The organism is Vibrio sp. RC2502, assembly GCF_054850435.1.
This window is the reverse complement of sequence record NZ_CM141453.1, coordinates 1,211,102-1,326,444: the sequence shown is the minus strand read 5'-3', so window position 1 is coordinate 1,326,444 and position 115,343 is coordinate 1,211,102. Positions and strand designations below refer to the sequence as shown.

Below are 115,343 nucleotides of genomic sequence, written 5' to 3'. Positions count from 1 at the left end.
AACAGGCGAATTACTGTGCCTGAGCCTTGAACTTGAACATCACTTTGATGATTATCATATGCTTGTTTTAACTGATGATCATTAGCTATAGCACCAATCGAGGCTAGACAAAAGAGAGCTATAAATACAGCGATAAACTTCTTCATATAGTCAATTTCTCCAGTTCACATAACGCCCTGTTAAGGGGTGAGCAACGCAATACTGAAGCCGCCGCAAACCACCTTAAACACTAAAACCAACGCATAGTGAAAATGCCACGCGTTGCGAATCCCTCTTGAACAGTTTGTTAGGTGCGTAGCCAAAGTTGGTAAAAGTCTGTTTCATTGTGCTTGAGATTCTTGCGCACGAACTCCCAACCATGGCGCTTATAGAATGTAAGAGCTCGATGGTTAGTTCGGCTTACTGAAAGTACAGCACGCAAACAACCCGCTTTACTCAAAGTGCTTACAATATAATCCTGCACTTTTGGAGCAAGTCCTGAACCACGAAAATTCGGCTTTAAGTAAATGAGATGCACATAGCCAGTCTCCGGCTCAGGTGAAAAACTGCGAAACTCTAACTGCCCTGCAAACTGACCATCCACAAATACATGGATATAGAACCATTCTGATGTTGCTAACCTGTCTAAGACTCGTTCACGATAACCACTGATGAAGTCGTCGAAACCATCGTAATGCCCAAAACTACAAAAGTATGCATCTTTTCTCGCAGCAACGCATAATTCGAAATCATCAATATTTATCTGCCGAAAAGCAATTTCCATACTTACCTTTTCCTTCAAGCACCTAACGCTTTCTATACCGCAAATAGCGGCCTTTCTCGCACGTTACCGCCTTCTTTCCTGACAAAAGAAAAGCAAATCCTAGCACTTATCTTCATGAAACAAATAGAAAAGTAGTATGAATATGTGTGTTTGAACACGCAATTAGACGGCAAAAAGCATGATAACTGGGCCAGTATTGATAAATTACAACACCTGTATAAATAAACAGACTAATAATATTATGAAAAGTCAGTTTCTGCTAAGTGTAAAAGAGCATATGCTTACTCGCCATTATGCCAACAAAACTATCGAGAGTTACCTATTCTGGATAAAGCGCTTTATTGTATTCCACCAGCTTGCTCATCCATCGAAGTTATCTGAAGACGACGTTATTCGATTTCTCAGCCACCTCGCTATCGATGAAAAAGTTGCAGTCAAAACTCAAGCATTGGCGCTGAATGCTATTTCGTTTTTATATCGAGACTTTTTTAAAACCCCGCTTTCACTGGATATGAGGTTCCAAAAATCACTGACGGAAAAGAAGCTCCCTGTTGTTTTGACTCGCGATGAAGTCCGCAGGTTTGTGCAACATATCGATCCGAGATATAAGCTTCACATCCAACTCCTATACGGTTCTGGGCTTCGAATTATGGAATGCCTTAGACTAAGAATCCAAGACATAGATTATGACTATGGTGCAGTGAGAGTCTGGCAAGGGAAAGGTGGAAAAAACCGTACGGTCACATTGGCGAAAGAGCTCCATGAGCCGCTAAAATCGCAGATGAACTTCGCAAGAAACTACTACTTCAAGGACCGGCATGTGCCCGGATACGCAGGTGTTTACATCTCTGAAGGTTTACGCCGTAAATATCCGAATGCAGAACTAGATTTCAATTGGCACTTTTTGTTTCCGTCTAACAAGTTAAGTGTCGACAAAGAGACAGGGCAACTGCGAAGACATCATATAAATGAAAGCGCTATTCAAAGAGCGGTAAAGCGCTCCGCGCTCGATGCAAGCATAGAAAAAACGGTCACCTGTCACACGTTAAGACATAGCTTTGCAACACACTTATTGGAATCTGGTGCCGATATTCGAACAGTACAAGAGCAGCTTGGTCACACCGATGTAAAGACCACCCAAATATATACCCACGTGATTGAGAGAGGTGCAGGCGGAGTCCTAAGCCCTTTATCAAGTCTTTAAAAAAACAAAAGCCACCTGGTTGGTGGCTAGTATCATAAGCTGGTGATGAGTTAGTGACGCTCACCAAGTTTGACCATTCCTTTTGAGTCAAACCACAATGCTTGCGAGCGGCGACGACCAATAAGAATTGGACCATCATCATAGAACAAAAAGTTCTTCCAATGCTTTTTAAAAATCGACCATTTTGTTTCTATGACATTGTACTTTTCGTAACAGAAATACACGGTCACATCATCTTGCCAATCGATATGTGCATCAACTTCTTGTGGCATTTCAGGCTCATCCGATTCCCATGCAGCCATCCAATCTACAGATTCTAACCAATTTGATTCACTCATCGGCCAATCTTGTGAGCTTAGGCGGTCCATATCAGGGCTTTGCGCGCTAATGTTCTCTTTCCAAAATTGCGCAGAACGAGCTTGGCTCATCGGCTTGATAAATGCCAAATCTTCTTCTGGCACTGGCATCGACTGATGCGTAAAAATCCATTTTCTTTGGTATTCATCCAAAGGCAAATAAGACATTCAGTCTCCTTTATTACGATTTCAGCCAACCTTTCTCTGTGGCTTCTTCAATCAACTCTTTCGCTTTGTCCCACAAGGTAACAGAGCCAAATTCAATTCGTTTATTAATAGTAAGCGCCTGTTCACGCGTTACACTATTCTCTTTCCAACTTTGACCATTGTTATGGTAGTTCAAGAGCATGGGAATTAAACGATCAAGTGCTTTTGCATATTTTGCATCATCACTCTGTGCGGCTTCAAACTCTTGCCAAAGCGCTAATAATTCTTGCCCTTGATCTATTGGTAGCATACCAAATAAGCGTTCAGCGGCTTTTATTTCTTTTTCTGCTTGCTCTTTTGTAGCGGCAGTATCATAAACAAACGTGTCGCCTGCGTCGATCTCAACAACGTCATGTATCAATAGCATTTTCATCACTCGACAGATATCGACTGGCGCATTTGCGTGCTCTTCCATTAATACTGCCATCAATGCGACGTGCCAACTGTGCTCACCGCTGTTTTCAAGACGACCTTCGGCGCTTTTCAGCCGAGTACGACGCAATACGCTTTTGAGCTTATCAAGCTCAATGAGTAATGCTAACTGCTTTTCTAATCGATCCATATTAGCGCCCTTCTTGCTGCCAATGAGGGTTAGTTAATGATGTCAGCACATGGTCTTGCCATTCACCATTGATCAAAAGGTAATCTTTTGCGTAACCTTCTTTGCTAAACCCGACAAACTCTAGCACAGCTTCACTGCGTTTGTTATGAGGCATATAGCCGGCTTGGATACGATGCATTTTTTGCACGTTAAACATGTAGTCGCATGCCATTTTTAACCCACGACGCATATAGCCGTGACCTTGTGCCTCTTCCGCCAAGGAATAGCCAACGTTACAGCTATAAAATGGAAAGCGACTCATACTGCTGAATGAAATCGTTCCTAGCATGCGCCCTGTATCAACATGAATTAGCAAGCAATAGTAGCCAAGCCCCATGCGATGAAGCTCGTTCAACTTAATCAGTTTTTGGAGCCAACCATTAACAGAGAAAAACGCCTCTTCTCGCTTTGGTTCAAATGGCTTCAAATAATCGCGATTAGATTGAAAATACGCCGCGATCATATCGGCATCACCGATTTCAGCGGTTCGTAGAAGCAAGTCGCCGTCCAACTTGTGAACGGCGATTGATGAACTATGATCTTCCATTACAAACGACAACTTCCATTTTCTTGATTACCCGCGTTAATTCTTACGAATCCCATAGTCACGTAACTTATTCGCAATAGACGTATGCGATACGTTCAAACGCTTCGCTAACTTACGGCTTGACGGGAACGACTGGTACAAACGCTCCAACACCTGGGATTCATAATCACGCATGATCTCGTCCAAAGAACCATCAATATTAAGCGTTGCACTGCCCCCGCCAACTGACTGTGGCTGTGGCAAATTAAAATGTTCGGCTTTCAGTAAATGACCATCCATTTCTGTTAGCGCTCGCAACACCATATTATCTAGCTGACGCATGTTACCCGGCCATTGGTAGCTGGCCAGAGCATCAACCAAACCGTCATCCAGCTCCGGCTTATCGATACCCAGCTGCTGCGCGTGTTTTGTCACGAACAAATCCAGTAAAGGTGCCACATCATTAGAGCGCTTACGCAGTGGAGGGATGCTTAGCGTCAGTACATTGAGGCGATAATACAAATCTTCACGGAACATACCCGCTTCAGAAAGCTCAGCAAGGTTATGTTTTGTCGAAGCAATAATGCGAACATCGACATGCATTTCATCTTCTGCACCAACACGACGGAAGTTACCATCTTGTAGAAAACGAAGAAGTTTGATTTGCAGATGAGCACTCATCTCACCAATTTCATCAAGAAATACCGTACCGCCATTTGCCTGTTCAAAAATACCTTTGTGGCCTTGTTCGTGATTGAATGAACCCGGCGCATGGCCAAACAGCTCGGTTTCTGCAACGTCATCTGGCATGGATGCACAGCTCAACACAAGGAATGGTTTACTCGCACGGCTTGAACGACTATGACAGGCTTTTGCGAGCATTTCTTTGCCAGTACCTGTTTCACCTTCGATTAGTAGCGGTTGATCCAGAACAGAAAGCTTCTTAGCCTGATTAATCAAGGCTTTATGTCGGTTTGATATTCCTACGAAGTGCTCAAAACCCAATGGATTATGCAACGGTAGTCTTTCTTCGATTTGCGTGCCGTGCTGGCTTGTTCGAATCGTCATCAAAGTGCTTGCAAGCGTAGAATTCTGCGCTTCGTCTCTGATATAGACAGGCATGAGCTCTAAGATGTAATCCAACCCATCAATGACTAGGTTTTCACGAGTACGAGCGTTCACGCCTTCAGACCAACGAGAGAAACGGACGCTTGGTAATAACGCACCAATCTGAGTGCCAATGACTTCTTGTTTATGCAGGCCGAGTAGCGACAAAGCAGACATGTTCGCCATATCGACAGCACCTTTGAGGTCGATTGCAAAAACCGGGTCCGGCAAATTATCAACCAACGAAAGCAGCTCAGTGTTGTGGCGCTCCATTGGCATAAATTGGATTTTACGTACGTCTTTAACCCCCGGAATACGGCGGATTTCAGCCATCAACTCACTAAAAGTATCAAAATCAATATCTGGGCAATTTAAATAGATGATGCCACTGATATCGATTTCAATACCACGTAAGTCGATACTTTTGGACGCTAAAATATCGAGCAGTTCTCGGGTAAGACCGAGTCTATCTTCACATAAGACTTCAAGACGCACTGAAAATATCCCAATTCACAACTGTCAGGAAAAGTTGACAGTAGTTTCTATCAAGCTTGTATTGGCGTCAAGCAATCCTATCGGTCAAAGGTGATATTCGTTATGGTTTCATCGTGATTGATGCAACTTTCGCCACCACGGCCTTGCGGATAGTCCCGAGTTTGACTTGGCGATCAGGATACCAAGGAAGCGGACGCAGTAAGGCCATCGCTTTCAATCCTAAACGCGCAGTAAGAATCCCCACGCCGAGTCCCTGCCCTGCACGTGCAGAAACTTTGCCAGCAAGATCCATCGACATCAAATCCATACCGGCGTCAATGGCTAACTCACTTGCGCCTGCCGCTGCCATATTGACGAATACCGCTCTCAATAGCTTGATGCGCGAAGCATAACCTAATTCAACGCCATACACTTTGGATAAGTTATCGATCATTTTGAAGTTTCGCCACGCCACCAGCAACATATCAGCGGCGGCGAGTGGACTTACCGCAACTAGCGCAGCAGACTCAGTCGCGTGCTGAGAAACCACTTTTGTAGCGAGCTTGTCTTGTTGACTAACGACCATAGAATCGTACATATCAAGGATTTCCGCATCACTGTGTGCTGGGTTAATGCTGTTCTGCCAGCGATCAAAGCCTGGGTTCTCTGCTAATACACCACTCTGTTCCGCCACCTTTTCGCAAAACACCTTGCCTTTACCCACACTGTCACTGTGAACGAGCAGTTCGGCTTCTTCTTGAATGCTGAAATGATTTCTTAATTTACGTAGTTTCCAGAGTTCTTTACCGATGGCACCTAGCCCCAATGATGCCACAGCAGTCATGAACCCCGCCCAACCTAATGCTAGCCAGTCAGCCGTTTGCACCGCAGTGACAACTGAGTCCACAGCCTGCCACCCGACCAATCCGGCAAAAGTAGCAAACACGCCGGTTGCGAGCCATTTTCTGCCTGGCCGAGGACGAATCACATGTTCAAGTTGCAGTTCTTGTTCGGTTTCAATTCGATCTTCTTCTATCTTTACTGGTATAAAAGTTTCTTTTTCACTGAATGTCTTTTGCGCCGTTAACTCTGGTGAATCCGATTGCTGCTCTTTCTCTAGTGCTTTTTCAGAGAAAATTTGTTTCTGCTTCAATTCGCTCATTTCAATTTGTCTCCTAGCAGATAATCCAGTGCTTTATCTAGACGTATGTGTTTCATCGGTTCATCACTTGCTGACGGCATAGGACGGAAGGAAGTAAAGTCGAAACCACTGTTTTGCCAATAGGCGGCATTGGGTAGCTTCTTCGGCACCTCTCCTGGGAACATCGTCATTGGCTCACCGTTTAAGGTCGTACCTTGTAACGCAGAAATGGTTTTGTCGCCTGAGGTAATAAACCCTGAAGTGGTCGCTTGGATGGAAGCAATGCTCATACAACTCATTTCAATGTTCTCATAAGCAGCGGTTTGCCATGCTGGGTGCACCATTTGTTGCAGTAGAGAGACAAGGTGCGGATGCTGATCTGGTGTCACGTGATCGGCCTTGGTGGCGGCAAATAGCACTTTGTCTATTTTTGGCGAGAACAAACGACGCAAAAAGCTACTGCGACCATAACGAAAGCTGTGCATGATCTGCTCAAGAGCCTGACGCATATCATAAAACGCCTCGTCGCCAGCATTAAGTGGCTGTAAACAATCCACCAGCACAATTTGGCGGTCAAATGTTGCAAAATGGTGCTTATAAAACGCTTTCACGACTTTTTGCTGATATTCATGAAAACGCGCTTCCAACATGGCTAAGTTGCTGCCTTTAGGCGCTTTGCTTTCCGATTCAAATCGACAAGGAAAGAACTGCAACACCGGTGCACCAGCAAGCTCTCCTGGTAACACAAATCGCCCTGGCTGAACCCAGTGTAGCCCAGCATCTTTACAAGCATGGAGATAATCCGTGTAAGCGTGAGCCACTTTCTCTAGCTGTTTTTCATCTGCATCCGCATTGAGCTCAATCTGTTCGAGTTCAGCTAGCCATGCTTGAGCTAACTCTTTGCGTTTGCCTTTCAGCGCATCAAACTGCGTTTGAGACCAACTCGAAAAATTCATATCGAGCAAAGGCAAGTCCAATAGCCATTCACCCGGATAGTCGATGATGTCAACATTGAGAACCGCCGTTTTACTGAGCAGCTTCTTGGTCGTTTTCTTTGGTTTGTATTTTAAAGCTAGGCGAATTTCGCTCACATCACGCGTTGGCACTGGCCATTGTGGTGGGTTCGCATGAATCTGGCTCATCGCCTCGTCGTAAGCAAAGCGAGGAACCATCATATTGGTTTGAGGTTCACGCTTTGCACCAATAAGGCGTTTGTCTCTCGCGGCGGTCAATAAAGGTAGATTGTCGTGAGTGGCGGTGTGAAGCAACTGATTAACCAAAGACGTGATAAAGGCCGTTTTACCCGCTCGGGATAACCCAGTTACCGCAATTCTTACATTAGAATCCATACCACGGCTGATAAAGTCGTTCACTTCTTGCTTTATTCTTTTCATAGTTTTTATTTATCTCACCAGTTTTTATCCCCAACGCTTCCATAGAAGTAACTTGAGTATCACGAGTCTAAGTTTACCAACCTTAATCAAAGATGAACAAAATCTGCAATCTAGTGCTGAACTCGATAAGTGTAAAATATTGCTGCCTATAAACGGAAAAGCCTCTGAATCACTTCAGAGGCTTATATATTCTAACTAGAGGCTTAATGTTCTAATCTTCTTCAATCAGCTTGTAGATAACAAAGAGTGCGATTTCAAGAACAAACCAAAGCACACAAGTGATGGTGACGTATTTTTCATCAAAAATACTGATACCGTGAAGAATCAAGTCGTAGCCAACAAAGCCACCAACCACTACAGCAAGAATAATTTGTAGAATCTGAATAAAACGAGGCATGCCGTCTCCTAATTATTGTTCGCATAACGTTTGATTGCTATGCCCTAAGGTTTATATCTACATTATATAGACAAAAAGTGCAGTTTTCGCTGCACTTTTGTCAAATGTTTGCTAGGTAAATCAGCACCTTGTCACATTCTCTCTACTGAGACAATGTAAGATTGCCTTTTGCCTTATGCTTCCATCTCTTGAATTTTCACTTTCCAAGTGTCAGGACCGATTTGGTGCGCGTTAACACCATTTGAGTCTACAGCCACTGTTACTGGCATATCTTCAACTTCAAATTCGTAAATCGCTTCCATACCTAAATCTTCAAATGCAACAACGCGAGCTTTCTTGATCGCTTTCGCTACCAAGTACGCAGCGCCACCAACAGCCATTAGGTAAACCGCTTTGTGATTCTTGATAGATTCAACCGTTGCAGGGCCACGTTCAGCTTTACCGATCATGCCCATGATGCCGGTTTTTTCTAACATCATATCGGTGAATTTATCCATACGCGTTGATGTTGTTGGGCCAGCAGGACCAACGACCTCATCACCAACTGCATCGACAGGACCTACGTAGTAAATGAACTTACCGTTTAGATCTACGCCTTCAGGTAGACCTTCACCGTTATCTAGCATGCCTTGAATACGTTTATGCGCCGCATCACGACCAGTCAGAATTTTACCTGATAGAAGAACGGTTTCGCCTGTCTTCCACTCTTGTACTTCTTCTTTAGTGATCGTGTCTAAGTTTACGCGACGCGTATTTTCGCCCGCTTCCCAAGTAATGTCTGGCCAATCTTCTAGTTTAGGTGGCGTTAGCTCTGCTGGGCCGCTGCCATCAAGCGTGAAGTGTACGTGACGAGTCGCCGCACAGTTCGGGATCAAACAAACAGGCTTAGAAGCCGCGTGCGTTGGCGCAGTTTTGATCTTAACGTCGACAACCGTCGTCAAACCGCCAAGGCCTTGCGCGCCGATACCAAGTTTGTTCACGCGATTGAAGATATCAAGACGAAGCTCTTCTTCTGCGTTTTGTGGACCACGGTCGATAAGCTCTTGAATATCGATGTGTTCCATTAGAGATTCTTTTGCCAATACCGCTGCTTTTTCAGCCGTACCGCCAATACCAATGCCAAGCATGCCTGGTGGACACCAGCCCGCGCCCATTGTTGGTAGCGTTTTCTCTACCCACTCAGCAATATCGTCAGATGGGTTTAGCATCACCATCTTAGTTTTGTTTTCACTACCGCCGCCCTTCGCTGCGATCTGAATTTCAACTTTATCGCCCGGTACCATGTTGATGTGTACGACAGCAGGCGTGTTGTCTTTGGTATTAATACGTTTACCGGCAGGATCCATAAGTACTGACGCACGCAACGGGTTGTCTGGGTTCGTATACGCTTGTCGGACACCTTCATCTACCATCTGCTGAACCGTCATATCAGTTGAGTCCCATTGCACGCCCATACCGATGTTGACGAAACACGTCACGATGCCAGTATCCTGACAAATTGGTCGATGACCTTCTGCTGACATTCGGGAGTTAATTAGGATCTGAGCAATCGCGTCTTTCGCGGCTTGACTCTCTTCGCGGTGATAGGCTTTTTCAAGAGCTTGAACAAAGTCTAGCGGGTGGTAGTAAGAAATATACTGTAGCGCATCAGCGACACTGCTGATTACATCCTGCTTGCGTATTACCGTCATTACATGCCTCGTTATAGTTATGCTTCCATTATTGGCTTGGCTTCAATCGTGTTTGTTGAGCTTATTGCTCTTTTGAGCTTCGTTTTTTTATAAACAATTGTCGAACGGCTGATATCGACACACGAAACGCTGAAGTCGCCTACTTGTAAACCATCTCAAAACTCTATGAATAGTGGGAGTTTGGCTATACAGAGGAATATGATACTCTTGCTGCCCATGACATGCCATGCAGTGAACGATCTCTTTGTCACAAATTACACAAATGAACAACATGGACAATCAATTCATTGATTTTAAAGCGCTGGAATACGCACCAGAGTTTGCTCTTCACCTCTTTTCTCGCATTCAACACCAGCCTTGGGCGATGTTGCTGCGTTCTGCATCAGAAACGCATATCGATAGTCGCTTTGATGTGTTGGTTGCCAACCCAATTGCAACGTTAGAAACCATTGCCGACAGCACACAAGTTGAAACGCCATCGAATGCCTATTCAACTCAAGATGACCCATTCACGCTGCTTCATCAGTTGCAAGAACAGTGGCTTCCTCACGTTGAGTTAAATAAAGAATTGGATTTGCCTTTTGTCGGCGGAGCGCTCGGTTACTTCAGTTACGATTTAGGTCGACGCGTAGAAACAATGCCAGAACAGGCCGAAAAGGATCTCAACACGCCTGATATGGCGGTAGGTCTGTATGAATGGGCCGTCGTTGTTGACCACAAGCTTAAAAAAGCATGCTTAGTCGGTCAGAATATCGAGCAAGCTTGGCAATGGTTAGACAAACAAGAAGCGGAGCAAAGTGTAGACTTCGCTCTGTCTGGCGATTGGCAGTCAAACATGACGAAAGAGAGCTACGCCACTCGCTTTGACAAGGTGCAAGAATACTTGTTGAGCGGTGACTGCTATCAGATCAATTTGGCGCAACGCTTTAACGCACCGTATCAAGGCAGCGAGTGGCAAGCGTATCTGAAATTGGAGTCCGCCAACCAAGCGCCATTCTCAGCGTTTATCCGCATGCCTGAGTCTTCGATTTTGAGTATCTCTCCAGAGCGCTTTTTAGAACTCAAAGATCGCGTCATTGAAACGAAACCAATCAAAGGTACTCGCCCACGCAGCGAAGATCCAAAGCAAGATAACGCTAATGCCCATGACTTGCAGACAGCGGAAAAAGATCAGGCAGAAAACCTGATGATTGTCGATTTGCTGCGTAATGACATTGGTCGAGTTGCATCACCGGGTAGCGTTCACGTGCCCAAGCTGTTTGATATTGAAAGCTTCCCTGCCGTGCATCATTTGGTGAGCACCATTCGTGCGAATTTGGACGAGCAATATTCTCCTGCAGATTTGCTACGAGCGTGCTTCCCGGGCGGTTCAATTACCGGCGCACCTAAAGTTCGCGCAATGCAGATCATTGAAGAGTTAGAGCCACATCGACGCAGCGCGTATTGCGGCAGTATTGGCTACATTTCTCGCCATGGTCGTATGGATACCAACATCACCATCCGCACTCTCGTAGCGGAAAATCACAAACTGTACGCTTGGGCTGGCGGCGGCGTCGTTGCAGATAGCGATTGTGCCTCTGAATATCAAGAAACGTTGGATAAGCTTTCAAAGATTTTGCCAGCGCTGCAATCGTAGGTTTCGGACGAAAACAAGTCAAAACGCCTCCAGTACGGAGGCGTTTTTGTGAGCGTTGTTTGTATGTACTTTAGTGTTTAGCAGTTAGCCAACAAGCATCCGTTTTTTAAGAGTCAGTGGCAGCGTCTACTGCTCTAGCCACTTACACATAATCTGTTCAATATCGGTTGCGGTGTACGGCTTAGTGAGGATGTCGTCCATGCCTGAATCAATGCACTTTTGACGTTCTTCAATCGTTGTGCCTGCTGTTAAGGCGATGATTGGACCGTCGAAGCCTTTTTGTCGCAAGTGAGCCGTTGCTTCGTAACCATCCATTTCCGGCATTCGACAATCCATAAATATCAATTCGTAATCTTTGTTTTTAACCGCTTCTAGCGCTTCCAAACCATTGGCTTTTAAATCAGGAGTAATGTCGAGCTTTTTCAGCATCTGCGTCACAATGACTTGGTTCATTCGGATATCATCCACTACCAATATCGAGCGCCCAGCTAAGTCGCTTCGTTCGACAACAGCCAACTCACCCGACGCAGCACCTTGAGCTTGCCCCTCTTTTAAAGGGATGGAGACTTTAAAGGTTGTACCTTTGCGCTCTTCACTTTCGAAACTGATCTCACCTTGCATTAAATCCACGAGGTTCTTACAAATCGCTAAGCCCAAACCTGAGCCTTCAAAACTGCGTTTTGCCGAGCGGTCAACTTGTACAAAAGGGTCAAACAACGAACTTTGCGCCGCTAACGGTATCCCAATCCCGGTATCTTCCACCTCAAAAAACGCAGTGCCGTTTACCCACTCGACTCGCAAGACCACGCCGCCCAAATGGGTAAATTTGATCGCGTTCCCAATCAGATTGACTAAGATTTGGGTGATTCGTTCTAAATCGCCAATCAGAAACTCCGGAATGCCTAACTTCTTGTCGATAGAAAAATGAATGCGCTTCTCTGCCGCTTTCGCCGCAAATACGCCCGTAATGGCTTTTTCGAGATCATCCCACGCAAAAACCTTGTCGATAATTTCCATCATGCCAGCATTCATCTTGCTGAAATCGAGCAAGTCGTTGATGATGACGCGAAGTAAATCGCCCGACTGAATCAAATTACCGAGATATTGCCGTTGATCTTCTCCCAACTGAGTTTTGCTTAACAGCTCTGCGCTGCCGAGTACGCCATTAAGTGGCGTTCTTAACTCGTGATTAATCATTGCGACAAACTCTTTCGTCGCTTTTTCTGACTCTTCCGCTCGCTTTCTTAACTCGACTTCACGTTCAAGGCTGAGGTGACGGCTGATCACGCCGTGAACCAAATCAGAAACCAGTTCCATTTGTTTGGAGATAAAAGCTTGCTCAATTTGTTCCAACGACACTGAAAATATCAGTTCGCCAACGACTCGCTCATCAATGATGATGGGTAAATGTAGCGCCTCATTCTGCCAATTGGGTGTTCGAGCGATAGGTTTGTCACTTTTTAGATCCAAATGCCCGAAATGATGACGACGCAAAGAAGTGAGTTGGACAGGATCAAGGTATAAATACGAAGCGGTAATAACAGAATTGGACGTCAGTTGCTCAAGAAAACTGGCAATCATTGTCTCGTCGAAAGTGCTGGAAAGGAATGTCCGTCCAAACCGAATAAGCGTGGCATCAATTTTTTCTTCAAACTCAAACTTGCGCAGATCGCTTTCCGATCGAAGTTCTAGCTTCTTTAACGCGACACTCAATTTTTGCGTCGATTCGTAGAGCTCATAACTTTTTTGCTCTAAAAGCAGTTCTGCCGCCTTTCTTGAGGCGATTTCTCGTTTGAGTTTCCTTTCTAATGAGGAGTTACCCGTCATACTCTTCTTATTGTGCCTCCAACCAAAATCGAACTTGGCTTCCGTCTTCAGTTTGGTTTTGATGCGTAATATGAATGACCTGTCCAAAGTGTGCAGCACAGCCTTTGAGCAACCCCAAACAAACATGCGCCATACACCTTGCACTATGGTAGTCGAACACCAGTTCTGACTGTGTTTCGCTGATAAAATCGAACTTAGGCGGATTGGCGTCTGGGTAAAGTTTTTTAACTTCTACATGAATAAAGCTTTCTACATGTCGAACAAATTGAAAGGTATTGTCGCACTGCTGCAAGCTTGCATGACTGGGAATGGAGCGTAGCAGGTTCAAAAATACGCTTTCACCAAACACTTCTTGTAACTGCTCTGGGGGAATATCAGAAACTTTGCTGAGATTGACGATCAGTTTGACTAAGTCTCGGTGATCATAACTGCCGACAGAGGTATATACCCCTTCGTCATCGGAAAGTTCGAGCACTTGGTCAAGCACTTCAAGTCCAAATTTGCTTTCCACTAACTCCATGAACTCGGTAAAGATTATCCCTTTCATTGGCAAACACCAACCTCATTGCAACGCCTTAAAAATAAGAATGGTGTATAACCCTATAAGTTTCAAATCAATATGCTTCGGCAGAGTGAGACACAAAGCACAAAGCAAAAGGTTGCCTAGATGTGAAGCGATTTTCCTTTAACATTTGAGCTTACTGTTTTATCAACAATGAAGCGGAGCGCACTCGCCACTCATTTTCTCACTCAAACATGCTCGCTTCCGGAGTTTAGGGTTATTATCTTGGGTGTATAATAATGAGTAGGCACGAAAATTAGGGATTCGGTTTGGTTATCGACAAAACAAAATTGCTGCAGAACTTTCAATTTCATCTTCCGACGGGGTATCACAAGGAGTCTCTTGCCCGCCTGAATTTTATGAAAGGTAAACCGCTTCGAGACGCCGCGGTTCTGATTGGTTTTGTGGATAGACCTGAAGGCCTACAAGTGATTTTGACCAAGCGAGCCGAACATCTTCGGCATCATCCAGGGCAAATCAGCTTTCCTGGCGGTAAGTTTGAACCCGAAGATATCCATCTGGTGAATACGGCGCTTCGTGAGACTAATGAAGAGGTCGGTATAGAAGATAAACACATTCATGTGTTCGGTCAGTTGCCAAAACTGCCAACGATTAGTCAATTTAATGTGACACCATTTTTGGCCTTTATTTCTCCAGATTACAAAACGCATATTGACCCAAATGAGGTCGAGTCGGTTTTTGAGGTACCAGCCAACCATATTTTGAACCCAAATAAGCTCTACAGCAGTAAGTTTGAGTTAAAAAGAAGCAGTCATCGTGTATTTGCTATCCCATATCGTCAACATTTCATCTGGGGCATGACGGCGCAGATCATTGAGTCGATGCAAAAGCACATCATTTCCGGCTAAATCTCTCCTCTTTCATTCGATAATGATCATACGACCAATGCGATCATTATGTGCATCAATATTAATAAAACGTTACTTCATAAACATTCATTCACATTAGATTAATTTGCCATTTTCACCGCAAACGCTTGCGGTGAAATAAATTTATACAAATCGCCCTATTGATAAGTTTTTCTAATTTTACTCATTAGCAATAATCACGAGTAGCACATCATTTTCGTGATAAAAAGCAGGTTTTTGACATATCATTCAATAAGCACGAGCAATACATGATTTAGATCTAATTTTCCTAGTGTAAAATCTTGCAAAATTGCCCGCGACTTATTTCCTGTTCCCAAAATGAGTAACTCAAAAATGAATACAACTACTTCTGCGGTTTCTACCGCACAATCGTCTAGTAAGTTTACTTACAAAGACTTCACCTGGTGTCTGTCTCTGTTCGGTACGGCAGTAGGTGCAGGTGTACTTTTCCTTCCTATTAAAGCTGGTGCGGGTGGTTTTTGGCCATTAGTAATCCTAGCTCTAATCGCGGCACCAATGACTTGGTTCGCACACAAATCTCTAGCTCGCTTCGTTCTTTCAGCTAAGAACCCTGAAGCAGACATCACTGACACAGTAGAAGAACACTTCGGTAAAACTGGCGCAAACCTTATTACGTTCGCATACTTCTTCGCTATTTACCCAATCGTACTTATCTACGGTGTTGGTATCACAAACACGGTTGACTCTTTCCTAGTTAACCAAATGGGCATGGAATCGATTCCTCGCTGGCTACTTTCTGGTGCGCTTATCGCAGCAATGACAGCAGGCGTAGTATTCGGTAAAGAACTGATGCTGAAAGCAACTTCAGCAATGGTTTACCCTCTAGTGTTCATCCTATTGGCGTTGTCTTTCTACCTAATCCCTGAGTGGAACACGTCTATGATTGAAGTGGCTCCAGACTGGGCTGCAATGCCAACTATCGTTTGGTTAGCAATTCCTATCATCGTATTCTCATTCAACCACAGCCCAATCATTTCTCAGTTCTCTAAAGAGCAACGCATGCAATACGGCGACGAAGCTTACAAGAAAACAGACATGATCACTGGTGGTGCAGCGATGATGCTAATGGGCTTTGTTATGTTCTTCGTATTCTCTGTAGTACTTTCTCTATCTCCAGAGCAACTAGCATCTGCGAAAGAACAAAACATCTCTGTACTTTCTTACCTAGCGAACATCCACGAATCTCCACTGATCTCATACATGGGTCCATTGGTTGCATTCGCGGCGATCACTTCTAGCTACTTCGGTCACTTCCTAGGTGCACACGAAGGTCTAGTAGGTCTAATCAAATCTCGCTCACAATCTCCAGTAAGCAAGATCGAAAAAGGTTCTCTACTGTTCATCGTTATCACTACTTGGATTGTGGCTATCGTTAACCCAAGCATCCTAGGCATGATCGAAACAATGGGCGCGCCAATGATTGCGGCAATCCTATTCTTGATGCCTGTATTCGCGATGCAAAAAGTTCCAGCAATGGCGAAGTACAAAACTTCAGCACCTGTGCAAATTTTCACAGCAATCTGTGGTCTTGCAGCAATTACTTCTGTAATCTACGGCGCTCTTTAATCATCCCTGTTTTTAACAGAATGATTAATCCAAAAATATAACGATAAAATTAAGCCTCCCAACTCCCCTTGGGAGGCTTTCTTCTGAGGTAATCGATATGATTAGTGTTTTTGATATCTATAAAATCGGTGTTGGTCCTTCAAGCTCACACACTGTAGGCCCAATGAAAGCGGGTAAAGAGTTTATTGATGATCTTCGTGCAATGGGAAAACTGCGCGACATCACTAAAATCACCGTTGACGTTTATGGATCACTATCACTGACAGGGAAAGGTCACCACACAGATATTGCTATCATCATGGGTCTTGCGGGCAACTCCCCTGAGAAAGTTGATATCGATTCTATTCCGGGCTTCATCGCTCGCGTAGAAGAAACTGAGCGCCTTCCTGTTGGCATGCACTGTCATACAGTATCGTTCCCACGTGAAGGTGGAATGAACTTCCACAAAACGAACCTTGAGCTGCACGAAAACGGCATGCAAATCCACGCTTGGATTGATGACGAAAAAGTGTACTCAAAAACTTACTACTCTATCGGTGGTGGCTTCATCGTTGATGAAGAGAACTTCGGTAAAGAAGCTGAGAACCCAATCAAGGTTCCTTACGAGTTCACAACAGCTGAAGAGCTGGTTAACCAGTGTAAAGAAAGCGGTCTTTCTATCAGCGCGCTGGTGATGAAGAACGAACAAGCACTTCACTCAGACGAAGAAACTCGTACTTACTTCGCGAACATCTGGCGCACGATGCGCGAATGTATGGATCGCGGTATGAACGAAGAAGGCATCCTGCCTGGTCCACTACGTGTACCTCGTCGTGCTGCAGCACTTCGTCAGCAACTGCTTACTTCTGAGAAAACAACGAACGACCCAATGTCTGTTGTTGACTGGGTAAACATGTTCGCTTTCGCAGTAAACGAAGAGAATGCAGCCGGTGGCCGTGTTGTTACCGCACCGACTAACGGCGCTTGTGGCATCATCCCAGCAGTATTGGCTTACTACGACAAGTTCATCCAAACCGTGACTGAAAAAGATTACATCCGTTACTTTGCTGCTTCTGGTGCAATTGGTGGTCTTTACAAGCGCAACGCGTCAATCTCTGGTGCAGAGGTTGGCTGTCAGGGTGAAGTTGGCGTGGCATGTTCTATGGCGGCGGCTGGCCTTGCAGAGCTTATGGGTGGTAGCCCAGAGCAAGTATGTATGGCTGCAGAAATCGCGATGGAGCACAACCTAGGTCTAACTTGTGACCCAGTTGCAGGTCAGGTTCAAGTTCCATGTATCGAGCGTAACGGTATCGCAGCTGTAAAAGCGATCAACTCAACTCGTATGGCACTACGTCGTTCTTCTGCTCCTACTGTATCTCTAGATAAAGTTATCGAAACAATGCTAGAGACTGGTAAAGATATGAACGCGAAATACCGCGAAACTTCTCAAGGCGGTCTAGCGATCAAAGTGATTTGCTAATCGTCTCGTTATAAAAAAGATATCGATAAGCCCGAGTGAATACTCGGGCTTTTTTTATCTAAAATACGATGAGGTACGCACATGCAGACGCATTTGAAGCATCACCCGTCATTGCCTTATTCCTGCCGATATTTCTGTTTGTCTCGGCTAAAAAACAGTCAGAGCCTACTCTCGCTGTAGCTCATAAAAAAAACTAAAACTGTTACTATATCCAAATGTTTAGGATATCCCCGTACAAAATCACACCCTTCACTTCTCATTATTGATAACGTAGCCAAAATTTAAATTGGAGCTTATCAACACATGATTAGGTTTGAACTTGGAAACCAAATCTGCGTTTGCTTGTCCGAAAACGACATTTCTTTAGAGATCAATAACACACTCCACCACGCCATCCCTGTTAGTTCAAATGAGTATGCCATTCTTTCAACTATTGCTACTTACGGCAGTTTAAATGCGCCGATCAGTCAGCGCGTTATTGAGAGAAAAATCACTCAACACTACAAGATGGCTTTGCCAGAAAATGGATTTAAAAACGCGGTGGCAGCATTGAGAAAGAAGTTTCGCAAGCTCACGGAAGATCACGTTTCTCCCACGAGAAACATCATAGAAAACATTCACAGGACGGGATATTTCATCCCTTTTACCATGCTACATACTCACCAAAGCGGCATCTATCAACAAAAGAGAATCAACCAACACTCGAAAAACAGCGTCAGAAAAGCCCTTCGTATTTGCTTGCGGAATAAAAGGATATACACCGACATCGCTTGGGTGCTGCTGGTTACTACAGCTATCTTTTTCTCGGTCTGCTATTACGCCATCAACAGTATTGTGAAACACAACTATTTAGATAGCGCATTGGACATTGCCGACAGCCTGTCTCAGATGAGTTGCTATGCTGATGAAGACCAACTAAAAGGGTTGTTTGATAACGTAAAGCTCGTTGAATCCAGCATGATGTTGGATCGCTTTAATATCCGCTGCTTGGTCACTCCAGAGGCGGTGGTTCCCGTCAGCCAAAAAGCGTTCAACGAGTGGAGCGATAACAGCAATTACACGACTCAATCCTTCGACATCAACAACGCCACCATTTTAGTTCGTGTGAAAAACATCAACTTACAGAATAACGTGGAGAGCCACATCTCGCGCTTTTTCCTTTCAGGGATGAAGCTTTACACCAACACAGGTACATCGTTCGAAATTGGTAATACCAACGGGCGATACTTTCACTATCAAATTAAAGATACAGGCTATAAAGAGGTGTATTACATCTCAGGACCTTTGAAGAGCATCATTTTGTTGAGCCTGTTCTTTTTAGTGATACTAAGGCATCGGTCGCTACAAGCGTTCATCACGTATCTGTTCGCTATTCGAGAATTTCATATCAAGCTCGAACCGATCTACAACACCTCAACGCAGCAAAATATTCACTACGAAGCCCTTTCTCGATTCAAAGTGAAGAACACCCAAAGGTTCATCGAAACACTCATCAGCAATGGACTGCTTTTGATCCACACGATCTTGGTGATCCGAGCAATTTACGCCAAAAAGCCGACTTTGTTGGTGCCCATCAGCATCAATGTGTGCCCTTCTCTTCTACGAGGTAGAAACTTCTCGACTCTTTATCAAGAACTCGCGAGCAGAGACTGCCGTTTACTGACCATCGAAATCACGGAGAACGCGTCCATGTACTACACCTCCGAGATCTACGACAACGTCGCGAAACTAAAATTACTGAACTGCAAAATCAGCATTGATGACTTTGGTACTGGCAACAACAACGTGTCACTTATCAGCAAAATCAATCCAGATTATTTGAAAATAGATCGGGAGTTTGTGATTGGTTTAAAGTCGGATGATAAGAAAGTGGAAACGCTGCGTCAGTTGATTGCGATGGGAAACACTTACCGCTGCACAGTCATCGTCGAAGGCGTCGAAACCGCAGATAGTGCTCACTTACTCACAACGTTAGGAGCCTACATTCATCAAGGTTACTTCTATCCTCTGCATTTCTAGCTTTTCTTAATGCCGCGAGTTACTTAAACTAGCTGATACCCAAATGACTTCATAATGCATTCGCGCTAAGTGTGCGAAGTGATTTGGGTATCACTAGCGTCTATAACTGGATGAAAGTTAAAGACGTTCGTACATTTTTGTTAGGTGGTGAGACCATCCACCACCCACTCGTGATTGAAACCATGATTGCTATTAAACCAACCAAACTGAAAGATTTTTCGAGTTTGATGCAATTGGACGTGCAGGAAGAGCAAATAGGATTTGCCAAGCCGTTTGAACAGGCTTACCAAAAGCGAAACAAGTCAGAAGTATTTTTTACTATTTATTCGGACTACCTAACCGTTGGCTACCTGATCATTGATAAAGGTTTTGCTCAGCATGCTCCTTTTGCAATGCGGCATGAGTTGGGCCTTAATTATTTGATGATTGATCGCCGCTTTCAACGCCAAGGTATTGGTGCAGAGGCGCTGAAAAAACTGTTTGTGTACGCATATACCATCGACCCAGAGAGCACCTCGCTCTGCGTGACGGTACCAAATAGCCATCAAGGTGCACTCGACTTTTTCTTGGCTTGTGGCTTTACCAACACAGAAAAAGCCATTTATGGCGAGCAAGAAAAAGAGTGGTTGATGCGTCACCCGCTTGGTTAAACGCTCAATAACCAAACGCTAGATAAAACAAAGGCAAGCGATAGGCTTGCCTTTGTTATTGAACATGGGATTACTACGAAGGTTATTCACCCTTGTAGATACAACCTGCTGTACAAGTTTCTTTGATCTCTACTTTGCTTAGTAGCGGTAGGTTTGGTTTTAGCTGTTGCCAAATCCATTTTGCTAACACTTCGCTGGTCGGGTTTTCTAGACCTTCGATGTCGTTTAGGTAGTAGTGGTCTAAGCGATTGTAAATTGGTTTAAATGCAGCTTTTATCTCTGCAAAATCCACAACCCAACCTGTATGTGGATCAACTTCACCTTCTACATAAAGACGAACAAGGAAAGAGTGTCCGTGCAAACGACCACACTTGTGACCTTCTGGTACGTGTGGCAAATGGTGTGCCGCTTCGAACATAAACTCTTTGTACAATTCTGTTTTCATCTTGATTCTCAGGCTTTAAAAAAGACAGGCAATACTAAGGAATTCGCTGCCAAGAGACAAGCGTTACCCCATACAAGCGTAGCAAAAACTGCCGCTTATTCCTGACCTCTTTGCCATCACGCACACCAAAGCGTCGCATTTTTGTCATGCGCCAAACATTTGATTACACAGCACTCACATCACAATTACATATCCCCAACATGTGTAGGGTCACAATCATTCATTTCGCTCATCGCGCAACCTATGCGAGAAGACTAATATTGTGCAGTTCGTTCCAATTACACTTATAAAAATATGCGCTCAACTATTACCTTTAAGCTCCTGCTCGCGTTAATTGTCGTTTTTAGCTGTGTTCTCGCTGCGTCGACGGCGTACCAACACTATCAACAAAAAACGCTGATAAATGATGTTCTTAGTGAACAACTGCACGACAAAGCCAGCAACTACTTCGATAGTCTGAACATGATGATGCTCACTGGCACCATGTCTCAAAAGGAAACGCTGCGACAAAAAGCACTCGCTCAAGAAGGTATTGAGCAAGTTCGAGTGCTACGTGCCGATGCCGTTACAAAGCTGTACGGTGCAGGGCAAGCCAATCAGCAACCTATTGATGAAATTGATCAGCGTGCACTAGCGGGTGAGCTAGTGATAGAACCAATTACTGCAGACTGGGGCAAAGGCATTGTTGTGGCGCTGCCAATGAAATCGAGCCAAAACTATCGCGGCACCAATTGTGTTTCTTGCCATGTCGCACCAGAGGGTGAAGTATTGGGTGCTATTCGCTTGGAATACAACATGAACCACGTGAGTTCGATGATCAATAAACAAGCGATGTACGCGATGGGCATCATGTCTGCCATTGCGTTGGTTGGTTTTCTCATCACCATGGGATTGATTCGTAAGATCATCGTGCGACCAATTCAAAAAACCTCGCACTTTATGTCGAACGTGAGTGCCAGCAAAGATCTCTCCCAGAGACTTGTCCATAAACAAAATGACGAAGTTGGCCAACTTTCCCAGTCTATTAATTCCTTTATGGATACCGTTTCGGAAAGTCTTGAGCGCGTACAAGACACCTCCCACTCGTTAGCAGGGTCTGCGGGTCGTCTCACCGACGTTGCTCAATCCACTGATGAAGCAGCAAACAATCAGCAATTAGAAACCAATGAAGTGCAAAACAACATTATTGATATGTTGCAGCAGCAAGTCGTGGTTGAAGAAGCAACAATCAACGCAACGACGTTGGTAAACCACACCGTTGACGTAGCTGCAAACAGCGCCAGCCAAGCACACAATGTCAGCGAAGACATCAAGAGCTTAGTCAGCAACATTGAACAAGTGCGTGAGAAGATTACGTCTCTAAATCAGAGAACCGAAGAAGTTTCCTCAATACTCGGTGTAATTAAAGGCATCGCCGAACAAACTAACCTACTCGCTCTAAACGCAGCAATCGAAGCGGCACGCGCCGGAGAGCAAGGTCGTGGCTTTGCAGTCGTTGCCGATGAAGTGAGAAATCTGGCCTCACGTACCGCCGAAGCCACCAGCAACATTGAAAGCATCATTTCCCAATTTCAGCAAGGCAGCGAAGAGTCCCTGTCGTCGGTCGATCATGTTTGTCAATTTGCTCATCAACGTTCACTGGATGTCGAAGCGCTGTCTGAAACCATGCACAATGTTGTAGACGAGATGCATCAAGTGCTGAAACACGCAGAAAACATCCAACTGCAAACTCAAACCACCTCGGATGTCAGCAAGCACATTCAATCGAAAATCGACGTGATTACTTTGCACGCGAACGACACGTCTCAATCTGCCTCTCATACACGGGATATCAGTGTCGATTTGGAAGAACTTTCTGAGCGTTTAGAGCAATTACTTAACCAATTCACCCTTTCTGAGCAACAAAGGGCAAATAAATAGGAAATTTCTCGCGTCCAAATTGAATATAAAGGTTGAAGCTGACGAATTGACGGGTAATATGTCCCATTGAATCTGTAAAATTCTATCCAACTCAATGCTTCGCTTGTTTTTTAAACAAAAATGTTTTGAGACAAGCACTTTGATAAGTGTTGAGTTGAATTTTTACCTCAATGGAGAATATTTAAAACATGACTTACGCGCCTGTATCAGACGTACTAAGCGGTAAGCTAGCAGTAGACAGTGAAGTAACTGTTCGCGGCTGGATCCGTTCACGTCGTGATTCCAAAGCTGGAATCTCTTTCCTTGCCATATATGACGGCTCTTGTTTCGACCCGATTCAGGCCGTGGTCCCTAATAATCTTAATAATTACGACAATGAAGTGCTTAAGCTAACGACTGGCTGCTCTGTTGAAGTAACTGGTAAGATTGTTGAGTCTCCTGCGCAAGGTCAGGACTTCGAACTGGCTGCAACTGACGTTAAAGTTGTAGGTTGGGTTGAAGATGCTGAAACTTACCCAATGGCAAAAACTCGTCACTCTATCGAGTACCTACGTGAAGTTGCGCACCTACGTCCGCGCACTAACGTAATCGGTGCGGTAGCACGTGTACGTAACTGCCTATCTCAAGCAATTCACCGTTTCTACCACGAGCAAGGCTACTTTTGGGTCTCTGCGCCACTAATCACGGCTTCTGATGCAGAAGGTGCTGGTGAAATGTTCCGCGTTTCTACGCTAGACATGGAAAACCTACCTCGCACAGACGCTGGCAAAGTGGACTACAACGAAGACTTCTTCGGTAAAGAAACGTTCCTAACCGTATCTGGTCAGCTAAACGCGGAAGCTTACGCTTGTGCACTAAGCAAGGTTTACACTTTCGGTCCTACTTTCCGTGCTGAAAACTCAAACACAAGCCGCCACCTAGCAGAATTCTGGATGGTTGAGCCTGAAGTTGCGTTCGCAGAACTAGACGATGTAGCGAAACTGGCTGAAGACATGCTTAAGTACGTGTTCAAAGCAGTACTTGAAGAGCGTCGCGATGACCTTGAGTTCTTCGCTCAGCGTATCGACAAGCAAGCGATCACTCGCCTAGAGCAATTCGTTTCTTCTGACTTTGCACAAGTTGACTACACTGACGCGATCCAAATCCTTCTGGATTCTGGTCGCGAGTTCGAATTCCCAGTTGAATGGGGTATCGATATGTCTTCTGAGCACGAGCGTTTCCTAGCTGAAGAGCACTTTAAAGCGCCAGTAATCGTGAAGAACTACCCGAAAGACATCAAAGCGTTCTACATGCGTATGAACGACGATGGCAAGACTGTAGCTGCGATGGACGTTCTAGCACCTGGTATCGGTGAAATCATCGGTGGTTCTCAGCGTGAAGAGCGTCTAGACGTTCTAGATGCACGTATGCGTGAAATGGGCATCGACCCTGAACACATGAGCTGGTACCGTGACCTACGTCGTTACGGCACTGTGCCACACGCAGGCTTTGGTCTAGGCTTTGAGCGTCTAGTCTCTTACGTAACAGGCATGGGCAACGTTCGTGATGTGATCCCATTCCCACGTACACCTCGCTCTGCGAACTTCTAATCACTTTTTAGTGATTCAGAATTAGAAAGACCTCCCAAGTGGAGGTCTTTTATTTTGTACGAATAATTTTCTCGCAATCTGCGTGTGCAATTTAGCTGTTGCTTTCGTCTTCATCCTTATCTGCTCGCGCGGCGTATTTCACTCCAACAACACACAAACCAAACATGACGAATGGAATCACGGCAGCGGTGTATTCCGTCCAAACCATATGAGAAAAAGACTTCGCCAATATCAGGTGCGCAAACACCAACAAAAATGCGCTAAAGATAGCAACACCCATTAGCCTAAGTTCATGCTTTACCAACTGCTTTTTCATTATTGCTCCTAACCTAAAATGGTTGTCTGCTAATGATTGAAACACAGCTTCGGATTCGTTCACTGATACAGTTTGAGCAAAAAATAGGTAAACAGTCGGCTAGTGAAGTAATTCTCCGATCTTCTTCACGGCTTCTTCTAGTTCATCGTTGCAGGGTAACGATGTATTAAGCCTTAGGTAGTTCTCATAAACTGTGCCGACAGAAAACAACTTACCGAATGCAACGGTGATGTTGTCTTCCAATAACTTCTGATAAATCGCTTTTCCACATTTTGATTCCGGCAGTTCAACCCATAAAAAATAGCCGCCTTCTGGCTGTGTGTAATGAATCGATTTAGGAAAGTACTTATCGATCAGTTCAATGAACGCGGATTGTCGCTGCTCAAGATTCTTTCGAAGTTTTCTAAGGTGATTATCATAGCTGTCATTTTGCAAATAATGCGCGATACCTTGTTGGATAGGCGCACTACCTGACAAAGTCGAGATAAGTTGCAGTTTTTGCAGATGCTCATTAAAGCGCTTGTTGACCACCCACCCCAGCCGATAACCCGGGCAAAGACTTTTTGAAAATGACCCGCAATGCAACACACGATCTTGGGTATCAAAAGTTTTAAGCGAACTTGGTTTCTTGTTAGAAAAATAGAGCTCTGAATACACATCGTCTTCAATCAAATACACATCGTGTTTATCAGCAAGCTCGACGATGCGCTGCTTCTGCTCATCATTTAATGATGTTCCGGTTGGGTTGTGAAAGTTCGTCATCAACCAACACGCGCGAACATCATGGTCAGTAAAAGCCGCTTCAATTTGTTGCAATGAGTGCCCAGTGCGCGGGTCTACTGAGATTTCTATCGCCTTTAAGCCCAAACGTTCTATCGCTTGAAGCGCTCCGTAAAATGTTGGCGATTCAACCACGATAGTGTCTCCCGGTTGCGTCACGGCCTGAAGGCTCAAATTCAACGCTTCTAACGCCCCTGAAGTAATGACAATGTCATCATGGGTTAACACCATACCTTGTTGAATGTAACGTTGAGCAATCAAACGACGCAATGATTCAGAGCCTGGCGGTAAGTTATCCAATAACGTCTCTGGCCCCATCTTCCTACCAGAGCTGGCCAGATTGCGATTCAACGCATCCAATGGAAACAACGCAGGATCTGGAAAGGCAGATCCGAACTTCATCGCATCCGGTGACGCCTGGTTTTTGAGATAGTCGTAAAGCTCATCATTGATGTTAGAGCGATAAACAGAGGTCGCTGGAGGGCTCGGTTCCAAACGATCCAGCTCTGCGGTAACAAAGTAGCCAGACTGAGGTTTTGCCGCGACCCAGCCTTGCGCTTCGAGCAACTGATAAGCTTGCAACACCGTTCCGGCGCTGACGGAATGATTTCGGCTAGTAACACGCACTGACGGCAGCTTTTCTCCTGCTCTCCATGTGTTTTGCTGAATCTGCGTTTTGAACAGTTCAGCCAGTTGGCGGTATCGGTTCATGTTTCCCTCATTTATCACGACCGAGCGAACCTTAGCATACTTCGCGCCCGTATTCTGATAACGCGACTATCAATCTCGAAACGTAATTAATCAATCTTAGTGATATCAATTCGCGATACGAAGTGAGAATTTATGTTCCATACTTTCAAAGGTATGACTTTTATTTCGGGAGAAAATGATGAAAGTATTTACTATGGATGACCTCTCATACCGAGGTGCTCATAAAGGCGTACACAGCTGGGATCACCCAGCCAGCACAACGCCTTACTACTGGCACCCTGACTGGTTACATATTGCAGAAGACGCGCTAGGTGTGCACAAAACAGCGGATCTAGTCGTTCCAGAAGGTGAAACACCAACAGAAGAGCACGCAAAAGAGGCGATTGTTAAGCACATTAATGGTGAATAGCCAGAAGCGAACCTTCTGTTATGCAAGGTTGAGAGCCTTTTGGAACAAAACATGTCTGAATGAGAACTGTGCATCATCGTGAGCAATCTATCGACAGGATAAATAGATTGCTATCACATTAATTTTCATGCCATCTGTTACATTTAGAGGCTAATGGTGATGCACACCTCAACTCATAGACTATGAGAGACGATTATAATGACGAAATACAACGAGAATGACATCAAATATAAAGGCGAGACCAATGGCGTACATACGTGGAGTGTGCCATCAGGACAGCCTTACTACTGGCATCCAGATTGGCTACACGTTGCCGAAGATGCGACAGGGTCACACCCAAAAGAAAAACTAGATGTTCAAGCTGGTGACACCCCAACGCAAAAGCATGCGCTTAAAGCAATCCTAAAACACATGAACGATTGGGCGACAGATAAGTTGTCTTCAAATCCTGACATCGAAACCAATGCGGTAGAGTCAGAAATTGAGCTAAAGAAATAGACCTCAACGTTCGATGTAAATTGAATATGCAAGCGCCCCTCACCGTTGGGGCGTTTCTTATCCTTCCCTACTTTTTCCTTCGCAACAGGCTCTGCTTACCTCGCAGGATTCACGTTTTAAACCGCCCAAAATTACTCCTCAGTAGCCATCAGATTCATGAATTGTTCGATTGGATAAATTAGCACCAAATTGCTACAAAACTCCCCTTTACATCCGGATTTAACCAAGGTTTTCATAGCAAAAGCATCGGTTATGTTAGCATCCTGTTTCAAATCGAAATTTTTTTACGTTTTCTTATCAGTAAGTGTTGTAACGAATATTGCTGAAAGGTATAAATACGAGCAGACCCCTTCGATTAACATGGATGAAGATTATGTTTGAAAAAGTAGTTGCCGCTCCGGCCGACCCTATCCTTGGCCTTACTGAAGAATTTAAAAAAGATCCTCGCGCTGAAAAGATTAACCTTGGCGTTGGTATTTACAAAAACGAACAAGGCGAAACACCTGTTCTTGCTACCGTAAAGAAAGCCGAAGCAGCACTGATTGAAACGGAAAAAACCAAATCATACCTAACCATCGAAGGGACTGCTGAGTACGGTCTGGCGGTACAAAAACTACTTTTCGGTGCAGACGCTGAAATCGTAGCGGAAAAACGCGCGAAAACAGCTCAAGCGCCTGGTGGTACAGGTGCATTACGCGTGGCAGGTGAATTCATCAAACGCCAACTTGGTAACGTAAAAATCTGGATCAGCAATCCAACTTGGGCAAACCACAACGGCGTGTTTACCGCTGCAGGTCTAGAAACGGCTCAATACACTTACTACAACGCAGAAACTAAAGACAAAGACTTCGATGCAATGCTAAACGATCTTCAAGCTGCATCTGAAGGTGACATCGTTCTTCTACACGGCTGCTGCCACAACCCAACTGGCATCGATCCAACTGCTGAAGAATGGGAAACACTAGCGAAGCTGATTGCTGATAAGAAACTGCTTCCTCTGTTCGACTTTGCATACCAGGGCTTTGCTAAGGGTGTAGAAGAAGACGCAGCTGGCCTACGTACTTTCGCGAAATACAACAAAGAAATTCTCGTTGCGAGCTCGTTCTCGAAAAACTTCGGCCTATACAATGAACGTGTAGGCGCATTCACGCTTGTTGCTGAATCTGAAGAAGTGGCAACAACAGCATTCTCTCAAGTAAAAGCGATCATCCGCTCTATCTACTCTAACCCACCAGCTCACGGCAGTGCTGTTGTTACTCATATTCTAAACAACGAAGAGCTGCGTGCCGAATGGGAAGCGGAAGTACAAGAAATGCGTGACCGTATTCAAGAGATGCGCGAGCTGTTCGTAGCAACTCTGAAAGAAGAAGGTGTGGATGCAGATTTCAGCTTTATCGAACGTCAAAACGGCATGTTCTCGTTCTCTGGTCTATCTAAAGAGCAAGTTAATCGTCTGAAAGATGAGTTCGCAATTTACATCGTTGGTTCTGGCCGTATCAGCGTAGCTGGTATGACAAAATCAAACATGGGCCCGCTATGTAAAGGTATCGCAGCGGTTCTATAACCTGTCGGAAATAGACGAAATAAACGAAAAGGTCAGCGTATGCTGACCTTTTTTGTTGTTCTTAAATCTGTTGATTACGGTTGATGTTACTAAATGGGATTAAAATACGAACTTCAAACTTAAGCCGACTTCGTTGATGTAATCCGAACTTTCACCACTGTAATCTGTATCACGGTATTGGTAATACAAGCCCGTGCCAATCACATCATGCCATTGGTAATTGAAGCCGATTCTGTACTTGTTCTCGTCAACCACATCACTTCGGTTGGCCTGAATCTGTGCTGACACCATCCATTGTTCATTCAAAAGATAGTTTGCACCAAAGGTCACCGCTTGAAGAAACTCGGTGTCAGAGGAAATGGTGCTATCCGTTTTTTCATCCGTCGCTTTCGCTTTCAGCGCACCAAGCCCATAAGTACCATAAACGTCCAGCTGGTCGTTAATTCCATAACGATAACCACCACCAAACAACAATCGATCCACACGTAGTGTTAGATCGTCAGGATGGAAAAACTGCGCTGAGTAATCAACATTAAGCAACCAATTATCGGTGATGAAATAATTGCCACCCAATCCCAGCGTGGTCGCATTCGAGTTGTCTAGCCAATCTTTATTGGTCGTACCCGACCCCACATCCAAATAAATGTGCTCATACCCAAATTTTGCAGCTTGTTCCGCTTCCGAAGCGATACTAATTGCGGGCAAAACTACAAGAGGCACAAGCAATAACTGTCTCACCATCTTACTTCCTTTCATGAGAGTCACCTAAAAACTTAACTACAATTGGCAATTTCCATATTAGCCGAATTAACAAAACCTTGTCGCGGGAGATGTCCGAATCTTATGACTCAGCACGAAAAAGCGTGATCCAATAAGATTCTGTCTTAAAACTGCGTTAAGATTACTTTATTATTTGCGAAACAAAAGGCACCCGAATGGATGCAGAACTTCTCGAGATATATAACTTTCTCGCCAAGTACCCCCCTTTCAACGAACTTCCAGAAGAAACCCTGACCAAAGTGACAGAAAGCGTTGAAATCTCTTACTACCGACAAGATACCCCAATCATTCACTTCGGTGACCATATTCAAGATCTCTTCGTGGTAAGAAGTGGCGTGGTGGAAGTTTATCGCCGCAAGGGTGAGCTTTATAACCGTCTCGATGAAGGCGACTTATTCGGTCAAATGGGGCTGCTTACCAACAACAAAGTTCGTTTCCCGGTAAAAGCTATTGAAGACACCCTACTCTACTGCATTCCGGTCGAGGTGTTTCAAGAGATCTACGACAACTTCGACTCTTTCGCCGATTTTGTTGAAGTAGAAAACAGCGCCCGCTTGCGCCAAACCATTTCAGAAAACAAAGACGCAAACGACTTAACCACCTCTAAAGTCAAGACCCTACTTACTGGCGATGCCCCGACCATAAACCGCGGCCAAACAATCCAACAAGCAGCGCAGTTAATGGCTCAGGACAACATTTCATCACTCTTGATTGTCGACCCCGATTTTGTCCTTGACGAAGATGACCCGCAATCGCCCGTTTTAGGCATCATTACTGACCGAGATTTATGTACTCGAGTGCTTGCAGAAGGCTTGTCTCCTCAAGATGATGTTTCAACGGTCATGACGACGGAAGTGATCTCTCTCGACCATAATGCTTACATCTACGAAGCCATGCTAACGATGTTGCGCTACAACGTGCATCATCTGCCGGTGGTCAAAAATCAACTGCCGATAGGCATCATCGAAACTACCGATATTGTTCGTTATGAATCGCAAAACTCACTGCTTCTCGTAAGCAGCATTTTTCAGCAGCAAAGCATCGAAGATTTAGCAACAGTCGCAGAAGAAGTCAAAAGCAGCTTCGTACGTCTGGTTAACGAAGACGCCAATTCACACATGGTTGGCAGCGCGATGTCGGTAATTGGCCGAAGTTTCAAACAGCGTTTATTGGAGTTGGCAGAAGAAGAACTCGGTGCGCCTCCGATTCCTTATTGCTTCCTCGCATTAGGTTCAATGGGACGAGACGAACAGTTGCTGGTTACTGACCAAGACAACGCCATTATTCTGGACGAATCCTATCAAGAAGAGAAACATGGCAAGTACTTTGAAGATCTCGCCAAGTTTGTCAGTGACGGCCTTGACGCTTGTGGTTACAAATATTGTACCGGTGACATCATGGCCACGAACCCAATGTGGCGAATGACTCGCTCCGAATGGGAAGAATGTTTCGCTGACTGGATTGACGATCCCAACCCGAAAGCGTTACTGAATGCATCAATATTTTTCGATTTAGATGGCGTGTATGGCCGCTTAAAATGGGCAGAACAGCTCACCAGCTTCATTGTGCGTCGAGCGCGTAAAAATAATCGCTTCTTAGCATGTTTGGCTCGAAATGCGCTAAACCGCACGCCGCCATTAGGCTTCTTCAAAGATTTTGTGATGGAAAAAGACGGCCAGCACAAAAACTCGATCAACCTAAAGCGTCGCGGCACCGCGCCGCTGGTTGATCTGATTCGTGTACATGCCTTGGCAGTTGGCTCTCGTGCACAAAACTCGTTTGAACGTCTCGACGACATTATTGACGCAGGCATCTTGCCAAAAGGTCGAGCACAGGATTTAAAAGACGCGTTAGAGTTCATCTCTATGGTACGAATTCGCCATCAAGCAACCGATGTTGAGCTCGGAATTGAGCCAGATAACAACATCGAGCCAGAAAATCTCTCCGATTTTGAACGCCGTAATTTGAAAGATGCCTTCCAAATCCTCAGCAATGGGCAGAACTTCCTTAAGTTCCGCTATCAAGCAAATAAGAGCTTTAAGTGAGGTTTGGCATGATCAAAAAGCTATTTCAAAAGCCTGCGATTCAATGGCCAACCAAATTTCAGCAAAAGTTGGATCTAGTCAGTGATGAGAATCTTGTCGCCTTTTACGGCAGCGAATTACCAGCGCCCAATACCCCCATTTCAGAGGTTGAATTTGTCGCGTTGGATTTCGAAACGACAGGGCTCAATCCCGAAAAACACGACATTATTACTATCGGTTTAGTACCTTTCAATCTGAGACGTATTTTTCTGCGCGATGCTCGACATTGGAAAGTAAGGCCTCAGAAAAAGTTGGATGAAGATTCCGTTATCATCCACGGTATCACTCACAGCGAATTGATTGATGCGCCAGATCTGAGCGATATTTTGGGTGAGTTGCTGCCTTGCTTAAGCGGCAAAATCATCGTTGTGCATTACCGTCGAATCGAGAGAGAATTCTTAGATCAAGCGCTGAAAGCGCGTATAGGGGAAGGGATTGAATTTCCCGTGTTAGACACGCTACAAATCGAAGAGAACATCCAAAAGAGAAGCGCTGGCGGCATTTGGAATCGCCTGAAAGGAAAGAGACCAGAGTCTCTACGTTTGGCGCAGTCTCGACGCCGCTATGGGTTACCAGACTACTCTCCGCATCACGCGTTAACTGATGCGATTGCTACTGCCGAGTTGCTTCAGGCGCAGATGGCGCATCACTACAATGATGACCAACCCATCAGTGATTTTTGGTTGTAGATAGATTTTTTGTTGTAGCTATTTACCAACAATCATTCACCGAAAAACATGCATTAAAAAGGAGCCTATCGGCTCCTTTTGTTTTTTAGTCAAACTGAGAATTACAGTTTAAAACGTTTGATCTCTTGCTCAAGCTCGTGAGACAGCTCAGATAGGTGCGCTGCTTGCTCCGCTGCTGAGTGAGCTTCTACAGAAAGCTCGTTCGATACGTCGCGGATGCCTTCTGTGTTACGAGTGATTTCTGTTGTTACAGATGCTTGCTCTTCCGCCGCAGACGCAATTTGCGTTGCCATGTCGCTGATGCGCTCTACCGCACTGTGGATTTGCGTCAGGCTCGCTGCTGCAGAATTCGCGTCATCCACACTGGTATCAGCCAAACGACGACCATCTCCCATGATATCAACCGCTTTCTTGGTTGTACCTTGAAGCATTTCGATCGTTTCTTGGATTTCTTTGGTCGATGCGTGAGTACGTTGGCTCAATACGCGAACTTCGTCAGCAACAACCGCAAAACCACGACCTTGATCGCCTGCACGCGCCGCTTCGATCGCCGCGTTCAGTGCCAACAAGTTAGTTTGCTCAGCAATGTCTTGAATCGTCGATAGAATCGTGTTGATGCTATTACCGTGCGCTTCAAGTTCTTGGATAACATTTGTCGCGACTTGAACTTCTTGCGCCAGATTCTGGATAGAGCCTTGCGTTTGATTCACTTGGCTAGAACCGTGAGCACATGCTTGCACCGCTTCTTCAGAGCTATGCGCTGTGCTGTCTGCGTTACCCGCAATCTCTTGCGTTGCTGCTGCCATTTCGTTAACCGCAGTCGCAACCATGTTGATTTCGTCTTGCTGGTAAGAAATACGCTGGCTACGTTCTTCCGCTTGTTGTGCCGTTGTACGTGCTTGCTCAGAAAGTGAGGCAGAAACTTGGCTTAGCTTGGTAACCATCGTGTGCATGTTACCCACAAAGCGGTTGAAGTTTTCAGCCAGTTTGCCTACTTCATCGTCACTGCGAGGTTCTAGACGTTGAGTAAGGTCGCCCTCACCAGATGCAATTTCTTCCAACGCATCAGACACGCGGCCTAGGTCACGGAACAAGAAGCCAACCAACCAAGATACCGCAAGAATCACAACGATGGTGATCATCACAGCGGTGATCAACAGGTCACGAAGCAGTACTGCATGGCCTGCTTCTTCTGTTGCGCGATCCATTTCAATCGCGAACATCCAATGCGTGCCAGGTACTTTCTTGAAGTAGTAAAGCTTCTCTTGACCTTTCAGCATCGTGCTTTCAATCTTGCCTTCTGCTGCCGCACGCTCAATAGCCTCTTCTGAAAAGTCTTTTAGAAAACTGGTGATAGGCTTAAGCGTTAGGCTTTTATCTGGGTGAGCAAGGAACGTACCTTCGTTCATATCAATCAACATTGCGTGCGCATTTTCACCCGCATCAAGATTGATTACGTCATCGATCAGCTGATCGATAAGTACGTCAGCACCCACTACACCGATAAACTTGCCGTTTTTCATTACTGGTTCAGCAATGGTCACTAGCAATGCGTTAGTGATAGCGTCTTGGTATGCTTCTGTGATGATCTGCTTACCTGCTGCATTGGCATCTTTATACCAAGGGCGAGTACGCGGATCGTAGTCAGCACGGTTACGCTCTGGGTGAGAACGGTACATATCGCCGTTTGGTGTACCCAAGAAGATGTCGTCAAAGCCACCAGCTTTGCGTGCTTGCTGTAGGAAAGGAACAACGTCTTGCTCTGTCGAGTAGTCGTTGAATGCGCTTGCAATATCCTTACGGATATTAACCCAGTCCGAAATACCTTCTGACGCTGTGGTACTTAGACTTTGTGCTCGTGAATAGACACCTGAACGAGTCTGATCAAATAATTGACCAGCCGACAACCAAGTAAGTGCTGTTGCCATCACAACAACAGCAGAAAGGCTTGCGCCTATTAGCTTTTGTTTTAATGATATTTTCATAATTATAATTGAGTTGGGAGAACAGTTAAGGTGGGTGAATATTACACACTTTTTCACGACTATTCACTAATTTTTAAAAAACAAAATAGCGCATTAACTCTTTGTAAAATATGGACTTTTACGTGTCATTTTTTTGTCTAGCGTCAGAAAAACCGCACAAAAAAAGCCAGCAGGGTGCTGGCTTCTTAATTACTTGTTATTTAAGCAAATTTATAAAATTGATCGATTATTGACGCTCTGTCTTCATCCCCATCAATAAACTTACACACATTGCTAGCAATATAAAGGTAAATGGCAGTGCTGTAGAAATGGCGCCCGCTTGTAACGCTTGTACCGCTTCTGAGCCACCAATCCAAAGCAATGCAACCGCAATCGCACCTTCCATAAATGCCCAGAAAACACGTTGCAATACAGGCGCATCGACTTTACCACCCGCCGTAATGCTGTCGATAACCAACGAGCCAGAGTCTGAAGAGGTGATAAAGAATACCAATACCAGAACCACAGCAATGATCGACAATATGTTGCCAAATGGCAGCACATCAAACATTTGGAACATCGCCAGTGATACGTCGGTCAGACCGTTTGCGCCTAACTCGCCTACTTTGTTGACGACTTGATCAATCGCCAGACCACCAAATACCGACATCCAAACCACGGTGACTACCGTCGGAACAATCAGTACCGCTGTGATGAACTCACGTACTGTACGGCCACGTGAAACGCGAGCGATGAACATACCAACGAATGGTGACCAAGAGATCCACCAAGCCCAGTAGAATACCGTCCAGCCTTGGAACCAAGCTTCGTCGGTACGACCAAACGGGTTACTCAATGGAATGATGTTTTCTACGTACGCCATTAACGTTGTTGGGATCGAGCCTAAACTCGCCGCCCAGCCAATCAAACCAACAAGGATAAGCAGCAAAAACGCTACAACCATGTTGATGTTACTGATCACTTTTACGCCGCCGTCGATACCGCGAACAACAGAAACCACTGCGAGCAGAGTAACCACAGTGATAACGACAATTTGCAAACCTAAACCAGGTTCAACACCAAATACATGGTGAATACCACTTGCCGCCTGCTGAGCGCCCAAACCAAGTGATGTCGCTAGACCAAATAGAGTGGCAAGTACTGCAAGAATATCAACGATATGGCCAGCCCAGCCCCAAGCGCGATCGCCCAATAATGGGTAAAAGATCGAACGCATTGATAGAGGCAAACCTTTGTTGTAGGTGAAAAATGCAAGTGAAAGTGCCACAACGCCGTAAATTGCCCAAGGGTGAAGACCCCAGTGGAACATCGTCGCGCCTAGCGCCAAACGTGCGGCTTCTGGTGAGTTTGCTTCTACGCCAAGTGGCGTTTCGTACCAACCAGTGAAGTAAGCCACTGGTTCTGCCACACTCCAGAACATCAAACCAATACCCATACCGGCTGCGAACAACATCGCGAGCCAAGACATGAATGAATAATCAGCGACGGCATCTTTACCGCCTAAGCGTATTTTCCCGAGCGGCGACACAATCAACGCTAAGCAGAAAATAACGAAAATGTTACCAGCGATAATAAACAGCCAGTCGAATGAACCAATGATCTTCCACTTAAGCCCATCCAATGCCGTCTTCGCGGTATGAGCATCTAGAACTAATGCTGCGACAAGAAACAGTGCAATAAAGCCTGCACTAATACCAAAAACTGGGTTATGAACATCAAAGCCCCACTTTTGAACGTTGTCTTGACCTACCGTATAGTCGGTACTGTCAATACTGTACTTATCTATACCCTTTGTCATCGTTCCTCTCTATTTTTGTATTATTTTTTCCGTACCAAACAAAAAATCGTTTGAACACGATACGTTTTACATTCCGTGAAAGCGGAAGATCCTATCATTTGAGGCGTTTTTGTCTATCTTTTGCTGTTAAAAAATCCAATAACTTACTTTTCAGTCGGTAATTTGCATTACAAAAAGCGTAAATCCCCACACCATTAATTAGACCACAAACAATTATTGCTATAATAATTTTAGGTCTTTCTGTTTCAGTTGCACGAGCGAATAAAAAGAAATCGCCAAAGACGAATAAATAGTTGAAAAATGTCGACCTAAATTTTGACTGCAGCCCTTTAAATAACAGCGCATTTGAGTTAGTGTCGCGTCGTTACATGTTCCCTACAGACTGGATGAAAAAATTGGAAAAGTACGAAGAAGTATTGGTCTCGATTCGTCAGATCATCCGCGCTATTGATTTACATTCTAAAAAGCTGAGCAAAGAGTCGGGATTGACCGCTCCGCAATTGATTTTGATGCGTGCTATCAATGAGTTAGATAACGTGACTATCAAACAGTTGTCTAACCACACCAATATGAGTCAAGCAACTGCGACCACGATTTTGGACAGATTAGAACGCAATCAACTCGTTGAGCGTCGTCGTAGCGTTGAAGATAAACGTAAGGTACATGCGGTACTTACCGAGAAGGGCGAAGAAGCTCTGAGACAGGCGCCAACTCCGCTGCAAGAACACTTCATCAATCGATTCCAAAAATTGGAAGAGTGGGAACAAACATTGCTGCTTTCTTCTGTCCAGCGCATCTCCACCATGATGAACGCAGAAGACATCGATGTAGCGCCTCTTCTAGAAATCGGCAGCATCACCAAACCAGAATAATCACCTCTTTAAGTGCTCGAAACGGGCACTTTTTTATTCCGTCAGCCCCGTTTCAAATGCGTATTTGGCTAATTCCGCTGTCGAATGCAGATCTAATTTATGTTTGATGTTGTGACGATGCGTTTCTACTGTTCGATAGCTGATATTGAGTAACGTCGCGATTTTCTTACTGCTATTGCCTTGTGCCACCAACCTCAAGACCGCCTCTTCTCGTCGACTAAGCGGATTGGGTTTGTGATGGGCAGGTTTGATTTCTTGCGTAAAGAGTGTCTGAGTTACGGACTCGCAAAAATAGGTTGAACCTTGGTTCACGGTTTTGATGGCTTGCACCATTTTCTCGGCTGAAATTTCCTTGAGCATGTACCCCACCGCCCCTGCCTGCATCACTTTCATGATGTATTCGCGGTTATCATGCATCGTAAGCATGAGAATTTTACTCTCTGGTAATTCCTCTTTAATCACACCCGTTGCTTCGATGCCATTCATGATTGGCATGCTGATGTCCATAAGCACAACATCCGGACGCAAATGCTTAACGACCTCAATCGCTTCCAAGCCGTTGCTTGCCGTGCCAATCACATCAATGTCCGGCTCCAGCTCTAAACGCGCGATAAATCCATCTAACACCACTTGGTGATCATCGACGATCACCACACTAATCGGTTTGTCCATAAACTAATTCATCCAAATTCAAAAGCACGGTAATTTCCGTGCCTAAACCAAGCTCACTCATGAGTTCGAACTCGCCACCAATAAACTCCACACGTTCTTGCATGTTGCGCAAACCAATCCCTTGGCGATGCACAGCTTGGTTGACGACAAACCCTACGCCATCGTCTCTAATGAGTAATTGCAGCATATTGCCCATTTTTTGCAAAATCACCGTCACTTTTTTCGCTTTTGCATGCTTTTCAATGTTATTTAGCGACTCTTGCGCAACTCGGTACAGCGTTGTCGCGACTTCGGAGGTCAGCTTGTGCTGTTGAGTATCAAAATGGCTGTCGATATCAATCCCAGAGTGTGAATGAAAATCTTGCAGCAATGTCGTCAACGCAGCTTCCAAACCAATATCATCCAAAGCGCTTGGGCGAAGTTGATGGGAAATGTGCCGCACTTCATTAATTGCCGTCACCAAAGAGCGTTGTGATTTGTCGAGATGCGACTTGAGCTTTTCATCTTGCAATCGATGGCTCATTAAATCCAAATGACATTTACTCGATACCAGAAGCTGATTGATCCCATCGTGCAGTTCGCGCGCTAAATGTTTCTTCTCATCTTCTTGAAACATCACCGTTTTGTGGGCAAGTTCTTTGAGGTTTTTATCGGCAAGTCGATGCTCATGTAAATTGATGGCTAAAGTCAGCACAATGATCACCGCCACGGTGACCACCAAAATCACCACCACGGAAAAAAACGTGGTCTCGATGTTTTTGTTCACCGCAGCACGCATGTTCGCGACTTCTTGGCTGACATCTTCAATGTAAAGACCAGTGCCAATCATCCACTCCCATTTATCCAACCATGCGGCGTAACTGAGCTTGGGTACAATGTCGCCAGTCGAGGGTTTCTGCCACAAGTATTGGTGAAAGCCGCCTCCGGATTGCGCTTGGTAAAGCAACGCTTCTATAAGCCTGTCGCCATTTTCGTCTTCTAGGTGAAGTAAGTTCTCCCCAACCAATTCAGGAAGAACGGGATGTACGAGGTTAGTACCGTGTTTATCGTAAGCAAAGAAGTACCCATCAGAACCGTAAGTTAGGCGATTTAGAATGGCCTTCACTCGCGCTTTGGCGACACGTTCTTCAATCGTCGAATCGTTGTAAATGTGGGAAATGGCATCAAATGCGACATCAACGGTATCTTTGAGCGCCGCTTCTTTGGATTGAATGAGGTTTTGATGGAAGATCTCCACCTCTCGTTGACCCAATGTTTTGGCCTGATAAATGGAAATCCAACTGATGCTTGCCGACACTAAAACCACCGGAATCAGTGTCAGCAAAATTAACTTGGCTTTGAGAGGCATCCTTCCCTCCATGAAACGCTGCCCAAAGGGTCAATATGCCCCAAGAGCAGCTTAACAACTTGTCTCAAAAGGTGAAGACTCTCAGCTCACAAAATCTCTTTTATTCCTTACCCATTAACCCATGCCGTAGAAACTTGGGAAAAACAGTAAGGAGGCAAGGACGAGAATTTGAATCGCAATGAATGGCATCACGCCACGATAAATATCCCGTGTAGTCACGCCTGCAGGCGCAACCCCTTTCAAATAGAACAAGCTGAAGCCAAATGGCGGTGTTAAGAAGGAGGTTTGTAAGTTCATCGCGATGAGAATAGCAAACCATGTCATGTTGATGCCGAGCAGCTCAGCAACCGGTGCGATAATAGGAACGATGATGAAACAGATTTCAACGAAGTCGATAAAGAAGCCCAGAATCAAAATCACAATCATCGTAATGATCAAGAAGCCCCACTTCTCACCCGGGATCTGCAACATCCATTCTTCGACCAGATAGTCACCGCCTGTATACGTAAACGCCATCGAGAACGCCGTCGCACCCAGCAAAATCGCGAACACCATCGCGGTCACTTTAACCGTCTCTTTCGACGCATCGTAGACCATTGACCAACTAAATTGCTTGTACAGTACGGCGAGAACAATCGCCCCAGCCCCTCCCAGTGCTGCCGATTCCGTTGGCGTTGCAACACCGGCAAAGATGGAGCCTAACACAACAATGATCAACGCCAATGGTGGTAATACAGCTTTCAACGCCTTGACCACTTCTTCCCTGCGGCTGAGTGACTCATCGCGTTCAATCGGCTGCGCTGCTTCAGGGTTAAGCTTGGCGTAAATAAGGATGTAAACAACGTATGCACCCACTAGCGCGATACCCGGCCACACGGCCGCTTGGAACAAATCTCCCACTGGCACGCCAAGCACATCGCCGAGCAAAATGAGTACGATGGAAGGAGGAATAATTTGCCCCAACGTACCTGAAGCACAAATGGTTCCGCACGCGAGGCCTTTGTCATAGTTGTATTTGAGCATCACAGGCAGCGAGATCAACCCCATGGCCACCACAGATGCCCCCACTACGCCAGTCGATGCCGCAAGTAGCGCGCCCACCAGCACCGTCGAAATTGCGATGCCGCCACGGACGCCACCAAACAGACGCCCCATCGATTCCAGCAGCTGCTCTGCTAGCTTCGTTTTTTGCAGCACGAGCCCCATGAAAACAAACAGCGGTACAGCCATCAGCACCGTGTTTTCCATGATGGATTGAATTCGATATGGCATGAAGGCAAACATGTCCATGCCCTCTGCCCAAACACCAAAAATAAGAGCAATACCGCCGAATGTGAACGCGACGGGAAACCCGAGCAGTAGCGCAAAGAGCGCCACAAAAAACATCACTATACCGATCATAATGACTTCCTTTTACGACTTACCGTTGCTACCGGCATAGATAAGATGAGGGTTAACGATTTTATTGACTGAGTGCAGCAGCAAACCAACGCCACTCACCGCCATAAATAAGAAAGAAACCGGGATCATGCCTTTGATTATCCATCGATACGGCAAACCACCTGGGTCACCAGACGTCTCGCCCAAGGCATAACTCTCTTTCGCGAAATCAATACCAAACCATGCGACCAGCAAACAAAAAGGAAAGAGGAAAAACAGGGTGCCGATGATGTCGATGATGGATTGCGCTTTATATGACAGTCGCTCATAAAAAATGTCGACTCGAACGTGACCGCCGGATTTGATGGCATAAGGCACGCCAAGCAAAAAGACAGCAGAGAATAAGTGCCACTCCATTTCTTGAAACGCGATAGACACGTCGTTAAACACGTAACGCATCACAACGTCATACACCACGTTCAACAACAACAAAATGAAGAGGATGCTGGATAACCACCCCAGAAAATCACCAAAGCGGTTGAAGATTCGCTCAATATAGATAAGGCTTCTCATTCCGAACTCCATGGAACGTGTGGGTTGGCTCCGCAGTATCTACGGAGCGTTTTTATGATTTTTATTTGAAATTTTTCTTGGGCTTCCTCGTCGGCCAAATCATACGATTTGGCCAGACCGAGTTTTTATTGCGCTTGGCTATTCAAGTACGCTCGGTGCGAGATGTTCGACCATGGACGAACTTGCTTAATGTAGTTCGCTTGAGATTCTTGAATCTCTTTTGCCAACGCATCTTCCTCAGCATGCTGTTTAAGCAGCTTGTCATTGGCAGCACGCAGCGCGTCCATCACCTCAGGTGGGAAATCTTTTACTTCCACATTTGGGTACTCAGACTGAATAGATGCCCAGTTTTTGCCGCTTTCATGCTTCGATTGTGTGTACATGTCGTACGCAGCGGTTTTCATCGCGACTTGGAGAATTGCTTTCAGATCATCCGGTAGACGCTCCCAAGTTCGCTTATTGACGAGGAACTGAAGCTCAGTCGCAGGCTCATGCCAACCGGTGTAGTAGTAAGGCGCAATTTTGTGAAAGCCCATACGTAAGTCCAAAGACGGACCTACCCACTCCAACGCATCGATAGTGCGACGCTCAAGAGAGGTATAAAGCTCACCCGGTGCGATATTGGTTGGCTTCGCGCCTAATTCTGCCAAGATTTCACCCGCAAAACCCGGAATACGCATCTTCAACCCTTGTAGGTCATCGACCGACTTAATTTCTTTTTGGAACCAGCCACCCATCTGGACATCGGTATTACCACCAGGGAAAGACATCAAGTTGTGCGGAGAGTAAACCTTTTCCATCAACTCCATCCCGCCACCGTAGTAGAACCATGCGTATTGTTCTGTCGGCAACATTCCGAAAGGCATAGAAGTGAAGTAAAGCGTGTTTGGCACTTTGCCTTTCCAGTAATAAGACGCAGAGTGTCCCATGTCGTATTGGCCGGATTTCACCATGTCAAATACGCCAAATGGTGCTTTGTGTTTGTTCGCAGAGTCGATACGAATTTGTAGACGGCCGTTTGACATTTCCTCTGCCATTTTCGCCATATTTTTCGTCGTGTCGCCAAAGATTGGGAAGTTAGGCCCCCACGTTTCAGCCAGCTTTAGGCGATATACTTTTTCAGCAGCATTTGCAGAAGTTGCCACGAATGTCATCGCTGCCACTACGGCAGTCATTTTGAGCACTCGTTTCAAAGATTTTTGGATAAGACTCATCGTTCACGTCCTTTGTCACCAAGGTTATTGTTGTCATCCATTTCATGCGGATTTGAAGTACGACAAGCTGACTAGCACCATTCTCATGTCAAAACACGAGCCGAGTAGCGACGCTTGAAGTAACTTGGGTATAAAGATGTAACAATGTTGTCTAATTCGAAATGGGCGTGAACACGCAAGTTATCTTAGTATCAATAACCTGATTAGCCCTTAGTATTACGTATTTATACGTAGGAGATTAGATGGTGGTAATTTTATAACGCCTTAAATCATTAAGTTATGAATCAGGCATGAAAGGCATTATTTAGAAAGCTACTTACGTATTAACTTGCCAAAAAATTTACACAGTATTTAAAAAAATGTGACAAACGCCATTTTTGTATCGCTAAAATACACGCTTGTTTAGAAAGGAAAGTAAGAAATTAGGGCAAAAAAATACCCCGGCGATCACCGAGGTATTGCATAAAAACAGAAAAATAGCGGTAATTAAACTGCTTTGTAGATAACTTTGTTACCTGCCAACTGCTCTTTTTGAACTAGGTTTTCTTCAAGAAGCTTCTTCAGTGCGCCAGTAGCCCATGATGCTGCTTTAGCGTCTTCTTGACCCGCTGCTAAACCGATGCCTTTAGGGTTGATACCTTCAGCATTCGCTACAACGATGTCTAGTACTTGTTGTTGCTTAGGAGTAAGTGCAACATCAACAGTTTTCGCTGCAGCTACTTTCTTCTCAGCTACTGCTTTCTCCACAACAGGTTTTACTGCTGCTTTTTCCGCAACAGGCTTTGCTGTTTTTGGTGCTGCAGCTAGGTTTGCTACTGTCGCTTTAATGCGTTTTTGCAGTTTCATCTGCACTTTACGCTTATGAGCAAGTCTCATTGAATATTTCTCCAGTTCACTGCATCTCAGCAGGGATGAAAATTTGAAGCGCGTTTTATACCAAAATTTACAATCGATTTGTAGGTTTTAGCGGCGAAACGCTACGAAAAATGCGCTCAAAGCTTAGAACGTCTACTATTTAAACAGATCATTTGTGAACGGATTTATTGAATACTGGGTATAAAAACAGAGGTTTCGTTTTGATTAAAAGCATCAAGCTGCATATCAAGAAATCTCGATTTTATTTAGAGTATTCATTGAGGTATGAGCATGGAAACGCTGCATCTAACAAATTCACACTTCAAGTCTGATTCGCCAATCAACAGATTGATTTTGTTGCTCGTAGCGCTCATTACGCTATTTCTTGTCGTGATTTCTCCGGGTTGGAAACAAGCAATGCTTTCCGTCATTTTGATGGCAATCATCGTCGGTTTCGCCGTCTTGATGATTAAGAAAAGCCAAGTCACTTTCACATTGACCGCCTCGCACTTTCAGCAACACCTGTTTAAAGGCGGTTGGGTTGTCCGTTGGCGAAATATTGAGTCCATTGGTATATGCAGTTATCAACAAGACGGTTGGCATCAACCGCTCCCGTGGATAGGCATCCGCTTGAAACACTACTCCCCTTATCTTGATGCAATTTGCCCGCGTATCGCGACGGAGATTTTACTTAGCCAACGCGCTTTGTTGTATTTGGGCGCAAGGCAGAACCATTGTGAAGAGAAATTTGAAGATATGGTGCTCGACCCACAACCGTACACTAGCAAAGCGGGAAAACAATACGACGGTTTGCAAGCCATGCTGGCGAATAGAATGAAGTATCAAAGAAAATTTTACGGCTATGATGTGTTTATTTCTGCCAGTGATTTAGACAGGGAAGCCGACGAATTTGTAGGGCTGACTCGGCGATACTTAGCGGCCGCCGAGCCAGAATAGTAACGAGTACAGACAAGGCGCTAGTATAGTGGCATCTCGTCAGCAACAAACGGGTTGGTTTTGCGCTCGTGACCGAAGGTAGATTGAGGACCATGACCCGGTACAAATGTAACATCGTTACCTAGAGGCCAAAGTTTCTCTTTAATTGAACTAATCAACGTATTGAAGTCGCCTTGAGGGAAGTCAGTACGACCAATGCTACCGTTAAACAGAACATCACCAACAAACGCTAAACGTGCTTCTTCACTATAAAGTACTACGTGACCTGGTGTATGGCCCGGCGTATGGATAACGTTCAGCTTTTGATTACCAAAAGTGACAACGTCACCCTCATTCAACCATTGATTCGGCTCAAATGCCTCAGTTAGAGGGAAACCGAACATTTTGCTTTGCCCTTCCAAACCTTGTAGCCAGAAGTTATCCGCTTTGTGCGGACCAACGATTTCTGTTCCGCCTAACAGCGCTGATAATGGCTCAGTACCGCCAACGTGATCTAAGTGACCATGGGTCAATACCAATTTCACCACATCAACACCCAGCTCTTTGATGAGCATTGCAAGCTGTTTTTCGTCACCGCCAGGGTCAACAACGATGCCTTTCATCGTTTCGTCACACCAAACGATAGAACAGTTTTGAGAAAAAGAAGTCACTGGGACAACTTGGTATTTCAGAGCCATAGATAACCTATTACCGAATAAATTTGCGTTAAAACTGCCGCAACTATGACACTAACCCTAGGCGACTTCAAGACTTACACCAGCCCTAAAATAGGCTTACCAACTGCGCACTGCACCGGTATCAATGTGGACAAAGTTACTGCCCGGATAGTATCCAACACCACCAGCCTTCAAACTGATTGCCGCATCGCGTACCGTAGACAGCTTTACACCATCGAGACGAAAATCAATCGCCTTCCCTTCCATGTGTAGACTCTTCTTAGCAACACCAGTAGAACCGCTGCGCAGGGACGCATTGGTCACTGGAGAACGGTAGCCAGAAATCACGATAACTTCGGATTCAGTACCGATGAGCTTTTGAATTTGGCTGATTTGATCGAACAGACGTTTATCCATTGGATGCACTTCATTACGGCGATGATCACGGCAGAACTCATTCAAACGCTGCAATTCTTTGCCGACGTAGCGATTCCCATCGAAGTAGCACGTCTCGAGAAGCTCACCCGTATTCAAGTTATTCATGGCTAACACGCGTGGTTCATCCGGAAGTGAAGCCCATGAAAGTGTAGGCATTGCAGACGCCAGTACGACACCACCAGCGGTCATTTTAAGGAAATCACGGCGAGAAAAATTACGACTTACCATAAACAAAAACACTGCTCAATTACTAAACAAAGAAAGCGGACGATACCGAAACCAATTTATCTCGTCAAATGCATAAATTGGTCCGGAATATCGAAGTCGCGCTGAATTTTTTGTTTACTTATTGAACAGAAAACGATTTTTTAGAATTGTAAATTTTCTTAAATTTACGAGCCATGGCAGGCTTAGCCTTGATGGTCGTATTTGTAGATGTCATCTCGGTAATACAGCGTACCTTCTTCCAACCAAGCTGTTTGGTAGATGATGTGTACCGGAATACGCTCCCCTAGTGGCACCGAAGTCGTTGATGAACGAGCGCTTTCCCGCTTTTTCTCTAAACGCTCTTCCAAACCTTGAGTTTTGAACAGAAGCTCTGCAAGTTGATCGGCGTTTTCTACTCGAACACAACCCGAGCTAAACGCCCTTCTATCTTGTTGGAACAAGTTTTTACTCGGCGTGTCGTGTAGATATATGGCTTGTGGGTTCGGCATGTTGAATTTGTACAAACCCAACGCATTGTGCGAACCAGAAGCCTGACGCATGCGGTACGGGAAGGTTCTTGGATTAACTGTTGCCCAGTTGATCGTGGTTGGATCGATGATTTCGCGCGACGTCCAAGAACGGATGATTTGAATGTTATGTTCCATTAAATACATCGGATTGCGTTTCACTTTTGGAATAATGTCTTTCACCATGATTTTCCAAGGCACATTCCAAGTAGGATTTAAGATCACCGAATCTAGCGTTCCAGTCATGATTGGGGTTTTTCTTGAAGCTCGACCAACCACAACTTTTGATTCAAACAGTGGCTGACCATCATGCCAGTACGTAACTTCATAACCCGGCACGTTCACAAACACGACATTGTCTCGTTCTTTCGCCCAAATACGAGAACGCTCAGCATTCAATGCCAGCAAGTGCAAACGTTGTTGAGGAGAGAAGTTGATCCAACGAATGGTGTTCGGACCAATTACGCCATCTTGGTTCAAGCCATGAATACGCTGGAACTCTTTCACCGCCAGCTCCAAATTTTCATCGTATTGCGGTATTTCTGAATCGATGTAACTGACATCCACTCCGACGATCGCCATGCGTTCAACAAGGGTTGATTTGTTTTCTATCGGATCACCGACGCGCAACAGACCTTTTTGCTCATAGAAAGGATATTGATATTGCGAGAATTCAGAAAGCGAAGCAAATACCGTATTAAATGAGGCATCCATCTGCAAAGGCGAGCGCAAGCTGGCTAAAAACTGATCCAACTTCCCTACCGTGATCTCATTGCTCAGTACCGATAGCGTATCCACACTAGGCGCAGGAAAGCTCACATGGGCTTTATTTGCAAACAACCAGTTAACGCCTTCTTGAGGAACCTGCTCAAGATAGCTGAGGTACATAAGGAGGGAATCGGTCATCACCAAATCGAAGTCAAGGTTGTCTCCTTTCCATCTTACTTGGTTAATACGATGCAGTTGGTTGTCAAACTCTTTAGAAACGTCAGCAAGCGCGACCAGCTTCATCTGAAAAATGAACTGTTCAACATCGCTCTCATTTTCCCAATTCAAACGGTAATTCGTACTTTGATAAAGTTGATCAATCACCGTTGGATAATGGATCATTTTTTCGACAGACAACTGCTCTACGGCCCCTTCTTGCTCCGTTTGGGCAGAAGCATCGAGAGAAACCACGGTAGAAAAGCTGCAAAACGGCACCATAAGTGCCGTCATTATTAAAACCCTAGCAAACACTGAAACGATCCTTGCGCTACTTGCCATAAAAAAAGTATGGCAAATATCTCACAGCTTGCAGGTTTAAAATTAAGAATCTGGTGACGAAATCGACAACAAATCTCTCAATAAGAGATTATTTATTGAACTTTTTAAATAATTCGTGACCAATGATTGTCCCATTGAACACCGCTTGAGTATGCGTTTTTGAATTGCGAAGGTCTTTGTTCAACGACTTTTCCCGCTCCAGAACTGACGCGAAACTCATCGCCGTAAATCACCACACCAGACGCATCTGGCAGTGCATTCAGCTCCACCAGCTTGCTCGTTTCTTTAGACCAAATGCCATAACAACTGCCCGGAGGTGATGTTGCTAAAATCCAATCATTGGTTGCAGCAATACTGGCTATATAGTGATTAAAGCGTGCCCATTCTTCAGGCTCTGCTTGCAGTGTTTGCATCTCTCCTCCACGCGTATGCATGGCGAGCAAAGCAGGATATTCGTCAGGTTCTCCGCGATATTGCTGGCCGCACAACACCGTTTCTGAACCATCATGCGCAAGATGACGAATGCTCAGCTTATGATCCGACAACGCAACTTGATCAAGCAACTCGCCGTTTTGCGAAAGGTAGCTCAAGCTTGGCGTCATGCTGTCCAAATTCAAAGGCTCACGACCATTAGTATGCACCCCACCCACACCAATCGCTAACGTGCCATCGGGCATCATGATCACTTCATGAGGCCCAATGCCGAATCCCGATAACTCAGCGATTTTTCGGTATTGGTTTTTAACATCGTAAACACCGATGATACCTCGGCTAGTGCCTCTTTCGCCTTCCGTGGCGAAGAGATAAAGACCATCGTGAGAATAAACGCCGTGGCCGTAAAAATGGCGCTCCGGTTTTGCCAGTTCCAACTTGAGCATTTGTTCTGTTCGATAGTCGAACACCATAAAGAAAGTGCCAGGACGTCGACCAAAAACAACCGCGTGGCCATGCTGATTGGTCGCCACGCCATGTCCACGTTCAGGGATAGGTAACGTCGAAATAGGCATACCATGTTCATCAGCCACCACGGCAGCAAACTTATCTCGCCCGACAATGGAACAACCAATCAATGCGGGCTCTCGCTTTGTTGTCGCCGCACAACCAAACGGCAACACGGGAGTTGCCGCTCCAAATAGTGCCGCTTTTAGAAGCGTTCGGCGGGTTTGATCAGTCACCATCGGTTGCATTAAACCCTATAACGACACCAAGCTCGATAGCCACCTCTTCATGGATGAGGTATTTAAGTTGTTCTAGCTTGTTGTATTGCGCGAGAACCAAACGATATCCGTCCACACTTTGTAGTGCAGAGAACAGGCTTTTATCTTCAGGCCAAGTCTCTAAAGCCATGTCAAACTGATACGCGACGCGATCCGCCAATTGCGTTTTACCTTGCGCCCTTAACAGCGCATCTAAACCTTTACCGTTCGCAAAATACAACTGATGCAAGCTTTCTAAGTTAGCTTTTAAGTTAGAGAGCGAGGTTTCTGAGCGCCAAGACTCCGAGAAGTAAGGACGAGGATGCCCTATCTTGGCTAGCGGACGGCTGAGCTTTTTCATGCTGTATTCTAGCTGGTTAGAAAGCAGCGAAATGTACTCCGATTCCCACTCTGTCTTTTGCAAAGACTTCCACGGGTTTTGAGCCCAAGAATTAGCGATGATCTGTGCTTTATCGTGCAAGTTTTCGGCAATAGCAACACCTGAGGCACATACATTGCTATTGGTATTAAGCGTGGATGCATCATCATAAAGTAACCATTCCAACGCCCCTAAACCTTGCACAGTCACGCTTTGTGTCGAGATCTCTTCCACTGTCCAAACTTTATCGGCTTTAGTCAGCGCCGACATTTTACGCCCGGTGGTATTTTTTTTATCGGGCCAGAATTGTACGTTCCAGCTTTGCTCCAGCGCGGTCGCGGGGCCACGTTCCTGTCCTTGAAGCGCCATCCAAACCAACATGGTGCTGTGCCATTGTTGTTGTACTGATTCCACGTCATTTTTCGGCGCCGAACAAAAATTAGCAAAGCTCTGCTCTAACTGCGAAGCTTGGCTTAAAAATGACTGTGCGGCATGAAACTCCACTTCGTAAACAGCTTGAGAAATATGGCTAGTTTGCTCTGGTTGTGCATCCGACGAGCCCGTTGTCGATTGGCAACCAACTAAGCTTAGCGTCGCAACAACAACGCTCATTAATGTTGTTTTCTTCATGGTTGCATCCTTACAGAGAGTTCAGAAACGCGATCAATGCGTCACGTTCTTTTTGGTTCAGCGATAACACGTTTTGTTTCGCTTGTTCCGCTTCACCACCATGCCAAAGCACCGCTTCCATCAAGTTACGAGCTCGACCATCATGTAAGAAATACGTGTGACCGTTCACTTCTTCTGTGTAACCAATCCCCCAAAGTGGTGGCGTACGCCATTCACGGCCATTGGCAAGATATTCAGGTCGATGATCAGCAAGGCCCTCTCCCATGTCATGTAACAGCAGATCGGTATACGGGTGGATAAGTTGCTCTGACAGCGCAGGCCGGTCTGCTCGTTTTGTCGTTTTTACACTGGTTTTATGGCAGCTTTCGCACCCCGAAGCAGCAAAGATCTTTTGGCCCAGCTGAACATCAGGATCATTCACATTTCGACGAATCGGCACGGCTAAGTGTTGGCTGTAAAACTCTACGAAGTCGAGTATGTTTTGGCTTACTTCTGGCTTGCCGCCATTTGGCAACTCCTCACAAAGGGATTGCTTCGCCGTGCAGTTTTCATTCGGGAACAAGTGACTTGTTAGACCAACATCACCATTAAACGCGGCCGCATTTTGCTGCATCAACGTTGGTTGTCCTGCTTTCCATCCAAAACGGCCAATCGAAAAGTCTCCTTTTTCGATGTCCCAAACTTTATTCACCTTGCCTGAGATGCCATCGCTATCACGGTCATTTTCGTCTGCCCACTTAAGCAACGTTTCATCAGGAATACTTTCTAGCAAACCTAAACCAATCATAGGTGGCGCGACACGAGCAGAAAACTGCGTATCAGGGTGCATGTCCCCATAACCTAAATCGGTAATTTTCAGCGTAGGCTTTCTCAACGTCACTTTTTTGCCATCTTTAAACTCAACGGGAACGTCCGTATAAGTAATAGCAATTTTGCCCTCCGGTGTTTGGTCTTGCAGAGCAAAATCTTGCAGTTGCCCACCATACGTAGGCTCCGGAATACCGCCATCCATGATGTAAGCTTTCTTCTGCTCTAGCGTCATCGCCGGGATACTCAAACGCACCAACATAGACACGGCATGAATGTCGTCTTTTTCAGGAGGATGCCCACGGCCATCTTTTATGTGGCAATTCTGACAACCATTGGTGTTGAAAAGCGGGCCAAGGCCGTCTCTTGCATCTGTAGTCGCTGGCGCTTGCACCCATGGGTTACGGAAAAAACTATTGCCCACACTAAAATCAAGTCGCTTACTCATTGGTAAGTTCGTCGCGGGTAATGAATAGGCATTAGCACCGTCTTTTTTGACACTGGTGTTGCCACCAGACTTAACATCGTAAGCCATGGCAGAAGTCGAAAGGATCGCGGCAAAGGCGGAAAGTAGGTATGGCTTCATATCACTGCTCTTATATGAATGGATAACAACGAGCTCTAACGGCAAAAGGGCTCACGATGAGCCCTTGTTTATTATTATGTGTTCTTAAAACTCGTGGTCTGCGGTGTCTGGGCTTAGGCTATCGATGCCGACAATACCCGCTGCGCGCTCAATAGCACCTGTTTGTGCAACCAACGCCATGATGGTGTCGTTAACCAGAGCATTGCCTTGAGCATTACCCGCGGCAATAAGTTGGTCGAAATGCTGATTGTGTTTTTCAGCAGAAGTCACCAACTCGCCAACTTGACTGCGTGTTACGTCAAATTGCTTCTGGATTTCTTCAGCGGCTTTCTTATCTTCCTGAGCAACTAGGTTTGCGATACTTGGACCAGTAAGGACCGTGCCATCTTGGCGGCTGTACGTACCCGTATAAACGTTGTAGATACCTTGCTCGTTGTAGTAATGTGAGTTGTGCGTGTTATCCGAGAAGCAATCGTGTTCGTCTTCCGTAGAGTTCGCTTCTAGCGCAACTTTCATACGCTCACCGGCTAACTCACCTAAAGACAAAGAGCCCATACCAAACAGCATTTTACGTAAACCATTCTCTGCTGAACCTGTGAGTAGCTCTTGACGGTAGTTGCCTTTTTCATCAGCAGACCACTGTTTTTCCATCCATTCAAGATCTTGAACAAGTAGATCGGCCGCGGCTTTTAAGTACTCACCACGACGATCGCAGTGACCATTTGTACAACCAGAACCAACAACAAAGTCCGTGTACGCACGCTGACCTGCACCTGCATTTGTGCCGTTCAGATCTTGTCCCCATAGAAGAAATTCGATCGCGTGATAACCCGTTGCTACGTTTGCTTCTGAGCCACCTACTTCGTTCAAGCTAGCAAGTAATTCTGGAGTGATTTTTGCCACGTCAAGCTTAGACGGGCCGATCGTTAGGCTTGTGTTGGCAATGATATTTGCCGCTGCACCTTCGTTACCAAGCTCATATTGGTAGTCAGCAGCTACATAATCGATAAGACCTTCGTCAAGTGGCCAGGCATTAAGTTGACCTTCCCAATCGTCGACTACTGCGTTGCCAAAACGGAAAACTTCAGACTGTTGGTATGGCACGCGGGACTCTAGCCAAGCTTGCTTAACGTCTTCAAGCTTTGCCTCAGATGGTGCTTTTAAAAATTCATCGATTTTCACTTCCAACGTTTTTGCCGTCGTCAGTGAGTCAGCAAATACGGCGTGAGCCACATCTGCATAATGTTCAACAACTTGTTGTTTTGTTACTTGAGCAGCAACGGTAGTACCACTGGCAATGAGGAGTGAAGCAGCAATAGATTGGACTAATACTGTTTTTGCATTCATCTGAAGCATCCTTGTTGAGCAATTTATTTGTTATATTCGTAGTGCTAATTATTCTTATTTGCACTTTTAGTCACGAGATAATACAAATTTACAATTTATTTGCAACTCCAGATACAAAAAAAGCCTCATCACTGTGAGGCTTTTAACATTCATAATTGACAGTTTTCTCTTTAGGATTAAACCTTTAGGTTATGTTTGCCGTGAGAAACTTTCGCTCTAAGATAGTTTTCATTACCATCTTTAATGTGCGCCGAAGTATTGACAACTTCGACAATCTCAATTCCGTACTCCGCTAATTCACGGATTTTCTTAGGGTTATTGGTCACAAGACGAATTTTCTTGATACCTAACGCTTCTAACATTTGTGCCGCTTCGGTGAAGTCTCTTAAATCATCATCAAAGCCTAAATGGTTGTTTGCTTCGTAAGTGTTCATCCCCTGACTTTGCAGACGATACGCATCAATCTTGTTGTACAAACCGATTCCACGGCCCTCTTGGCGAAGGTAAAGGATCACGCCGCCAGATTCGCCCATACGTTGGATCGTTTCTTCTAACTGCTCACCGCAGTCACAGCGAGATGAGTGGAAAACATCGCCAGTCAGACACTCGGAATGCATACGCACTAGCGGCGTGTCTTGCGTTTGATCCGCTTGTTTAAAAATAACTGCCACATGCTCTTTATCTGTCTTAAGGCCACGGAAAGACAGGATCTCAGCATCGATATTACTTTTAGCCCCGACTTTAAAATCTACTCTGGCACGTACTTCCGCCATATCTATACTCACTCGATTTATTGCTTGATGCGCTTGATGCGCTTGATGCGCTTGATGCGTTTTTGTTATTGCATTCATGGGATTCACTTATTGCTCTTCAACTATGGGGATTGATACCGCATTTTTCAATGTTGAGATCACAATTGGGTTGATCTTATCCCCTTCCGCAAACAAAGACGATCACTTATCTTGCTGCGCTGATGAATTGTTATAGTATAACAATTTTATAAAACTACAATAAAAAACCCCAGACAAATTTTTGCCTGGGGTTGGTAAAGGTTAGAGCATGAAAAGGAATCTTAATGAGTTTGGCTACGTTTCCAAACCGCTAATTCTATCCATACCGCTTCGAGTTCTTGAATTTCTTCGTCTGTTAGGACGGCGAGAGTTGAAGTCACTTGTGGCAGCTTCGGTGTTTGAAACGCACGAATCTGCGAATAAAAGTCCTTCTTTAACTGCAATATAACTGAATCCACTGCGTACACCTACTGTTGTTCTTTTATTACTTCTCCAGCTCAAATTTTATCGTTAGCTTTATACTGGAGGCTTCATAAATTCCAAAAAATGATAACACTCTGCTTGTTATATGCACAATTTATTTTCCATACTGGAATAATGGTCACATTAATTTCGCTTGATTAGTCGGATCGAAAATAGAGCAAAAAAGATCAAAAATATAATAGGAAAGATCCACAATAGCGCAGTTGAATAATTAAATGGAGGTTGATACAGAACAATATTTCCATATCGTTCAACCAAATAATCTTTTACCTGCTGATCAGAGCTCCCTTCATTGACCATGGTATAGACCTTTAACCGAAGATCTTTAGCCGCTGGCGCATTGGACTCAATCAAGTTCTGGTTTTGGCATTGTGGGCAGCGCAATGTCTTAGCGAGCGAGGTTGCTCGTTGTTGCACTTCTACAGATTGAAATTCAAAAAGATCAACGTTCTGTTTAATTTCAGTCCCATTGCTCGCAGGAGAATATAATGCAAGTGCAAAAACGGTAATAAATATATATTTAAATAGCGCCATTAAAATACCTAGAAAATATTGAGTTCCATTTGTCGATCGTGATTGCTCCCCGATATTTGATCAAAACCTTGCCATTTTGATCAATAAGATAAGTTTCTGGTGTACCTATCACTCCCAGCTCAACCGCCAATTCGCCATTTGGGTCACTAATCACGTCTTGATAAGGATTGTTTTTAGAGCTCAAGTAGTTTTGAGCGGCAGAGTTATTATCTCGATAATTCAAACCAATGATCGGCACTCCCGCATCCGCTATCTGCAAAAGTGTTTCATGTTCTTTCTTACAGATCCCACACCATGACGCCCACACATTCAGCAACTTATAGCCATTGTCTTGAAACAACACCTGAGTGACCTCTTTTCCAGAGATAACCGATACAGCGCTGAAATTTGGAACCATTAGCGTGCTTTCCTTTGCTTGCTCAACGTGGGGACGGTCAGATAACGCCGCAACGACCACGACTGAAAAGACGGCAACAACAATAAATAACCCGAATAGTTTAGGCATAGTTTTCGGTGACATTCACGGCCCTCTTTCTTTTGCGATACACTGTCGTCAGTGCGCCAAACACCGCTATCAAACCGCCTGACCATATCCACCAAATCCCCGCCCGGTACTGAACTTTTATCGCATAAGCGTTTGTGCCAACTTTATCCCCCAACGTCAGATAATAGTCTCCGTGCCATAAACTCAGAATCGCGGGCTCAGTCATGTTCATTACTCGCACGGGATAATGGCGTTTTTCAGGTTGTAATACATAGCGAGTGTGATCATCAAGGCGCAAAATGATCCTTGCTTGTTCTGCGGTGTAATTTGGCCCTATCACCCAATCCATACCTTGATAATCGATACCAATGTTTGCTCTTTGATGTGAAACACCAGGCTCTACTCGCAAGTTGTATTGGTACGAGTATTCACTGTTGAAGACAGCTCCCACAACGGCTACAGAAAAACCGACGTGTGCTAATACCATCTTGATTAGTGGCCCTTTATTTTCGGCATTCAGCCATAACATAGTGTGCGTAGCAATAACCCAAGCAGCTAAAAATACACTTGTAATTGTCCCAATACGTACGGTATCAACCGACAAGATAAAGACGGCTACGACACCTAATGCGATTGTACTTGCGAAGGCGAATTGCCCTTTCCAGTTCGCGCGCACTCCTTTTGTCCACCGCAAAATTGGCGTCATGGCTAACGCCAACAAAGCGAAAATACTAAGAGGAAATATCAAGCTATTAAAATACGGCGCACCAACAGAGATGTTTCCCAACCCTAGCAATTGATAAATCATCGGGTAGAACGTACCTAAAAAGACGATCGCCGTGGATATGACCAAAAGTCCAATGGCCACATACACCATATAAGCTCGACTGATCAAGGAACGTAACCTAAATGGTTTGATGGCATCTCCACGCACAATCAGTACGCCAAACGTCATCAATACTAACGCACTAAGCACAGCAAGCAGGGCTAAACCTTTGGTAGGATCCACAGCAAAAGCATGCACCGACGTTAATACGCCAGAACGTACGATAAATGTCCCGAGAATGCTTAAACTAAAGGTCGCAAACGCCAACGCGTATGTACTCCACAACGCTCCCTGATTTTTCTTTGCTAATACTCCGCTGTGCAGGAGTGCAGTGCCGGTTAACCACGGCAATAAAGAGGCATTTTCTACTGGGTCCCAAAACCACCAGCCTCCCCAGCCAAGTTCATTGTATGCCCACCAAGAGCCGACAAGGATACCAACAGTCAGGGTTCCCCAGGCAAAATACGCGGCCTTTCGCGTACAACGGTACCATTCATTGACAGGCCGTTTGCTTAATAACGCCGCAAGTGCAAACGCCAAAATGGCGGAATAACCAACGTAACCTAAATATAAAAGTGGCGGATGAATGATCAATCCGATGTCCTGCAGCATTGGATTCAAATCACGTCCTTCTACCGCCAATGTTTTTGCGAACTCAAAAGGGTTAGACGTTGTTAACGTAAACCAAGCAAAAACGGCAATCAGAACATTCATAATGCCAAGGCAATCTGCGGTGTAGCATTGGTTAATCGGAGAACTAAGAGCAATGTATGATGCCCATAAACTGAGCGTCACGACCCAAAACAGCATGGAGCCTTGGTGCCCACCCCATGCCGCTGCAACCTTGTAAGCGGTTGGCAATTGGCTGTTGGAATGAGTGACCACATATTCAAGAGCAAAATTGTCTTGGATAAAACAGACAATCAGCAGTAATAGACAAACAACAGAGGCCAAACTGATGAGATGTGAGGTCGCAAGTTGGTGTTCTAACATAATGGGCTTAGCCGCTGCACGGCGATACCAATGCAGTACAGCGGAACAACTCGCCCCCATTGCGACAAAAATCAGTAAGAAGAACCCTAGTTCAGCCTCCATTGTTCCTCCTTAGACAACGGTCATTTGACCAGCATAGAGTATGAACGTACGCAGCATCAGCACGCCGACCAAACTCAATGTCGTCACGACAAAAACGTAACTACCTTTATGGCGAACTTCAGAAGGCATTAACCAGTTCAATATTAGCGGCATCAACATACCAATCAACACAACACCAACCCAGAACCACTGCGCCCAAAAGCCGTTGGATATTGCATTCCAAGCTGCGACTTCGTTTTGTCCCCCGCTGAAAATCAGGCCAGTAAAGAACGTTACTAAAACGAACAACTCGAATAATACAACCGGACGTTCAAAGCCATGCACCCATGACACACTAGGACTGGATGTCGGCTCTTTAAACACTAAGATTCCGAACATCAAACATGCCGCTGCGCCCGAAGAAAGGCTTGAGAATAGGAACAAAATCGGCAACACCGGATTGTTGAGCATCGGGTAGGTTTTAAGTGCCGATAGTAGGAAGCCAGTATATGCCGCCAGTACTATCGCCAAGAAACCCAAGAACAACTCGATGGCATTACTCACCTTTCCAGCCTTGAACAAAACGCCATCCACAAAGTCGAGTAATCCGCTCGGTAATTTGCCTTCACAAAAGCTGATGATTTGATGGCGAAAGATCACGCCAATCCAAACAAACAACACAACCATGTAGACTTGAAACAAGACAACGCCCATCGACATCACCGACGTCGGGTTGTAGTAAATCATGATTTTCCAAAACTGGAGTGGCTTAGTTAAATGGAAAATCAAAATCACCAAACCGGAAATGATGCCAAATGGCGCGAGCCAAGCCATCGCTTTCATAATGCCATTGTTCGCCGGATCACCCTCAATGACTTTGCGTTTAAGGTAGATAGAAATCATCACTGCGCCAGCAGACATCCCAGCTAAAAATAGGTAAATCGCGATGATCCAATCCCACACTAATGAATCAAAATGGAAAGCACTTTCAAAACCGTTCATGATGACACCTCCCCTTTGTTATGCGGAATTTTAAACAACTTAGGTTGCGTTCCTAAATGTGACTTATCGCGATACACAAGATGGTTATCAATGACTTTGCTGACCTCGCTAGTTGGGTCATTCAAATCACCAAAGATGAGTGCTTTTGTTGGGCAAGATTCCACGCAAGCTGGCTGCTTACCTTGTGCTAGGTTGGTATCACGGCAAAAGTTACATTTGTCTGCAGAATGGTCAACAGGGTTGAAAAAGCGCACTTGATAAGGACAAGCAGCCAAACAATAGCCACAGCCGACACATCGCTCTTTGTGCACATCAACTATGCCCGTAGCTTCATCTTTGTACGCAGCACCCGTAGGGCAAACATACACACATGGTGGATTATCACAGTGCTGACAAGATTCACGCGTAAACTGGTACTCAACATCAGGAAATTCCCCAATGGGTTCACTGCGATGAATTTTTAGGCGGGTCACCCCTTCTGGCACTTTATTCACTTCGCGACATGCTTCGGTACACGCAGTACATCCTATACACGCATTTTCATCATGCACCATGCCAAAACGTTTGGTTTGCTCACTGTCACTGGCAAAAAGAGAAGCACTAACAACAGAAGTGCCAGCAACGCCAGTGGTCAAAATCAATGCGCCGCTACTGGCTAAAAAATTTCGTCTTGAACACTTCATGCTATCTCTCCTCTTCTTTTGCAAGTTCAGGTTCAGCAGCAAACTGAGAGTGGCAATCGACACATTGTTTGATGAGCTGTTTTCTGTCGTAAGAAAGCGCTTTCGTTTTGGCAGCGTGAACATCGTGACAATTTGAACAGGTCAAATTTTTAGCATGAACATCATGCGTCCAATTACTTTCTCTCAACTGAGTTGGAGCGTGGCAATCTACACACTGGCTATTCGCTTTGAGAATGGTACTTGGATCAAGAAAAACCTTGTCATGCACTGCTTTTGACTGCGCAGCAGCAAACTTGATCACATCAGGTGCCCCTTCACGGTGATCTGGCCCGATATTGCTGTGACAGTTTGTGCAGTTAAGTGTTTTACCTTGGCTAAGCAGCGCTTCTGGCTCATGCGACAAATTCAGAGTTTCTTTGGCATCCTTATGACATTGAAGACATTTGTAGTCTCGGTCACGAATCAGCTCAACTTGATGGCGAGTGGTTTGTGCACCCTCAACAGGCTCTGATGAAATCGCATGGGCGGAGATAGAAAAACCATAGATGGCAAAGGCGAAGAGAAATTTCAGCATTGTCACTATGGTCAATTTTATATTGCCCATATTTTTCTTTCCTTAGCTCTAAAATAATTGATAACTGTTCTCAACTATTTAATAGAGCGACAATTAATTTCTTCTGAAGATATTTTTATATCTTCAAATGACATCAATTCTTATTTTGGAAAGCCACAACGCTAAACCTATATTCATAATACCCCTATTATTCCTAAGAGGTAGAAGGTACTGTTCAAAAAGCGAACTTAATCACCTTATTTATAAAATGGTTACACCTCTAACCTACTGTCAATAAAGGGGATTGAATCATACCACTTTAGAGGTATATGAAATTAAACATGATTAAGATCACTAGTGTAAATTGATCTAAAGCAAGACTCATTCCGCTCACTATTTCATCTCTTTATTTACACAATAATATTATTTGTAGATCTCCGATTCTTATTTGGAATAGCTTCTCACAACGCTGCTAATAAAAACGAATATGGAGATAACACCGTGAGCATAAAACACTGGATGAGCGCACCTATCGCGGTTGCGACCTTATTCGCTAGCCAATTATTATTGGCCGGCTCTGTGTTGGCGGCAGAAAACAACGATCGACTTGATCCTCGTAATGACGCCTTCGAACAAAACCATCCTGACCAATATCATTCTTGGAAGGCAACATCAGAAAGTAAACATATTGAAGACGCCCTAAGTGAAGACCCAAATATGGTGATTCTTTGGGCTGGCTACGGATTTGCTAAAGATTACAACAAGGCTCGAGGTCACTTTTATGCGCTCGACGATGTAAGGCAAACCCTAAGGACAGGCGCACCAGCAGATGAAAACTCCGGGCCAATGCCAATGGCATGTTGGAGTTGTAAAAGTCCTGATGTCGCTCGCGTGATAGAAGAACGTGGCGAGGATGGCTACTTCTCTGGTAAATGGGCACGTCTAGGCTCAGAAATCGTCAATCCTATCGGATGTTCTGATTGTCACGACACTCGCTCAGAAAAATTCAACCAAGGCGAGCCAGAACTAGCACTAACCAGACCTTATGTTGAGCGAGCATTCGATGTAATTGGAAAAAACTTTGATGAGCAGTCACGCCTTGATAAACAAGCGTCTGTGTGTGCTCAGTGCCATGTCGAATACTACTTTACAGGACCAACGAAAGCGGTGAAATTCCCTTGGGATATGGGTACGACGGTCGGTGACATGGAGAAGTATTACGATGCGTTGGACTTTAAAGATTGGACTCACGCCGTTTCTAAAGCACCGATGCTAAAAGCACAGCACCCTGGCTTCGAGACTTGGCGTGAAGGGATTCACGGCAAAAACAAAGTGGTTTGCGTCGACTGCCATATGCCGAAGGTGACAAAAGCAGATGGTACCGTTTATACCGATCATAAAGTAGGCAATCCTTTCGACCGCTTCGAAGACACATGTGCGCAGTGCCATACTCAAACCAAAGAGCAGCTACGTAACATCGTGTCGTCACGCAAAGCGCAGGTGTTGAACATGAAATTGACCGCCGAGAAGCAAATTGTCGCGGCGCATTTTGAAGCTGGAGAAGCATGGAAAGCAGGAGCAACGGAAAAAGAAATGAAGCCGATTCTCCAAGATATTCGCCATGCGCAATGGCGTTGGGATTATGCGATCGCCTCTCACGGTGTTCACATGCACGCACCAGAAGTGGCGCTGGAAGTTCTCGGTACCGCAGTTGATCGCGCCGCCGATGCTCGTACTAAATTGGTACGCTTACTGGCAACAAAAGGCATTACTGAACCTGTTCAAATTCCAGATATCTCGACCAAAGCAAAAGCCCAAGAAGCTTTAGGAATGGATATGGAAAAAATGAACGCGGATAAAAAGCACTTCTTAGACACCGTCGTGCCAGATTGGGATAAAGCAGCGGCCGAACGAGAAGCAACCTATTAGTCAAACCGAAATTAGGATTAGACACCTATGATGCAACAACAAAGGGCGCGTTCTGCGCCCTTTGTTTTCATCAGTTCATTCTAGTCGAAGTACATCATCAAAATGCAAGTAAACCATTAACGTCGACGAATTCTTGGCACCGGTTGGATGTTTGGTCGAGTCTGAGGTCTCTGAATATTTGGCTTGGTAATCGGACGCGGCACGTTATGCGCGGGTAATGGCTGTGTCTTCAATGTTGATTCTGGCAACGTCGTTTGTTTTGGTAACGTTTTTGTTTCTACACGCTGGGGACGCTCGTGCCATTTTGCTTGAATCGCTTGTTTTTGTTCATCCGGCAACGTCTGCCAGTGGTTATCCAGTTGTCTCTTCATGTTATCGAAGTTGGCGTTCATATCGCCATCTTTCCAATCTTCAACTTTGTCTTTGATTGACTGTTGTTGATCGTCGTCGAGACTATTCCACCATGCCTCGAGCTTTTCTCGATGGTCATGTCCGTTGTCACAGCAACCCGGATAATAGTAAATCCAATAGTCATCGTGACCATACCACCAAGGGTCGTAATACCCACTCGAATAATAGACAGATGAAGAACCAGTTGAAGGAGACGAGCATCCCACCAGCACTGTACAGCACAACAATACCAACAAACCCGCTTCTAGCTTCTTCATACTGACTTTCCTCTTTACTCTACATTGTATACTTACATCAGCTTTTTCGCTTTGTTGATGGACTCGATGATCGTCACTCTGTCTAAATTGGGGTCATTGGAATCTAGGAGTAGAACCCAAGTATCGATGGCTTCTTGAAAGCGGAAAGAAATGAAGTGATCGTTCGCTATCAACGACAATGCGGCTTCATTATAAGGTTCAAGTTGCAACGCCTGTTCTAATAGTAAACTGACTTCATCAGTCATCGCTTGTTTATGCAGGTAGTATAATGTTGTCGCCTTAGCGGCAAGTTGCGTCGCGGTTACGTTGTCAGTGAGTTGGAGTGCGTAGTCGAAACAAATCAACGCGGCATCAAATTCTCCCTCCAACAGATAACCTTGACCTAACTGAAACCAAAGCTCATCGTTATTAGGCTCGTGTTTTAGCTGTTGCTGTATTTCATCCATGATGTCTCGCGAGGTCATCATTCGAGCTATCTCCGCTTGGATAGGTTGCGGTGGGGTTTGCTTCAACAATAAGTAGCCAGCGCTAGTGAGTGCTAACACCATCAAACAAAAGCCAAACCACTGCGTAGGCTTAACTTTAGAAGCGCTAAGTGACAAAACGACGATAAAAAGCCCCATCAAAGTGATGGCAATGAAGAACCATAAAGACATAGCGATACCCGTGAGTAAACATAAGCTTAGTGTACTGGTTTGGTTGAGAGATTGCGTTGATGAAGATACAAAAAAGCCGAGCATCTTGCTCGGCTTTCATATTTAGCGATGAAGGAAAAGATTACTCTTCTGTGCCCTCTTCCGCGTCGTCTGCTGCTGGCGCTTCAGGAGCTTGCTGTTCTGCATTCGCTTCTGTTGTTTCCGCTTCTTCGCCTTCTGGCAATTCCACTTCTTCAACTTCATCGATACGTTGTAGACCAACAACTGACTCGTCTTCTGCTGTACGGATCAGCGTTACACCTTGAGTGTTACGGCCTACTTGGCTAACTTCTGCTACACGTGTACGAACCAGAGTACCAGCGTCGGTGATCATCATCATCTCGTCGCCTTCTTCTACTTGCACTGCGCCAACTACTGGGCCATTACGCTCAGAAACCTTGATAGACACAACGCCCTGAGTTGCACGACCTTTCGTTGGGTATTCAGCCAATTCAGTACGTTTACCGTAACCGTTTTGAGTAACCGTTAGGATGTCGCCTTCGTTAGACGGAACGATTAGTGAAACCACTTGGTCGTCGTCAGCCAGCTTCATACCACGGACACCGGCCGCGGTACGACCCATTGCACGTACTTTGTCCTCGCTAAAGCGAACAACTTTACCTGCTTTAGAGAACAACATGATGTCGCTTGAACCCGTTGTGATATCAACGCCGATTAGAGAATCGTCATCACGTAGGTTCACCGCAATTAGACCGTTTGAACGTACGTTCGCAAACTGGTCTAGAGAAGTCTTCTTAACGGTACCGTCGCCAGTTGCCATGAAGATGAACTTGTCTGCAGAGAACTCATCAACCGGAAGAATTGCAGTGATACGCTCACCATCTTCCAATGGAAGGATGTTCACGATCGGTTTACCACGTGCAGTACGGCTCGCTAGTGGCAATTGGTAAACTTTCAGACGGTAAGTCTTACCGCGAGTAGAGAAACATAGAATGTTGTCGTGGGTATTCGCCACTAGAAGACGTTCAATGTAGTCTTCATCTTTCATTCGAGTTGCACTCTTACCTTTACCACCACGGCGCTGTGCTTCGTAGTCGCTTAGGATTTGGTACTTAACGTAGCCTTCGTGAGATAGAGTTACGACTACGTCTTCACGAGCAATCAGCTCTTCCATGTCGATGTCATGGCTAGCTGCTGTGATTTCAGTACGGCGTGCATCAGCAAATCCGTCACGAACTGCTTCTAGTTCTTCACGAATCACTTCCATCAAACGCTCTGTGCTTGCAAGAATGTGCATTAACTCAGCGATTTCTTCTAGAAGCTCTTTGTATTCAGCAAGAATCTTCTCGTGTTCTAGACCGGTCAATTTATGTAGACGTAGATCTAGAATTGCTTGCGCTTGTTGTTCAGTCAGGAAGTATTGACCGTCGCGGATACCGTATTGAGGCTCTAGCCATTCAGGGCGAGCCGCATCAGTACCAGCACGCTCAAGCATTGCTGCTACGTTACCTAGATCCCAACCACGAGCAATAAGACCAGCTTTTGCTTCAGCAGGAGTCGGCGCTTTACGAATTAGGTCGATGATTTCATCGATGTTCGCTAGAGCAAGTGCAAGACCTTCAAGAATGTGCGCACGCTCACGAGCTTTACGCAATTCGAAGATAGTACGGCGAGTCACGACTTCACGACGGTGATCCACAAAGCACTTCAACATATCTTTCAGGTTGAATAGCTGTGGCTGACCATTGTTCAGCGCAACCATGTTGATACCGAAAGTCGTTTGTAGCTGAGTTTGAGCGTAAAGGTTGTTAAGAACCACTTCGCCTACTGCATCACGCTTACATTCAATAACGATACGCATACCATCTTTGTCAGATTCGTCACGTAGCGCACTGATGCCTTCAACTTTCTTATCTTTAACAAGTTCAGCAATCTTCTCGATCAGACGAGCTTTGTTCACTTGGTAAGGAATTTCGGTAACGATGATGGTTTCTTTACCGTTTTTCTCTGTTTCGATTTCCGCTTTTGAACGCATGTAGATCTTACCGCGACCTGTTTTGTACGCGTCTACAATGCCTTTACGACCGCTGATAAGCGCCGCAGTTGGGAAATCTGGACCAGGGATGTAATCCATTAGTTCATCAATAGTGATTTCTTCATTATTGATGTATGCAAGACAGCCATCGATCACTTCGCCAAGGTTATGTGGCGGGATGTTGGTTGCCATACCTACCGCGATACCAGAAGCACCGTTTACCAATAGGTTTGGAATTTTGGTTGGAAGAACCGCTGGAATCTGTTCTGTACCGTCATAGTTAGGTACGTAGTCTACGGTTTCTTTGTCTAGGTCAGCCAAAAGTTCGTGGGCAATTTTTGCCATACGGACTTCGGTGTAACGCATTGCCGCAGCAGAGTCGCCATCGATTGAGCCAAAGTTACCTTGACCATCGACCAGCATGTAACGAAGTGAGAACGGCTGAGCCATACGTACGATTGTGTCGTACACAGCACTATCACCGTGCGGGTGATATTTACCGATTACGTCGCCGACAACACGGGCTGATTTTTTATATGGTTTGTTCCAATCGTTGCCTAGTACGTTCATCGCGAATAAAACGCGGCGGTGTACTGGTTTTAGGCCATCACGCACATCTGGAAGAGCACGACCCACGATAACTGACATCGCGTAGTCTAGGTATGAACCTCTAAGCTCATCTTCAATGTTTACGGGCGTGATCTCTTTAGCTAAATCGCTCATAGAGCCATTATCCCTCTATTTTCTGATCGTAATTACGATACGTGTAAGGTGCAAAAATATAACACACAATTCATCACTGGGGCATCACTTTCCCGCTCGTTTTATCAGGTTGTGAGCTTCGTTATGAGTTAAATGAAGAGAAATTGCACATTCATCCCATATCTTTCTGAAAACTGACTACATTTCCACCAACTGTCGCCAAAAATGTCTCCTGTAACGATTGTGAGAAAAGAAGCAGTTTAAACGTATCGTACCATTAGAGTATAATCTCGCCTTCCAAAGGACTATTAGCGAAGCAAAATAACTATCATGACTAAAGCACAAAACGTCGACCCTAGTGAAATTAAGAAATTCGAAGAGATGGCTTCTCGTTGGTGGGATTTAGAAGGCGAGTTCAAACCTCTTCATCAAATTAATCCGCTTCGCTTGAACTATGTCCTAGAAAAAGCCGATGGCCTTTTCGGCAAGAAAGTTCTCGATGTTGGTTGTGGCGGCGGCATCTTAGCGGAAAGCATGGCAAAGGAAGGTGCCACCGTGACTGGTCTAGATATGGGTAAAGAGCCACTAGAAGTTGCTCGCCTACATGCATTGGAGACAGGGACTAAACTGACCTACATCCAAAGTACCATCGAAGACCACGCTGCGGAAAATGCTGGGACTTACGATGTCGTGACCTGCATGGAAATGCTAGAACACGTGCCAGACCCACTCTCTGTAATTCGTTCATGTGCCGCGTTGGTTAAGCCTGGAGGACATGTGTTCTTCTCGACGTTAAACCGCAACATCAAGTCGTACTTGTTTGCGATTGTAGGCGCAGAAAAACTATTGAAGATTGTGCCAGAAGGCACGCACGATCATGAAAAGTTCATCAAACCTGCTGAAATGATGAAGATGATCGACCAAACAGATTTGACTGAAATGGGCATCACAGGCCTTCATTACAACCCGCTAAATGACAGCTATAAGCTAGGTCGTAATGTAGATGTAAACTACATCGTCCACACTAAAAAATACTGAACGGCGTTATATTAAAAACGCCTTCTTGTGATTGACATTTCAGTCATAAAATGAATCAAAAGCGGTAGCACAAAGTTGCCGCTTTTTTTGTCTTTTTATGTATGAAATTCGTGTTCTAGATTCCATTTTAACCAACCCATTTTTCGCAAATAAAAACAGGCAAAGATCAAGGAATTTTTTTTTGAGGGCGGTTATTTATAAACCGATCTTCAAAGCTTAGTTTTCCCCATTCAAGTCAGCCCTTTTCTCATCGGTTAGTGTTCACTTACTGAATTTTTTTATTTTATTACTTATCCACAAGTCATCCCAAATCTGTACCTTGATAAATCAGTGCAATAGCACTATCTTGTAACCCGCAAACAAATGAACCCCTATATGTTGTGTTTAAGCTACAATATATAGATAGACTTTGATCACAAAGCCGCCGCAAGCTTTACAAACTTTGCACATAAACAAACAAAAATACGGCTTTTATCAGTTTTCTTAGGGAAATAAAGCAGAATGAACCAACAACTTACCGTCACTAAGCGTGATGGCCGTAAAGAAAGTATTGATCTGGATAAAATCCATCGCGTTATCACTTGGGCTGCAGAAGGTCTAAATAACGTTTCAGTCTCTCAAGTAGAACTTCGCGCTCACATCCAGTTTTACGACGGTATCACAACGACAGATATCCACGAGACTATCATCAAGTCAGCGGCAGACCTGATCTCTGAAGAGACCCCGGATTACCAATACCTAGCTGCTCGCCTAGCGGTATTCCACCTACGTAAAAAAGCGTACGGCCAATATGAGCCGCCAACGCTGTTTGATCACGTGTCTCGTCTTGTAGATATGGGTAAGTACGACCAACATATCCTTGAAGACTACTCGAAAGCTGAACTGGACGAACTAGATTCTTACATCGACCACAAACGCGACCTTAACTTCTCTTACGCTGCGGTCAAACAGCTTGAAGGCAAGTACTTCGTGCAAAACCGTGTGTCTGGCGAGATCTACGAAAGTGCTCAGTTCCTTTACATTCTAGTGTCGGCTTGCCTGTTCGCTAACTACCCGAAAGAAACACGTCTTGACTACATCAAGCGTTTCTACGATGCGACGTCAACATTTAAAATCTCTCTACCTACACCAATTATGTCTGGTGTACGTACCCCTACTCGTCAGTTCAGCTCATGCGTACTGATTGAGTGTGGTGACAGCCTAGATTCTATCAACGCAACTGCAAGTTCTATTGTTCGTTACGTATCTCAACGTGCTGGTATCGGTATCAACGCGGGTCGCATTCGTGCGCTAGGTTCTGAAATCCGTGGCGGTGAAGCATTCCACACAGGTTGTATCCCGTTCTACAAGTACTTCCAAACAGCCGTAAAATGTTGTTCTCAAGGTGGTGTACGTGGTGGTGCAGCAACGGTGTTCTACCCAATGTGGCACGGCGAAGCACGTTCACTAATGGTGCTAAAGAACAACCGTGGTGTTGAAGAGAACCGCGTTCGTCACATGGATTACGGCGTACAGCTAAACAAACTGATGTACCAACGTCTGGTTGAGGGTGGCAACATCACTCTATTCTCACCTTCAGACGTACCGGGTCTATACGACGCATTCTTCGAGAACCAAGAAGAATTTGAACGTCTATACGTGAAATACGAGAACGATCCTTCAGTTAAGAAGGAAACGGTAAAAGCCATCGAAATGTTCTCGCTACTCATGCAAGAGCGTGCTTCAACAGGTCGTATCTACATTCAGAACGTAGACCACTGTAACACTCACAGCCCATTCGACTCTGAAGTTGCGCCAGTTCGTCAGTCTAACCTATGTCTGGAAATCGCACTTCCAACTAAACCACTGACTAACGTTGAAGATGATTCAGGTGAGATTGCACTATGTACGCTTTCCGCGTTCAACCTTGGCGCAATCAAATCTCTAGATGATTTCGAAGAGCTTTCTGATCTTGTTGTTCGCGCTCTAGATGCACTACTGGATTACCAAGATTACCCACTACCAGCGGCGTACAAGTCAACAATGAACCGTCGTACGCTAGGTGTTGGTGTTATCAACTTCGCTTACTACCTAGCGAAGCACGGAGTGAAATACTCTGACGGCAGCGCAAATGGCCTGACTCACCGCACGTTTGAAGCAATGCAATACTACTTGCTAAAAGCATCAGTAGCGCTAGCAAAAGAACAAGGCAAGTGTCCTTCGTTCCACGAAACAAACTACGCGAAAGGCTTACTGCCAATCGACACTTACAAGAAAGATATCGACCTAATTTGTGATGAAGAGCTGCACTACGATTGGGACAGCCTACGTCAAGAAATCATGGAACACGGTCTTCGTAACTCAACGCTGACAGCGCTAATGCCTTCTGAGACCTCTTCTCAGATCTCGAACGCAACAAACGGTATTGAGCCACCACGCGGTTACGTATCTGTAAAAGCATCAAAAGATGGTATCTTGAAGCAAGTTGTTCCTGAGTTCACTGAACTGAAAAACAACTACGAACTGCTTTGGAATATCGGTTCTAACGACGGTTACCTTCACCTTGTTGGCATCATGCAGAAATTCGTTGACCAAGCGATCTCTGCAAACACAAACTACGACCCATCGCGTTACGAGACGGGCAAGGTTCCAATGAAGAAACTTCTTCAAGACCTACTTACAGCGTATAAGTTTGGTGTTAAGACGCTTTACTACCATAACACTCGTGATGGTGCGAAAGACGACCAGAAAGACGCAGTTCAACCACAAGATGACGATTGTGCAGGCGGCGGTTGTAAGATTTAATCTTCCCTACCCTAACAATCCGCAGTAACAGAATATCGAACACCTCCCCTTATGGGGAGGTCTAAAAGGAATTGAGGCATTATGGCTTACAGTACTTTTAACCAGAACAAAAATGACCAACTAAAAGAACCTATGTTCCTTGGTCAATCAGTAAACGTTGCTCGTTACGACCAACAAAAATTCGAAATTTTCGAAAAGCTTATCGAAAAGCAACTGTCTTTCTTCTGGCGTCCAGAAGAAGTTGACGTATCTAGCGATCGTATCGACTACAACAAACTGCCAGACCACGAGAAGCACATCTTCATCTCTAACTTGAAGTACCAAACGCTTCTAGACTCAATCCAAGGTCGTAGCCCAAACGTGGCACTACTTCCACTCGTTTCTCTTCCTGAGCTAGAAACATGGATTGAAACTTGGTCTTTCTCTGAAACGATTCACTCTCGTTCATACACTCATATCATTCGTAACATCGTGAATGATCCAAGTGTTGTATTTGACGACATCGTAGAGAACGAGCACATTCTAAAACGTGCTAAAGACATCGCACACTACTACGATGATCTAATCCAAACGACTAACGACTACCACCGCTACGGTGAGGGTGAGCACGTTATCAACGGTGAAACGGTTAAAATCAGCCTGTACGATCTTAAGAAGAAACTGTACATCTGTCTGATGTCTGTAAACGCGCTAGAAGCAATCCGTTTCTACGTAAGTTTCGCGTGTTCATTCGCTTTCGCAGAGCGTGAGCTAATGGAAGGTAACGCGAAAATCATCAAGCTGATCGCTCGTGATGAAGCGCTTCACTTGAATGGCACGCAGCACATGATCAACCTGCTACGTAACGGTCAAGATGACTTCTCATTCATGCAAATCGCAGAAGAAGCAAAACAAGACTGTTTTGACCTATTCAAAGAAGCGGCAGAGCAAGAGAAGGAATGGGCAGAGTACTTGTTCAAAGACGGTTCAATGATCGGCTTGAACAAAGACATCCTGAGCCAATACGTTGAGTACATCACCAACATCCGTATGCAAGCGGTAGGCCTACCAGCAGCGTACCCAGAAGCAACAACCAACCCAATCCCATGGATTAACGCTTGGTTGTCTTCAGATAACGTTCAAGTAGCGCCTCAAGAAGCGGAAATTTCGTCTTACCTAGTCGGTCAGATTGACAACGAAGTTCGCGCAGACGACTTTGAAGGGTTCGAGCTGTAATGCCAACCATCAAAATCAACAAACTTGTTAGCATTGAATCCAACCCATCCAATACCATTTTGGAGACCATGGAACAGGCGGGCTTACTTCCAGAATACAACTGTCGCGACGGTCACTGCGGTGCTTGTCGTTGTAAATTAGAATCTGGTGAAGTGGAGTATGTTGGTTTTGCCATGGCTTACACGCAAGGTGATGAGATTCTCCCTTGTATCTGTAAAGCCAAATCAAGCGTTTCGCTGACTGGTGTGAACTACGCGATGAAAGAAAAGCGCGCATAGTTCCAGACGAAGAAACACGAAAAAGCCAAGGCGATCGCCTTGGCTTTTTGTTATCTGTAGATGGTGAATAGCCTAAAGTGCGCTGTTAGGGATATTCATCTCTTTCACTTTCTCTAAAAACGCATAGTGGGCAAACATAGGTTTTCGCTCTAAGTAACGGCGTAATAAATCCAGCGCTGCGGTACTGATCACTTTCACTTGGTCGTCACGCTGATACTTTTTCACTAACTTATAAGACGCGCCCCATTCACCTGATGGTGTAGACAAGGCGACAGAAAATACCCCACCTTCAACCTGTCCGGTCACTAATGCTAAATCGGTAGCGCACTTTTCGCGAGTCGCTCCCGCTAACGCAAATGTCGCAGCCAATGGATCGCCCTCATGATTTACAGTTTGGTTACGCCCTGCCAGTACCCAACCGTGACCCAACTGCTTTTCTGCATTTTCATCACTGTTTAACCAGTAGGTTAAATATCCAGCACTGCTTTTTTCAGACACAGAAAGTGTGAGATCTTTATCCGCCAGCAGTTGTCCTACATGCTCAACCATCGGAAGGTCGATGCTAACCGTATTGCTTTCGAGGTGCTTGTTGATCAACTGCATCAGCTTCAAACGTTGTTCAAGCTGATCTGCCGGGCCAAACAGCTTCACTTCAATAAAAGGCAGATAAGAGCGATACCCAAGCTCATAGCCTTGTGGCAGTTTTAGCTGATCCAACTTATCCGAGATCCCAGATTCAGAAAGACCAAAAGTGTAGATTCGACTACAGCATGAACCTTTTACATCAGGAAATACTCTTCGAAGATCAGGCAAAATTTGTGTTTCTGCCATCAATTTGAATTCGCTTGGTACACCAGGAGTAAAATAAAAAATCGCGTCATTGATCAGCATTTTAAAGCCACATGCCGTGCCAATAGGATTGTCTAAAATTTCTGCGATTTCAGGTAGCATGGCTTGTTTTAAATTGCTATCAGGCATAGGAATGCCACGCCGAGCATACATGCTCTCCAGTTGCTCTAGCCATTCTTTAAACAATACCAGTTTGCACTCAGCCGCTTTCGCTGCCGCTGCGGCGCTCATGTCGTCGGTCGTTGGCCCCAATCCACCGTTAACAATGACTACGTCATTGTTGAAGCTCAGCATTAAAAACTCTTCGATTAAGCTCGACTGCTTGTCTCCCACAGTGGATCGTTTGGTTAAACCAAACCCATGCTGATAAAACAAACTCGACAGCCACGCCGCGTTAGTATCAACAATATCTCCGTGAAGCACTTCCTCACCAGTACTTAGCATTGCAATTTTCACAACTGACTCCTGAACATAAGCACAATTCTATTTCTATACGGAGCACTTATATCGTTTTCTTTTTATCAGACTAATCGCTTAGTCAATTTGTTGGGATTAAATTAAGGTCAAGTATTTAAATGGGTTTTCTTTTAAGGGATAATTGTGAGCCCGATCATCAAACCATTAACTCGGAGACCTTTGTGTCAAAATCATCCATGTTCAAGAAGACTCTCGCAGGACTCTTACTGACGACGTCGGCCGTTGCTAACGCGAGCCAGTACGATATGAGCCGCCACTCAGAGTTTTCTTACACGCCTGATTGTATGTCAGGTTACTGCGAAACAACCAATCTGTACACCTTCGAATCTCAAAATCGCAGTCTTGCTTTTGAACAGAATAACGATGATTCTTTAAATCTTGACGCAGGCCTTCAGCCTAGACACCTTATCGTTCCTCAAGATAAGGACTGGGATTACCTAATGGGCCAGACGTACACCATCCTTGGCCTGAGTGTGGCTACTGTTGGTTTGATGACGTTTCTTCCTGAAAGCATTACGAAGTGGGACGAAGAAGACCGCGACATGAGTAAGCTGGGTAGCAAATGGAAAGATAACGTTTCTGATGGCCCGGTATGGGACCGTGACGAACACTTCCTAAACTACATCATGCACCCATACTTTGGCGGTGTTTACTACACAGCGGCAAGACATGCAGGTTACAACGAATTTGAATCATTCTTGTACTCTGCCACCATGTCTACTTTCTTCTGGGAATACGGTGTTGAAGCGTTTGCAGAAGTCCCTTCTTGGCAGGACATCTTTATCACGCCATTCTTTGGTGCGGTCGTGGGTGAAATGATGCTAACAGCAGAGCAAGACATCGTAGCAAATGGCGGCGAAGTGTTAGGTTCAGAAACTGCAGGCGACGTTTCTCTCTTCTTCCTAAACCCTGTTGGTCATATCCACCACTGGGTGACTGACGCATGGGGCGGCAGCGCTGAATTGAAATTCAACTCCTCACCTTGGTTCGGCAATCAAGATGTTGCGAAGTTTGCCATGGACGCAGGTGCAAGCTACGACAGTCAGTTTTACGGCGTAGAGCTGAAAGTAACGTTCTAAGCCAACCATATTGAACGACATTAATGAAGAGCAGCCAAACGGCTGCTCTTTTTGTATCTAGTGCACTGTTTTGATTATTTGCTTCGCGAATTAGTGTGAAAAATTGACTTCTATCAAACATAACCCCTTCCTAGGACCTACACTGAAGAAAAGGACTTATTCCAATAACTTAAGCGATGCGTTCCACCGCACTGCGTCCAAACCTTATTCCAGGAGGGGACATCATGAACACTGTGTTTATCGTTAACTTTGTCGGTCAAGCATCACCGGCGACTATCAAACAACTGGCTGCTGTTACTCATGAAAACGGAGGCAAATGGTTAATCAGTAAAGTAAACTTTATTGAAGACCAAGTCGCTGGGGTGATAAAAGTTGAGTTACCTGAAGAAAACGCGGACACGGTGAAAGAAGCGTTTTCAGCCTGCCAGACTCTAGTAGTTAAATTTGTGGATTCAGAGCCTCACTCACACAAAGAAGATACCATTTTCCAACTTCGTCTCGATTCCAATGACCGTGCAGGTATCGTCAATGAAATCACTCACGTTCTGGATGCACAAGGCATCTCTATTTTAGATATGGATTGCCAACGCGTATTTATTGCCGGGGGTGGCGGTGTGAGTTCTAGCTTGTTCAGCGCCAAAATGGCTATCAAGCTGCCAAGCGAATTGGAAATCGAAGATGTGGCGAACGAGTTAGAAGCGCTCAGCGAAGACACCAGAGTGATAATTGAAAGCTAGTCGATTTAGCCTTTTATTCATAGAAAAAGAGCAGCTATAAATAGCTGCTCTTTGTCATTGTAAGCATGAGAAAAACATTACTTCACAGACCACTGTGACAATGAGCGTTTGAAGTCTGAGTAGTCAAACTCATTCAGTTTTTGAATCTCGCCGCTTGAACGCTCACAGTAAACAGAAGGCATACGTAGACCATTGAACCAGTTTAGTTTCACCATCGTGTAACCAGCGCTGTCTAGAATGTGCAGACGTTGACCAATCTCTAGTGGCTGATCAAAATTCGCCACACAGAACTGATCACCGGCAAGACATGAACACGAACCAATCACGTACTCGTGCTCGCCGTTGTCAGATGCCTCTAGAATGGAAGCTGGTTCATTGTAAATCAGCGTATCAAGACGGTGTGCTTCAGTTGCAGAGTCAACAATTGCTGTCTTCTTCACGTTCTCAACGATATCGACCACAGTAACCACTAAGTCTGTCGTCTTAGTGATGATGGCTTCACCCGGCTCTAGGTACATTTGCACGCCGTGCTTCTCAGAGAATGCTTTTAGCGCTAGACCTAGCTTCTCAATATCGTAACCCGGCCACGTGAAGAACACACCGCCGCCCATGCTCACCCAATCCAGCTTGTTTAGGTATTCGCCAAACTGCACTGAAATCGCGTCTAATAGGCCGATAAACGCGTCTACATCTTTGTTCTCACAATTCATATGGAACATCACGCCATCAATACCTTCAAATACTTCAGGTTTGATGTGATCGGCTTGTACACCTAAGCGAGAGAATTTGCGCGCAGGGTTTGCGAGGTCTTGACCCGCGTAGCTTACGCCTGGGTTCAAACGCAGACCAATCGACGCTTTGCCTTCAACGATGTGGCGGTAAGCTGCAAGTTGAGATTGCGAGTTGAAAATCATTTTGTCACAGATGTCTGCAACTTCACGTACGTCATCTTCGCTGTAACCCACACTGTAGGCGTGCGTTTCGCCACCAAACGTTTCGTAGCCAAGTTTTACTTCGAATGGACCGGAGCTGGTCGTGCCGTCTAAGTAAGGCTTGATGATGTCAAACACACCCCAAGTAGAGAAACACTTCAGTGCTAGCACAAGCTTTACACCTGAGATTTCTTTTAGCTGTTTTGCTTTCTCTAGGTTCGCAATCAGCTTGTCTTCATTAATCATGAAGTACGGAGTTTTTAGTTCATTGTGTTGCATGTTAATACCTTGAGGGCTTTCGCCTGAACGAAGCCACTATAAAATCGAACAAAGCCGACGCAGTTGCATCGGCTTAGATTTTAATTATTTAACTATGTTTGTAATTCGCCAAAATTTGTCTCTGTAGCGAGGAAAACGCGTGGAGTTTACGAATGTAAATGGGCACGTTCGACAAAGCCACAGAGGCAAATAACAAGAATTACTTCAAAGCATGGATAACTGGTAGGCCTTGAGCCGGTTCCAGCTCCTGAACATGCCAATCTAGACCGATTTCTGGCATTGTTTCTAGGAACGGATCTGGGTCTAGCTGCTCCATGTTGAACACGCCTTTGTCAGCCCACTTGCCACGGAAGAATTGAAGTGCAGCTGTGATCGCTGGTACACCTGTTGTGTAAGAGATCGCTTGATGCTCTACATCTTCGTATGCCACTTCGTGGTCAGCGTTGTTGTAGATGAATACGCTACGCTCTTTGCCGTCTTTCTTACCTTGAACCCAAGTACCGATACACGTTAAACCTGTGTAACCTGGCGCTAGAGAGGTTGGATCTGGTAGTAGTGCTTTCAATACATGTAGAGGCTGTACTACTGTGCCATCGTGCAGCGTTAGCGGATCTGGACTTAGTAGGCCGATGTCGCGCATTACGTTGAAGTAGTTAAGGTAACGATCACCGAAGCCCATCCAGAACTCAATACGTTTCGCAGGGATGAACTCTTTCATTGAACGCACTTCGTCGTGTGCCATTGAGTACACTTTGTGCGAGCCACAGTTCGGGAATTCGAACTCAAGCATACGTGAGTGACAAGGTACTTGCTTCCACTCGCCATTTTCCCAGTAGAAAGAGTCACCTTGGATCTCTAGCATATTGGTTTCTGGGTCAAAGTTCGTCGCAAACTTCTTACCGTGATCACCCGCGTTTACATCCATCACGTCGATTGTGTCGATCTCGTCGAACAGGTGTTTTACTGCGTATGCTGCAAACACAGAAACTACGCCTGGATCGAAACCAGCGCCTAAGATGCCAGTGATACCCGCTTCTTCGAACTTCTCACGGTAGCCCCATTGCCAATCGTAAGCTTCAGGGACTTGTTGACCTTCTGAACATAGGTCAACCGCAACTGATGTATCTAGGTATGAAACTTTTGCTCGGTAACACGCTTCCATGATTGGCATGTTTACCCAAGGAGGACCAGCGTTGATAACTAGGTCCGGTTTCACTTCTTCAATCAAAGCAACAAGAGAATCTACGTCGTCAGCATTTACTGCACGAGCTTCTAGTTTCTTAGTTGAATCTTTCAGATTGTTTTTCTTCTGAATCGATTCGATGATTTTCTCACACTTACCTACGGTACGTGATGCGATTGTGATATCACCCAGAACGTCGTTGTTTTGTGCTGCTTTGTGTGCAACTACCCAGCCAACGCCGCCTGCACCAATCTGTAGAATTGCCATAGTTTTCCGTTACCTTTGTTAAACTAGCTCAACTGCTAGCATATTGATTTTAGAGAGCAAAGATTCAAAGTCCGCAGTCGTTAGACACGGGTTCAAAATCGTAAATTTAAGCGCGGTTTTACCGTCGACAATGGTTTCACCCAATACCGCGATACCGCGAGTCAACGCTTCTAAACGTAGCGCTTTGTTCAGTTCATCAAGATCTGCTGTTTCGTGTGTTGCACGGAACAATACCGTCGACAGTGAAGGCTCAGCTAGTAGTTCGAATTGATCGTTTGTACGGATCATGTCAGCCACTTCAAGCGTTTGAGCGAGTAGATGATCGTACATGCCACCCAGTGCCTTCGGACCCACGTTTTGCATGGTCATAAAGACTTTCAATGCATCGAAACGTTTGGTTGTCGCGATAGATTTATCGACCAAGTTTGGTAGCTCATCGTGCTCACGGTTCAAGTAATCTGCGTGATGAAGCAAGAACTTAAAGTTCGACTTGTCGTTCACCAAAAGTGCGCCACAGCTGATTGTTTGGTAGAACAATTTGTGGAAATCGACACTGATAGAGTGAGCGCGCTCAACGCCTTTCAGACGAGACTTATGACTGCTAAGGATCAGCGCACCGCCGTAAGCACCATCCACATGCATCCACATGTCGTGCTTGACTGCCATGTCGGCGATGAAGTCTAGGTCATCAATTGCGCCGTGATCCGTCGTACCCGCAGTACCAACAATCGCAAATGGAATTAGCCCTTCAGCTTTCGCTTGCGCAATTACTTCATCTAGCTTCGTGATATCCATGGTGCCATCAGCGTTTGCATCCACAGTCATCACCGCTTTCTCACCAAGACCCATCCAAGATGCAGACTTTTGAACTGTGAAGTGTGATTTCTTAGAACATACGATGCGAAGTTTGTCAGCGTAGTCAGGCAGACCTAACTTCTGGATTGAGTGACCACTTAGCTTATCTGCGATCCAATCACGTGCCAGCATCAAACCCATTTGGTTACTTTGAGTGCCACCGCTAGTGAAAATACCATCGGCTTTTTCGCCTAAGTCGTACTTGCCGCACAGCCAATTGACCACTTTTTGCTCAACGTAAGTTGCAGAAGATGCTTGGTCCCATGAATCCATTGATTGGTTCAGTGCTGCAATCATCGCCTCTGCTGCAACAGCCGGCATTAAAGGAGGCGTATGCAAATGCGCGATACAATCAGGGTGTTGAGTGAAGATAGCGTTCTTTGCCACCAGCTCTGCCGCATCATCGATTACGGATTTAAGTGGCGCATTTTTGTTGTCTAGGTCAACCGCGTTGATCGCATCTTCTAACGCTTTAGGCTCCATACCTGAGTATGGTGCGTTAACTTGTTCAAACACTGACTTCATTGCAGCAGTTGTGTGGTTCATTACTGATGCAAACTCAGCACTGCCTAGTTCACCGGTATGGATGAAGTGCTTTTTCCACTCTTCTTGTGGTACAGCTTCAACGTGGCTACCGCCTGCGGCGATGATCGCTTCTTCAAGCACACGTAATGCGAAGTCAATCTGTTCGAATGAAATGATAAGTGGTGGAAGGAAGCGAATAACAGAACCTTCGCGGCCGCCTTTCTCAACCATCAAACCACGCTCAAGCGCAGCACGTTGAATCGCTAGGGTCAACTGACCGTCAGCAAGAGGTTCACCAAACTTGTTAAGCTCGCCGTTAGGATTCTTGATTTCAACGCCTAGCATCAAGCCTTTGCCACGAACTTCAGCAATACAGTTAACACGTTTTTGGATGCTTTCAAGACCAAAACGTAGGTATTGGCCAGCAACGTTCGCATGCTCAACAAGGTTGTCACGTCGGATAATTTCAAGCGCTTTAGCACCTGAAATCATTGCAAGTTGGTTACCACGGAATGTGCCCGTGTGCTCGCCTGGCTTCCACGTATCGTGTTGCTTATTGATCACAAGCAGTGACATTGGCAAGCCGCCGCCAATCGCTTTAGAAAGACACAATACATCAGGCACGATACCCGCTTCTTCGAAAGCGAAGTTGTAACCAGATTTACCCACACCACACTGGATTTCATCAAAAATCAGCAGGATACCGTGCTCATCACAAATACGACGTAGTTCGCGCAACCAGAATGCTGGAGCAGGAATAACACCGCCCTCACCTTGTACTGGCTCTACGATGATCGCAGCAGGTTTCATGATACCCGCTTCATCATCGTTCAATAAACGCTCGATATAACGAATACTTGCTTTCGCACCTTCGTCACCGCCAAGACCAAATGGACAGCGTAGGTTGTATGGGAAAGGCATAAAGTGCACATCTGACATTAAGCCAGTACGACGCGCTTTTGTTCCTAAATTACCCATCATGCCCATCGTACCGTTTGTCATACCGTGGTATGCACCACGGAAAGCAAACATGGTATTACGACCTGTCGTTTGTTTCGCTAGCTTGATCGCAGCTTCAACCGCATCAGCACCCGATGGTCCACAGAACTGAATAACACAGTTATCGCCCAGCTCTTGAGGAAGAAAAGACTTAACAGACTTAATAAAGTGAGTTTTAGCAGAAGTGGCAATATCAAGAGTTTGATAAGGCAGACCAGAGTCTAACTGCTCTTTTAACGCTTGGTTAATTTCAGGATGGTTGTAACCCAACGCTAAAGTACCAGCACCAGCTAGACAATCTAGGAAGACTTGACCACGAGTATCTTCTACCAAACAGCCATATGCTTGCTTAATCGCAATCGGTAGACGACGTGGATAAGAACGAACCTCAGATTCATGCTCCGCCTGTTCTAATAGAACTTGATCCGGCGTTAAGTCATACGTTCCCTCAACTAAAGGAACCTGAGAAGAAAAAATGTTTGCGATAGTGTTATCGACTTCAAAGGCAGTGCTCATACTACTTAATCCCTTGAATTGTAATAATTCTCGAACCTGTATTTATTTTCGTTTGAATTTAATTACAGGAGATATAGGTAAACCTCCGCATTTGTCGCTACGTAAAAGACAAATACAGATAGTCAGTCACAACATCGGTGACTTTTATTTGTGCTGGGAATTAATCAAGGTTCCGTAATGCAACCGTTTTGTAAAACAGGACATTTCGGCAGTATGAAGCTGATTAGTGTGTGTTTATTCAAAGGTTTCAATGTTGGGTTTCCCATTAGCATGCTGCATTTACAGCATTAGTATCCCGTCTATCGACAAATGGCTTTACCGATACCTACCCTACGTAGTGTCACAATCAGCTTGAATGGTCACTACGCGTATCCCCCAGAGAACTAGCGTCATAAATTACGCTCCGAGATTGCGCGCGAATTTATCACAAAATAAAATCTTCTGGCAACGACTTTTCACAATTCATAAGTTGACAGCGATCACAACAAAACCATTCTTATTCTGATCTCAATAACTTACCTGATAGAGGTGAATTTATCTTGTTCTGTCGATATGCATCTAACAAAGTCATAAATAAAACTGGTTGAATAGTATGGATGTGCATTTAAAAGAACTGGTTTCCCAGATAGCTTAGAATTTGCATTTATTTGTTTGGCGAGAGTCGGACTTACTTTTTGAAGTTGTTGAGAAACAACAAATACGAAAAAGCCCAGCTAAAAAGCTGGGCTTATCAATCTGGAGCGACACACGAGGTTCGAACTCGTGACCTCAACCTTGGCAAGGTTGCGCTCTACCAACTGAGCTAGTGTCGCAGATTTAAGATGGTGCCCCGGGCCGGACTTGAACCGGCACAACGCGAACGTCGAGGGATTTTAAATCCCTTGTGTCTACCAATTCCACCACCAGGGCACACAAATATTCTTTGTGATGCCTTTACAGAAAAGTAAAACACCATCTGATACCGCATAACGCCATATCTATAATTTGGAGCGACACACGAGGTTCGAACTCGTGACCTCAACCTTGGCAAGGTTGCGCTCTACCAACTGAGCTAGTGTCGCATTTATTCTCGAAAGCAATTCACTCTCAAAAGAATAATGGAGGCGCCTCCCGGAGTCGAACCGAGGTCCACGGATTTGCAATCCGCTGCATAGCCACTCTGCCAAGGCGCCTCATTTGTGAAGTAAGCATCGCTCTTTTCACCACCCTTTCAAGCCGTGCTCTCTTGGGTACGGGATGCATTCTACGGATTCGAGCGATCGAGTCAACACTATTTTTATTTTTTTAAATCGTTTGACCAGATTTTGTGCGAAAGACTGTGGATTGATTAGTTTTGATACGAAAACATGACCAATTACACTTGTTTATCTTGAGTTTATGGCTACTCAGCACCCGCTGCTACGGTAGGTTCTCGACATTTCAAGTAGAGATAATTGGACAATTACAAATCTAACAAACACCGACTGAACAAAAAACAAGATTAAGATCACATTTCTATTTTTAGAAAGTCATTCGAAATGCACAAAAAAAAGCAGGCATAGCGACCTGCTTTCTTAATCTCGTTTAGTGATGTTCTTCGTTCAGCAAATCATCTTTTGCTGCTGCAAGATACTGAACCATCGACCAATATGTTAGGAATGTAGCGACGTAAAGAGCGGCAAAGCCTAGCCAAACCATCCATTCGTCATAGCGCCAAATCAGAACCCATAATGCAAACATCTGAGAAACTGTTTTTACTTTACCAACCCAGGATACAGCGACACTTGCGCGTTTACCGATTTCAGCCATCCATTCACGCAATGCAGAGATGATAATCTCTCGCGCAATCATGGTTACAGCAGGGATAGTTACCCAAATGGTGTGGTAGTGCTCTGTAATCAAAATCAACGCTGTCGCAACCAGTACTTTATCAGCGACTGGATCGATAAACGCACCAAACCTTGAAGTTTGGCCAAGTTTACGAGCTAGCATGCCATCTAACCAGTCGGTAAAACCTGCAACCCAGAACACCATTGCTGCCGCAAAGGGAGCCCAAGAATAAGGCAGATAGAAGACAACCACGAATACAGGGATTAAGAACAGTCTAAGAAGGGACAGAATGTTCGGGATATTCAAACGCATTTTATTATTCTCTTACACATTGCGTGTTTATGTTGCTGGATTTTCCTTATTGTTTCAATGCTTGGAAAATAATTTCTGCTAAAGAGTGACTAATTCCCGGTACTTTGGCGATTTCTTCAACACTTGCACGCTTAAGTTCCTGCAATCCACCCATGTATTTCAATAAAGCTTGGCGTCGTTTTGGCCCAACACCTTCAATCCCCTCCAACGCGCTTGTACGTCGAGTTTTACCACGTTTCGCTCTGTGACCCGCAATCGCATGATTATGACTCTCATCGCGAATATGTTGAATCAAGTGTAGCGCTGGAGCGTCACTAGGTAAGTTGAACTCTTCGCCATCAACCGTAATTAAGGTTTCAAGGCCAGGTTTACGTGTTACACCTTTGGCAATACCAATCATGATTGGTCGCTTAGGCCAATCTCCCCAATACTGGGCGATGATTTCATGCGCACGATTTAACTGACCTTTACCACCATCAATAAAGATGATGTCAGGGATTTTTTCTACGTCCAACTGCTTTGAGTAGCGCCGCTCTAACGCCTGCCCCATCGCTGCATAATCATCGCCACCCGTGATTCCAGTAATGTTATAGCGTCGGTATTCTTGCTTTACCGGACCTTCGTTGTTGAAGACCACACATGATGCGATAGTGCTCTCGCCCATCGTATGGGAAATATCAAAACACTCCATCCTCATAATAGACTCCATTCCCAACGTCTCGCGAAGTGCTTTGAAACGTTGGTTGATCGTCATCTTATGGTTGATTTTTGTCGTGATGGCAGTAAGTGCATTGGTATTAGACAGCTTAAGATATCTCCCTCTCGCACCAGTCGGAGAAGTATGAAAATAAACCTTACGTCCTGCGACTTCACTCAGTGCTTTTTGAATGGGTTCGAGATCGTCGGCCAACTCTTGGTTCAGTATTATTCGAGATGGGATTGTTCGCGCCTCATTGTGGCTCAGGTAGTACTGAGTCAAAAAGCTATCGAATACCTCTTGTTGGCTCGTGTTTTGAGGAATCTTAGGGAAATGACTGCGACTGCCTAACACTTTACCCTGACGAATCATCAATATGTGGATGCAAGCAATGCCGTTCTCTTGCGCAAAACCCAGCACATCCATATCATCCATGCTGTCTTCCGATACATATTGCTGTTCTTGGACTCGTCTTATCGCTTGTATCTGATCACGAAACTTTGCCGCGTCTTCAAACCGAAGTTGCTGACTTGCAACCTCCATTTTCTCTATCAACTGCTTCAGTACTTGCTGATCTTTACCTTGCAGAAATAGACGGACGAAACCCACCAGCTCTGCATACTCTTCATCTGAGATAATCGAGCTCACACACGGGCCAGCGCAACGACCAATTTGATACATCAAGCAAGGGCGCGTTCGATTGGAGTAAACCGTATCTTCACACTGTCTAATAGGAAATATTTTTTGCAGCAAGTGCAGCGTTTCTCGTACCGCCCCTGAGTCAGGGTAAGGACCAAAATACTCGCCTTTACGCTTCTTGGCCCCACGGTGCATCGACAATCTCGGATGTTTATGACCGCTAATGAATATATAAGGGTACGATTTATCATCACGCAGAAGCACGTTGTATTTCGGTAAATACTGCTTGATGTAATTGTGTTCAAGAATCAGCGCTTCTGTCTCGGTATGCGTCACCGTGACATCTATTTTGGCAATATTGCTCACCAAAGCGCGTGTTTTTTCACTGTCGACTTTTTTGCGAAAGTAACTAGAAAGGCGTTTTTGAAGATCTTTGGCTTTACCGACGTAAATAACAACAGCATCGGCGTTGTACATGCGGTACACGCCGGGCTGATGAGTTACTGTCTTGAGAAAGGAAGCCGAATCGAAAGGAGGATTCACACTAAAGGGTCTCGGTGTCCAGCATTCCGTGGCGAATCGCTAAGTGTGTTAACTCAACGTCACCATTAATGTCCAGCTTGCTAAACAGTCGATAGCGGTAGCTGTTGACTGTCTTTGGACTTAAGTTAAGTTGCTCAGAAATATCCGTTACTTTCTGACCTTTCGTGATCATAAGCATGATTTGCAGTTCACGTTCGGACAAATCTTTAAATGGGTTTTCAGAGGCTGGTGAGAATTGGCTCAATGCCATTTGCTGCGCTATCTCTGGAGAGATATAACGCTGCCCACTATTAACCACACGAATTGCATTTACCATTTCATCCGGCCCTGCACCTTTGGTTAAATAACCAGAAGCACCAGCCTGCATCACTTTGGTTGGAAACGGATTTTCCGTATGAACGGTTAGTACGATGATTTTCACATCTGGATTCACGCGAAGAATTTTCTTGGTGGCTTCCAAGCCGCCAATCCCAGGCATGTTCATGTCCATTAAAACGACGTCAGCATGATTACTGCGACACCATTTCACTGCATCTTCACCGCTGTCAGCTTCTCCTGCTACGTTCATTCCACGGACGTCTTCAATAATACGTCGTATCCCTGTGCGAACCAGCTCGTGATCATCTACAAGGAAAACATTAATCAAACTTGTATCTCCACACTTTTTATTGGCTCTGCACCCACATAACTTTACTAAATGTGGATATCAGTATGACTGCCTATATACTAACGTATTTGGCAAAAAATTGCTTTCTATGAATATGTGCTGAAACGCAAACTTTAGCAAGAACTTATTCATAAACCACTCTATTATTTCAGAGCGTGATGTGCAGAGCCGAAATCTAGGAAAAACTAATTAACAACATTACCCCCAACAAATCAAGTATCTATATCCATATAACCTCGATATATGAGAATCACTTAACTTGCAAACGAGAAAACAACTAGCAGATCTGGTGGTTTAATATACAGAAATCGTTAACTAGAAATCCTTTTTTAAGCCATTTGTAATTGCTAAAAACCTCCGATTAAACAAGCCAGAAGTAACTATGCAGAAGTATCTAATTCCATTTTCTATTACTGGTTATTTTTACAGTCCATAATGTTAGAATGGCGACTTGAAAAATTTATAAGGTTTCTCTCTTTTGAACATCCAACAAGGTTTCCTACTTACTCGCCAAGCACGAGACATCAAAGGCCAAACTCAGATAGAGTTGTGGCTTGCGACAGAAGCAGGCCCGACTCAACTATTGATCAATGGTGAGAAACCCGTGTTCTTCATCGCTCAAGAGTACATTGAGCAAACCCAAAACCTGGCGCTATCGAAAAGTATTCAAGTTGAAATTCGAACTCTTGAACTGAAAACGTTCGAGCATACCCCTCTCGCAGCTTGCTATACGAAAGTAACCAAAGAAGCACTCGTATTACAAGGTCTGCTCTCACAGCAAGATATCGTGACTTACGAAGGCGATATACGACTCGCTGACCGCTATCTAATGGAGCGCTTTATTAAAGGGAGTGTGGAGTTTACAGGTCATCAGCAATCGCGAAATGGCTTTCATCGTATCCAGAATGCAAAATGTCGAAGTGGTGACTATGAGCCTAAGTTGCATGTCGTTTCGCTAGACTTGGAGTGTTCAGAAAAAGGCATTCTTTACTCCATCGGTTTGGATAGCCCTCATGACTCTCGAGTCATTATGATTGGAGAACCAGAACCGGCTGAAACAAATGTTCAATGGGTTCAAAATGAAAAAGCACTACTCGAAGCATTGATTGCTTGGTTTAAGTCGTTCGATCCTGATGTTATTGTTGGTTGGAATGTTATCGACTTCGATTTTCGTCTCCTTCATAAACGTGCGGAATGGCACAACATGAAGTTGATGTTGGGTCGCGCCGATCAGCCAAGCTTCTTTCGTAGCTCATCCCAAAGCCAACAGGGGTTTATCTCAATTCCCGGACGTGTAGTACTCGATGGCATCGATACACTAAAAACCGCGACTTATCACTTTCGGTCTTGGTCATTAGAATCGGTTTCACAAGAACTACTCGGTGAAGGCAAAGAGATCCATAACGTGCATGACCGTATGGACGAAATCAATCGCATGTATCGCTCCGATAAGCCTTCACTTGCCAAATACAACCTTCAAGATTGCGTGCTAGTAAACAAAATCTTCGAACACACTCATCTCCTCGCGTTTGCTATTGAACGGTCGAGGTTGACGGGAGTTGAGTTGGATCGCGTCGGAGGCTCAGTCGCGGCGTTCACCAATCTTTATTTGCCACAAATTCATCGAGCAGGTTACGTCGCACCCAATTTGCACCCTGAAAACTGGATTGCGAGTCCCGGCGGTTACGTAATGGACTCAATCCCTAACCTTTATGACTCAGTTTTAGTGCTGGATTTTAAGAGTCTATATCCCTCTATTATTCGCTCTTTCTTGATCGACCCTATGGGTTTGGTCGAGGGTTTATTACTGGACATTGGTAAGGATGACGATCAAGCCGTACCTGGTTTTCGTGGTGGTCAGTTTCATCGTTCGAAACACTTTTTGCCAGAGATGATCGAAAAGCTTTGGGCGGCACGAGATGTTGCGAAGAAAAACAACGAGAAAGCTTTTTCTCAAGCAATCAAAATCATCATGAACTCGTTTTATGGCGTATTGGGCTCATCGGGATGTCGTTTCTTTGATACTCGATTAGCTTCCAGCATCACCATGCGTGGGCATGAAATCATGAAGCAAACTAAAGTGCTGATTGAAAACAAAGGCTATCAAGTGATTTATGGAGATACAGACTCAACATTTGTCTCTTTGAATGGTTCATACAGCCAAGCGGAAGCGGATGAAGTCGGCAATCACTTGGTTGAATACATAAACTCTTGGTGGCAAGAGCATCTTCGCGCTGAGTACAACCTCACTTCAATGCTTGAAATTGAATATGAAACTCACTACCGCAAGTTTCTGATGCCAACTATTCGTGGCGCGGAAACGGGCTCGAAAAAACGTTATGCGGGTTTAATTGGTGAAGGAGAACAAGAGCGCATTGTATTCAAAGGGCTAGAAAGTGCGCGTACCGACTGGACGCCATTAGCGCAAAAATTCCAAAACACTCTCTATCGAATGGTATTTCACGGCGAAGACCCGAGTGACTATGTGCGTGAAGTAGTAGAAAAAACCAATAATGGGGAGTTTGATGACCAATTGGTTTATCAAAAGCGACTACGCCGAAAGCTGCATGAGTACCAAAAAAACATTCCACCTCAAGTGCGTGCAGCACGTTTAGCCGACGACATTAATGCCAAGCTTGGCCGACCTTTACAGTATCAAAATCGTGGGCGCATAGAGTATTTGATTACCCTAAATGGCCCTGAGCCTCATGAGTACCGTAACAGTCCTATCGACTACCAGCACTACATCGACAAACAGCTAAAGCCTGTTGCAGATGCGATTCTGCCATTTATCGGCACAGACTTTGAAACCCTCTCAGCACCACAGATGGGACTGTTCTAACCAATACGAAACTCAGTCTTTTGGTACTGCTTCACGAGCCAGCCACCAAAAGCATCAATTAGGCCAATGACCGAACGCTTGGGAATTGGCCTTCCAGATAACAATATGCAGAGGCGGTCAATCTCCAGTTTTTTCTCGGGATGATATTGCAAAAACACTTCACCACATTCTATTGGATCATCAAACCAGCGCTTATCGCGATACATCACCAAAGAGTAAGAAGCTCTTAATAACTTTTTAGCGATGACTACCTGCGCACGAACTTGCTCCTCAAGGCTTGTCGCCTGAACAATCTTAGCTCGATACACCGCTAGCCATTCTTCAACATCCATATTCCAGTGCTTGGCAATTTCCCAACTCGGCACATAATCGCCAAAACAATCAGCCAAGTCATCGCCATGCACACAAACACAGCAGTGCTTGAGCATAAAGCCCCAAGTAAAAATGCTATCAAGATTGGCAACTTCGCTAACAAGTGCCGTTCTTATCGCCACTCCCTTGACTTGCGGGTGATTTTGCTGAGCTCGCCACTTTATAGTATTGAGCAACGTCGCTCGGTTGTTCTCAAACGTCGACTTTGTCACCACAACTAAATCTAGGTTAGACTTTCCTGCTACTGCCGTTTTTCGCGCAACACTTCCGTACACATAAACGCTGTGAAGATTTTGCCCTAGACCGCCTTTTAGGCACATCAACACTTCTTTGATTAAAGGAGCAAACTCTGGTTGAAAAGGTTGTTTAGGATCGATAACTGGAAGAGACATGGATTAAAAAGCGCGCTCAAAGTTTGTCAGTAAGATTCGCTTATGATCCCCTAGCCCCAATTCGGAATCAAGCCTAATCAAACGTTTAATCTTGATTCAACAATCACGATGAATTTTGGTGCCACACAACAAACTTAGCGCTATAATCAGCGAGTTTTGCTTAATAAGTATGAATAGGAATATACAATGCCAAAGGCAAGTGAAATCAAAAAAGGCTTCGCAATCGAGTCTAATGGTAAAACTCTTCTAGTTAAAGACATCGAAGTAACGACTCCTGGCGGTCGTGGCGGCGCTAAAATCTACAAAATGCGTTGTACAGATCTAACAACTGGCGCACGCGTAGACGAGCGTTACAAGTCTGATGACGTTGTAGAAACAGTTGAGATGAACAAACGAGCAGTTGTGTACTCATACGCTGACGGCGATGAGCATATCTTTATGGATAACGAAGACTACTCACAGTACACATTCAAACACAATGAAGTTGAAGACGACATGTTGTTCATCAACGAAGACACGCAAGGTATTCACATTATCCTTGTGGACGGTTCTGCTGTAGGTCTTGAACTGCCTTCTTCTGTTGAACTAGTCATCGAAGAAACTGACCCTTCAATCAAAGGCGCTTCAGCTTCTGCTCGTACTAAACCTGCGCGTTTTGCTTCAGGTCTAGTGGTTCAAGTTCCAGAATACATCGCAACTGGTGACCGTGTAGTTATCAACACTGCTGAACGTAAATACATGAGCCGAGCATAAGCATGTCTGATTTGATTTCTTACGACGACGTTATCGACGCAGCGTACGACATCTTCCTTGAAATGGCTCCAGACAATCTAGAGCCAGCTGATGTCATTCTGTTTACTGCTCAATTTGAAGATCGCGGTGCCGCAGAACTTGTTGAAACTGGTGAAGACTGGGTTGAACATGTGGGCTTTGAGGTCGACAAAGAAGTGTATGCAGAAGTTAGAATCGGCCTAGTAAACGAAGAAAATGACGTACTTGATGACGTATTCGCTCGTATGCTAATCAGCCGAGACCCAGAACATAAGTTCTGCCATATGCTTTGGAAGCGCGACTAACGCTCCTTCTCTTATTAATAAAAACACCAGCCTAGTGCTGGTGTTTTTTTATGTTCAAACATCACCGAAGATAGAAAAATGGCCTTTTTGCGTATAAGAAAAAGGCCTGCCAATTGGCAAGCCTTTCTGATTTTCGTTTTTCGCTCTCGATTAACGATGCTTGTTGCGTGCACCTTGTTCGCCAGCATTTTTCTTTGGCTTACGACGAGCAGGATTGTTGCTGCGACCTTTAGACGTGCTTACACGTTCTTCATGGCGCTTAACCGCGCGGCGGATTTTTTGGCTGCGAGCACGTTCACGCTTACGTGACGTATTATCCTTGCTCAAATCTAGCATGGTTTCTTTCTCTGGGCGAAGTTCTACAAGCTCACGCAGGTAGTTTACTTCTTTCAGATCCAGTTCCATCCAACCGCCACGAGGCAGTTTTTTGTCTAGGAAGATATCACCGTAACGAACACGTTTCAGACGGCTAACGGTACACTCTTGAGATTCCCATAGACGACGAACTTCGCGGTTACGACCTTCGTTGATCACTACGTAGAAAGTGTGGTTCATACCTTCACCACCTGCGTAGACAACGTCTTCAAAGCGAGCTAAACCGTCTTCCAGTTCAACCCCTTTTACTAGATTACGAACTTTTTGTTCGGTTACTTCACCAAACACACGCACTAGGTATTCACGCTCAACTTGGCGACTTGGGTGCATTAGACGGTTTGCTAATTCACCATCAGTAGTGAAAAGTAGCAGACCAGACGTGTTTGCATCCAAACGACCAACAGAGATCCAACGAGAGCCACGAATTTTTGGCAGACGGTCGAAAACCGTGCGACGGCCTTCTGGGTCATGACGAGTACACAGCTCACCCTCAGGCTTGTAGTACGCAAGTACACGACAGATCACTTCTTCTTGAACCTTTGCAGATACAATGTGACCATCGATACGAACTACACTGCTCTCATCTTCCAGTCTTTCACCAAGTTTAGCGACCACACCGTTCACGCTTACGCGTCCGGATTTAATTAACGATTCGATCTCACGACGAGAACCGTGTCCAGCACGTGCTAATACTTTTTGTAACTTTTCGCTCATTTATCTACCTATGTGTCGTCTTCACAGACGTCGAGACCAGAATTGGCCTTCATTGTGCAAGTTACCCATGTAGATGGGATTTTTTCGGTCGGTCATTATACGCGATTCTTGCATTTAATGTAAGTGAAATCCTGCCAATTCTCCGCCCACAATTTACCGTTCAATACAAACTCTCGGCCCAACTTTTGTCCTACTAAGTATGAGATATTCCCATGCAGAATCGAACTATTATGGGTCGTTCCTATCCTCTTTCAAACGGTCTCAGCTGATAAAATTGTCAGGGTTATAACAACAATAACCCATTTAGCTTGCTGGCTATGGTAATCAGATAAAAGGAATAAAAAATGTCTAAGACAAATCTTGACCTAAATTGGATTTTTGGCACATCCGGAGATGACGATTTAACAGGAACAAAAGGCTCTGAAACCACCGACATCTTTTTCGGATTTGGCGGTAACGATAAGTTTGTAGGCTACGGCGGCAATGATTATATTTTTGGCGGCTGGGGAGACGACACTCTGCTAGGCGGTCGTGGCAACGATTTTATTTCTGGCGGTTTTGGGAATGACTTCATCTCAGGTGGTCTAGGTAATGATTCATTGTTTGGTGGATGCGGTGATGATGTTATTTTCGACTATTCAGGCAACAACTTCATCAGTGGGGGCTGGGGTAACGATACGCTTGTGATCGGCGATGGCGAGTCAGTGTTGAGCGGGGGCTGTGGTGACGACACATTTGTCTTTACCAATCGTCTGGCGATTGGCGTTCCTGATCAACCGGTATCCTCCAATGACATTGAGATAGAAGCCGATGTTCTCGACTTTAATATCTTCCACGACAAACTGGTCTTTGATTTGGGTAAAGATACAGATGGTGATGGCATTCGCGATACTTTCCTAGATTCAGCGGATGACCTGACCCTTAGCTACAACGAATGTGGTTGGGCAGTATTCTCTAGCGAAGAATACAACGTAGAAGTCACGCTAAATGGCGTTAATTCAGCTTACATAAACTATGCTGAACACCACGGTATCGACATTTTCGAATTCGCATAAGCCATCTTTATTCGGCGTAAACACTGCTCAAGTATAAATAATGAAAAAGGAGGCTGATAGCCTCCTTTTGTTTATGTTGGTATTTCAACTTATTCGAATGGTGATGGATCGCCAGAACCAATTCGAACCACTTCTGGATCACCTTCGCTGAAGTCAATCACTGTAGTAGGTTGCTCACCTAAGTAACCACCATTCAGGATCACATCAACGGCATGTTCAAGTTTGTCGCGGATATCCTCCGGATCAGACTCTGTCACATCGCTACCAGGCAGAATCAATGACGTTGACATCAATGGCTCACCCAGTGCTTCGAGAAGATCCAATGCGATTTGGTTATTTGGCACACGAATACCGATAGTCTTACGTTTCGCATTCATCAAGCGACGAGGAACTTCCTTCGTACCTTTGAAGATGAACGTGTAAGGACCAGGAGTGTTGTTTTTCAGTAGTCGGAATGCTCCGTTGTCCACGCGCGCATACAGAGAAATTTCTGACAAATCGCGACACAACAACGTGAAGTTGTGCTTATCATCTAAGCGACGAATCTGACAAATGCGCTCTAGCGCTTGTTTGTTCTCCAATTGGCAACCAAGTGCATACCCTGAATCTGTCGGGTAAACCACGACACCGCCATTACGAATGATTGCTACTGCTTGATTGATCAAGCGAGCCTGTGGGTTTTCTGGATGAACGTAAAAAAACTGGCTCATTGTAATTCCTCATTATCGAGCCTCTCGGCTCTATATTTTTGTGGAGCTTGAATGCCGTCTTGTTGAGCATTATACCCAAGTCATTCTCGCTGAAACTAACGTCTTGACGTTACTTGGATACATCCAACGAAGGATCGATGCCCCAATCTTTCCAAACGGGTTCAACACCTGCAGGTAACCACAGGTTTCTGCCTAATTCCATCCAAGGAGATGGATAGTGAAAATCGCTGCCTTGAGAGGCTAATAGTTTGTATTGTATAGCATAATCAGCCAAGTTGCGTCTTTCTTGTTGTGCTTGCTGCGGTTGAGCAACTTCCATTGCATCTCCGTTAGCTTCAACAAACGCAGCTAGAAGACGCTTAATCCACTTTGCTGTCAACTGATATCTGCCCGGATGCGCCAATACCGCTTTACCACCAGCGGCATGGATAGCATCGACAGCCTCTTTCATTGAACACCAATTTGGCGGTACATAACCTGGGTTATTGCGAGTGAGATACTTTTTGAACACCATTTGCATGGTTTTCGCATAACCATTATCAACTAGCCACTTAGCAAAGTGAGCTCGGGTAATCGGCGCGTCACCAGCCAGTTGCTGAACTTCTTCTAACACCCCTTCACGAGTGGCCTTTTGCAGACGAGAAGCGATCAGCTCAGAACGAGCCACACGATGTTGCTTTTGTTGCTCAATCAATGCCGCTAATGCAGGATTTTCAGGATCAATATTCAAACCAACGATATGGATATCTTTATTCTGCCAAACGGTTGATATTTCAATACCGTTAATGATTTTTATCGGCAAGTCATTCTCTTCAACGTATTGTTTGGCACGCGCTAAACCGTCAACCGTGTCGTGATCTGTAATCGCCAAAACCTCGATATCAAAACCCAGTGCCCTATCCACTAAATCTTTCGGTTCTAATCGACCATCGGACGCCGTGGTGTGACTATGTAAATCAATTCTCATATTTTTGTCGTTTTAATGCTGTTTTGGGGTTGACTTTTTACTCTCGCACTAGTTAACTAGTACACAAATACAAAGCACGTAATTTAAGGCTCACTATGTTACAAGAATTTAACCAGAACCAAAAAGCGAAAGTTGCTGTTTGTCTTAATAAGACAAACTCAGCAGATCTTGCTTGGTGGCGCACTTGGACAAGTTCTTGGTGGGCTAACGTGTACTTCTAGTTTAGAAAAACAAACGTCATAAAGCCCGCTACTCAAGCGGGCTTTTTATTTTGTCGCCCAACTCACATTCAACTGCCTAAACATTAATCGGATATGACCAACTCTTGATTGGGAGAACGTTTGCTTTATGCGACTATGTACTGCAGGACGATTAAAACAGCTACAAGGAGGTCTTGTGAACAAGGCCATTGAAATTAAGAAACTTGGACAACTGGAAGTATTAAAAGCTTCTGTTCCTTACACTCAAGACCCAACCCGTCTGTTCCATACTATTTGTGAGAACAAAACGGATAGCTTGCTTTTAGAATCGGCTGAAATTGATTCTAAACAGAATCTCAAATCGCTGTTAATCGTCGATTCTGCGGTTCGCATCGTTTGTTATGGACATACCGTCAGCTTTCATGCTCTAACGGAGAACGGCAAAAACCTACTGACGCATTTGAATCAAAACGTACGTGGCGAAGTCGCAAGCCAATTTGACGGCGAAACACTGACTTTAGAATTCATCCAACCATGCGATACGATTGATGAAGATTCTCGTCTACGAGAAGCCTCTTCTTTTGATGCGCTTCGTTTGGTACAGCACAGTTTTGATCTTTCTTCGCAAGACAAACATGCCATTTTCCTTGGTGGCCTATTTGCGTATGACTTGGTGGCGAACTTCGAACCATTAGGAGACGCGGTAGCAACAAACCAGTGTCCGGATTACGTCTTCTATGTCGCGGAAACATTGATGGTTGTAGATCACCAAACAGAATCCTGCCAACTGCAAGCAACATTGTTCGTTGACGGCTCGCAAAAGGCAGCGCTAGAAAGTCGAATCGAAGATATCCGAGCTCAATGCACATCGCCAAAGCGTCTTCCAGACGCAACGCAAGTGGCCAATATCACAGCTCAACCAAGCGTTTCGGATCAAGATTTCTGTCAAATCGTCCGTGATCTAAAAGAATTCGTGGTAAAAGGCGATATTTTCCAAGTAGTTCCTTCTCGTCGATTCACATTGCCTTGCCCTTCTCCGCTAGCAGCTTACAAAGAGCTAAAGCAAAGCAACCCAAGCCCTTACATGTTCTACATGCAAGATGAGCTGTTCACTTTGTTTGGTGCGTCTCCAGAAAGTGCCTTGAAGTATGAAACCGACACCAACCAAATAGAAATCTACCCAATTGCGGGGACTCGCCGTCGCGGTAAACGTCCAAATGGCGAAATCGATTTTGATTTAGATAGCCGTATTGAACTTGAACTGCGTAGCGACAAAAAAGAGAACGCTGAACATATGATGTTGGTAGACCTAGCTCGTAATGATGTAGCGCGCATCTCACAAGCTGGTACTCGTCATGTTGCCGATCTCCTTAAAGTTGACCGTTACAGCCATGTTATGCACTTGGTGTCCCGCGTGGTTGGCCAGTTGCGCGATGACCTTGATGCTTTGCACGCTTACCAAGCTTGTATGAACATGGGCACGTTAACTGGAGCGCCAAAAATTCGTGCAATGCAACTGATTCGCGATGTCGAAGGTGCTCGTCGTGGCAGCTATGGCGGAGCGGTAGGCTATCTGACCGGAGAAGGCACGCTCGACACTTGTATCGTGATTCGCTCGGCTTACGTGGAAAACGGCATTGCTCAAGTACAAGCAGGTGCAGGCGTGGTATTCGATTCTGACCCTCAAGCGGAAGCCGATGAAACACGCGGAAAAGCTCAAGCGGTTATCTCTGCTATTCAAGCAGCGCATTCTCAACCTGCAAACAAGGAGTAGCAGACATGGCGAACATCGTATTCATCGATAACTTTGACTCGTTCACCTATAACCTTGTGGACCAATTCCGCTCATTAGGTCACTCAGTCAAAATTTATCGTAACCACATTCCGGCAGAAACCATCGAACAAGCAATAAACGAGCTCGAAAACCCCGTCGTTCTGTTATCACCGGGACCAGGTGCGCCATCAGAAGCAGGTTCGATGCCAGAGCTGATTCAACGAATGAAAGGCAAAATGCCAATGATTGGTATTTGTCTTGGTCACCAAGCGATTGTTGAAGCATATGGCGGCACTGTCGCTGGCGCTGGTGAAATCATCCACGGCAAAGTGTCGATGATGGAGCACCAAGACCACGCAATTTATCAAAATCTGCCCTCGCCACTTGCAATTGCGCGTTATCACTCTTTAGTGGCGACAAAGGTACCAGACAGCCTGACCATCACTGCCGAAGTCGACAATTTGGTCATGTCTGTTGTGCACGAACAAGATAAAGTTTGCGGATTTCAGTTCCACCCAGAGTCAATAATGACGACTTACGGCGCAACCTTGTTGGGCAACGCTATTGAATGGGCGCTTGAGAAAAATAACGCATAAGGAAATGGGGAGAGAAACTATGGAAGCAATCATCAACAAACTGTACGAACAGCAATCACTGACTCAAGAAGAAAGCCAACAGCTGTTCGACACTATTATTCGCGGCGAGCTTGATCCAATTTTAATGGCATCGGCATTAACAGCATTAAAGATCAAAGGCGAAACGCCTGATGAAATTGCCGGTGCAGCAAAAGCCCTACTGGCGAATGCGAACCCGTTCCCTCGTCCTGATTACGACTTTGCAGACATCGTAGGGACAGGGGGCGATGGTCACAATACTATCAATATCTCGACGACGGCCGCCTTTGTTGCAGCAGCATGTGGCCTAAAGGTCGCGAAACACGGCAACCGCAGCGTATCAAGTAAATCCGGCTCTTCTGACTTACTGGACTCGTTTGGCATCAACCTAGCAATGAGTGCTGAAGACACCCGCAAAGCGGTTGACGACATTGGCGTTGCCTTCTTGTTCGCGCCTCAATATCACGGAGGCGTTCGCCACGCGATGCCTGTGCGCCAAACCATGAAAACGCGCACCATTTTCAACATTCTTGGCCCGTTGATTAACCCTGCACGTCCAAACATCGAATTAATGGGCGTCTACAGTGAAGAACTGGTTCGTCCTATCGCAGAAACCATGCTACAAATGGGTATGAAGCGCGCCGCTGTCGTACATGGTAGCGGATTGGATGAAGTGGCCATTCACGGTACAACAACGGTTGCCGAAATCAGAGATGGCAAGATCATCGAATACACGCTATCGCCAGAAGATTTTGGTCTAGAGTCTCACCCGCTAGAAGCCATTAAAGGCGGTGACCCGGAAGAAAACAAAGCGATCATCACCAACATTCTGACGGGTAAAGGTACAGACGCACAACTAGGCGCAGTCGCGGTTAACGTCGCACTTCTAATGCGTTTATTCGGCCACGAAGATTTAAAAGCCAACACGCAGCAAGCGATCGAGGCTATGAACTCAGGCAAAGCTTACCAATTGGTACAGCAACTTGCCGCGCACGCTTAAGGAACAGATGAAGATGACTGACTTCAACACCCAGCAAGCAAACAACTTATCAGAGCACGTCTCAAAAAAAGAAGCAGAAATGGCGGAAGTGCTTGCCAAAATTGTTCGCGATAAATACCAATGGGTAGCAGAGCGAAAAGCATCACAGCATCTGAGCACTTTTCAATCGGATCTATTGCCGTCGGATCGCAGTTTTTATGATGCATTGAGTGGCGATAAAACCGTATTCATTACAGAATGCAAAAAGGCATCGCCATCAAAAGGCCTTATTCGCAACGACTTCGATTTGGACTACATCGCGTCGGTTTACAACAACTACGCAGACGCGATCTCGGTTCTGACCGATGAAAAATACTTCCAGGGTAGCTTCGATTTTCTACCTCAAGTTCGCCGACAAGTGAAACAACCAGTGTTGTGTAAGGACTTCATGGTCGATACCTACCAAGTTTACCTTGCTCGTCATTATGGCGCGGATGCGGTATTGCTCATGCTTTCGGTACTGAATGACGAAGAGTACAAAGCGTTAGAAGAAGCTGCGCACAGCCTAAATATGGGCATTTTAACGGAAGTCAGCAACGAAGAAGAGCTTCACCGCGCAGTTCAGCTTGGCGCTAAAGTTATCGGTATAAACAACCGCAACTTGCGCGACTTAACAACGGATTTAAACCGCACTAAAGCGCTTGCGCCAACCATTCGTAAGCTTGCACCAAACGCAACGGTTATTTCAGAGTCTGGCATTTACACTCATCAACAAGTTCGTGACTTAGCAGAATATGCAGACGGCTTTTTGATTGGCAGCTCGCTGATGGCGGAAGACAACTTAGAACTTGCGGTTCGTAGAGTAACGCTAGGTGAAAATAAGGTTTGCGGTCTGACTCACCCAGATGATGCGGCAAAAGCGTATCAAGCCGGCGCAGTATTTGGTGGTCTGATTTTCGTTGAGAAATCAAAACGAGCGGTCGATTTTGAAAGTGCTCGCCTAACCATGAGCGGCGCGCCACTTAATTATGTTGGCGTGTTCCAAAATCACGACGTTGATTATGTCGCCTCAATCGTAACGTCTTTGGGCTTAAAAGCCGTACAGTTACATGGACAAGAAGATCAAGAGTACGTAAACCAGCTCAAAACAGAACTACCCGTTGGCGTCGAGATTTGGAAAGCCTACGGCGTGGCGGATACAAAGCCATCCTTGCTAGCGGACAACATTGACCGTCACCTACTGGATGCTCAAGTTGGTACTCAAACTGGCGGCACAGGCCACGTGTTCGACTGGTCTTTGATCGGCGATCCAAGTCAAATCATGCTGGCAGGTGGACTGTCGCCTGAAAATGCACAGCAAGCAGCAAAATTAGGCTGCTTGGGATTAGATTTAAACTCTGGAGTAGAAAGCGCACCGGGGAAAAAAGATTCACAGAAGTTGCAAGCCGCATTTCGCGCTATTCGCAACTACTAAAGTTATTCGCAGTTATAAAAATACGAGAAGGATTATCAAAATGGCAAAACTGAATGCCTACTTTGGCGAATATGGCGGTCAATACGTTCCGCAAATTCTAGTTCCAGCACTTGAGCAACTAGAGCAAGCGTTTATTGACGCGCAAGAAGATCCAGAATTTCGCAGCGAGTTCATGACGCTCCTTCAAGAGTACGCTGGTCGCCCAACGGCACTGACTCTAACTCGTAACCTAACCAAAGGCACAAAAACAAAATTGTACCTAAAACGTGAAGATCTGCTTCACGGCGGCGCACACAAAACCAACCAAGTACTTGGTCAGGCGCTACTAGCGAAGCGCATGGGTAAACACGAAATCATCGCAGAAACAGGCGCAGGTCAACACGGTGTAGCAACTGCACTTGCGTGTGCACTACTTGGCCTCAAGTGTCGAGTTTACATGGGTGCAAAAGACGTTGAACGTCAAAGCCCGAACGTGTTCCGCATGAAACTGATGGGTGCAGAAGTGATTCCTGTCCATTCAGGCTCTGCAACACTTAAAGATGCTTGTAATGAAGCGCTGCGTGATTGGTCAGGCAGCTACGAAGACGCACACTACCTTCTCGGTACAGCAGCAGGCCCTCACCCATTCCCGACTATTGTGCGTGAGTTCCAACGCATGATTGGTGAAGAAACTAAAAACCAAATTCTGGCACGTGAAGGTCGCCTACCTGATGCTGTTATCGCCTGTGTGGGTGGCGGCTCAAACGCGATTGGTATGTTTGCAGATTTTATCGAAGAAGAAAGCGTTCGCCTGATTGGCGTGGAGCCAGCAGGTAAAGGTATCGATACAGATCAACACGGTGCGCCACTTAAGCATGGTAAAACAGGTATCTTCTTTGGTATGAAGGCACCATTAATGCAAGATGAGAATGGTCAGGTTGAAGAGTCTTACTCTGTTTCAGCCGGTCTAGACTTCCCTTCTGTTGGTCCACAGCACGCACACCTTAACGCTATCGGTCGCGCTGAATACGACAACGTAACGGATGATGAAGCATTAGAAGCATTCCAAGAACTAGCCCGCAGCGAAGGCATCATTCCTGCACTTGAATCTTCTCATGCTCTGGCACATGCACTGCGTATGGCTCGTGAGAATCCTGAAAAAGAGCAATTACTGGTTGTTAACCTATCTGGTCGTGGTGACAAAGACATCTTCACCGTACACGCCATCTTAGAAGAAAAAGGAGTAATCTAATGAGCCGTTATGAGAAGATGTTTGCACGCCTAAACGAGAAAAACCAAGGCGCATTTGTACCATTCGTGACGGTTTGTGATCCAAACGCCGAGCAATCGTACAAGATTATGGAAGCACTGGTTGAATCTGGCGCTGATGCGCTTGAACTTGGTATTCCGTTCTCAGACCCATTGGCGGACGGCCCAACAATTCAAGGTGCCAACATTCGAGCGTTAGATTCGGGTGCAACTCCGGATATCTGTTTTGAGCAAATCGGAAAAATTCGAGCAAAGTACCCAGACCTGCCAATTGGTCTATTGATGTACGCCAACCTCGTATACTCACGCGGTATTGAGAGCTTCTACGAGCGCTGTGCAAAAGCGGGCATCGATTCCGTTCTCATTGCAGACGTTCCGACTAACGAAAGCGCAGAGTTCGTAGCCGCGGCAGAGAAATTTGGAATCCACCCAATCTTTATCGCACCACCAACGGCAAGTGACGAGACGCTAAAACAAGTTTCTGAATTGGGCGGCGGCTACACTTACCTGCTTTCGCGCGCGGGTGTGACGGGTGCAGAAACCAAAGCTAACATGCCAGTTGACCACATGCTTGAAAAGCTAAACCAGTTTGATGCACCACCAGCGTTACTTGGTTTCGGCATTTCTGAACCAGCTCAAGTAAAACAAGCCATTGAAGCGGGTGCTGCAGGTGCAATTTCGGGTTCAGCAGTCGTAAAAATCATCGAAGCACACGTAGAGCAACCGCAAATCATGCTCGATAAGCTTGGTGAATTTGTCTCAGCAATGAAGGCGGCAACTCAAAAGTAACCGACACCACAAGCTAAACACTGCAAACGCTCATTGATTCTCGTTAATGGGCGTTTTTTTATCAACTTGATTGCAAACCTCGCAATGCTCTCACTTCCAACCGTCTTTTAAAGAAGCGAATCCATAAAGTGATAACATGCCATTGTTCAAACCTGTTTTGTAAGGTACTGACATGGAAGATATCAAATCGTTGTTGCTGCAATGCCCTGTTTTAGCCGGTTTGCCAGTGGAAGGAATAAACGAAGCAGTACAAATCGTTCGCGCACGACACTTCGACGAGAAAGCACTCATTTGCAGCAAAGGCGCGCAGCACTCTTCATTGATGGTGATAGCCAAAGGTTCTGTACGCGTTAACTCGATAAGTTCCAAAGGAAAAGAAGTCACCTTGATGATTTTCGAAGCCGGAGGATGGTTTGGCGACAATGTATTTTCACCCGGCATGCCACGCATTTTCGGAGCAACGGCTCATACCGACGTAACCCTATTAGAGCTACCTGGCGATAAATTTCGGCAGTTGTTAGCCAAATATCCACAAAGCTACCCTGTGATTCTGGATTTGCTCAGCCGCAGATTATGGTCAGCTATTTCCGTTATCGAAGACGACGCCATTCGCGGTATAGAAGAGAGGATCGGCAGACGGTTATTGCTTCTGGCAGAATATCAACATAACCGTCCTATAAGTGCCCAGTCTTGTTTAGTGAAAGTGACTCGTGAGCACATCGCCAACATGATGGGGCTAACACGACAAAGTGTTCATAAGGTACTAAAGAAATTGGAAAACTCGAACGTTCTTAGGCTGCAATACGGCAGTATTACCATATTGAATCCGCTGAAAATGGAAGCGTATCTCAAACAGTTGGAATAGTTATAGATGCAAACACGTCTTTGGTCTAACCGGCGTACTCAGCCAAAACGACCACCAGCCAATGCCATGTAGATCAAACAAAAAGCCAGCGAGAGCTTCGCTGGCTTTGACATCATACTTATGCGACTTCGAGTTCCGATTTTAGCTCTCTCTTTAAGATCTTGCCCGTAGCACTCATCGGTAACTGTTCACGAATTTCGACAAACCTTGGGTATTTGAAATTGGCTAACTGCTCTCGCCCCCATAATTGCAGCTCATCGGCTTCGACAAATTGATTCGGTTTTAATACCACGTAGGCTTTGATCTCTTCGCCATATTCTTGATGCGGAATACCTATCACGGCCACCATCGCTACCGCAGGATGCGTCATGAATACTTCTTCAATCTCACGAGGATACACATTGAAGCCTCCTCGAATGATCAGGTCTTTCATCCTGTCGACAATAAACAGATTACCCGACTCATCAAATCGCCCGACGTCACCGGTATGGAACCAACCACTTTGCAACACCGATTCCGTCACTTCTGGGCGATCTAGATAACCTTTCATGACGTTGTGCCCGCGCACAATAATTTCTCCTTCCTCACCGACAGGGAGAGCATGACCGTCAAGATCAACGACTTTCACCTCAACACCTTGAATCGGTTGCCCGACAGAGCCCGGTACTCGCTCCTGATCAAGGTGATTAAAACACGCTATCGGACTGGTTTCGGACAAGCCGTAACCTTCTAGAATTGGTACATTGAATCGTGCTTCAAAGGTCTTAAATACTTCTGTCGGTAGCGACGAGCCTCCACTAACGGCTACTCGTAGCGACGAAATATCGCAATTATGTTCAACATGCAGCAAACCAATGTACATCGTAGGCACACCGGCAAAGAGCGTCACTCGATGCTTTTCGATCAGCTCCAACACATGTTTCGGATCAAATCGAGGGACTAAAACCAAAGTTGCACCGCTTTGCACGCTAGCATTGAGATGCACGGTTTGACCGAATGTATGAAACAGTGGCAACGTTACTAGATGAACATCATCAGCCTGACTCGCCATGATGTTCTGAGCCACAAGCGCATTCATTACGATGTTTTGCTGCGTGAGCTCTGCTCCTTTGGGCAGTCCCGTTGTGCCTGATGTATACAAAATCACACAAGTGTCATCCGCATCGCGAGCAACGTAATCCGCCAAAGGTTCGATATCTTCTATAAAAGACGTCAGTGTCGGTAAACCTTGGTACTCTTTTTGCGTTTGATCTTGCGTCATTACGATCATCGTTTCACACGCACCCACCTCTTTAAACGCTTTCATGCCTTCTTTCGCCATTGGCAGTTCGGGCGTTCCTTCAAAACAGAAGTAAAACTTCGCTTTCGAATCTTCTAGGTGGTATTTGATTTCTCTAGATTTGAGCAACACGTTCAGCGGAACGGTAACGGCACCCGCCTTCTGAACCGCAAAATAAACGAAAGGAAAGAAAGGCAAATTCGGGCACGATAACGCCACTCGGTCTCCCGGTTTGACGCCCGCTTTAATCATCGAAGTCGCGATCTTACCTGCAATCGCGTCAAATTCTGCGTATGTGAATTTTTTATCACCACATATCAAAGCCGTTTTATTCGGTTTACTTGCAGCATTTCTCTGCAATGCAGCAGCAAGGTTCATCATAATGGCTTACCCTCTAAAACTTTGTCATTTTCATTGTTGTTCGTGAATTCCTTTAAGAGAGTCACGCATCATGGGCGACTAAGAGGCTTGGAAAAGCCACATCGCCTTTTGTTAACATTACATTTACAAGATTTAAAAACGCAAGAATGTAAAAAATTTAACATTCAGATGCCCGAACGAACCAAAATGTGAGCGTGTTAGCTAATTATTGTTATAAATATCAAACCAAAAAACCAAAGCCCTTCCTCAACTCCACCGTTGAACAAGTCATTAACATTAACTTAATTTCAACAAACGCAATCTATCACTCAAGAACACATCGAGACACAGAATCCATACATCAAGCAAATGGCAATCGTTTGCTATCGTGCAAAAAATTAGCACCCGTCAATGAAATATCGATTATTTCATCAATAAGCTTCTGCTGCATATTGCCAATTGTGAACGATACGTGTAAAAAGCAAGGCGAGATAATTATCCATAAAACAATTACAGGCTGGTGGGTAATTTTAGGATTTTACATTTTATTAGCACAGAGGTTATGGAAGTGTTAAAACAAAAGAGTTTGCTAAACAACATTGGCGTGCAAGTCGTCATTGCAATGATCGTGGGTACTGCCGTTGGTGCTCTAATGGGTCATGATGCGACTGTATTCGCGCCATTAGGTGCTATCTTTATCAACCTAATCAAGATGCTGGTAATCCCATTGGTTGCTGTCGCTTTGATTTCTGGTGCTGCTGGTCTTGGTAACAGCCAGTCTGCGGGTAAAGTTGGCTTGGTAACATTGGGGTACTTCGGTTTAACTTCGGCTCTAGCAGTTGCATTGGCTCTGTTTATGGGTGAAGTATTCCAACCGGGCATGGGCATCGACGTTTCTGGCGTAGAAGGCATGTTCTCGGCAGAGTACGCTTCAAAAGGTGAACTACCTACTTTCTGGGCAACCATCACTGGTATGATCCCAACCAACGTTTTCCAATCACTGAATGAAGCGAACATCCTACAGATCCTAGTATTCTGTATGTTCTTTGGTATTGCGATTTCTAAGCAAGCGAAAGAGCGTCGTGAACCAATCATCAATGGCGTGAACTGCATTGTTGATGCAATGGTTTGGATGATCAATAAAGTGATGATCATTGCACCTATTGGTGTTTTTGGTCTGATGGCAGAAGCCGTAGGTACATTCGGTTTTGGCGCACTCATGGTTGTATTCAAACTGTTCGTTGTTTACGTTGCAGCAATCCTCGTGTTTGGCTTTATCGTATACCCTGCAATGGTGCATGTTTTCACTAAGACATCAGCGAAGAAATTCGTGTCTGCAATGAAAAAACCACAAGCAGTTGCACTATCAACAGCGTCGTCAATGGCGACACTGCCTGTCACTATGGATACGTGTGAAAAAGAACTTGGCGTGAAAAACTCAACTGCGTCATTCGTTCTACCTCTGGGCGCGACCATCAACATGTCTGGTAATGCGATTTACTACGGCTTGGTTGCTATCTTCTTTGCACAGCTGTTCAACATCGACCTAGGCATGGGCGCTTACATCGCGATCATCGTGACTTCAACACTAGGTGCGGTTGGTCAAGCTGGTGTTCCGGGCCCTTCTTTCCTAGTGGTAGCAGTACTACTAGCGGCGGGTATTCCAATTGAAGGTCTGCCTCTACTCTTCGCTCTTGACCGTATCTTCGACATGATTCGTACGGCTCTAAACATTACTGGTGATGCAGCATGTGCGGTCATTGTTGATGCTTTAGTAGAAGAAACTGCCGCTGACGCGGAGTTACAGAAGCAAGAAGCTTAGTTTCCTAACAAATACTTAAAAGCCGCTCAAAAGAGCGGCTTTTTTTTCGATTCTTTGCATTACGTAACCATACAAATAGAAACTAATAGCATAATTTTTCTGAAGTGATATAACGCCCGTACTAACTATAAAAAACGTCAGATCTAGGTTGTATCATGAGTCTTAAGCTGTCTTTGGTTTCGCTTTCCAATACAGATTTGCCTATTGAAACAAAACAACAGGCACTGATCGATATTGTTCTTCGCTTCCTAACACCACAAGAGAGAGCCTCTCTCTTTGAGTCCATCACTCATCAACGAGAAACGAACTTGCTGGCACGCTATCCTGAGTACCAGTCCAAAAGTCTTTCTGTCTTGTTTGAGTTAATGGATTATCGAGATTTGGTTCGACTGCATCCGAACAACCTACATGACGACGTCTATCTACTTGAATTAATTGCAGCAGAGTGCTTCCCTCATTGGTTAGACTTTTGGTGCGCTTGCGAAATCGAAGCCATCAAACAGAAATACTCGCTTGAAAACCGCGAGCCAGCGACTGAACTCTCCTTCGAAGACGCCTCTTACTCAGCAATGCTCATTGATGATATTTCAGAGTCTTCAATGCGCGTTCAACTGCCCAGCTACCCAGTGGCAATGACCTTGAGTGACGCAGTTGCGCTGAGTAATTTGGAGCTCTTCGTTCAAGGAGAAAAGTGGTATGAGATTTTGCCCTTGTTGTCACTTTCTCAGAAAGGTAAGCACTTTATTCTGCTCCAAACTCAGACAACTCCGGTGTTGGTCGCATCAGCGCTAATCCAAGACTGGAACCAACGTAACACTTGGCTAAGTTATGCGCCGCAGTTTAACAGTGAAAAATGGCGATTCTGTCTCCCCCTGCACGGCTATCAAGAGCTTAATCGTCTTGATATCTTGGCAAGTGACCTCGTTACAGACTATGGTTCTTTAACAGTGTTTGATCAGGCATTCCAAACACACATAAATAAAACAGAGATGGTATGCGAAGTGCTGCGTCTTACTGTGAGCGGCAGCGTTCAACACAAGCTCTACTTCTTATATCTTGCACAAAAAGAGCTGATGAATGTGCTGTTTCAGTCAGGCTACAAGGTTGGGTTCACCATTATAGAACAAGCGTTCATGTTAAATTTTTATCAATCTATTGATTCTAAAGCCTACTTTCATTCAGGATACTGCGACATTAACGGTGACGGTATTAATACGTACCGGGGCTTCTGGAATTTTGAATCGATGGTAGACACCTTTAAACGCACAGACTTTCGCGATTATAAACGCCGTATTCGAGTAATCAGACAAAATACGCAGGTGAATGAACATGCTTGATATAGGTCTTAGTGGCCTACTCTACCCGAAAGCCATCACACTGTTTGCTACAGTGGCCGTGGTACTCGTGTGGCTGCTGTACTACTGCTATCGCCTTAAACAAAAGAACGAAGTGATCTTAGGTTCGTACCACGCGCCTTATATCGCCTATTCGACATGCATTATTATTTGGATTAGCAGTAACGCCTACTTCCATACCGATTTGCTACCTCTGCTTGGGTCAGAGGGCGGCATTTTCATGTCGAAATTAGCCAACTTAGCTTCCTTCTTCGCATTTGCTTTTGCTTTCTACTTTTCTTGCCAGCTCGCCGCAGAGCAGAAAAAAGGCAAAGTAAAACTGTGGCAACAAGGCATTTTTGTTGCGCTGACGGTTTATTCTCTGGTCATCAATTTACGCCCGAACCTAACCGTTGAGAATGTGCTGATTGATGGCCCTAGCCAATTTGTGATTGAGTTTGGCCCTCACACTTCTTATTTCTTCATGGGATTGGTGACCTTTGTCGTTATGACACTCACCAACCTCATTAGCATGCGCGCAAACAGCAGTAAGCTCTCTATAGCGAAGAACAATTACATGATCGCAGGGATCTTAGTATTCATGCTGTCTACGGCTGTCATACACCTAGGCATGACCTACTTCCTTGGGGATTTCTCACTAACGTGGCTACCACCAGCGTTATCCATCAGTGAAATGCTGTTTGTTGGTTACGCGCTGCTTACATCGAGATTCTACAGCGCCAAATACCTTGCTTATCTGACGATCAGTGTGCTTTTTGTGTGCACCATTTTCGTCCTGCCACTAGGTGCGGTATTTATTCCAATGTCTGAAGACAATCAATGGCTCATCTCAATTCCGATTTGCGCCTTGATTGGCATCACCTGGCACTTGGTCTACAAACGCGTTAGCCGAATCGCATCGTTCTTTATCTACGGCAATCGACAAACACCAGTTCAGCAGATCTTAGCGTTAGAAGAAGAGTTTAAGCGCTCAATCGACGATGCCGTGCATCAGTTGAGCACATTACTCAACATACCCAATGACAAGCTTCAACTCGTAACCAGTAACTACACCGAAACCTTCTACGAAGATTATTTACACAGCAATGATTCGGTTTTGGTGCTCGACGAACTCTCTGAAAGGCTCGACGAAAAACCGTCTTCAAAAGGTTCAATCAAAGCTCTGTATGAACGCATGAGATCGAGTAACACGGCGCTTGTTATGCCACTGTTTGGCCGCGAAAAGTCGGTTTCACATTTGCTGATTTCTTCACACAAAAGCGATAACAAACTGTTTTCTAACGAAGAGATTTCAGCACTACAAACATTGTTGATCCGCGTACAAAATACGATTGAGTCTGATAGAAAGATTCGTCAAAGCCGCGCGTTAGCCAACTCGATCGCCCATGAGATGCGCAACCCATTGGCGCAAGTTCAGCTTCAATTTGAAGCGCTGAAACAGCACATTGATAGCAATGCATCCGATGACAAGATCATAAGCGATATAGAAAAAGGCCAAGCAGCAATTCAGCGTGGACGCCAACTCATCGACATCATCTTGCGCGAAGTCAGCGATACTTCAGCTGTACATGAGCCCCTTTCGCTTACTTCGATTCATAAAGCTGTAGATCTTGCGGTGAGTCGATACGGTTTTGAAAACGAACACATCATCGAAAGGGTGAAACTTCCGACTCAAAACGACTTTGTCGCCAAAATCAACGAGACGCTGTTCAACTTTGTCATTTTCAATTTGATTCGCAATGCGATTTACTATTTTGATTCCTATCCCGATAGTCAAATTGAAATCAGAACCCTCGTCGGCCCTTATGAAAACACGCTTGTTTTCCGCGATACAGGGCCTGGGATTGATGACAGCATCGTACACAAAATCTTTGATGACTTTTTCTCATTCCAGAAAAGCGGCGGTAGCGGGCTTGGCTTGGGTTACTGTCAGCGCGTGATGCGTTCTTTTGGTGGTCGAATTGAGTGTAAATCGGTAACTAATGAATTTACTGAGTTTTATCTGCATTTTCCGGTTGTGCCAAATGCACCGAAAGTAGAAACGCTTCGAACGCCAAACTTTTACAACTGGAATCAGAAAGTCAAAACCACACCAAGTCCAGAACCTGTCGTACAAATCAACAAAGATGCACCAACAGTGCTCATTGTCGATGATAAAGAGGTGCAACGTACTTTGGTTCAAATGTACCTAAATCGACTTGGCGTCAATAGTTTACAAGCCAATAACGGCGCAAATGCGGTGGAACTGTTTCAATCACATCAGGTCGATTTGGTGTTGATGGATGTTCAAATGCCGGTAATGAATGGGTTTGATGCCAGCGAAAAAATCAAGCAGTGCTCTCCAACTACACCAATCATCGCCCTGTCTGGCGAGTCTGGAGAGAAAGAGCTCGAGATGATCGCTAAATTGATGGATGGTCGTCTGGAAAAGCCAACCACACTCAACGCATTACGTGATGTACTGGTGCGATGGCTTCATTTCGATAAAATCAGCGTAACGAACAGTTATCAAATTGCGAATGAATAGTTGGCATTAAAACTGCTTAACTGAAGTACAAACCGAATTATCCAGAGCGTTGAGCTTGCTGTTATGCAGTCAGTAAGCTTGATAAGGAGATGGCTATGTTACTTCACCGACACACATATTACGGCTTGATTCATCACGGAATAAAAGCACTATTGTTAGACAGAATCGGACGCTACACCGAGGAAGAGTATCACCAATATTTGAGCCTAATGACAGGCAAATCAACTTGCTTCACCATGACGCATGAAGAGCTAGAAGCCACCGTCGATAACTTGTTGAGAGAAGGCTATTTGGAAGACGTAAAGTCTCTGATTTCTCAATACCAACGTGTGGCGTAGGAAAGAATCGTTTAGCTCTCGAGCCATGAGTCAAGCCTACAGAAGCTCACCAAGCTATCTGTAATAACGAGCAAGATTTCGCCTTTTTAGGTGCCTTAAACATATCAATACATTGCCGCTCATTGAGCGGCAATTTTTTATCCAAATCCCTTGAGCTATTCACATTACGCCAGATTCCGCTAGACTGTCAGCAACTCAACAACTCGGTAGTTTTTGGCAACATGAAGCAAATCCTTGATTTTATTCCTCTCATTATCTTCTTCGCTCTATACAAGATGTACGACATCTATGTAGCGACTGGAGCACTCATCGTTGCAACGGCAGTTCAACTTATCGTGACCTACGCGCTGTATAAGAAAGTAGAGAAGATGCAACTGATCACGTTTGTCATCGTCACGATATTCGGCAGCATGACCATTTTCTTCCATGACGACAACTTCATAAAATGGAAAGTCACTATCATTTACGTGGTGCTTGCCGTTGGCTTAACCGCCAGCCACTTAATGGGAAAATCGGTCGTCAAAGGCATGTTGGGTAAAGAGATCACGCTACCTGACGCGATTTGGGCGAAGATAAACTGGGCATGGGTAGGCTTCTTCTCATTTTTTGCAGGCCTAAACATTTACATCGCTTACGAGCTACCTCTGGATGTTTGGGTTAACTTCAAAGTATTTGGAATGCTGATCGCCACCTTCGCCTACATGATTGCTACTGGTGTCTACATTTACAAGCACATGCCAAAGGAAGAGAAAAATAACTCCTCCGATGTCTCGGTTGATGATTAAAAACTCAATTTTGCTATAATCCGCGCAAATGTATTATTCACAGCGACCTTCGGGTCGCTGTTTTGTTCAACGGACCAATAATTACTGCATTAGTATTCTTATTGGCACACCATATTTGCGCTTTTTTTGAGCGCCCTTGAAGATTTAGGATGTCACTATGAGCCAAGAATTTAACTCTCCGAAAGGCCAGCTTCTGCTTCGTACCCTTGCAATGCCCGCTGATACAAATGCAAACGGCGATATCTTTGGTGGTTGGATAATGTCTCAACTTGACTTGGCGGGTGCGATTCTGGCGAAAGAGATCTGTTCTGGTCGCGTCGTTACCGTTTCTGTTTCAAGCATTACATTTAAAAAACCAGTCAGCGTAGGTGACGTGGTTTGTTGTTACGGCGTGTGTAAGAAAATCGGCCGTACATCTATGAGCGTTGACCTAGAAGTTTGGGTGAAACCAGTGAAAGTCGACGGCATCGAAGATCGTTTCATGGTTTGTGAAGCAACCTTTAACTATGTAGCCATCGACAGTGAAGGCAAACCACGTCCAGTGCAAAGCTAAGTTGTCATAAAATCGAATTGCTAGGAAGAATCTCACATTTTCTATTGTTCACTTGTGAGAGGTTCAAAAAAGACGTTAAATTAACACTTTACCCCACCAATTAAGGAACTATGCTATGTGGTACGTCATCTTTTCTCAGGACGTCGAGAACTCATTGGAAAAACGTATGGGCGTTCGTCCTCAACATTTAGAACGCTTGCAACAGCTTCAAGATGAAGGTCGTTTACTTACCGCAGGTCCAATGCCAGCGATCGACTCTGATAACCCAGGAGAAGCCGGCTTTACTGGTTCGACAGTCATTGCTGAATTTTCCTCTTTGGAAGATGCCAAAACATGGGCTGACGCCGATCCTTATGTGGCGGCGGGCGTTTACGAAAACGTGATCGTAAAACCGTTCAAAAAAGTGTTTTAAGTTATGAAAAAATTACTGTGTCTCTTCCTCGCCTTTGGTGCATTGGCGGGTTGTTCATCAAGCAATGACAACCAACGCCAACTTGAATTAATGGCGTCTAACCGTGCCGGTGTCCTGTCTGCCGGACTGCCGTTGGAATACGGTCCGCTGCAAATCATGCGTGTTTCTTCTAACAAGAACGTGGTAGAAATGATGATGATTTACAACGACGATGCTTTAGGTGCGAAACCATTAAACCAAGTACTGAATACCAGTATTTATACATACTGCAATACGCCGTCGGTAAGAGAGCAAATTGATATGGGTTTGATGTACCGATTAAAAGTGCGTAACTCACGCGGTCAGCTAATTGCTGATGAATTGGTTTCAGAGCAAACCTGTAGCAAAATCAAATAGTCACAGTAATTTGCTTGTCGCTCAAGCCCGACGACAACGAGAACTGTCGTTAGTGAGCTAGGCGGACATTAAATAAAAGACGCAAAAGCGGAGACGATGGTCTCCGCTTTTTTATTGGCCACTTTAAATTGGCGACGAGCTACCTTATGCAAGCTCTGCGCGAAGCTTCTTCGCAGCAGACACTAGGTTGGCAAGTGCAGCTTCCGTCTCTGCCCAGTTACGTGTTTTCAAACCACAGTCTGGGTTTACCCACAAACGTTGTACCGGAATCTTTTCTGCCGCTTTCTTGATTAAGCCTTCAATCCACTCTTCCGTCGGAATATTTGGTGAGTGAATGTCATAAACACCTGGGCCGATTTCGTTCGGGTAATTGAACTCTTCAAACGCTTTAAGCAGTTCCATATTTGAGCGTGACGTTTCAATGGTAATCACATCTGCATCGAGCGCTGCAACAGAATCGATGATTTCATTGAACTCGCTGTAACACATGTGAGTGTGAATCTGAGTTTCTGGTTTTGCACTCGCTGCTGAGATCTTAAATGCATCCACCGCCCATTCTAAATACGCTTTGTGATCGCGCTTTTTCAACGGCAAACCTTCACGAATCGCAGGCTCATCGATTTGAATTATATTGATGCCTGCATCTTGTAAATCAGAAACCTCATCACGCAGTGCTAATGCCAGTTGTTGCGCGATTTCCTGACGTGTGATGTCTTCACGCGGGAACGTCCAACATAGAATCGTCACTGGGCCAGTTAACATGCCTTTCATCTGCTTGCTGGTTAGCGATTGTGCGTACGTCGACCATTCAACCGTAATCGGCTTTTCACGCTCAATGTCGGCAACCACAATGGCTGGTTTTACACAGCGCGAGCCATAACTCTGCACCCAACCAAATTTCGTCGTTTGGAAGCCCGCCAAATTCTCCGCGAAGTATTCCACCATGTCGTTACGTTCTGCTTCACCATGCACAAGTACATCTAGGTCGAGCGCTTCTTGGCGTTTTACGGCATCCGCAATGTGTCCTTTAAGTGCCTGGATATAGTCGGACTCAGATAACTGACCAGTACGATAAGCACTGCGCTGAACACGGATTTCACCCGTTTGAGGGAAAGAGCCGATGGTCGTGGTTGGCAGCAAAGGTAAACCCAACACTTCAGCTTGATGCGCAGCACGCTCCGCGTAAGGTGCGCTGCGCTCGGCAAGTGACGCTGTAATACTGTTTAAACGAGCTTGCACTTGGGGCTTATTCACATGTGTTGCCGTTTTACGTGCTTTGATTGGCTGGCTATAGGTATCACAAGCGAGAATCGCATTTTGATCACCGTCGAGTGCTCGGCCAAGCAAAGCGACTTCTGTCACTTTTTGTTTTGCGAATGCAAACCAGCTTTTCACTTCTTCACTTAGCTCTGTTTCCAGTTCCAGATCAACTGGGCTATGTAATAGAGAACATGAACTCGCCACCCAAAGCTTGTCGCCCAATTTCTCTTTGACTGGCTGTAGACGTTCAAGTTGCGCACTCAAATCCGAACGCCACACGTTACGACCATTTACAACGCCGGCAGAAAGCACCCAACCTTCTGGTAGTTTGGCAACCACGTCGTCAAGCTGTTGAGGCGCGGCAGACAAATCAACGTGCAAACCGTCCACTGACAGCTCAACAATTTTGTCTAACGTATCGGTGACAGAGTCAAAGTACGTCGTTAGTAGCACTTTTACATCGCTACGAATCACTTGGTATGCCAGCTTGAACGCGTCAGCCCACTGTTTTTCTAGCTCAAGCGACAAAATCGGCTCATCAATCTGAACCCACTCAACACCTTGGCTCGCCAGCTTAGCCAAAATAGCTTGGTAAGCCGTAAGCAATCGTGGCAGTAGCGTCAGGCGATCAAACCCTTCTTCTACCTCTTTACCTAAGTAAAGATAACTAACTGGGCCGAGCAATACCGGCTTCACTTTATGCCCGGCTTGTACTGCTTCGTTGATTTCTTCAAACAGTTGCGGCCAGCTCACTTCAAACGTATCGTCCTTGCTGAATTCAGGTACGATGTAGTGGTAGTTTGTGTTGAACCATTTAGTCATATCCGATGCTGCAGCACCCGCACAGCCGCAACCCGCTTGAGATTGACCACGACCCACTTTGAATAGCGTATCGAGATTAGGAAAACCACCTGCGTGACGTTTTGGCACGTGACCCAATAGCAATGTCGTCGTCAGTACATGATCGTACCAAGCGAAGTCGCCAGCGGTAGTAAAACTTAAACCAGCCTCTGTTTGTGTTTGCCAGTTTTTAGCGCGCAGATCTGCACCAACTTTTTTAAGCTCTGTTTGATCGATGTCACCGCGCCAGTATTTTTCTTGAGCGAATTTTAATTCTCGTTTTTCACCGATGCGTGGGTAACCGAGTATGTGCGTTGTTGTAGCCATGTCCCTATTCCTTTTTCAATCTTGTTCAATTTGTTTAGGTCAGAGCATCTTTCTCTAAATTCACAAGATGTCTGGATGGCTAAACTATCTCTCTCCTCTGTCGTTTGGACAACGTCCATTTATTCAACTTGTTTATTAAAAAAATTCATCATGGGTCGATTTCATTCGCAAATAAATTACAACAATAGACGTCTAGACGTTTACATATCCATTTTTTGTCGTTAAGTTAGTTATGTCTGTCGCAGTCAATCAATACGTTTTAACAGCAATAAAAAATTGCTTGCGAGTTAAGTGGATTTGTTTGATAAGTGTTTATTCTTAAATCAAAAATTCAAAGTAGCTATTGAGTATTTCAACAAGACAGAGCATTAAGAAACCATATTGAGCCGTTGTTGACTGGGATAGGAATTCGTTCACGGCGAACAACAAAGGATGAAAGGGATTCATGATAGAGCTAAAACATTTGCGAACATTAACTTCGCTTCGAGACACCGGCTCGTTAACTGCTACGGCTACTGCCTTGCACTTAACGCAATCCGCTCTTTCTCACCAAATCAAAGATCTCGAATCTCGTATTGGCGGTCAGTTATTTTTACGCAAAACTCGACCAGTGAAATTTACCTCTGAGGGTGAAATTCTCTTGCGCCTCGCGGAAGATATTTTGCCGAAGCTGGCAAGAGCAGAAAACGAACTGGCAAGTTTGAAAGAGGACGTCAACGGTCGATTACACATGGCGATCGAATGTCACTCATGCTTCCAATGGCTCATGCCTGCTCTAAGGGAATATCAATTGGCGTGGCCAAGCGTCACGTTGGATTTTTCGTCCGGCTTCGGGTTTGAGCCCCTACCCGCATTGTTGGCTGGCGAGTTAGATCTCGTTATCACGTCGGATATTCAACCTCGTTCTGAGGTACATTATGAACCGTTGTTTGACTTCGAAATGCGCCTAATCACTGCAACCAATCATCCATTAGCTGACAAAGAAATTATCGAACCACAAGATCTTGCCGATCAAACTATGCTCTCTTATCCGGTTCAAAAACAAAGATTGGACGTTGTTAAGCACTTCTTGCAGCCGGCCGGCGTCGAGCCTGCCAGATGGAAACAAGCGGACAATACCTTAATGCTGGTGCAAATGGTTTCGGCAGGCTTAGGCGTTGCGGCGCTGCCAAACTGGGCGATATCCGAGTTTTCTCGTCAGGGGTTAATCACCAGTAAACCATTTGGCAAAGGTTTGTGGCGTCGTCTGTTCGCAGCAACGCGTAACTCTGAAAAAGATAAGCGTTATCTGCAAGCCTTCTTTGCGACGGCGAGACAACAATGCAAAAGCCATCTTGACGGCATCAAGATGGCTTAACAACAAGGAATCGATTGAGACTAGCGTTCGTACGCTTTGAATTGATTGGTGAGTGGGTCGTACTGATAACCAAGCATATCAAGTTTGCCCACCACCGACTCAACATCCATTTCGTACACCGAAGCCAACTCGTCAAAACTGTCGCACTCTAAGCGTAGTTTTTCGTTGACGATACCCAACAAAATGATGCTATCCAGATTGCCTACATTGCTTAAATCCATCGCGACACTCCTCTTCGACAACGTATCAAGGTATATACCCAAGTGACTTCAAGATGTAGAGTTCAGAGCGTTGTCACTAATTCAAGTTCAAGGAAAACAACGCTGCGGAATAGCCAGCTATTTCCAAGTTTTTTGACGATGAAATTGCTTTAGTAACACGCTCCCAAAGCGCGAGTTGTCTTGGTTCGCATGCTTTGTTAACAATTTTTGATTTAGAACCACTAGATCTTCAAATTGTTGCCTCGCCTTCAAACCAAGTCATTCTCGCTGAACCAAGCATCTCGAGGTTACTTGGGTATATACATACAGCGTAGACAGGATCTGGAGAATTTAAAGTGAGCTCACTCGAGATCGTGAACTCACTATCAGACTGTTAAACAGCCAGAGCAAACAAACTTTGTAGGCTTGTCATGGAAGCAAGAGCAAGCAGCAAAGCAATGCTCAGTTGCACTTTTTCTGGCGCCTTGTGTGTGAAGATATGCCAACACCAAACCACAATGGTAGAGATAAGCAGCGCTAAAGAGATCAAAATCGGCTGCGTTGCGCTCGCAAGCGTAACTTCATCCAATTGGTACGATGAAAATAAAGTCGCAAGCACCAATAGCATGCCAGACACAATACCCGTTACAGGTAAAATACGGTGGAACGCCTGTAGTCGGCTACGGGCAATCGTAAGCAGCAATTGAGAGAACGACGCACCTAAGAAGAAGATCATCACAGCCATCGCTGCTGAAGCAGGCCAATTCGGCTGTTCAAACACTTGAATGCTCACGTATGCAAAGGCCAAACCATTCGCCAAATGCAGCGCCCACAATGGGCCCTTTTCACGCGTTTTCTTAGTCTGAACTTGAGAGTAGAAATAGAAAATCGCGAACACCACCATAAACGCTTCAATACGAAGTGATGCCACCGCAAGCCAAAGTACCCCTATCGCAGGCAACATTTTGTGGAGACGACCTCGCTGACCCGGACAAATATCGCCCTTGATCAAAAGCAAAGTCAGCAGCGCTTGTGCGCCAAATAACATTGGAGGGAAAGTAACCAGCAATTGTTGAATCATGTTGAATGCAAGCTCAAAAGTCGTTTTGGGTTGGCGATAATAGCAAATCACCTATCGCCAAACCACCTAAACTCTCCGCCTAACTTGCGATCCAAATAGCATCAAACAGGCTTAATGCTCATGCGTTTAATATTAAGCCTGTGCAGCAATACTTGACCTAGTCATTAGCAAGAAGCCAGATACTGCAAGGCATCATCTTGAGTGAGTAGCCCACGATATTCTTCTTTGGCGTCGCACAAGATCCAAGGGAAGCCTATACCAGCTTTGATCAAATCTCGAATGGCTGCTACAGGCAAACAGGCGTCAACTTGCTCAAATGCGGTGCTCATCACCTGATTGACTGGCCGTTTCCAAAGTCGATGCTCGCGCTCGGTTTCTAAATCTGTCCCCATCGCTGGCGTCATGTGCAAGTTGACTTGCTCTTTGGTGATCAACCCAACGCAGCGGTTTTCATTGATAACCACCAAAGGTGCACTTGGGCTCAGATTCATGTATTCCACCGCCAAAGACAGCGGTTCACCTGGGTCGAGTCGGCGCACATCGTGATGACATAACGACTGCAGCATCGCATCTTGAGTCGGTTTAACCATCACACCATTAAAAAGTGTGTCATGAGCTTGAGCCGTATCGAGTAGTACGACTGGCAACGCCTGAGAAAAGAGAAAGCCCTGCATGTAATCAACACCAATACCAGCCAACACTTCGAGCTCGCGTTGTGACTCGACACCTTCGGCAACCACCTCGACGTTCAGCTTGTGTGCCAAATCGGTAATGGTTTTGACGATGTTATAACTTGTACTGCCCTCATGAATATTCTTGACGAACTTGCGGTCGATTTTTAGTACATCAAATTGCCCTTCTTCCAAATAAGAAAACGAAGAGTAGCCCGTACCAAAGTCGTCAATCGCAATTTGAATACCCTCTTGGCGAATCTGT

Annotated in this window: 102 protein-coding genes, 4 tRNA genes and 1 other annotated feature (2 of these 107 running past the window's edge); of the genes, 44 read left to right on the top strand and 62 right to left on the bottom strand. The window is 45.1% G+C overall.

Annotation, left to right across the window (positions count from 1 at the left end):
• Together ACYJZR_RS06180 and ACYJZR_RS06175 are read right to left on the bottom strand one after the other, a co-directional pair.
• Window positions 1-146, bottom strand: the 5' portion of a protein-coding gene (locus ACYJZR_RS06180) for a DUF3465 domain-containing protein (protein ID WP_318095395.1). Its footprint begins 250 nt before the window's first position; 146 of the gene's 396 nt are visible here — the first part of the coding sequence; its start codon is at window positions 144-146; its stop codon lies off the left edge, out of view.
• A 140-nt stretch (window positions 147-286) separates the two neighbouring features.
• A complete protein-coding gene (locus tag ACYJZR_RS06175; protein ID WP_406966467.1) occupies window positions 287-763 on the bottom strand; it encodes a GNAT family N-acetyltransferase in 477 nt (158 codons plus the stop codon).
• A 241-nt stretch (window positions 764-1,004) separates the two neighbouring features.
• On the opposite strand from ACYJZR_RS06175, the gene ACYJZR_RS06170 reads away from it, so the two are divergent.
• On the top strand, window positions 1,005-1,967 hold the full coding sequence (locus ACYJZR_RS06170; RefSeq protein ID WP_025504997.1) for an integron integrase: 963 nt from the start codon (window positions 1,005-1,007) through the stop codon (window positions 1,965-1,967).
• A gap of 50 nt (window positions 1,968-2,017) precedes the next feature.
• On the opposite strand, the gene ACYJZR_RS06165 is transcribed toward ACYJZR_RS06170, so the two are convergent.
• From ACYJZR_RS06165 to ACYJZR_RS06130, 8 genes are all read right to left on the bottom strand, one after another.
• Window positions 2,018-2,491, bottom strand: a complete 474-nt coding sequence (locus ACYJZR_RS06165; protein WP_005458833.1) for a DUF2947 domain-containing protein — start codon at window positions 2,489-2,491, stop codon at window positions 2,018-2,020.
• 13 nt (window positions 2,492-2,504) lie between these two features.
• A complete protein-coding gene (locus tag ACYJZR_RS06160) occupies window positions 2,505-3,092 on the bottom strand; it encodes an HD domain-containing protein (RefSeq protein ID WP_406965832.1) in 588 nt (195 codons plus the stop codon).
• Between the two features lies 1 nt (window position 3,093).
• Window positions 3,094-3,678: a ribosomal protein S5-alanine N-acetyltransferase gene (gene rimJ / locus ACYJZR_RS06155; protein ID WP_005458831.1), complete on the bottom strand. Its 585-nt coding sequence runs from the start codon at window positions 3,676-3,678 to the stop codon at window positions 3,094-3,096.
• 36 nt (window positions 3,679-3,714) lie between these two features.
• Window positions 3,715-5,259, bottom strand: coding sequence for a transcriptional regulator TyrR (tyrR, locus tag ACYJZR_RS06150; protein WP_005494791.1), 1,545 nt, complete (start codon window positions 5,257-5,259; stop codon window positions 3,715-3,717).
• Window positions 5,260-5,359: 100 nt separating this feature from the next.
• Window positions 5,360-6,400, bottom strand: coding sequence for a YcjF family protein (locus ACYJZR_RS06145; protein ID WP_025536247.1), 1,041 nt, complete (start codon window positions 6,398-6,400; stop codon window positions 5,360-5,362).
• On the bottom strand, window positions 6,397-7,773 hold the full coding sequence (locus ACYJZR_RS06140; protein WP_021453018.1) for a YcjX family GTP-binding protein: 1,377 nt from the start codon (window positions 7,771-7,773) through the stop codon (window positions 6,397-6,399). The genes ACYJZR_RS06145 and ACYJZR_RS06140 overlap by 4 nt, the downstream gene beginning before the upstream one ends.
• Before the next feature lie 211 nt (window positions 7,774-7,984).
• On the bottom strand, window positions 7,985-8,170 hold the full coding sequence (locus tag ACYJZR_RS06135; RefSeq protein ID WP_005458825.1) for a hypothetical protein: 186 nt from the start codon (window positions 8,168-8,170) through the stop codon (window positions 7,985-7,987).
• A gap of 173 nt (window positions 8,171-8,343) precedes the next feature.
• Complete coding sequence (locus ACYJZR_RS06130) at window positions 8,344-9,861, bottom strand: fumarate hydratase (RefSeq protein WP_005376905.1); 1,518 nt, start codon at window positions 9,859-9,861, stop codon at window positions 8,344-8,346.
• Window positions 9,862-10,132: 271 nt separating this feature from the next.
• Here ACYJZR_RS06130 and pabB point away from each other — a divergent pair, with 271 nt between their 5' ends.
• Window positions 10,133-11,497: an aminodeoxychorismate synthase component I gene (pabB, locus tag ACYJZR_RS06125; protein WP_406965837.1), complete on the top strand. Its 1,365-nt coding sequence runs from the start codon at window positions 10,133-10,135 to the stop codon at window positions 11,495-11,497.
• A 126-nt stretch (window positions 11,498-11,623) separates the two neighbouring features.
• Here the strand turns inward: pabB and ACYJZR_RS06120 are convergent, their stop codons facing one another.
• Window positions 11,624-13,324, bottom strand: a complete 1,701-nt coding sequence (locus ACYJZR_RS06120) for an ATP-binding protein (RefSeq protein WP_029795935.1) — start codon at window positions 13,322-13,324, stop codon at window positions 11,624-11,626.
• Between the two features lie 7 nt (window positions 13,325-13,331).
• Window positions 13,332-13,871 carry a heme NO-binding domain-containing protein gene (locus ACYJZR_RS06115; RefSeq protein ID WP_015296942.1) on the bottom strand — a complete coding sequence of 180 codons (540 nt, stop codon included), beginning with the start codon at window positions 13,869-13,871 and terminating at the stop codon, window positions 13,332-13,334.
• A gap of 284 nt (window positions 13,872-14,155) precedes the next feature.
• On the opposite strand from ACYJZR_RS06115, the gene ACYJZR_RS06110 reads away from it, so the two are divergent.
• The 5 genes from ACYJZR_RS06110 to ACYJZR_RS06090 all read left to right on the top strand — a co-directional run bounded on the left by ACYJZR_RS06110 (window position 14,156) and on the right by ACYJZR_RS06090 (window position 20,491).
• Window positions 14,156-14,755, top strand: a complete 600-nt coding sequence (locus ACYJZR_RS06110) for a CoA pyrophosphatase (protein WP_005458814.1) — start codon at window positions 14,156-14,158, stop codon at window positions 14,753-14,755.
• A 354-nt stretch (window positions 14,756-15,109) separates the two neighbouring features.
• A complete protein-coding gene (locus tag ACYJZR_RS06105; protein ID WP_005458812.1) occupies window positions 15,110-16,363 on the top strand; it encodes a serine transporter in 1,254 nt (417 codons plus the stop codon).
• A 97-nt stretch (window positions 16,364-16,460) separates the two neighbouring features.
• Window positions 16,461-17,822: an L-serine ammonia-lyase gene (locus ACYJZR_RS06100; protein ID WP_005483216.1), complete on the top strand. Its 1,362-nt coding sequence runs from the start codon at window positions 16,461-16,463 to the stop codon at window positions 17,820-17,822.
• A gap of 303 nt (window positions 17,823-18,125) precedes the next feature.
• Complete coding sequence (tpdA, locus tag ACYJZR_RS06095) at window positions 18,126-19,841, top strand: cyclic di-GMP phosphodiesterase TpdA (protein ID WP_461715846.1); 1,716 nt, start codon at window positions 18,126-18,128, stop codon at window positions 19,839-19,841.
• 182 nt (window positions 19,842-20,023) lie between these two features.
• Window positions 20,024-20,491, top strand: a complete 468-nt coding sequence (locus ACYJZR_RS06090) for a GNAT family N-acetyltransferase (protein WP_021447722.1) — start codon at window positions 20,024-20,026, stop codon at window positions 20,489-20,491.
• Window positions 20,492-20,573: 82 nt separating this feature from the next.
• Here ACYJZR_RS06090 and queD read toward each other — a convergent pair whose 3' ends face one another.
• Window positions 20,574-20,936, bottom strand: coding sequence for a 6-carboxytetrahydropterin synthase QueD (queD, locus tag ACYJZR_RS06085; protein ID WP_005494779.1), 363 nt, complete (start codon window positions 20,934-20,936; stop codon window positions 20,574-20,576).
• Window positions 20,937-21,230: 294 nt separating this feature from the next.
• Between queD and ACYJZR_RS06080 the strand changes: the two genes are divergently transcribed.
• Both ACYJZR_RS06080 and asnS read left to right on the top strand, forming a co-directional pair.
• Window positions 21,231-22,856, top strand: coding sequence for a methyl-accepting chemotaxis protein (locus ACYJZR_RS06080; protein ID WP_025533449.1), 1,626 nt, complete (start codon window positions 21,231-21,233; stop codon window positions 22,854-22,856).
• Window positions 22,857-23,044: 188 nt separating this feature from the next.
• Complete coding sequence (gene asnS, locus ACYJZR_RS06075) at window positions 23,045-24,445, top strand: asparagine--tRNA ligase (RefSeq protein ID WP_005458036.1); 1,401 nt, start codon at window positions 23,045-23,047, stop codon at window positions 24,443-24,445.
• A gap of 91 nt (window positions 24,446-24,536) precedes the next feature.
• Here the strand turns inward: asnS and ACYJZR_RS06070 are convergent, their stop codons facing one another.
• Both ACYJZR_RS06070 and ACYJZR_RS06065 read right to left on the bottom strand, forming a co-directional pair.
• A complete protein-coding gene (locus ACYJZR_RS06070) occupies window positions 24,537-24,761 on the bottom strand; it encodes a hypothetical protein (protein ID WP_005485465.1) in 225 nt (74 codons plus the stop codon).
• Between the two features lie 99 nt (window positions 24,762-24,860).
• Window positions 24,861-26,252 (bottom strand): aminotransferase-like domain-containing protein, encoded by a 1,392-nt coding sequence (locus ACYJZR_RS06065; protein WP_420780978.1) that lies wholly within the window; start codon window positions 26,250-26,252, stop codon window positions 24,861-24,863.
• Window positions 26,253-26,430: 178 nt separating this feature from the next.
• Here ACYJZR_RS06065 and ACYJZR_RS06060 point away from each other — a divergent pair, with 178 nt between their 5' ends.
• The 3 genes from ACYJZR_RS06060 to ACYJZR_RS06050 all read left to right on the top strand — a co-directional run bounded on the left by ACYJZR_RS06060 (window position 26,431) and on the right by ACYJZR_RS06050 (window position 28,723).
• Window positions 26,431-26,661 carry a hypothetical protein gene (locus ACYJZR_RS06060; RefSeq protein ID WP_005483298.1) on the top strand — a complete coding sequence of 77 codons (231 nt, stop codon included), beginning with the start codon at window positions 26,431-26,433 and terminating at the stop codon, window positions 26,659-26,661.
• A gap of 198 nt (window positions 26,662-26,859) precedes the next feature.
• Entirely contained in the window at window positions 26,860-27,159 is a 300-nt protein-coding gene (locus ACYJZR_RS06055; RefSeq protein WP_005458048.1) for a hypothetical protein, read from the top strand.
• A 373-nt stretch (window positions 27,160-27,532) separates the two neighbouring features.
• Window positions 27,533-28,723 (top strand): amino acid aminotransferase, encoded by a 1,191-nt coding sequence (locus tag ACYJZR_RS06050; RefSeq protein WP_025593018.1) that lies wholly within the window; start codon window positions 27,533-27,535, stop codon window positions 28,721-28,723.
• Window positions 28,724-28,822: 99 nt separating this feature from the next.
• On the opposite strand, the gene ACYJZR_RS06045 is transcribed toward ACYJZR_RS06050, so the two are convergent.
• The gene (locus ACYJZR_RS06045) at window positions 28,823-29,464 is read right to left on the bottom strand and encodes an outer membrane beta-barrel protein (RefSeq protein ID WP_053343188.1); all 642 of its coding nucleotides are present in this window, start codon (window positions 29,462-29,464) and stop codon (window positions 28,823-28,825) included.
• Between the two features lie 194 nt (window positions 29,465-29,658).
• Here ACYJZR_RS06045 and ACYJZR_RS06040 point away from each other — a divergent pair, with 194 nt between their 5' ends.
• A complete protein-coding gene (locus tag ACYJZR_RS06040) occupies window positions 29,659-31,548 on the top strand; it encodes a putative nucleotidyltransferase substrate binding domain-containing protein (protein ID WP_005483278.1) in 1,890 nt (629 codons plus the stop codon).
• A gap of 8 nt (window positions 31,549-31,556) precedes the next feature.
• Window positions 31,557-32,276: a 3'-5' exonuclease gene (locus tag ACYJZR_RS06035; RefSeq protein WP_023623883.1), complete on the top strand. Its 720-nt coding sequence runs from the start codon at window positions 31,557-31,559 to the stop codon at window positions 32,274-32,276.
• Window positions 32,277-32,377: 101 nt separating this feature from the next.
• Here ACYJZR_RS06035 and ACYJZR_RS06030 read toward each other — a convergent pair whose 3' ends face one another.
• Together ACYJZR_RS06030 and ACYJZR_RS06025 are read right to left on the bottom strand one after the other, a co-directional pair.
• On the bottom strand, window positions 32,378-34,261 hold the full coding sequence (locus tag ACYJZR_RS06030) for a methyl-accepting chemotaxis protein (protein WP_005458057.1): 1,884 nt from the start codon (window positions 34,259-34,261) through the stop codon (window positions 32,378-32,380).
• A gap of 226 nt (window positions 34,262-34,487) precedes the next feature.
• Window positions 34,488-36,059, bottom strand: coding sequence for a BCCT family transporter (locus tag ACYJZR_RS06025; protein ID WP_005458059.1), 1,572 nt, complete (start codon window positions 36,057-36,059; stop codon window positions 34,488-34,490).
• 395 nt (window positions 36,060-36,454) lie between these two features.
• On the opposite strand from ACYJZR_RS06025, the gene cosR reads away from it, so the two are divergent.
• Window positions 36,455-36,931 carry a MarR family transcriptional regulator CosR gene (gene cosR / locus ACYJZR_RS06020; protein ID WP_005494763.1) on the top strand — a complete coding sequence of 159 codons (477 nt, stop codon included), beginning with the start codon at window positions 36,455-36,457 and terminating at the stop codon, window positions 36,929-36,931.
• 33 nt (window positions 36,932-36,964) lie between these two features.
• Here the strand turns inward: cosR and ACYJZR_RS06015 are convergent, their stop codons facing one another.
• The 6 genes from ACYJZR_RS06015 to ACYJZR_RS05990 form a co-directional block, all read right to left on the bottom strand.
• Window positions 36,965-37,603, bottom strand: a complete 639-nt coding sequence (locus ACYJZR_RS06015; RefSeq protein ID WP_005458063.1) for a response regulator — start codon at window positions 37,601-37,603, stop codon at window positions 36,965-36,967.
• Entirely contained in the window at window positions 37,587-38,951 is a 1,365-nt protein-coding gene (locus tag ACYJZR_RS06010; protein ID WP_005458065.1) for a cache domain-containing protein, read from the bottom strand. Before ACYJZR_RS06010 ends, ACYJZR_RS06015 begins: the two co-directional genes overlap by 17 nt.
• Before the next feature lie 114 nt (window positions 38,952-39,065).
• A complete protein-coding gene (locus tag ACYJZR_RS06005; RefSeq protein WP_015296950.1) occupies window positions 39,066-40,352 on the bottom strand; it encodes a TRAP transporter large permease in 1,287 nt (428 codons plus the stop codon).
• 12 nt (window positions 40,353-40,364) lie between these two features.
• Entirely contained in the window at window positions 40,365-40,904 is a 540-nt protein-coding gene (locus tag ACYJZR_RS06000) for a TRAP transporter small permease subunit (protein ID WP_020838784.1), read from the bottom strand.
• Between the two features lie 125 nt (window positions 40,905-41,029).
• Window positions 41,030-42,118 carry a TRAP transporter substrate-binding protein gene (locus ACYJZR_RS05995; RefSeq protein WP_005494757.1) on the bottom strand — a complete coding sequence of 363 codons (1,089 nt, stop codon included), beginning with the start codon at window positions 42,116-42,118 and terminating at the stop codon, window positions 41,030-41,032.
• A gap of 486 nt (window positions 42,119-42,604) precedes the next feature.
• Window positions 42,605-42,994: a hypothetical protein gene (locus ACYJZR_RS05990; RefSeq protein ID WP_005490722.1), complete on the bottom strand. Its 390-nt coding sequence runs from the start codon at window positions 42,992-42,994 to the stop codon at window positions 42,605-42,607.
• Between the two features lie 270 nt (window positions 42,995-43,264).
• Between ACYJZR_RS05990 and ACYJZR_RS05985 the strand changes: the two genes are divergently transcribed.
• Entirely contained in the window at window positions 43,265-43,930 is a 666-nt protein-coding gene (locus ACYJZR_RS05985; RefSeq protein WP_005494755.1) for a DUF2982 domain-containing protein, read from the top strand.
• 20 nt (window positions 43,931-43,950) lie between these two features.
• Here the strand turns inward: ACYJZR_RS05985 and ACYJZR_RS05980 are convergent, their stop codons facing one another.
• The 15 genes from ACYJZR_RS05980 to nrfB form a co-directional block, all read right to left on the bottom strand.
• Window positions 43,951-44,607, bottom strand: a complete 657-nt coding sequence (locus ACYJZR_RS05980) for an MBL fold metallo-hydrolase (RefSeq protein WP_005457830.1) — start codon at window positions 44,605-44,607, stop codon at window positions 43,951-43,953.
• 96 nt (window positions 44,608-44,703) lie between these two features.
• The gene (locus ACYJZR_RS05975; protein WP_005457820.1) at window positions 44,704-45,252 is read right to left on the bottom strand and encodes a DUF882 domain-containing protein; all 549 of its coding nucleotides are present in this window, start codon (window positions 45,250-45,252) and stop codon (window positions 44,704-44,706) included.
• A 182-nt stretch (window positions 45,253-45,434) separates the two neighbouring features.
• Complete coding sequence (locus ACYJZR_RS05970; protein ID WP_456341217.1) at window positions 45,435-46,997, bottom strand: L,D-transpeptidase family protein; 1,563 nt, start codon at window positions 46,995-46,997, stop codon at window positions 45,435-45,437.
• A gap of 131 nt (window positions 46,998-47,128) precedes the next feature.
• Complete coding sequence (locus ACYJZR_RS05965; RefSeq protein WP_406965853.1) at window positions 47,129-48,211, bottom strand: DUF1513 domain-containing protein; 1,083 nt, start codon at window positions 48,209-48,211, stop codon at window positions 47,129-47,131.
• Complete coding sequence (locus ACYJZR_RS05960) at window positions 48,192-49,229, bottom strand: imelysin family protein (protein WP_406965855.1); 1,038 nt, start codon at window positions 49,227-49,229, stop codon at window positions 48,192-48,194. Before ACYJZR_RS05960 ends, ACYJZR_RS05965 begins: the two co-directional genes overlap by 20 nt.
• A 10-nt stretch (window positions 49,230-49,239) precedes the next feature.
• Entirely contained in the window at window positions 49,240-50,622 is a 1,383-nt protein-coding gene (locus ACYJZR_RS05955) for a di-heme oxidoreductase family protein (protein ID WP_045545768.1), read from the bottom strand.
• 84 nt (window positions 50,623-50,706) lie between these two features.
• Window positions 50,707-51,969, bottom strand: coding sequence for an imelysin family protein (locus ACYJZR_RS05950; protein ID WP_005494743.1), 1,263 nt, complete (start codon window positions 51,967-51,969; stop codon window positions 50,707-50,709).
• A 176-nt stretch (window positions 51,970-52,145) separates the two neighbouring features.
• On the bottom strand, window positions 52,146-52,742 hold the full coding sequence (gene ribA / locus ACYJZR_RS05945) for a GTP cyclohydrolase II (RefSeq protein ID WP_005490705.1): 597 nt from the start codon (window positions 52,740-52,742) through the stop codon (window positions 52,146-52,148).
• 299 nt (window positions 52,743-53,041) lie between these two features.
• Entirely contained in the window at window positions 53,042-53,218 is a 177-nt protein-coding gene (locus ACYJZR_RS05940) for a hypothetical protein (protein WP_005483239.1), read from the bottom strand.
• 148 nt (window positions 53,219-53,366) lie between these two features.
• The gene (nrfF, locus tag ACYJZR_RS05935) at window positions 53,367-53,777 is read right to left on the bottom strand and encodes a heme lyase NrfEFG subunit NrfF (RefSeq protein ID WP_020838777.1); all 411 of its coding nucleotides are present in this window, start codon (window positions 53,775-53,777) and stop codon (window positions 53,367-53,369) included.
• On the bottom strand, window positions 53,764-54,297 hold the full coding sequence (locus tag ACYJZR_RS05930) for a DsbE family thiol:disulfide interchange protein (RefSeq protein WP_005457824.1): 534 nt from the start codon (window positions 54,295-54,297) through the stop codon (window positions 53,764-53,766). Before ACYJZR_RS05930 ends, nrfF begins: the two co-directional genes overlap by 14 nt.
• Window positions 54,275-56,182: a heme lyase CcmF/NrfE family subunit gene (locus ACYJZR_RS05925; protein ID WP_270944337.1), complete on the bottom strand. Its 1,908-nt coding sequence runs from the start codon at window positions 56,180-56,182 to the stop codon at window positions 54,275-54,277. Before ACYJZR_RS05925 ends, ACYJZR_RS05930 begins: the two co-directional genes overlap by 23 nt.
• Window positions 56,183-56,191: 9 nt before the next feature.
• A complete protein-coding gene (nrfD, locus tag ACYJZR_RS05920) occupies window positions 56,192-57,163 on the bottom strand; it encodes a cytochrome c nitrite reductase subunit NrfD (protein WP_406965859.1) in 972 nt (323 codons plus the stop codon).
• Window positions 57,160-57,846, bottom strand: a complete 687-nt coding sequence (gene nrfC / locus ACYJZR_RS05915; RefSeq protein WP_020838773.1) for a cytochrome c nitrite reductase Fe-S protein — start codon at window positions 57,844-57,846, stop codon at window positions 57,160-57,162. The genes nrfD and nrfC overlap by 4 nt, the downstream gene beginning before the upstream one ends.
• 1 nt (window position 57,847) lies before the next feature.
• Window positions 57,848-58,450, bottom strand: a complete 603-nt coding sequence (nrfB, locus tag ACYJZR_RS05910) for a cytochrome c nitrite reductase pentaheme subunit (protein WP_023623873.1) — start codon at window positions 58,448-58,450, stop codon at window positions 57,848-57,850.
• 468 nt (window positions 58,451-58,918) lie between these two features.
• On the opposite strand from nrfB, the gene nrfA reads away from it, so the two are divergent.
• Complete coding sequence (gene nrfA / locus ACYJZR_RS05905; RefSeq protein ID WP_029787236.1) at window positions 58,919-60,328, top strand: ammonia-forming nitrite reductase cytochrome c552 subunit; 1,410 nt, start codon at window positions 58,919-58,921, stop codon at window positions 60,326-60,328.
• A 116-nt stretch (window positions 60,329-60,444) separates the two neighbouring features.
• Here nrfA and ACYJZR_RS05900 read toward each other — a convergent pair whose 3' ends face one another.
• The 3 genes from ACYJZR_RS05900 to gyrA all read right to left on the bottom strand — a co-directional run bounded on the left by ACYJZR_RS05900 (window position 60,445) and on the right by gyrA (window position 64,410).
• Window positions 60,445-60,996 carry a hypothetical protein gene (locus tag ACYJZR_RS05900; RefSeq protein ID WP_406965862.1) on the bottom strand — a complete coding sequence of 184 codons (552 nt, stop codon included), beginning with the start codon at window positions 60,994-60,996 and terminating at the stop codon, window positions 60,445-60,447.
• A 32-nt stretch (window positions 60,997-61,028) separates the two neighbouring features.
• Entirely contained in the window at window positions 61,029-61,652 is a 624-nt protein-coding gene (locus ACYJZR_RS05895; protein ID WP_180764559.1) for a TPR domain-containing protein, read from the bottom strand.
• Between the two features lie 121 nt (window positions 61,653-61,773).
• Window positions 61,774-64,410, bottom strand: coding sequence for a DNA topoisomerase (ATP-hydrolyzing) subunit A (gyrA, locus tag ACYJZR_RS05890; protein ID WP_020838768.1), 2,637 nt, complete (start codon window positions 64,408-64,410; stop codon window positions 61,774-61,776).
• 309 nt (window positions 64,411-64,719) lie between these two features.
• Between gyrA and ubiG the strand changes: the two genes are divergently transcribed.
• From ubiG to yfaE, 4 genes are all read left to right on the top strand, one after another.
• Window positions 64,720-65,427 (top strand): bifunctional 2-polyprenyl-6-hydroxyphenol methylase/3-demethylubiquinol 3-O-methyltransferase UbiG, encoded by a 708-nt coding sequence (gene ubiG / locus ACYJZR_RS05885; protein ID WP_005483291.1) that lies wholly within the window; start codon window positions 64,720-64,722, stop codon window positions 65,425-65,427.
• Window positions 65,428-65,928: 501 nt separating this feature from the next.
• A complete protein-coding gene (gene nrdA, locus ACYJZR_RS05880) occupies window positions 65,929-68,211 on the top strand; it encodes a class 1a ribonucleoside-diphosphate reductase subunit alpha (protein ID WP_005457837.1) in 2,283 nt (760 codons plus the stop codon).
• An 81-nt stretch (window positions 68,212-68,292) separates the two neighbouring features.
• On the top strand, window positions 68,293-69,426 hold the full coding sequence (gene nrdB, locus ACYJZR_RS05875; RefSeq protein ID WP_005494727.1) for a class Ia ribonucleoside-diphosphate reductase subunit beta: 1,134 nt from the start codon (window positions 68,293-68,295) through the stop codon (window positions 69,424-69,426).
• Entirely contained in the window at window positions 69,426-69,704 is a 279-nt protein-coding gene (gene yfaE, locus ACYJZR_RS05870; protein WP_005457859.1) for a class I ribonucleotide reductase maintenance protein YfaE, read from the top strand. Before nrdB ends, yfaE begins: the two co-directional genes overlap by 1 nt.
• Window positions 69,705-69,776: 72 nt before the next feature.
• Here yfaE and ACYJZR_RS05865 read toward each other — a convergent pair whose 3' ends face one another.
• Entirely contained in the window at window positions 69,777-71,009 is a 1,233-nt protein-coding gene (locus ACYJZR_RS05865) for a CinA family nicotinamide mononucleotide deamidase-related protein (RefSeq protein ID WP_406965867.1), read from the bottom strand.
• Between the two features lie 197 nt (window positions 71,010-71,206).
• Between ACYJZR_RS05865 and ACYJZR_RS05860 the strand changes: the two genes are divergently transcribed.
• Together ACYJZR_RS05860 and ACYJZR_RS05855 are read left to right on the top strand one after the other, a co-directional pair.
• Window positions 71,207-72,109 (top strand): DUF3943 domain-containing protein, encoded by a 903-nt coding sequence (locus ACYJZR_RS05860; protein ID WP_021448933.1) that lies wholly within the window; start codon window positions 71,207-71,209, stop codon window positions 72,107-72,109.
• Between the two features lie 224 nt (window positions 72,110-72,333).
• On the top strand, window positions 72,334-72,846 hold the full coding sequence (locus tag ACYJZR_RS05855) for a glycine cleavage system transcriptional repressor (RefSeq protein ID WP_005483182.1): 513 nt from the start codon (window positions 72,334-72,336) through the stop codon (window positions 72,844-72,846).
• Window positions 72,847-72,923: 77 nt separating this feature from the next.
• Here ACYJZR_RS05855 and nspC read toward each other — a convergent pair whose 3' ends face one another.
• From nspC to uvrY, 10 genes are all read right to left on the bottom strand, one after another.
• Complete coding sequence (gene nspC / locus ACYJZR_RS05850) at window positions 72,924-74,057, bottom strand: carboxynorspermidine decarboxylase (RefSeq protein ID WP_053301090.1); 1,134 nt, start codon at window positions 74,055-74,057, stop codon at window positions 72,924-72,926.
• Window positions 74,058-74,256: 199 nt separating this feature from the next.
• Complete coding sequence (locus ACYJZR_RS05845) at window positions 74,257-75,507, bottom strand: carboxynorspermidine synthase (protein WP_020838767.1); 1,251 nt, start codon at window positions 75,505-75,507, stop codon at window positions 74,257-74,259.
• 18 nt (window positions 75,508-75,525) lie between these two features.
• Window positions 75,526-78,402 carry a pyridoxal phosphate-dependent class III aminotransferase gene (locus tag ACYJZR_RS05840; protein ID WP_406965870.1) on the bottom strand — a complete coding sequence of 959 codons (2,877 nt, stop codon included), beginning with the start codon at window positions 78,400-78,402 and terminating at the stop codon, window positions 75,526-75,528.
• Between the two features lie 736 nt (window positions 78,403-79,138).
• Window positions 79,139-79,214 (bottom strand) — tRNA-Gly (locus ACYJZR_RS05835).
• Between the two features lie 10 nt (window positions 79,215-79,224).
• A tRNA-Leu gene (locus ACYJZR_RS05830) sits at window positions 79,225-79,311 on the bottom strand.
• A 76-nt stretch (window positions 79,312-79,387) separates the two neighbouring features.
• Window positions 79,388-79,463 (bottom strand) — tRNA-Gly (locus ACYJZR_RS05825).
• Window positions 79,464-79,500: 37 nt separating this feature from the next.
• A tRNA-Cys gene (locus tag ACYJZR_RS05820) sits at window positions 79,501-79,574 on the bottom strand.
• A 391-nt stretch (window positions 79,575-79,965) separates the two neighbouring features.
• A complete protein-coding gene (gene pgsA, locus ACYJZR_RS05815; RefSeq protein WP_005494716.1) occupies window positions 79,966-80,523 on the bottom strand; it encodes a CDP-diacylglycerol--glycerol-3-phosphate 3-phosphatidyltransferase in 558 nt (185 codons plus the stop codon).
• 46 nt (window positions 80,524-80,569) lie between these two features.
• On the bottom strand, window positions 80,570-82,402 hold the full coding sequence (gene uvrC, locus ACYJZR_RS05810) for an excinuclease ABC subunit UvrC (protein ID WP_406965873.1): 1,833 nt from the start codon (window positions 82,400-82,402) through the stop codon (window positions 80,570-80,572).
• Window position 82,403: 1 nt separating this feature from the next.
• Window positions 82,404-83,048, bottom strand: a complete 645-nt coding sequence (gene uvrY / locus ACYJZR_RS05805) for a UvrY/SirA/GacA family response regulator transcription factor (RefSeq protein ID WP_005386783.1) — start codon at window positions 83,046-83,048, stop codon at window positions 82,404-82,406.
• Window positions 83,049-83,547: 499 nt separating this feature from the next.
• Between uvrY and ACYJZR_RS05800 the strand changes: the two genes are divergently transcribed.
• The gene (locus tag ACYJZR_RS05800; protein WP_406965875.1) at window positions 83,548-85,911 is read left to right on the top strand and encodes a DNA polymerase II; all 2,364 of its coding nucleotides are present in this window, start codon (window positions 83,548-83,550) and stop codon (window positions 85,909-85,911) included.
• Here the strand turns inward: ACYJZR_RS05800 and ACYJZR_RS05795 are convergent.
• Window positions 85,908-86,675: a nucleotidyltransferase domain-containing protein gene (locus ACYJZR_RS05795; protein WP_005465078.1), complete on the bottom strand. Its 768-nt coding sequence runs from the start codon at window positions 86,673-86,675 to the stop codon at window positions 85,908-85,910. The two genes, ACYJZR_RS05800 and ACYJZR_RS05795, sit on opposite strands and share 4 nt — an antisense overlap.
• A gap of 186 nt (window positions 86,676-86,861) precedes the next feature.
• On the opposite strand from ACYJZR_RS05795, the gene efpL reads away from it, so the two are divergent.
• Together efpL and ACYJZR_RS05785 are read left to right on the top strand one after the other, a co-directional pair.
• On the top strand, window positions 86,862-87,428 hold the full coding sequence (gene efpL / locus ACYJZR_RS05790) for an elongation factor P-like protein EfpL (RefSeq protein WP_005465079.1): 567 nt from the start codon (window positions 86,862-86,864) through the stop codon (window positions 87,426-87,428).
• Between the two features lie 2 nt (window positions 87,429-87,430).
• Window positions 87,431-87,751 carry an HI1450 family dsDNA-mimic protein gene (locus tag ACYJZR_RS05785; RefSeq protein WP_005465080.1) on the top strand — a complete coding sequence of 107 codons (321 nt, stop codon included), beginning with the start codon at window positions 87,431-87,433 and terminating at the stop codon, window positions 87,749-87,751.
• 150 nt (window positions 87,752-87,901) lie between these two features.
• On the opposite strand, the gene rluB is transcribed toward ACYJZR_RS05785, so the two are convergent.
• A complete protein-coding gene (gene rluB / locus ACYJZR_RS05780) occupies window positions 87,902-88,840 on the bottom strand; it encodes a 23S rRNA pseudouridine(2605) synthase RluB (RefSeq protein WP_005465081.1) in 939 nt (312 codons plus the stop codon).
• A gap of 344 nt (window positions 88,841-89,184) precedes the next feature.
• Here rluB and ACYJZR_RS05775 point away from each other — a divergent pair, with 344 nt between their 5' ends.
• Window positions 89,185-89,895, top strand: a complete 711-nt coding sequence (locus ACYJZR_RS05775) for a calcium-binding protein (RefSeq protein WP_218755844.1) — start codon at window positions 89,185-89,187, stop codon at window positions 89,893-89,895.
• Window positions 89,896-89,984: 89 nt separating this feature from the next.
• On the opposite strand, the gene ACYJZR_RS05770 is transcribed toward ACYJZR_RS05775, so the two are convergent.
• Together ACYJZR_RS05770 and rnm are read right to left on the bottom strand one after the other, a co-directional pair.
• Window positions 89,985-90,605, bottom strand: coding sequence for an L-threonylcarbamoyladenylate synthase (locus tag ACYJZR_RS05770; RefSeq protein ID WP_017448415.1), 621 nt, complete (start codon window positions 90,603-90,605; stop codon window positions 89,985-89,987).
• A gap of 109 nt (window positions 90,606-90,714) precedes the next feature.
• The gene (gene rnm, locus ACYJZR_RS05765) at window positions 90,715-91,572 is read right to left on the bottom strand and encodes an RNase RNM (RefSeq protein WP_005465084.1); all 858 of its coding nucleotides are present in this window, start codon (window positions 91,570-91,572) and stop codon (window positions 90,715-90,717) included.
• Between the two features lie 95 nt (window positions 91,573-91,667).
• Between rnm and ACYJZR_RS05760 the strand changes: the two genes are divergently transcribed.
• From ACYJZR_RS05760 to ACYJZR_RS05725, 8 genes are all read left to right on the top strand, one after another.
• The gene (locus tag ACYJZR_RS05760; RefSeq protein WP_005465085.1) at window positions 91,668-91,793 is read left to right on the top strand and encodes a trp operon leader peptide; all 126 of its coding nucleotides are present in this window, start codon (window positions 91,668-91,670) and stop codon (window positions 91,791-91,793) included.
• Window positions 91,740-91,843, top strand: a sequence feature (Trp leader region). It overlaps the preceding gene by 54 nt.
• 125 nt (window positions 91,844-91,968) lie before the next feature.
• On the top strand, window positions 91,969-93,546 hold the full coding sequence (locus ACYJZR_RS05755) for an anthranilate synthase component 1 (protein WP_406965881.1): 1,578 nt from the start codon (window positions 91,969-91,971) through the stop codon (window positions 93,544-93,546).
• Window positions 93,547-93,551: 5 nt separating this feature from the next.
• The gene (locus tag ACYJZR_RS05750) at window positions 93,552-94,142 is read left to right on the top strand and encodes an aminodeoxychorismate/anthranilate synthase component II (RefSeq protein ID WP_406965883.1); all 591 of its coding nucleotides are present in this window, start codon (window positions 93,552-93,554) and stop codon (window positions 94,140-94,142) included.
• 19 nt (window positions 94,143-94,161) lie between these two features.
• Window positions 94,162-95,160, top strand: a complete 999-nt coding sequence (gene trpD, locus ACYJZR_RS05745) for an anthranilate phosphoribosyltransferase (RefSeq protein WP_140318966.1) — start codon at window positions 94,162-94,164, stop codon at window positions 95,158-95,160.
• Between the two features lie 13 nt (window positions 95,161-95,173).
• Window positions 95,174-96,613, top strand: coding sequence for a bifunctional indole-3-glycerol-phosphate synthase TrpC/phosphoribosylanthranilate isomerase TrpF (gene trpCF, locus ACYJZR_RS05740; RefSeq protein ID WP_406965886.1), 1,440 nt, complete (start codon window positions 95,174-95,176; stop codon window positions 96,611-96,613).
• A 40-nt stretch (window positions 96,614-96,653) separates the two neighbouring features.
• Entirely contained in the window at window positions 96,654-97,844 is a 1,191-nt protein-coding gene (trpB, locus tag ACYJZR_RS05735) for a tryptophan synthase subunit beta (RefSeq protein WP_005465096.1), read from the top strand.
• Complete coding sequence (trpA, locus tag ACYJZR_RS05730) at window positions 97,844-98,650, top strand: tryptophan synthase subunit alpha (protein WP_025500806.1); 807 nt, start codon at window positions 97,844-97,846, stop codon at window positions 98,648-98,650. Before trpB ends, trpA begins: the two co-directional genes overlap by 1 nt.
• A 172-nt stretch (window positions 98,651-98,822) precedes the next feature.
• Complete coding sequence (locus ACYJZR_RS05725; RefSeq protein WP_406965889.1) at window positions 98,823-99,515, top strand: Crp/Fnr family transcriptional regulator; 693 nt, start codon at window positions 98,823-98,825, stop codon at window positions 99,513-99,515.
• A gap of 118 nt (window positions 99,516-99,633) precedes the next feature.
• Here ACYJZR_RS05725 and ACYJZR_RS05720 read toward each other — a convergent pair whose 3' ends face one another.
• Window positions 99,634-101,175 carry a long-chain-fatty-acid--CoA ligase gene (locus tag ACYJZR_RS05720; protein ID WP_406965891.1) on the bottom strand — a complete coding sequence of 514 codons (1,542 nt, stop codon included), beginning with the start codon at window positions 101,173-101,175 and terminating at the stop codon, window positions 99,634-99,636.
• Between the two features lie 541 nt (window positions 101,176-101,716).
• Here ACYJZR_RS05720 and ACYJZR_RS05715 point away from each other — a divergent pair.
• From ACYJZR_RS05715 to ACYJZR_RS05680, 8 genes are all read left to right on the top strand, one after another.
• Window positions 101,717-102,976: a dicarboxylate/amino acid:cation symporter gene (locus ACYJZR_RS05715; RefSeq protein WP_021484952.1), complete on the top strand. Its 1,260-nt coding sequence runs from the start codon at window positions 101,717-101,719 to the stop codon at window positions 102,974-102,976.
• Between the two features lie 155 nt (window positions 102,977-103,131).
• Window positions 103,132-104,313: an acyl-homoserine-lactone synthase OpaM gene (opaM, locus tag ACYJZR_RS05710; RefSeq protein ID WP_140285306.1), complete on the top strand. Its 1,182-nt coding sequence runs from the start codon at window positions 103,132-103,134 to the stop codon at window positions 104,311-104,313.
• The gene (gene luxN, locus ACYJZR_RS05705) at window positions 104,306-106,858 is read left to right on the top strand and encodes a quorum-sensing autoinducer 1 sensor kinase/phosphatase LuxN (protein WP_406965893.1); all 2,553 of its coding nucleotides are present in this window, start codon (window positions 104,306-104,308) and stop codon (window positions 106,856-106,858) included. Before opaM ends, luxN begins: the two co-directional genes overlap by 8 nt.
• 95 nt (window positions 106,859-106,953) lie before the next feature.
• Window positions 106,954-107,196, top strand: a complete 243-nt coding sequence (locus ACYJZR_RS05700; protein ID WP_005481662.1) for a hypothetical protein — start codon at window positions 106,954-106,956, stop codon at window positions 107,194-107,196.
• A 221-nt stretch (window positions 107,197-107,417) separates the two neighbouring features.
• A complete protein-coding gene (locus ACYJZR_RS05695; protein ID WP_005481614.1) occupies window positions 107,418-107,981 on the top strand; it encodes a septation protein A in 564 nt (187 codons plus the stop codon).
• A gap of 157 nt (window positions 107,982-108,138) precedes the next feature.
• Window positions 108,139-108,534 (top strand): acyl-CoA thioester hydrolase YciA, encoded by a 396-nt coding sequence (yciA, locus tag ACYJZR_RS05690; RefSeq protein WP_005459205.1) that lies wholly within the window; start codon window positions 108,139-108,141, stop codon window positions 108,532-108,534.
• A 115-nt stretch (window positions 108,535-108,649) separates the two neighbouring features.
• Window positions 108,650-108,946 carry a YciI family protein gene (locus ACYJZR_RS05685; protein WP_005481648.1) on the top strand — a complete coding sequence of 99 codons (297 nt, stop codon included), beginning with the start codon at window positions 108,650-108,652 and terminating at the stop codon, window positions 108,944-108,946.
• 3 nt (window positions 108,947-108,949) lie between these two features.
• Window positions 108,950-109,342: a GspS/AspS pilotin family protein gene (locus ACYJZR_RS05680; RefSeq protein WP_005459209.1), complete on the top strand. Its 393-nt coding sequence runs from the start codon at window positions 108,950-108,952 to the stop codon at window positions 109,340-109,342.
• Between the two features lie 144 nt (window positions 109,343-109,486).
• Here ACYJZR_RS05680 and metE read toward each other — a convergent pair whose 3' ends face one another.
• Complete coding sequence (metE, locus tag ACYJZR_RS05675; RefSeq protein ID WP_031855410.1) at window positions 109,487-111,769, bottom strand: 5-methyltetrahydropteroyltriglutamate--homocysteine S-methyltransferase; 2,283 nt, start codon at window positions 111,767-111,769, stop codon at window positions 109,487-109,489.
• A 445-nt stretch (window positions 111,770-112,214) separates the two neighbouring features.
• Between metE and metR the strand changes: the two genes are divergently transcribed.
• Window positions 112,215-113,126, top strand: a complete 912-nt coding sequence (gene metR / locus ACYJZR_RS05670) for an HTH-type transcriptional regulator MetR (RefSeq protein WP_005481610.1) — start codon at window positions 112,215-112,217, stop codon at window positions 113,124-113,126.
• Window positions 113,127-113,146: 20 nt separating this feature from the next.
• Here metR and ACYJZR_RS05665 read toward each other — a convergent pair whose 3' ends face one another.
• From ACYJZR_RS05665 to ACYJZR_RS05655, 3 genes are all read right to left on the bottom strand, one after another.
• Window positions 113,147-113,347, bottom strand: coding sequence for a DUF4250 domain-containing protein (locus ACYJZR_RS05665; protein WP_005457961.1), 201 nt, complete (start codon window positions 113,345-113,347; stop codon window positions 113,147-113,149).
• Window positions 113,348-113,720: 373 nt separating this feature from the next.
• Window positions 113,721-114,407, bottom strand: coding sequence for a hypothetical protein (locus ACYJZR_RS05660; RefSeq protein ID WP_406965899.1), 687 nt, complete (start codon window positions 114,405-114,407; stop codon window positions 113,721-113,723).
• Window positions 114,408-114,571: 164 nt separating this feature from the next.
• Window positions 114,572-115,343 carry the 3' end of an EAL domain-containing protein gene (locus tag ACYJZR_RS05655; protein ID WP_021453774.1) on the bottom strand. 1,685 nt of this gene lie beyond the right edge of the window, so 772 of the gene's 2,457 nt are visible here — the last part of the coding sequence; its start codon lies beyond the right edge, outside the window — the gene reads right to left on this strand; the stop codon is at window positions 114,572-114,574.

Excerpts from the sequence above, each read along its gene's own strand:
- ACYJZR_RS06175 (WP_406966467.1), bottom strand. The coding sequence starts at position 763 with ATGGAAATTGCTTTTCGGCAGATAAATATTGATGATTTCGAATTATGC.
- ACYJZR_RS06170 (WP_025504997.1), top strand. The coding sequence starts at position 1,005 with ATGAAAAGTCAGTTTCTGCTAAGTGTAAAAGAGCATATGCTTACTCGC.
- ACYJZR_RS06165 (WP_005458833.1), bottom strand. The coding sequence starts at position 2,491 with ATGTCTTATTTGCCTTTGGATGAATACCAAAGAAAATGGATTTTTACG.
- ACYJZR_RS06160 (WP_406965832.1), bottom strand. The coding sequence starts at position 3,092 with ATGGATCGATTAGAAAAGCAGTTAGCATTACTCATTGAGCTTGATAAG.
- rimJ (WP_005458831.1), bottom strand. The coding sequence starts at position 3,678 with ATGGAAGATCATAGTTCATCAATCGCCGTTCACAAGTTGGACGGCGAC.
- ACYJZR_RS06145 (WP_025536247.1), bottom strand. The coding sequence starts at position 6,400 with ATGAGCGAATTGAAGCAGAAACAAATTTTCTCTGAAAAAGCACTAGAG.
- ACYJZR_RS06140 (WP_021453018.1), bottom strand. The coding sequence starts at position 7,773 with ATGAAAAGAATAAAGCAAGAAGTGAACGACTTTATCAGCCGTGGTATG.
- ACYJZR_RS06135 (WP_005458825.1), bottom strand. The coding sequence starts at position 8,170 with ATGCCTCGTTTTATTCAGATTCTACAAATTATTCTTGCTGTAGTGGTT.
- ACYJZR_RS06130 (WP_005376905.1), bottom strand. The coding sequence starts at position 9,861 with ATGACGGTAATACGCAAGCAGGATGTAATCAGCAGTGTCGCTGATGCG.
- pabB (WP_406965837.1), top strand. The coding sequence starts at position 10,133 with ATGGACAATCAATTCATTGATTTTAAAGCGCTGGAATACGCACCAGAG.
- ACYJZR_RS06120 (WP_029795935.1), bottom strand. The coding sequence starts at position 13,324 with ATGACGGGTAACTCCTCATTAGAAAGGAAACTCAAACGAGAAATCGCC.
- ACYJZR_RS06115 (WP_015296942.1), bottom strand. The coding sequence starts at position 13,871 with ATGAAAGGGATAATCTTTACCGAGTTCATGGAGTTAGTGGAAAGCAAA.
- ACYJZR_RS06105 (WP_005458812.1), top strand. The coding sequence starts at position 15,110 with ATGAATACAACTACTTCTGCGGTTTCTACCGCACAATCGTCTAGTAAG.
- ACYJZR_RS06100 (WP_005483216.1), top strand. The coding sequence starts at position 16,461 with ATGATTAGTGTTTTTGATATCTATAAAATCGGTGTTGGTCCTTCAAGC.
- tpdA (WP_461715846.1), top strand. The coding sequence starts at position 18,126 with ATGATTAGGTTTGAACTTGGAAACCAAATCTGCGTTTGCTTGTCCGAA.
- ACYJZR_RS06090 (WP_021447722.1), top strand. The coding sequence starts at position 20,024 with ATGATTGCTATTAAACCAACCAAACTGAAAGATTTTTCGAGTTTGATG.
- queD (WP_005494779.1), bottom strand. The coding sequence starts at position 20,936 with ATGAAAACAGAATTGTACAAAGAGTTTATGTTCGAAGCGGCACACCAT.
- ACYJZR_RS06080 (WP_025533449.1), top strand. The coding sequence starts at position 21,231 with ATGCGCTCAACTATTACCTTTAAGCTCCTGCTCGCGTTAATTGTCGTT.
- asnS (WP_005458036.1), top strand. The coding sequence starts at position 23,045 with ATGACTTACGCGCCTGTATCAGACGTACTAAGCGGTAAGCTAGCAGTA.
- ACYJZR_RS06070 (WP_005485465.1), bottom strand. The coding sequence starts at position 24,761 with ATGAAAAAGCAGTTGGTAAAGCATGAACTTAGGCTAATGGGTGTTGCT.
- ACYJZR_RS06065 (WP_420780978.1), bottom strand. The coding sequence starts at position 26,252 with ATGAACCGATACCGCCAACTGGCTGAACTGTTCAAAACGCAGATTCAG.
- ACYJZR_RS06060 (WP_005483298.1), top strand. The coding sequence starts at position 26,431 with ATGAAAGTATTTACTATGGATGACCTCTCATACCGAGGTGCTCATAAA.
- ACYJZR_RS06055 (WP_005458048.1), top strand. The coding sequence starts at position 26,860 with ATGACGAAATACAACGAGAATGACATCAAATATAAAGGCGAGACCAAT.
- ACYJZR_RS06050 (WP_025593018.1), top strand. The coding sequence starts at position 27,533 with ATGTTTGAAAAAGTAGTTGCCGCTCCGGCCGACCCTATCCTTGGCCTT.
- ACYJZR_RS06045 (WP_053343188.1), bottom strand. The coding sequence starts at position 29,464 with ATGGTGAGACAGTTATTGCTTGTGCCTCTTGTAGTTTTGCCCGCAATT.
- ACYJZR_RS06040 (WP_005483278.1), top strand. The coding sequence starts at position 29,659 with ATGGATGCAGAACTTCTCGAGATATATAACTTTCTCGCCAAGTACCCC.
- ACYJZR_RS06035 (WP_023623883.1), top strand. The coding sequence starts at position 31,557 with ATGATCAAAAAGCTATTTCAAAAGCCTGCGATTCAATGGCCAACCAAA.
- ACYJZR_RS06030 (WP_005458057.1), bottom strand. The coding sequence starts at position 34,261 with ATGAAAATATCATTAAAACAAAAGCTAATAGGCGCAAGCCTTTCTGCT.
- ACYJZR_RS06025 (WP_005458059.1), bottom strand. The coding sequence starts at position 36,059 with ATGACAAAGGGTATAGATAAGTACAGTATTGACAGTACCGACTATACG.
- ACYJZR_RS06015 (WP_005458063.1), bottom strand. The coding sequence starts at position 37,603 with ATGGACAAACCGATTAGTGTGGTGATCGTCGATGATCACCAAGTGGTG.
- ACYJZR_RS06010 (WP_005458065.1), bottom strand. The coding sequence starts at position 38,951 with ATGCCTCTCAAAGCCAAGTTAATTTTGCTGACACTGATTCCGGTGGTT.
- ACYJZR_RS06005 (WP_015296950.1), bottom strand. The coding sequence starts at position 40,352 with ATGATCGGTATAGTGATGTTTTTTGTGGCGCTCTTTGCGCTACTGCTC.
- ACYJZR_RS06000 (WP_020838784.1), bottom strand. The coding sequence starts at position 40,904 with ATGAGAAGCCTTATCTATATTGAGCGAATCTTCAACCGCTTTGGTGAT.
- ACYJZR_RS05995 (WP_005494757.1), bottom strand. The coding sequence starts at position 42,118 with ATGAGTCTTATCCAAAAATCTTTGAAACGAGTGCTCAAAATGACTGCC.
- ACYJZR_RS05990 (WP_005490722.1), bottom strand. The coding sequence starts at position 42,994 with ATGAGACTTGCTCATAAGCGTAAAGTGCAGATGAAACTGCAAAAACGC.
- ACYJZR_RS05985 (WP_005494755.1), top strand. The coding sequence starts at position 43,265 with ATGGAAACGCTGCATCTAACAAATTCACACTTCAAGTCTGATTCGCCA.
- ACYJZR_RS05980 (WP_005457830.1), bottom strand. The coding sequence starts at position 44,607 with ATGGCTCTGAAATACCAAGTTGTCCCAGTGACTTCTTTTTCTCAAAAC.
- ACYJZR_RS05975 (WP_005457820.1), bottom strand. The coding sequence starts at position 45,252 with ATGGTAAGTCGTAATTTTTCTCGCCGTGATTTCCTTAAAATGACCGCT.
- ACYJZR_RS05965 (WP_406965853.1), bottom strand. The coding sequence starts at position 48,211 with ATGCAACCGATGGTGACTGATCAAACCCGCCGAACGCTTCTAAAAGCG.
- ACYJZR_RS05960 (WP_406965855.1), bottom strand. The coding sequence starts at position 49,229 with ATGAAGAAAACAACATTAATGAGCGTTGTTGTTGCGACGCTAAGCTTA.
- ACYJZR_RS05955 (WP_045545768.1), bottom strand. The coding sequence starts at position 50,622 with ATGAAGCCATACCTACTTTCCGCCTTTGCCGCGATCCTTTCGACTTCT.
- ACYJZR_RS05950 (WP_005494743.1), bottom strand. The coding sequence starts at position 51,969 with ATGAATGCAAAAACAGTATTAGTCCAATCTATTGCTGCTTCACTCCTC.
- ribA (WP_005490705.1), bottom strand. The coding sequence starts at position 52,742 with ATGGCGGAAGTACGTGCCAGAGTAGATTTTAAAGTCGGGGCTAAAAGT.
- nrfF (WP_020838777.1), bottom strand. The coding sequence starts at position 53,777 with ATGGCGCTATTTAAATATATATTTATTACCGTTTTTGCACTTGCATTA.
- ACYJZR_RS05930 (WP_005457824.1), bottom strand. The coding sequence starts at position 54,297 with ATGTCACCGAAAACTATGCCTAAACTATTCGGGTTATTTATTGTTGTT.
- ACYJZR_RS05925 (WP_270944337.1), bottom strand. The coding sequence starts at position 56,182 with ATGGAGGCTGAACTAGGGTTCTTCTTACTGATTTTTGTCGCAATGGGG.
- nrfD (WP_406965859.1), bottom strand. The coding sequence starts at position 57,163 with ATGAACGGTTTTGAAAGTGCTTTCCATTTTGATTCATTAGTGTGGGAT.
- nrfC (WP_020838773.1), bottom strand. The coding sequence starts at position 57,846 with ATGAAGTGTTCAAGACGAAATTTTTTAGCCAGTAGCGGCGCATTGATT.
- nrfB (WP_023623873.1), bottom strand. The coding sequence starts at position 58,450 with ATGGGCAATATAAAATTGACCATAGTGACAATGCTGAAATTTCTCTTC.
- nrfA (WP_029787236.1), top strand. The coding sequence starts at position 58,919 with ATGAGCGCACCTATCGCGGTTGCGACCTTATTCGCTAGCCAATTATTA.
- ACYJZR_RS05900 (WP_406965862.1), bottom strand. The coding sequence starts at position 60,996 with ATGAAGAAGCTAGAAGCGGGTTTGTTGGTATTGTTGTGCTGTACAGTG.
- ACYJZR_RS05895 (WP_180764559.1), bottom strand. The coding sequence starts at position 61,652 with ATGTCTTTATGGTTCTTCATTGCCATCACTTTGATGGGGCTTTTTATC.
- gyrA (WP_020838768.1), bottom strand. The coding sequence starts at position 64,410 with ATGAGCGATTTAGCTAAAGAGATCACGCCCGTAAACATTGAAGATGAG.
- ubiG (WP_005483291.1), top strand. The coding sequence starts at position 64,720 with ATGACTAAAGCACAAAACGTCGACCCTAGTGAAATTAAGAAATTCGAA.
- nrdA (WP_005457837.1), top strand. The coding sequence starts at position 65,929 with ATGAACCAACAACTTACCGTCACTAAGCGTGATGGCCGTAAAGAAAGT.
- nrdB (WP_005494727.1), top strand. The coding sequence starts at position 68,293 with ATGGCTTACAGTACTTTTAACCAGAACAAAAATGACCAACTAAAAGAA.
- yfaE (WP_005457859.1), top strand. The coding sequence starts at position 69,426 with ATGCCAACCATCAAAATCAACAAACTTGTTAGCATTGAATCCAACCCA.
- ACYJZR_RS05860 (WP_021448933.1), top strand. The coding sequence starts at position 71,207 with ATGTTCAAGAAGACTCTCGCAGGACTCTTACTGACGACGTCGGCCGTT.
- ACYJZR_RS05855 (WP_005483182.1), top strand. The coding sequence starts at position 72,334 with ATGAACACTGTGTTTATCGTTAACTTTGTCGGTCAAGCATCACCGGCG.
- nspC (WP_053301090.1), bottom strand. The coding sequence starts at position 74,057 with ATGCAACACAATGAACTAAAAACTCCGTACTTCATGATTAATGAAGAC.
- ACYJZR_RS05845 (WP_020838767.1), bottom strand. The coding sequence starts at position 75,507 with ATGGCAATTCTACAGATTGGTGCAGGCGGCGTTGGCTGGGTAGTTGCA.
- ACYJZR_RS05840 (WP_406965870.1), bottom strand. The coding sequence starts at position 78,402 with ATGAGCACTGCCTTTGAAGTCGATAACACTATCGCAAACATTTTTTCT.
- pgsA (WP_005494716.1), bottom strand. The coding sequence starts at position 80,523 with ATGCGTTTGAATATCCCGAACATTCTGTCCCTTCTTAGACTGTTCTTA.
- ACYJZR_RS05795 (WP_005465078.1), bottom strand. The coding sequence starts at position 86,675 with ATGTCTCTTCCAGTTATCGATCCTAAACAACCTTTTCAACCAGAGTTT.
- efpL (WP_005465079.1), top strand. The coding sequence starts at position 86,862 with ATGCCAAAGGCAAGTGAAATCAAAAAAGGCTTCGCAATCGAGTCTAAT.
- ACYJZR_RS05785 (WP_005465080.1), top strand. The coding sequence starts at position 87,431 with ATGTCTGATTTGATTTCTTACGACGACGTTATCGACGCAGCGTACGAC.
- rluB (WP_005465081.1), bottom strand. The coding sequence starts at position 88,840 with ATGAGCGAAAAGTTACAAAAAGTATTAGCACGTGCTGGACACGGTTCT.
- ACYJZR_RS05775 (WP_218755844.1), top strand. The coding sequence starts at position 89,185 with ATGTCTAAGACAAATCTTGACCTAAATTGGATTTTTGGCACATCCGGA.
- ACYJZR_RS05770 (WP_017448415.1), bottom strand. The coding sequence starts at position 90,605 with ATGAGCCAGTTTTTTTACGTTCATCCAGAAAACCCACAGGCTCGCTTG.
- rnm (WP_005465084.1), bottom strand. The coding sequence starts at position 91,572 with ATGAGAATTGATTTACATAGTCACACCACGGCGTCCGATGGTCGATTA.
- ACYJZR_RS05760 (WP_005465085.1), top strand. The coding sequence starts at position 91,668 with ATGTTACAAGAATTTAACCAGAACCAAAAAGCGAAAGTTGCTGTTTGT.
- ACYJZR_RS05750 (WP_406965883.1), top strand. The coding sequence starts at position 93,552 with ATGGCGAACATCGTATTCATCGATAACTTTGACTCGTTCACCTATAAC.
- trpD (WP_140318966.1), top strand. The coding sequence starts at position 94,162 with ATGGAAGCAATCATCAACAAACTGTACGAACAGCAATCACTGACTCAA.
- trpCF (WP_406965886.1), top strand. The coding sequence starts at position 95,174 with ATGACTGACTTCAACACCCAGCAAGCAAACAACTTATCAGAGCACGTC.
- trpB (WP_005465096.1), top strand. The coding sequence starts at position 96,654 with ATGGCAAAACTGAATGCCTACTTTGGCGAATATGGCGGTCAATACGTT.
- trpA (WP_025500806.1), top strand. The coding sequence starts at position 97,844 with ATGAGCCGTTATGAGAAGATGTTTGCACGCCTAAACGAGAAAAACCAA.
- ACYJZR_RS05725 (WP_406965889.1), top strand. The coding sequence starts at position 98,823 with ATGGAAGATATCAAATCGTTGTTGCTGCAATGCCCTGTTTTAGCCGGT.
- ACYJZR_RS05720 (WP_406965891.1), bottom strand. The coding sequence starts at position 101,175 with ATGATGAACCTTGCTGCTGCATTGCAGAGAAATGCTGCAAGTAAACCG.
- ACYJZR_RS05715 (WP_021484952.1), top strand. The coding sequence starts at position 101,717 with ATGGAAGTGTTAAAACAAAAGAGTTTGCTAAACAACATTGGCGTGCAA.
- opaM (WP_140285306.1), top strand. The coding sequence starts at position 103,132 with ATGAGTCTTAAGCTGTCTTTGGTTTCGCTTTCCAATACAGATTTGCCT.
- luxN (WP_406965893.1), top strand. The coding sequence starts at position 104,306 with ATGCTTGATATAGGTCTTAGTGGCCTACTCTACCCGAAAGCCATCACA.
- ACYJZR_RS05700 (WP_005481662.1), top strand. The coding sequence starts at position 106,954 with ATGTTACTTCACCGACACACATATTACGGCTTGATTCATCACGGAATA.
- ACYJZR_RS05695 (WP_005481614.1), top strand. The coding sequence starts at position 107,418 with ATGAAGCAAATCCTTGATTTTATTCCTCTCATTATCTTCTTCGCTCTA.
- yciA (WP_005459205.1), top strand. The coding sequence starts at position 108,139 with ATGAGCCAAGAATTTAACTCTCCGAAAGGCCAGCTTCTGCTTCGTACC.
- ACYJZR_RS05685 (WP_005481648.1), top strand. The coding sequence starts at position 108,650 with ATGTGGTACGTCATCTTTTCTCAGGACGTCGAGAACTCATTGGAAAAA.
- ACYJZR_RS05680 (WP_005459209.1), top strand. The coding sequence starts at position 108,950 with ATGAAAAAATTACTGTGTCTCTTCCTCGCCTTTGGTGCATTGGCGGGT.
- metE (WP_031855410.1), bottom strand. The coding sequence starts at position 111,769 with ATGGCTACAACAACGCACATACTCGGTTACCCACGCATCGGTGAAAAA.
- metR (WP_005481610.1), top strand. The coding sequence starts at position 112,215 with ATGATAGAGCTAAAACATTTGCGAACATTAACTTCGCTTCGAGACACC.
- ACYJZR_RS05665 (WP_005457961.1), bottom strand. The coding sequence starts at position 113,347 with ATGGATTTAAGCAATGTAGGCAATCTGGATAGCATCATTTTGTTGGGT.
- ACYJZR_RS05660 (WP_406965899.1), bottom strand. The coding sequence starts at position 114,407 with ATGATTCAACAATTGCTGGTTACTTTCCCTCCAATGTTATTTGGCGCA.